The 110,803-nt window shown below is 60.0% G+C and carries 116 protein-coding genes, 1 tRNA gene and 1 pseudogene; 52 read left to right on the forward strand and 66 right to left on the reverse strand.

Features of this window, described 5'->3' with window-relative positions:
• The 3 genes from D3P04_RS17470 to D3P04_RS17480 all read right to left on the reverse strand — a co-directional run.
• The coding region (locus tag D3P04_RS17470; protein ID WP_147391955.1) for a lysophospholipid acyltransferase family protein at positions 1-620 on the reverse strand (620 nt) is incomplete at its 3' end.
• Positions 617-1,507 (reverse strand): cell division protein FtsX, encoded by an 891-nt coding sequence (locus D3P04_RS17475; protein WP_182912924.1) that lies wholly within the window; start codon positions 1,505-1,507, stop codon positions 617-619. The genes D3P04_RS17470 and D3P04_RS17475, both read right to left, overlap by 4 nt.
• A 35-nt stretch (positions 1,508-1,542) precedes the next feature.
• The gene (locus D3P04_RS17480) at positions 1,543-2,217 is read right to left on the reverse strand and encodes a cell division ATP-binding protein FtsE (RefSeq protein WP_119751147.1); all 675 of its coding nucleotides are present in this window, start codon (positions 2,215-2,217) and stop codon (positions 1,543-1,545) included.
• 90 nt (positions 2,218-2,307) lie between these two features.
• On the opposite strand from D3P04_RS17480, the gene D3P04_RS17485 reads away from it, so the two are divergent.
• Positions 2,308-3,093 (forward strand): zinc-ribbon domain-containing protein, encoded by a 786-nt coding sequence (locus D3P04_RS17485; RefSeq protein WP_182912913.1) that lies wholly within the window; start codon positions 2,308-2,310, stop codon positions 3,091-3,093.
• 25 nt (positions 3,094-3,118) lie between these two features.
• Here the strand turns inward: D3P04_RS17485 and D3P04_RS17490 are convergent, their stop codons facing one another.
• The 4 genes from D3P04_RS17490 to argH form a co-directional block, all read right to left on the reverse strand.
• Positions 3,119-5,605, reverse strand: a complete 2,487-nt coding sequence (locus D3P04_RS17490) for a DUF4175 domain-containing protein (RefSeq protein ID WP_232845067.1) — start codon at positions 5,603-5,605, stop codon at positions 3,119-3,121.
• A 65-nt stretch (positions 5,606-5,670) separates the two neighbouring features.
• The gene (lysA, locus tag D3P04_RS17495; RefSeq protein WP_119751148.1) at positions 5,671-6,936 is read right to left on the reverse strand and encodes a diaminopimelate decarboxylase; all 1,266 of its coding nucleotides are present in this window, start codon (positions 6,934-6,936) and stop codon (positions 5,671-5,673) included.
• Positions 6,936-7,076 (reverse strand): hypothetical protein, encoded by a 141-nt coding sequence (locus D3P04_RS23435; protein WP_182912914.1) that lies wholly within the window; start codon positions 7,074-7,076, stop codon positions 6,936-6,938. The genes lysA and D3P04_RS23435 overlap by 1 nt, the downstream gene beginning before the upstream one ends.
• Entirely contained in the window at positions 7,073-8,470 is a 1,398-nt protein-coding gene (gene argH / locus D3P04_RS17500) for an argininosuccinate lyase (RefSeq protein WP_119751150.1), read from the reverse strand. Before argH ends, D3P04_RS23435 begins: the two co-directional genes overlap by 4 nt.
• A gap of 21 nt (positions 8,471-8,491) precedes the next feature.
• On the opposite strand from argH, the gene D3P04_RS17505 reads away from it, so the two are divergent.
• On the forward strand, positions 8,492-9,040 hold the full coding sequence (locus D3P04_RS17505; RefSeq protein ID WP_119751152.1) for a TlpA disulfide reductase family protein: 549 nt from the start codon (positions 8,492-8,494) through the stop codon (positions 9,038-9,040).
• Here the strand turns inward: D3P04_RS17505 and D3P04_RS17510 are convergent.
• Positions 9,015-9,593 (reverse strand): DNA-3-methyladenine glycosylase I, encoded by a 579-nt coding sequence (locus D3P04_RS17510; RefSeq protein ID WP_119751154.1) that lies wholly within the window; start codon positions 9,591-9,593, stop codon positions 9,015-9,017. The genes D3P04_RS17505 and D3P04_RS17510 overlap by 26 nt on opposite strands.
• 98 nt (positions 9,594-9,691) lie before the next feature.
• Between D3P04_RS17510 and D3P04_RS17515 the strand changes: the two genes are divergently transcribed.
• The 3 genes from D3P04_RS17515 to phbB all read left to right on the forward strand — a co-directional run bounded on the left by D3P04_RS17515 (position 9,692) and on the right by phbB (position 12,622).
• On the forward strand, positions 9,692-10,507 hold the full coding sequence (locus D3P04_RS17515) for an EAL domain-containing protein (RefSeq protein ID WP_232845068.1): 816 nt from the start codon (positions 9,692-9,694) through the stop codon (positions 10,505-10,507).
• 127 nt (positions 10,508-10,634) lie between these two features.
• Entirely contained in the window at positions 10,635-11,807 is a 1,173-nt protein-coding gene (locus D3P04_RS17520; RefSeq protein WP_119751158.1) for an acetyl-CoA C-acetyltransferase, read from the forward strand.
• Between the two features lie 89 nt (positions 11,808-11,896).
• Entirely contained in the window at positions 11,897-12,622 is a 726-nt protein-coding gene (phbB, locus tag D3P04_RS17525; RefSeq protein ID WP_119751160.1) for an acetoacetyl-CoA reductase, read from the forward strand.
• 91 nt (positions 12,623-12,713) lie between these two features.
• On the opposite strand, the gene D3P04_RS17530 is transcribed toward phbB, so the two are convergent.
• Genes D3P04_RS17530 through D3P04_RS17540 form a run of 3 tightly spaced genes read right to left on the reverse strand, consistent with a single transcriptional unit; the run spans position 12,714 to position 13,898 of the window.
• Positions 12,714-12,878, reverse strand: a complete 165-nt coding sequence (locus D3P04_RS17530) for a YdcH family protein (RefSeq protein WP_119751162.1) — start codon at positions 12,876-12,878, stop codon at positions 12,714-12,716.
• A gap of 59 nt (positions 12,879-12,937) precedes the next feature.
• Positions 12,938-13,696 carry a tRNA1(Val) (adenine(37)-N6)-methyltransferase gene (locus D3P04_RS17535; protein WP_119751163.1) on the reverse strand — a complete coding sequence of 253 codons (759 nt, stop codon included), beginning with the start codon at positions 13,694-13,696 and terminating at the stop codon, positions 12,938-12,940.
• Positions 13,689-13,898, reverse strand: coding sequence for a putative signal transducing protein (locus D3P04_RS17540; protein WP_119751300.1), 210 nt, complete (start codon positions 13,896-13,898; stop codon positions 13,689-13,691). The genes D3P04_RS17535 and D3P04_RS17540 overlap by 8 nt, the downstream gene beginning before the upstream one ends.
• 75 nt (positions 13,899-13,973) lie before the next feature.
• Between D3P04_RS17540 and D3P04_RS17545 the strand changes: the two genes are divergently transcribed.
• Positions 13,974-14,975: a polyprenyl synthetase family protein gene (locus tag D3P04_RS17545; protein WP_119751301.1), complete on the forward strand. Its 1,002-nt coding sequence runs from the start codon at positions 13,974-13,976 to the stop codon at positions 14,973-14,975.
• A gap of 115 nt (positions 14,976-15,090) precedes the next feature.
• Here the strand turns inward: D3P04_RS17545 and D3P04_RS17550 are convergent, their stop codons facing one another.
• Complete coding sequence (locus D3P04_RS17550) at positions 15,091-16,425, reverse strand: ammonium transporter (RefSeq protein WP_119751302.1); 1,335 nt, start codon at positions 16,423-16,425, stop codon at positions 15,091-15,093.
• On the opposite strand from D3P04_RS17550, the gene D3P04_RS17555 reads away from it, so the two are divergent.
• From D3P04_RS17555 to D3P04_RS17565, 3 genes are all read left to right on the forward strand, one after another.
• Positions 16,388-16,693, forward strand: a complete 306-nt coding sequence (locus tag D3P04_RS17555; RefSeq protein WP_147391956.1) for a hypothetical protein — start codon at positions 16,388-16,390, stop codon at positions 16,691-16,693. The two genes, D3P04_RS17550 and D3P04_RS17555, sit on opposite strands and share 38 nt — an antisense overlap.
• An 83-nt stretch (positions 16,694-16,776) precedes the next feature.
• Positions 16,777-19,092: a transglycosylase domain-containing protein gene (locus tag D3P04_RS17560; protein ID WP_119751166.1), complete on the forward strand. Its 2,316-nt coding sequence runs from the start codon at positions 16,777-16,779 to the stop codon at positions 19,090-19,092.
• 70 nt (positions 19,093-19,162) lie between these two features.
• Complete coding sequence (locus D3P04_RS17565) at positions 19,163-19,852, forward strand: nitroreductase (protein ID WP_119751168.1); 690 nt, start codon at positions 19,163-19,165, stop codon at positions 19,850-19,852.
• On the opposite strand, the gene D3P04_RS17570 is transcribed toward D3P04_RS17565, so the two are convergent.
• The 5 genes from D3P04_RS17570 to D3P04_RS17590 are packed head-to-tail and all read right to left on the reverse strand — an operon-like array spanning position 19,842 to position 24,034.
• Entirely contained in the window at positions 19,842-20,942 is a 1,101-nt protein-coding gene (locus D3P04_RS17570; protein WP_119751170.1) for a thiolase family protein, read from the reverse strand. The genes D3P04_RS17565 and D3P04_RS17570 overlap by 11 nt on opposite strands.
• Entirely contained in the window at positions 20,942-22,120 is a 1,179-nt protein-coding gene (locus tag D3P04_RS17575; RefSeq protein WP_119751171.1) for an AMP-binding protein, read from the reverse strand. The genes D3P04_RS17570 and D3P04_RS17575 overlap by 1 nt, the downstream gene beginning before the upstream one ends.
• 16 nt (positions 22,121-22,136) lie before the next feature.
• On the reverse strand, positions 22,137-22,706 hold the full coding sequence (locus tag D3P04_RS17580; protein WP_119751173.1) for a biotin transporter BioY: 570 nt from the start codon (positions 22,704-22,706) through the stop codon (positions 22,137-22,139).
• Between the two features lies 1 nt (position 22,707).
• On the reverse strand, positions 22,708-23,322 hold the full coding sequence (locus D3P04_RS17585) for an energy-coupling factor transporter transmembrane component T family protein (protein ID WP_119751174.1): 615 nt from the start codon (positions 23,320-23,322) through the stop codon (positions 22,708-22,710).
• Positions 23,297-24,034 (reverse strand): energy-coupling factor ABC transporter ATP-binding protein, encoded by a 738-nt coding sequence (locus D3P04_RS17590; RefSeq protein ID WP_119751176.1) that lies wholly within the window; start codon positions 24,032-24,034, stop codon positions 23,297-23,299. Before D3P04_RS17590 ends, D3P04_RS17585 begins: the two co-directional genes overlap by 26 nt.
• A 119-nt stretch (positions 24,035-24,153) precedes the next feature.
• Between D3P04_RS17590 and trpC the strand changes: the two genes are divergently transcribed.
• The 4 genes from trpC to lexA all read left to right on the forward strand — a co-directional run bounded on the left by trpC (position 24,154) and on the right by lexA (position 27,412).
• On the forward strand, positions 24,154-24,942 hold the full coding sequence (gene trpC / locus D3P04_RS17595) for an indole-3-glycerol phosphate synthase TrpC (protein WP_119751178.1): 789 nt from the start codon (positions 24,154-24,156) through the stop codon (positions 24,940-24,942).
• On the forward strand, positions 24,939-25,412 hold the full coding sequence (moaC, locus tag D3P04_RS17600; RefSeq protein WP_119751180.1) for a cyclic pyranopterin monophosphate synthase MoaC: 474 nt from the start codon (positions 24,939-24,941) through the stop codon (positions 25,410-25,412). Before trpC ends, moaC begins: the two co-directional genes overlap by 4 nt.
• A complete protein-coding gene (locus D3P04_RS17605) occupies positions 25,409-26,587 on the forward strand; it encodes a molybdopterin molybdotransferase MoeA (protein WP_119751182.1) in 1,179 nt (392 codons plus the stop codon). Before moaC ends, D3P04_RS17605 begins: the two co-directional genes overlap by 4 nt.
• Before the next feature lie 99 nt (positions 26,588-26,686).
• The gene (gene lexA / locus D3P04_RS17610; RefSeq protein WP_119751183.1) at positions 26,687-27,412 is read left to right on the forward strand and encodes a transcriptional repressor LexA; all 726 of its coding nucleotides are present in this window, start codon (positions 26,687-26,689) and stop codon (positions 27,410-27,412) included.
• Between the two features lie 6 nt (positions 27,413-27,418).
• Here the strand turns inward: lexA and hemC are convergent, their stop codons facing one another.
• Positions 27,419-28,360: a hydroxymethylbilane synthase gene (hemC, locus tag D3P04_RS17615; RefSeq protein ID WP_119751185.1), complete on the reverse strand. Its 942-nt coding sequence runs from the start codon at positions 28,358-28,360 to the stop codon at positions 27,419-27,421.
• Between the two features lie 72 nt (positions 28,361-28,432).
• Here hemC and hemE point away from each other — a divergent pair, with 72 nt between their 5' ends.
• Together hemE and D3P04_RS17625 are read left to right on the forward strand one after the other, a co-directional pair.
• Entirely contained in the window at positions 28,433-29,464 is a 1,032-nt protein-coding gene (gene hemE / locus D3P04_RS17620; protein ID WP_119751186.1) for a uroporphyrinogen decarboxylase, read from the forward strand.
• A complete protein-coding gene (locus D3P04_RS17625) occupies positions 29,461-30,345 on the forward strand; it encodes a DMT family transporter (RefSeq protein WP_119751187.1) in 885 nt (294 codons plus the stop codon). The genes hemE and D3P04_RS17625 overlap by 4 nt, the downstream gene beginning before the upstream one ends.
• Before the next feature lie 28 nt (positions 30,346-30,373).
• Here D3P04_RS17625 and D3P04_RS17630 read toward each other — a convergent pair whose 3' ends face one another.
• A complete protein-coding gene (locus tag D3P04_RS17630) occupies positions 30,374-30,847 on the reverse strand; it encodes a GNAT family N-acetyltransferase (protein WP_119751188.1) in 474 nt (157 codons plus the stop codon).
• Positions 30,848-31,039: 192 nt separating this feature from the next.
• Here D3P04_RS17630 and D3P04_RS17635 point away from each other — a divergent pair, with 192 nt between their 5' ends.
• Positions 31,040-31,696, forward strand: coding sequence for an AzlC family ABC transporter permease (locus D3P04_RS17635; protein ID WP_232845069.1), 657 nt, complete (start codon positions 31,040-31,042; stop codon positions 31,694-31,696).
• A 5-nt stretch (positions 31,697-31,701) separates the two neighbouring features.
• Complete coding sequence (locus D3P04_RS17640; RefSeq protein WP_119751190.1) at positions 31,702-32,034, forward strand: AzlD domain-containing protein; 333 nt, start codon at positions 31,702-31,704, stop codon at positions 32,032-32,034.
• Here D3P04_RS17640 and D3P04_RS17645 read toward each other — a convergent pair.
• The 5 genes from D3P04_RS17645 to D3P04_RS17665 all read right to left on the reverse strand — a co-directional run bounded on the left by D3P04_RS17645 (position 32,019) and on the right by D3P04_RS17665 (position 37,204).
• Positions 32,019-32,645, reverse strand: a complete 627-nt coding sequence (locus tag D3P04_RS17645; RefSeq protein ID WP_119751191.1) for a hypothetical protein — start codon at positions 32,643-32,645, stop codon at positions 32,019-32,021. The two genes, D3P04_RS17640 and D3P04_RS17645, sit on opposite strands and share 16 nt — an antisense overlap.
• Positions 32,646-32,666: 21 nt before the next feature.
• Positions 32,667-32,819: an aa3-type cytochrome c oxidase subunit IV gene (locus D3P04_RS17650; RefSeq protein WP_119751192.1), complete on the reverse strand. Its 153-nt coding sequence runs from the start codon at positions 32,817-32,819 to the stop codon at positions 32,667-32,669.
• A gap of 56 nt (positions 32,820-32,875) precedes the next feature.
• On the reverse strand, positions 32,876-33,898 hold the full coding sequence (locus D3P04_RS17655) for an MBL fold metallo-hydrolase (RefSeq protein ID WP_408634391.1): 1,023 nt from the start codon (positions 33,896-33,898) through the stop codon (positions 32,876-32,878).
• Positions 33,895-35,592 carry an acyl-CoA dehydrogenase gene (locus tag D3P04_RS17660; RefSeq protein WP_119751193.1) on the reverse strand — a complete coding sequence of 566 codons (1,698 nt, stop codon included), beginning with the start codon at positions 35,590-35,592 and terminating at the stop codon, positions 33,895-33,897. The genes D3P04_RS17655 and D3P04_RS17660 overlap by 4 nt, the downstream gene beginning before the upstream one ends.
• Positions 35,593-35,776: 184 nt before the next feature.
• Positions 35,777-37,204: a Glu/Leu/Phe/Val family dehydrogenase gene (locus tag D3P04_RS17665; protein WP_119751194.1), complete on the reverse strand. Its 1,428-nt coding sequence runs from the start codon at positions 37,202-37,204 to the stop codon at positions 35,777-35,779.
• Positions 37,205-37,424: 220 nt separating this feature from the next.
• On the opposite strand from D3P04_RS17665, the gene D3P04_RS17670 reads away from it, so the two are divergent.
• The 3 genes from D3P04_RS17670 (at position 37,425) to D3P04_RS17680 (ending at position 38,850) form a co-directional block, all read left to right on the forward strand.
• The gene (locus D3P04_RS17670) at positions 37,425-38,105 is read left to right on the forward strand and encodes a TetR/AcrR family transcriptional regulator (RefSeq protein ID WP_119751195.1); all 681 of its coding nucleotides are present in this window, start codon (positions 37,425-37,427) and stop codon (positions 38,103-38,105) included.
• Positions 38,106-38,212: 107 nt separating this feature from the next.
• A complete protein-coding gene (locus tag D3P04_RS17675) occupies positions 38,213-38,560 on the forward strand; it encodes an I78 family peptidase inhibitor (protein ID WP_119751196.1) in 348 nt (115 codons plus the stop codon).
• A 2-nt stretch (positions 38,561-38,562) separates the two neighbouring features.
• A complete protein-coding gene (locus D3P04_RS17680; RefSeq protein WP_119751197.1) occupies positions 38,563-38,850 on the forward strand; it encodes an I78 family peptidase inhibitor in 288 nt (95 codons plus the stop codon).
• A gap of 46 nt (positions 38,851-38,896) precedes the next feature.
• Here D3P04_RS17680 and D3P04_RS17685 read toward each other — a convergent pair whose 3' ends face one another.
• The 4 genes from D3P04_RS17685 to D3P04_RS17700 form a co-directional block, all read right to left on the reverse strand.
• Entirely contained in the window at positions 38,897-41,263 is a 2,367-nt protein-coding gene (locus D3P04_RS17685; RefSeq protein ID WP_119751198.1) for an ATP-dependent helicase, read from the reverse strand.
• Between the two features lie 74 nt (positions 41,264-41,337).
• A complete protein-coding gene (locus D3P04_RS17690; RefSeq protein WP_147391957.1) occupies positions 41,338-42,144 on the reverse strand; it encodes a hypothetical protein in 807 nt (268 codons plus the stop codon).
• Entirely contained in the window at positions 42,137-43,693 is a 1,557-nt protein-coding gene (locus D3P04_RS17695) for an acyl-CoA synthetase (RefSeq protein ID WP_119751200.1), read from the reverse strand. Before D3P04_RS17695 ends, D3P04_RS17690 begins: the two co-directional genes overlap by 8 nt.
• Positions 43,690-44,886, reverse strand: a complete 1,197-nt coding sequence (locus D3P04_RS17700) for an acetyl-CoA acetyltransferase (RefSeq protein WP_119751304.1) — start codon at positions 44,884-44,886, stop codon at positions 43,690-43,692. The genes D3P04_RS17695 and D3P04_RS17700 overlap by 4 nt, the downstream gene beginning before the upstream one ends.
• Before the next feature lie 86 nt (positions 44,887-44,972).
• On the opposite strand from D3P04_RS17700, the gene D3P04_RS17705 reads away from it, so the two are divergent.
• From D3P04_RS17705 to D3P04_RS17715, 3 genes are read left to right on the forward strand one after another with little or no spacing between them, the layout of a single operon-like run.
• On the forward strand, positions 44,973-45,959 hold the full coding sequence (locus D3P04_RS17705; protein ID WP_119751201.1) for a DctP family TRAP transporter solute-binding subunit: 987 nt from the start codon (positions 44,973-44,975) through the stop codon (positions 45,957-45,959).
• Positions 45,960-46,439, forward strand: coding sequence for a TRAP transporter small permease (locus D3P04_RS17710; protein ID WP_119751202.1), 480 nt, complete (start codon positions 45,960-45,962; stop codon positions 46,437-46,439).
• Positions 46,432-47,730, forward strand: a complete 1,299-nt coding sequence (locus tag D3P04_RS17715; protein WP_119751203.1) for a TRAP transporter large permease — start codon at positions 46,432-46,434, stop codon at positions 47,728-47,730. Before D3P04_RS17710 ends, D3P04_RS17715 begins: the two co-directional genes overlap by 8 nt.
• On the opposite strand, the gene D3P04_RS17720 is transcribed toward D3P04_RS17715, so the two are convergent.
• The 5 genes from D3P04_RS17720 to D3P04_RS17740 form a co-directional block, all read right to left on the reverse strand.
• The gene (locus D3P04_RS17720; RefSeq protein WP_220475367.1) at positions 47,727-48,713 is read right to left on the reverse strand and encodes an LLM class flavin-dependent oxidoreductase; all 987 of its coding nucleotides are present in this window, start codon (positions 48,711-48,713) and stop codon (positions 47,727-47,729) included. The genes D3P04_RS17715 and D3P04_RS17720 overlap by 4 nt on opposite strands.
• Positions 48,714-48,854: 141 nt before the next feature.
• The gene (locus tag D3P04_RS17725; RefSeq protein WP_119751306.1) at positions 48,855-49,400 is read right to left on the reverse strand and encodes a GNAT family N-acetyltransferase; all 546 of its coding nucleotides are present in this window, start codon (positions 49,398-49,400) and stop codon (positions 48,855-48,857) included.
• 124 nt (positions 49,401-49,524) lie between these two features.
• Positions 49,525-49,797, reverse strand: coding sequence for a 50S ribosomal protein L27 (gene rpmA / locus D3P04_RS17730; protein ID WP_119751204.1), 273 nt, complete (start codon positions 49,795-49,797; stop codon positions 49,525-49,527).
• 12 nt (positions 49,798-49,809) lie between these two features.
• Entirely contained in the window at positions 49,810-50,259 is a 450-nt protein-coding gene (gene rplU, locus D3P04_RS17735; RefSeq protein WP_119751205.1) for a 50S ribosomal protein L21, read from the reverse strand.
• Between the two features lie 183 nt (positions 50,260-50,442).
• The gene (locus D3P04_RS17740; protein ID WP_119751206.1) at positions 50,443-52,263 is read right to left on the reverse strand and encodes an ABC-F family ATP-binding cassette domain-containing protein; all 1,821 of its coding nucleotides are present in this window, start codon (positions 52,261-52,263) and stop codon (positions 50,443-50,445) included.
• A gap of 207 nt (positions 52,264-52,470) precedes the next feature.
• Here D3P04_RS17740 and D3P04_RS17745 point away from each other — a divergent pair, with 207 nt between their 5' ends.
• A complete protein-coding gene (locus D3P04_RS17745; protein ID WP_119751207.1) occupies positions 52,471-53,469 on the forward strand; it encodes a Fe(3+) ABC transporter substrate-binding protein in 999 nt (332 codons plus the stop codon).
• Positions 53,470-53,577: 108 nt separating this feature from the next.
• Here D3P04_RS17745 and rarD read toward each other — a convergent pair whose 3' ends face one another.
• From rarD to D3P04_RS17800, 11 genes are all read right to left on the reverse strand, one after another.
• The gene (rarD, locus tag D3P04_RS17750; RefSeq protein WP_119751208.1) at positions 53,578-54,516 is read right to left on the reverse strand and encodes an EamA family transporter RarD; all 939 of its coding nucleotides are present in this window, start codon (positions 54,514-54,516) and stop codon (positions 53,578-53,580) included.
• A gap of 133 nt (positions 54,517-54,649) precedes the next feature.
• Positions 54,650-54,985, reverse strand: a complete 336-nt coding sequence (locus D3P04_RS17755) for a DUF1491 family protein (RefSeq protein ID WP_119751209.1) — start codon at positions 54,983-54,985, stop codon at positions 54,650-54,652.
• 4 nt (positions 54,986-54,989) lie between these two features.
• Positions 54,990-55,904, reverse strand: a complete 915-nt coding sequence (gene era / locus D3P04_RS17760) for a GTPase Era (RefSeq protein WP_119751210.1) — start codon at positions 55,902-55,904, stop codon at positions 54,990-54,992.
• Positions 55,901-56,590 (reverse strand): ribonuclease III, encoded by a 690-nt coding sequence (gene rnc, locus D3P04_RS17765; protein ID WP_119751211.1) that lies wholly within the window; start codon positions 56,588-56,590, stop codon positions 55,901-55,903. Before rnc ends, era begins: the two co-directional genes overlap by 4 nt.
• Positions 56,587-57,381, reverse strand: coding sequence for a signal peptidase I (gene lepB / locus D3P04_RS17770; protein WP_119751212.1), 795 nt, complete (start codon positions 57,379-57,381; stop codon positions 56,587-56,589). The genes rnc and lepB overlap by 4 nt, the downstream gene beginning before the upstream one ends.
• 77 nt (positions 57,382-57,458) lie before the next feature.
• Positions 57,459-57,860: a holo-ACP synthase gene (gene acpS / locus D3P04_RS17775; RefSeq protein WP_119751213.1), complete on the reverse strand. Its 402-nt coding sequence runs from the start codon at positions 57,858-57,860 to the stop codon at positions 57,459-57,461.
• Positions 57,861-57,918: 58 nt separating this feature from the next.
• On the reverse strand, positions 57,919-58,392 hold the full coding sequence (locus D3P04_RS17780) for a hypothetical protein (protein ID WP_119751214.1): 474 nt from the start codon (positions 58,390-58,392) through the stop codon (positions 57,919-57,921).
• Positions 58,389-59,123: a pyridoxine 5'-phosphate synthase gene (locus D3P04_RS17785; RefSeq protein ID WP_119751215.1), complete on the reverse strand. Its 735-nt coding sequence runs from the start codon at positions 59,121-59,123 to the stop codon at positions 58,389-58,391. The genes D3P04_RS17780 and D3P04_RS17785 overlap by 4 nt, the downstream gene beginning before the upstream one ends.
• Before the next feature lie 27 nt (positions 59,124-59,150).
• Positions 59,151-59,975 (reverse strand): 4-(cytidine 5'-diphospho)-2-C-methyl-D-erythritol kinase, encoded by an 825-nt coding sequence (locus D3P04_RS17790; protein ID WP_232845070.1) that lies wholly within the window; start codon positions 59,973-59,975, stop codon positions 59,151-59,153.
• 15 nt (positions 59,976-59,990) lie between these two features.
• The gene (locus D3P04_RS17795; RefSeq protein ID WP_119751217.1) at positions 59,991-61,874 is read right to left on the reverse strand and encodes a tetratricopeptide repeat protein; all 1,884 of its coding nucleotides are present in this window, start codon (positions 61,872-61,874) and stop codon (positions 59,991-59,993) included.
• Between the two features lie 92 nt (positions 61,875-61,966).
• Entirely contained in the window at positions 61,967-63,637 is a 1,671-nt protein-coding gene (locus D3P04_RS17800; RefSeq protein ID WP_119751218.1) for an electron transfer flavoprotein-ubiquinone oxidoreductase, read from the reverse strand.
• 244 nt (positions 63,638-63,881) lie between these two features.
• Here D3P04_RS17800 and greA point away from each other — a divergent pair, with 244 nt between their 5' ends.
• Positions 63,882-64,352, forward strand: a complete 471-nt coding sequence (greA, locus tag D3P04_RS17805; protein WP_119751219.1) for a transcription elongation factor GreA — start codon at positions 63,882-63,884, stop codon at positions 64,350-64,352.
• 30 nt (positions 64,353-64,382) lie between these two features.
• Positions 64,383-65,297, forward strand: a complete 915-nt coding sequence (locus tag D3P04_RS17810; protein ID WP_119751220.1) for a hypothetical protein — start codon at positions 64,383-64,385, stop codon at positions 65,295-65,297.
• A 47-nt stretch (positions 65,298-65,344) separates the two neighbouring features.
• On the opposite strand, the gene D3P04_RS17815 is transcribed toward D3P04_RS17810, so the two are convergent.
• Positions 65,345-66,166: an ABC transporter permease gene (locus tag D3P04_RS17815; protein WP_119751221.1), complete on the reverse strand. Its 822-nt coding sequence runs from the start codon at positions 66,164-66,166 to the stop codon at positions 65,345-65,347.
• 162 nt (positions 66,167-66,328) lie between these two features.
• On the opposite strand from D3P04_RS17815, the gene cysQ reads away from it, so the two are divergent.
• The 8 genes from cysQ (at position 66,329) to D3P04_RS17855 (ending at position 75,264) form a co-directional block, all read left to right on the forward strand.
• The gene (gene cysQ / locus D3P04_RS17820) at positions 66,329-67,126 is read left to right on the forward strand and encodes a 3'(2'),5'-bisphosphate nucleotidase CysQ (RefSeq protein WP_119751222.1); all 798 of its coding nucleotides are present in this window, start codon (positions 66,329-66,331) and stop codon (positions 67,124-67,126) included.
• Between the two features lie 2 nt (positions 67,127-67,128).
• Positions 67,129-67,929: a 3-deoxy-manno-octulosonate cytidylyltransferase gene (locus tag D3P04_RS17825; RefSeq protein WP_119751223.1), complete on the forward strand. Its 801-nt coding sequence runs from the start codon at positions 67,129-67,131 to the stop codon at positions 67,927-67,929.
• Between the two features lie 210 nt (positions 67,930-68,139).
• Positions 68,140-69,036, forward strand: coding sequence for a UTP--glucose-1-phosphate uridylyltransferase (locus D3P04_RS17830; protein ID WP_119751224.1), 897 nt, complete (start codon positions 68,140-68,142; stop codon positions 69,034-69,036).
• Between the two features lie 3 nt (positions 69,037-69,039).
• Positions 69,040-70,026, forward strand: coding sequence for a UDP-glucose 4-epimerase GalE (gene galE / locus D3P04_RS17835; RefSeq protein WP_119751225.1), 987 nt, complete (start codon positions 69,040-69,042; stop codon positions 70,024-70,026).
• Positions 70,023-71,111 carry a glycosyltransferase family 2 protein gene (locus D3P04_RS17840; protein WP_232845071.1) on the forward strand — a complete coding sequence of 363 codons (1,089 nt, stop codon included), beginning with the start codon at positions 70,023-70,025 and terminating at the stop codon, positions 71,109-71,111. The genes galE and D3P04_RS17840 overlap by 4 nt, the downstream gene beginning before the upstream one ends.
• Positions 71,112-71,144: 33 nt before the next feature.
• Positions 71,145-72,173 carry a glycosyltransferase family 2 protein gene (locus D3P04_RS17845; RefSeq protein ID WP_408634392.1) on the forward strand — a complete coding sequence of 343 codons (1,029 nt, stop codon included), beginning with the start codon at positions 71,145-71,147 and terminating at the stop codon, positions 72,171-72,173.
• Positions 72,170-73,855 (forward strand): DUF5927 domain-containing protein, encoded by a 1,686-nt coding sequence (locus D3P04_RS17850; protein ID WP_119751226.1) that lies wholly within the window; start codon positions 72,170-72,172, stop codon positions 73,853-73,855. The genes D3P04_RS17845 and D3P04_RS17850 overlap by 4 nt, the downstream gene beginning before the upstream one ends.
• On the forward strand, positions 73,855-75,264 hold the full coding sequence (locus D3P04_RS17855; RefSeq protein ID WP_119751227.1) for a sulfotransferase family 2 domain-containing protein: 1,410 nt from the start codon (positions 73,855-73,857) through the stop codon (positions 75,262-75,264). Before D3P04_RS17850 ends, D3P04_RS17855 begins: the two co-directional genes overlap by 1 nt.
• A 202-nt stretch (positions 75,265-75,466) precedes the next feature.
• On the opposite strand, the pseudogene D3P04_RS17860 reads toward D3P04_RS17855, so the two are convergent.
• Positions 75,467-76,168 (reverse strand): annotated as a pseudogene (locus D3P04_RS17860) (IS5 family transposase).
• Between the two features lie 459 nt (positions 76,169-76,627).
• Here D3P04_RS17860 and D3P04_RS17865 point away from each other — a divergent pair.
• Positions 76,628-77,107 (forward strand): hypothetical protein, encoded by a 480-nt coding sequence (locus tag D3P04_RS17865; protein WP_182912916.1) that lies wholly within the window; start codon positions 76,628-76,630, stop codon positions 77,105-77,107.
• 315 nt (positions 77,108-77,422) lie between these two features.
• Here D3P04_RS17865 and D3P04_RS17875 read toward each other — a convergent pair whose 3' ends face one another.
• A complete protein-coding gene (locus tag D3P04_RS17875; RefSeq protein WP_119751229.1) occupies positions 77,423-78,154 on the reverse strand; it encodes an anti-sigma factor family protein in 732 nt (243 codons plus the stop codon).
• A gap of 52 nt (positions 78,155-78,206) precedes the next feature.
• Positions 78,207-78,698, reverse strand: coding sequence for an RNA polymerase sigma factor (locus tag D3P04_RS17880; protein WP_119751230.1), 492 nt, complete (start codon positions 78,696-78,698; stop codon positions 78,207-78,209).
• Positions 78,699-78,795: 97 nt separating this feature from the next.
• On the opposite strand from D3P04_RS17880, the gene D3P04_RS17885 reads away from it, so the two are divergent.
• Positions 78,796-80,115, forward strand: a complete 1,320-nt coding sequence (locus D3P04_RS17885; RefSeq protein WP_232845072.1) for a S8 family serine peptidase — start codon at positions 78,796-78,798, stop codon at positions 80,113-80,115.
• Between the two features lie 280 nt (positions 80,116-80,395).
• Positions 80,396-81,133, forward strand: coding sequence for a calcium-binding protein (locus tag D3P04_RS17890; RefSeq protein ID WP_119751231.1), 738 nt, complete (start codon positions 80,396-80,398; stop codon positions 81,131-81,133).
• A gap of 57 nt (positions 81,134-81,190) precedes the next feature.
• On the opposite strand, the gene D3P04_RS17895 is transcribed toward D3P04_RS17890, so the two are convergent.
• Positions 81,191-82,582 carry an HTTM domain-containing protein gene (locus tag D3P04_RS17895; RefSeq protein WP_119751232.1) on the reverse strand — a complete coding sequence of 464 codons (1,392 nt, stop codon included), beginning with the start codon at positions 82,580-82,582 and terminating at the stop codon, positions 81,191-81,193.
• Between the two features lie 87 nt (positions 82,583-82,669).
• Here D3P04_RS17895 and D3P04_RS17900 point away from each other — a divergent pair, with 87 nt between their 5' ends.
• Entirely contained in the window at positions 82,670-83,038 is a 369-nt protein-coding gene (locus tag D3P04_RS17900) for a DCC1-like thiol-disulfide oxidoreductase family protein (protein ID WP_119751233.1), read from the forward strand.
• 1 nt (position 83,039) lies between these two features.
• Here D3P04_RS17900 and D3P04_RS23440 read toward each other — a convergent pair whose 3' ends face one another.
• Positions 83,040-83,375: a hypothetical protein gene (locus D3P04_RS23440; protein WP_182912917.1), complete on the reverse strand. Its 336-nt coding sequence runs from the start codon at positions 83,373-83,375 to the stop codon at positions 83,040-83,042.
• A 241-nt stretch (positions 83,376-83,616) separates the two neighbouring features.
• On the opposite strand from D3P04_RS23440, the gene D3P04_RS17910 reads away from it, so the two are divergent.
• The 3 genes from D3P04_RS17910 to D3P04_RS17915 all read left to right on the forward strand — a co-directional run bounded on the left by D3P04_RS17910 (position 83,617) and on the right by D3P04_RS17915 (position 85,076).
• On the forward strand, positions 83,617-84,153 hold the full coding sequence (locus tag D3P04_RS17910; protein ID WP_147391958.1) for a ZinT/AdcA family metal-binding protein: 537 nt from the start codon (positions 83,617-83,619) through the stop codon (positions 84,151-84,153).
• Between the two features lie 165 nt (positions 84,154-84,318).
• The gene (locus tag D3P04_RS23445) at positions 84,319-84,477 is read left to right on the forward strand and encodes a hypothetical protein (protein ID WP_182912918.1); all 159 of its coding nucleotides are present in this window, start codon (positions 84,319-84,321) and stop codon (positions 84,475-84,477) included.
• 233 nt (positions 84,478-84,710) lie between these two features.
• The gene (locus D3P04_RS17915) at positions 84,711-85,076 is read left to right on the forward strand and encodes a hypothetical protein (RefSeq protein WP_119751236.1); all 366 of its coding nucleotides are present in this window, start codon (positions 84,711-84,713) and stop codon (positions 85,074-85,076) included.
• A gap of 73 nt (positions 85,077-85,149) precedes the next feature.
• On the opposite strand, the gene D3P04_RS17920 is transcribed toward D3P04_RS17915, so the two are convergent.
• Positions 85,150-85,226, reverse strand: a tRNA-Ile gene (locus tag D3P04_RS17920).
• A gap of 100 nt (positions 85,227-85,326) precedes the next feature.
• Here D3P04_RS17920 and purM point away from each other — a divergent pair.
• From purM to D3P04_RS17940, 4 genes are all read left to right on the forward strand, one after another.
• A complete protein-coding gene (gene purM, locus D3P04_RS17925; protein WP_182912925.1) occupies positions 85,327-86,373 on the forward strand; it encodes a phosphoribosylformylglycinamidine cyclo-ligase in 1,047 nt (348 codons plus the stop codon).
• Positions 86,370-86,957, forward strand: coding sequence for a phosphoribosylglycinamide formyltransferase (purN, locus tag D3P04_RS17930; RefSeq protein WP_119751238.1), 588 nt, complete (start codon positions 86,370-86,372; stop codon positions 86,955-86,957). The genes purM and purN overlap by 4 nt, the downstream gene beginning before the upstream one ends.
• 164 nt (positions 86,958-87,121) lie before the next feature.
• On the forward strand, positions 87,122-87,475 hold the full coding sequence (gene uraH, locus D3P04_RS17935; protein WP_119751239.1) for a hydroxyisourate hydrolase: 354 nt from the start codon (positions 87,122-87,124) through the stop codon (positions 87,473-87,475).
• A 3-nt stretch (positions 87,476-87,478) separates the two neighbouring features.
• Positions 87,479-88,732: a urate hydroxylase PuuD gene (locus D3P04_RS17940; protein WP_408634393.1), complete on the forward strand. Its 1,254-nt coding sequence runs from the start codon at positions 87,479-87,481 to the stop codon at positions 88,730-88,732.
• 22 nt (positions 88,733-88,754) lie between these two features.
• On the opposite strand, the gene D3P04_RS17945 is transcribed toward D3P04_RS17940, so the two are convergent.
• Positions 88,755-89,282, reverse strand: coding sequence for a hypothetical protein (locus D3P04_RS17945; RefSeq protein WP_232845073.1), 528 nt, complete (start codon positions 89,280-89,282; stop codon positions 88,755-88,757).
• Positions 89,283-89,405: 123 nt separating this feature from the next.
• Between D3P04_RS17945 and moaA the strand changes: the two genes are divergently transcribed.
• Positions 89,406-90,419: a GTP 3',8-cyclase MoaA gene (moaA, locus tag D3P04_RS17950; RefSeq protein ID WP_119751240.1), complete on the forward strand. Its 1,014-nt coding sequence runs from the start codon at positions 89,406-89,408 to the stop codon at positions 90,417-90,419.
• Between the two features lie 27 nt (positions 90,420-90,446).
• Here the strand turns inward: moaA and D3P04_RS17955 are convergent, their stop codons facing one another.
• The 3 genes from D3P04_RS17955 to D3P04_RS17965 all read right to left on the reverse strand — a co-directional run bounded on the left by D3P04_RS17955 (position 90,447) and on the right by D3P04_RS17965 (position 92,464).
• Complete coding sequence (locus tag D3P04_RS17955) at positions 90,447-91,004, reverse strand: thioredoxin family protein (protein WP_119751241.1); 558 nt, start codon at positions 91,002-91,004, stop codon at positions 90,447-90,449.
• Between the two features lie 14 nt (positions 91,005-91,018).
• Positions 91,019-91,756, reverse strand: a complete 738-nt coding sequence (locus D3P04_RS17960) for a cytochrome c biogenesis CcdA family protein (RefSeq protein WP_119751242.1) — start codon at positions 91,754-91,756, stop codon at positions 91,019-91,021.
• Between the two features lie 135 nt (positions 91,757-91,891).
• Positions 91,892-92,464: a thymidine kinase gene (locus D3P04_RS17965; protein ID WP_119751243.1), complete on the reverse strand. Its 573-nt coding sequence runs from the start codon at positions 92,462-92,464 to the stop codon at positions 91,892-91,894.
• Positions 92,465-92,669: 205 nt separating this feature from the next.
• Between D3P04_RS17965 and D3P04_RS17975 the strand changes: the two genes are divergently transcribed.
• Positions 92,670-93,866 (forward strand): multidrug effflux MFS transporter, encoded by a 1,197-nt coding sequence (locus tag D3P04_RS17975; RefSeq protein ID WP_119751245.1) that lies wholly within the window; start codon positions 92,670-92,672, stop codon positions 93,864-93,866.
• Here the strand turns inward: D3P04_RS17975 and D3P04_RS17980 are convergent.
• The 4 genes from D3P04_RS17980 to D3P04_RS17995 are packed head-to-tail and all read right to left on the reverse strand — an operon-like array spanning position 93,863 to position 99,666.
• Positions 93,863-94,516: an aminotransferase class IV family protein gene (locus D3P04_RS17980; protein ID WP_232845074.1), complete on the reverse strand. Its 654-nt coding sequence runs from the start codon at positions 94,514-94,516 to the stop codon at positions 93,863-93,865. The two genes, D3P04_RS17975 and D3P04_RS17980, sit on opposite strands and share 4 nt — an antisense overlap.
• Positions 94,477-95,601, reverse strand: a complete 1,125-nt coding sequence (locus tag D3P04_RS17985; protein ID WP_119751246.1) for an aminodeoxychorismate synthase component I — start codon at positions 95,599-95,601, stop codon at positions 94,477-94,479. The genes D3P04_RS17980 and D3P04_RS17985 overlap by 40 nt, the downstream gene beginning before the upstream one ends.
• Complete coding sequence (gene mfd, locus D3P04_RS17990) at positions 95,598-99,056, reverse strand: transcription-repair coupling factor (RefSeq protein ID WP_119751247.1); 3,459 nt, start codon at positions 99,054-99,056, stop codon at positions 95,598-95,600. The genes D3P04_RS17985 and mfd overlap by 4 nt, the downstream gene beginning before the upstream one ends.
• A gap of 37 nt (positions 99,057-99,093) precedes the next feature.
• Positions 99,094-99,666: a hypothetical protein gene (locus D3P04_RS17995; RefSeq protein ID WP_119751248.1), complete on the reverse strand. Its 573-nt coding sequence runs from the start codon at positions 99,664-99,666 to the stop codon at positions 99,094-99,096.
• A gap of 103 nt (positions 99,667-99,769) precedes the next feature.
• Between D3P04_RS17995 and hemB the strand changes: the two genes are divergently transcribed.
• Together hemB and D3P04_RS18005 are read left to right on the forward strand one after the other, a co-directional pair.
• A complete protein-coding gene (gene hemB / locus D3P04_RS18000; protein WP_182912919.1) occupies positions 99,770-100,765 on the forward strand; it encodes a porphobilinogen synthase in 996 nt (331 codons plus the stop codon).
• Between the two features lie 73 nt (positions 100,766-100,838).
• Positions 100,839-101,453, forward strand: coding sequence for a lipid-binding SYLF domain-containing protein (locus D3P04_RS18005; RefSeq protein ID WP_232845075.1), 615 nt, complete (start codon positions 100,839-100,841; stop codon positions 101,451-101,453).
• 28 nt (positions 101,454-101,481) lie between these two features.
• Here the strand turns inward: D3P04_RS18005 and D3P04_RS18010 are convergent, their stop codons facing one another.
• From D3P04_RS18010 to clpS, 3 genes are read right to left on the reverse strand one after another with little or no spacing between them, the layout of a single operon-like run.
• A complete protein-coding gene (locus D3P04_RS18010; protein WP_119751249.1) occupies positions 101,482-102,285 on the reverse strand; it encodes an SDR family NAD(P)-dependent oxidoreductase in 804 nt (267 codons plus the stop codon).
• Entirely contained in the window at positions 102,282-103,289 is a 1,008-nt protein-coding gene (locus tag D3P04_RS18015) for a class I SAM-dependent methyltransferase (RefSeq protein WP_119751250.1), read from the reverse strand. Before D3P04_RS18015 ends, D3P04_RS18010 begins: the two co-directional genes overlap by 4 nt.
• A 5-nt stretch (positions 103,290-103,294) precedes the next feature.
• On the reverse strand, positions 103,295-103,612 hold the full coding sequence (gene clpS / locus D3P04_RS18020; RefSeq protein WP_119751315.1) for an ATP-dependent Clp protease adapter ClpS: 318 nt from the start codon (positions 103,610-103,612) through the stop codon (positions 103,295-103,297).
• A 295-nt stretch (positions 103,613-103,907) separates the two neighbouring features.
• On the opposite strand from clpS, the gene D3P04_RS18025 reads away from it, so the two are divergent.
• Positions 103,908-105,563: a D-alanyl-D-alanine carboxypeptidase family protein gene (locus tag D3P04_RS18025; RefSeq protein WP_333473105.1), complete on the forward strand. Its 1,656-nt coding sequence runs from the start codon at positions 103,908-103,910 to the stop codon at positions 105,561-105,563.
• A 103-nt stretch (positions 105,564-105,666) separates the two neighbouring features.
• On the opposite strand, the gene lepA is transcribed toward D3P04_RS18025, so the two are convergent.
• Positions 105,667-107,466, reverse strand: a complete 1,800-nt coding sequence (lepA, locus tag D3P04_RS18030; protein ID WP_119751317.1) for a translation elongation factor 4 — start codon at positions 107,464-107,466, stop codon at positions 105,667-105,669.
• 49 nt (positions 107,467-107,515) lie between these two features.
• A complete protein-coding gene (locus tag D3P04_RS18035) occupies positions 107,516-108,427 on the reverse strand; it encodes a DMT family transporter (protein WP_119751251.1) in 912 nt (303 codons plus the stop codon).
• Positions 108,428-108,688: 261 nt separating this feature from the next.
• Here D3P04_RS18035 and D3P04_RS18040 point away from each other — a divergent pair, with 261 nt between their 5' ends.
• A complete protein-coding gene (locus D3P04_RS18040; protein ID WP_119751252.1) occupies positions 108,689-108,991 on the forward strand; it encodes a hypothetical protein in 303 nt (100 codons plus the stop codon).
• Between the two features lie 15 nt (positions 108,992-109,006).
• Positions 109,007-109,687 (forward strand): NAD-dependent deacylase, encoded by a 681-nt coding sequence (locus tag D3P04_RS18045; RefSeq protein ID WP_119751253.1) that lies wholly within the window; start codon positions 109,007-109,009, stop codon positions 109,685-109,687.
• A 12-nt stretch (positions 109,688-109,699) separates the two neighbouring features.
• Here D3P04_RS18045 and parA read toward each other — a convergent pair whose 3' ends face one another.
• Positions 109,700-110,344: a ParA family partition ATPase gene (gene parA / locus D3P04_RS18050; protein ID WP_119751254.1), complete on the reverse strand. Its 645-nt coding sequence runs from the start codon at positions 110,342-110,344 to the stop codon at positions 109,700-109,702.
• 78 nt (positions 110,345-110,422) lie between these two features.
• Positions 110,423-110,746, reverse strand: a complete 324-nt coding sequence (locus D3P04_RS18055; RefSeq protein WP_119751255.1) for an antibiotic biosynthesis monooxygenase family protein — start codon at positions 110,744-110,746, stop codon at positions 110,423-110,425.
• Positions 110,747-110,803 lie beyond the last annotated feature (57 nt).

The raw sequence follows: 110,803 nt of genomic DNA on the forward strand, positions 1-110,803 counted from the left end.
CCCCGCGGCCAGAACAAACCCGCGTTCACCGCCACCGGAACCACCGGCAAACCTGTCGCCGCGCGAATCGTACCAACGCCGTGCTTGTAGCTTCGGCGCTCTCCGGGCCGTGTGCGTGTGCCTTCGGGATAAATGATCAATTGTCCAAGCCCCTCTTCTGCAATCCGCCGATTGATCGTGCTGCCGATGGCGCGCATCGCATCGCGCCCCCGCGTCCGATCAATCGGGATGCAGCCGACCTTATAGGCATACCAGCCCATGACCGGCACCCGCATCACCTCGCGTTTCATAATGAAATTCCGCTCGGGGACGGCATGTGCGATGGCAAGGATGTCAAGAAAGCACTGATGCTTTGCCGCAACGATACAATCGCCTGTCGGCGGTGTGCCCCGCACCTCGCAAGACACTCCCATATGCAGCTTTGCCGCCCAGAGAACATAGCCGATCCAACCCGTCGCCACCCGGTTCGCGCCAGCCCGGCCATGCCGTATGACCCGCAAGATACCAACGGCCCCCATCAGCAGAGTCGCCACACTTACATGCAGATAGAACAGCGCATTCTGCAGATATTGCCACGGCCCCAACCTCCCCGGCACGGGGGAATCGGCATGGCGACTCATCTGACCGATTCCAGCATTTTCAGCGCCGCCCAGCGGGTTGCGAAGAAACCCACCACGGCCGCCACCAGCGGAACAAGAAACGGCAAAAGCCAGCTCCAGCCCGAAAAGCCAAGCCCGGTCAGAAAGCCTCCCGCCGCCTGCATATCGGGCAGCAGAGCAATCGCCGCCATGCCCAGCACGGTGCCGACGGCCGCGCCAATTGCCGCCCGATGGGTAAAGCGGCGCACAAAGGCGATGGCAATGGTGATGTCACGCGCTCCGATCAGCCGCAGGACCTGTATCACCTGGCCATTCGCAGCCAGTGCCGCCTTTGCGGCCAGGGTGATCATCGCCGCCGAGGCAGCCGTGATCAGCACCAGTGAGATGATGCCCAGCACCTGCAACCGGTTCGCAGCCGAAACCAGGGGGCGGCGCCATTCCGTATGATCATCCAGCACCGCGCCGGGTGCCTCACCCTCCAATCGAAGCCGAAGACCCTCGGCATCGAAATCCGTGCCCGTAATCGGCAATTCGATCAGATCTGGCACCGGCAGCGCGTCGATCGGCATATCCGGGCCGAACCACGGCGTCAGCAATGCCCCCACCTCATCCTGATCCAGAAGCCGGGGCTGCCCCGCGCCGGGTGTCGTCTGAAGGATGTCCAGCACGGATTGCGTCAAAGCCTCCTGTTCTTGCTGCTGACCGCTGACCCGAACAGTCACCGATTGGGAAAGTTCGGACGCCCATCGATCGGCAAGACGTTCGGTCGCAAGTGCAAGCGCAAGCGCGAAAACTGCCAGAAACGCCATGGCCCCGGCGGAAAACAACGTCAGATGCGCGGTAAAGCCTGTCGGCGGCACGATACGGTTCGCCGCACCTCCGTCACGCCCGATCAAGCCCTGCCACAGTGCCTTGAGTTTCAGCGCTCGGAATTCGCTCTGCCTCACAGTTCCGCCCCCGCAAGTTGCAACCCACCGCCCGCGATCCGCAGGACTCGTGCCGAGACCTGCGCCTTGACGGCACGTATGAGATTCAGGTCATGGGTGGCGACCAGCACTGCCTTGCCGGTCTTGTTCAATTCCACAAGCAACTGCATCAACCGCATCGACATGTCCCAATCCAGATTGCCCGTCGGCTCATCCGCAAGCACGACATCGGGCGACAGGATGACCGCCCGCGCGAGCGCCGCCCTCTGTCGCTCGCCGCCCGAGAGGGAGGGCGGCAAAGCCCGGGCATGTTGCGAAAGCTGGACCCAGCCCAGAAGATCGCGCATCGCCTCGATATCCGCGGGCTGCCCGGAAACGCTTAACGGCAGGGCAACATTTTCCGCGACAGGCAGATGGTCCAGAAACTGGGTATCCTGATGCACCACGCCCACCCGGCGGCGCAGCATGGCGATGCCGTCACGCGAAAGCCCTGCGACGTCTTGCCCGAAAACGCTCAGCTTCCCGCTGCTGGGCAGCAGATCGGCGTAACACAGCCGCAGAAGCGTGGTCTTGCCCGATCCCGAGGGACCCGTCAGGAAATGGAACATGCCCGGCTGCAAGCTCATCGTCATTCCCGACAACAGTTCGGAGCCCGCGCGATAGCCAAAGCTCACATCCTGCATCTCGATCAAGCGCACTCTCCTGTATCTGTCCCTCAGCGCGGCTTGGAAGCCAGCCCCGCGCTTGATAGAACAGGCAGACGACGAATGCGAGAGGGCGACATGGGTGAAATAAGGCTGCAATGTCCGGAATGCGGAACCGAGTACCACCTGCCCGAAGGAGTGATCCCAAAGGAGGGCCGGCAAGTCGAATGCACGTCTTGCGATCATGTCTGGCTGGCCATTGCGGAAAAACGCGACTCTCCAGACAGTTCCGAAGACATGACCGTCAGCACCGGACAATTGGATGAAGGCGATAAATCAGGCATTATCCGCTATGCCGCGCCGCGTGGCTCCGATTCCGGCGAAACGGAAGCGGTCAATCCATCCGGCGATTTCGAAACGCCCCCACTGGCTCGCCGTATCCCCGAAAGCGTTCTGAATATCCTGCGCGAAGAGGTCGAATTCGAAAGGCGTGCCCGTCGGGCGGAGATCACGGAAAATTCATCAGATCAGCCGGATCACGACTGGCCCGCCACAACCATAACCGATGCTGGCCCCACCCCGGATATCCGCGATCTTCCTCACAGCATCCCGCTTGACGACCCGCAGCCGGAACAGCTGCCTGAACCCGTTGCTCCATCCGCCGGGATTGCGGCCATCTCCACCGCTCCGGCCGAGTCTGGCGGGACAACCATCGCAAGAAAACGCGCGCAGAATGGTGGTTATCTCACCGGGTTCGGAACCGCATTGGCTGTCGCCGCTGTGGCTTTCGGGCTTTATGTCATTGCACCGGATTTCGCGGATAATGATCGTTTCGGCGCACAGCTTTCACAATACCGCGAAATGGTCGATACCGGACGGGACTGGCTTCAGACCCAGACGTCCAGGCTGACACAAAGCAATTGATCCGGCGTCAATCGGGCCGCCCGGATTAGAATCGATCCAGCAACCGCTCCAGATAATCCCGCTCGGCGCGCGGCCGTTCCTGATCGCCGCTGCGGCGCCGGATTTCATCAAGCAGGCTACGCGCCCGCGCCGCCGGATCGATGTCGCCCTCCGCCAGACGACCATCGGGCGTGGTGACGTTCCCGTTACTTGATTGCTCACGCCCGAGCGGATCCAGCATGCTTTGTCCCTGGCGGGAATCGGATTGACCACTTCGCCTCTGCTCACCCTCTGGCGCAGCGGATTGCGATCCCGACCCTTCCTGACCACGATCCGAATCGTCCCCTGTACGCCGCTGCTCGTCTTGCCCAAGCATATCGCCCAGGGCGCGCATCCCCTCCCGCATGGACTGGATCGCATCGGCCTGCCGCTGCATCGCCCCGCCCGGATCGCCATTGCGCAAAGATTCCTCGGCATCTTCCATGGCACGACCGGCATCATCCAGACGCTGGCGCGCGTCGTCCCCCTGCTGCGTTCCTTCGCCCGGCAGAAGACCACGTTGCTGGCCCAGTTCCTCGCGCAATTCACGCTGACGCTGCGCCAGTTCTTCCGAATTACCCGAGGATTCCCCCTCGCCCTGACCGAATTGCTCCTGCATCTCGCGGAAGGCTTCGTCGGACAGGCGCTGCTGCTCACGCAAAGTATCTGCAAGACCATTCATCGAGCGATTGCCCTGCCCGTCCGACGACCCGTTCGGATCCCCGTCATTCGTGACTTGCAGATTTTCCATCATGCGGTTGAACTGTTCCAGCAATTGCTGGGCTTCCGCCATACGGCCCTCATTCATGAGCCGCTGGATCTCATCCATCATCTGCTGGATCTGATCGCCGGTGATCTGCTGCCGTTCCTGATTCTTGGTGAATCTTTCCGCCGGATCGGCTTTCCCCTGCTCGGCCAGCATCTGGGTATAGGCGTCGGTCGCCTCTTTCAGCTCATTCATCAGCCGCTGGACCTCGTCCGGGCTGGCGCCATTGCGGATCGCTTCGGACAGCTTTTCCTGCGCCTGCTTCATTCGCTCCAAGGCATCGGCCAGCCCGCCATCCTCAAGCTGCACCGCCGCTTTCCATAAAGCCTCGGCCAGCTTGTCACGCTCGGCCTCATCCAGTGGTCCGGCTTCCAGAATCCTGACCGCGCCGCGCAATTGCAAGTATAGCCCCTCTTCCACAAAGCCCTGAGGCTGCCAGGTCACGGCACGCAATATTTCGGCACTGCGTTTCGCATTCTCTCGCGACCACAGCAGATCGCGGCGAATCTCGATCAGGGCCGCAGCCAGCGGATCGAAGAACCGCCGTCCCGGCAGCACCATCGACTCCGGCTCGGCCGTTCCCTCCTGCCCGATCCCATCGACGGCCTGCAAGCTCAGGCGAACAGGCAGATTGGCCCATGGGTGGCGCGAGAGATCCTCGACCAGTTGCCCGCTCATCCGGGACGGATCCGCTGAACGCGGAAGAGGAAGTTCAAGCGCGATGGCTTCGCGTGGCTCGGGCTCGGCAGCCAAACCATATTGCCGCGACACATTTTCTATATCCAGCGATATCAGAGCTTTGGCGGAAACAACTCCATGATCGTCCTCGGCCTCGAAAGGCTGAACCATACGGCCATCGGCGCGCCGGGATGCGGAATCGCCTGCACGAATGACCGGCGGCTGATCCGGCAGAATGGTAACGTCGAAACGCCGCCCGGCAATCTCGAAGGTGCCGGATTTTTCCGCCGTGATGTCACCGGCTCGAATTTCATCCCCCAACGCCGCTCCGATATCCTGTGTAACCTGTGACTCCTCATCATACAGGCGGAAGCTGATCACCGAGCCCTTGGGCAATGTCAGCATTTCGCCCTCGGGCAGCGCGTTCAGGTAGATCGTCGGACGACGGGTATAATCGGGCGGTTTGGCCCAGCCTTCCCATGTCGGGCCGCTTGCCATACCGTCCGCCTGCCCGGCCGGGCGGCTGATCGTCGCTGCAAGGGCCGAGATCCCCTGCCCCATCTGCTCGGTACCGCCGAAGATCAGCGCCATGACCAAAGCGACCAGGGCGGCAAGCCGCAGCGCGTAGGGATCGCGCCGTGTCAGCCCTGCATCGGGGCGTACCGCCCGCGCCACCGCCGCCCGTTCCTGCATCTGCGTCAGATGCGCCTGCCAAAGCTCCCCCTCGCCGCCGATCGCGGCCCGATCCCGCAATGCGGTCAGAGGACGTCCGGGCAAGGTCCGGTCCAGCCGCTCGACTGCCTCGGTTTCGCGCACATGCCGATATCGCAGCCCGCCCCAGATCGCGGCAGCCAGCAAGGCGATCAGCGCGCCCCCCACCAGCCAAAGCAGGCCCGGAACCGGCATAGCCGCCACACCCCCAAAGGCGAAGACCGCGAAGAAACAGGCCAGCAGCCCGGCCAGAGGCCAGAAGGCGCGTGCCGCCCGCTCCCATATCATGCCAAGCCGGGTCAGGCGCAAAGCGCGGCCGATCCGACCTTTCTTCTTCATCCAAATATCCCGGGGGTCCGCGGGCAGCGCCCCCGCCTTGGTTCTTTCTTGCTTCCTGTGACGCCTCAGAGCCATGAGGGGATGCTATCGCGCGCCAGCATTTCCTCAAATGTCGGTCTTGCCCTGATGACGGCGAATTGATCGCCTTTCACCAGTACCTCAGGGACCAGAGGGCGCGAATTATATTCCGATGCCATCACCGCCCCATAGGCTCCGGCAGAACGGAATGCGACCAGATCGCCCCCGGCCAAAGCCGGAAGCTCAACCCCTTTCCGGAAGGTATCGCCAGTTTCGCAGATCGGCCCGACCACGTCGAAGGCCTGCAATTCCTCGCCCAAAGCGGGCTCCGCAACCGGTACGATATCGTGATAGGCGCTATACATCGCCGGACGCAGCAGGTCGTTCATGGCGGCATCCACGATCAGGAAATCCCGCCCCTCGCCCTCTTTCAGATAAATCACGCTCGCCAGCAGAATTCCGGCATTGCCGACGATGTTCCGTCCCGGCTCGATCTCGATCTCGCAACCCAGATCGCCCACCGTCTCGCGAATCACCTGCCCGAATTCAATGGGCAGCGGCGGAGCGTTATTGTCGCGGCGATAGGGGATCCCCAGCCCACCCCCAAGATCCAGCCGGGAAATCGCGTGGCCATCGGCCCGCAGAACGCGAGTCAGTTCCGCGACCTTTCCGTAAGCCTGACGATAAGGTTCCAGATCGGTCAGTTGGCTGCCGATATGCACGTCGACGCCCAGCACCCGCAGCCCGGGAAGCTCTGCCGCCTCGGCATAGACCTGCCGCGCCCTGGCAATCGGGATCCCGAACTTGTTTTCCGATTTTCCGGTGGCGATCTTCTCATGCGTTTTTGCATCCACATCCGGATTCACCCGAATGGCTACGGGCACCTCGGCCCCCATCGATACGGCAAGCTCGGACAAGGCCCGCATCTCGGGTTCGCTCTCGATATTGAACTGACGGATACCGCCTTCGATGGCCTGCCGCATCTCGATCAGGGTCTTGCCCACGCCCGAGAACACGATCCGTTCACCCGGCACGCCCGCTGCCCGGGCGCGCGCATATTCTCCCCCCGAGACGACATCCATGCCCGCGCCCAGATCACCCATCAGTTTCAGCACGGCAAGATTGGAATTCGCCTTGACCGCAAAACAGACAAGGTGATCGGTCCAGTCCAGCGCCTGCCGGAACAGGCCGAAATGCCGGGTCAGGGTCGCGGTGGAATAAACATAGACCGGCGTGCCGACCTGTTCCGCAATCCGGTGCAGCGGCACCTCTTCGGCATGGAGTTCGCCGTCATGATAGTTGAAATGATCCATCAGAGATCTGTGACCGTGCCAACCGTTGCATAACCGGACACCGTCACGCCCGAATGTGATTGCGCGGCCGGTCTTTCGGGCGGGCCGTCCACCCCGCAGGCAGCGACTGCGGCAATCGCCAGAAATGCCAGGATTCTCATGCCAGTTTCTCCTTCCAGCGTGCAATTTGCGCCCGCACCTGATCGGGGGCCGTCCCGCCATAGCTTTGACGCGAGGCGACCGAATTGTGAACACCCAAAACGGAATAGACCGATTGGTTGATCCCGGCATGAACAGACTGCATCTCGGTCAGCGACAAATCATCAAGATCGCAGCCCTTCGCTTCGGCCATTGCCACCAGTGAACCGGTGACATGATGCGCATCGCGAAACGGCAAACCGGCCTCGCGCACCAGCCAGTCGGCAAGATCGGTCGCGGTCGAGAAACCGCTTGATGCCGCCGCCTCCATGTTCGCGCGATTGGCGGTCAGGTCGGAAAGCATCCCGCCCATCGCAGCCAAAGCCAGCAGCAGATGGTCGGCAGCATCAAAGACCTGTTCCTTGTCTTCCTGCATGTCCTTGGAATAGGCGAGCGGAAGCCCTTTCATCACCGTGAACAGTGCCACCGTCGCGCCCAGAATCCGCCCGATCTTGGCGCGGATCAGTTCGGCGGCATCCGGGTTGCGCTTTTGCGGCATGATGCTGGAACCGGTAGACCACTTGTCCGACATCGACACAAAGCGGAACTGCGCCGAGGACCAGATCACCAGCTCCTCCGCCAGGCGCGACAGATGAACGGCGCAGATCGACGACGCCGACAGGAATTCCAGCGCGAAATCCCGGTCGCTCACCGCATCGAGGCTGTTGGCCATCGGACGGTCGAAGCCCAGCGCCTTTGCCGTTGCTTCCCGGTCAAGGGGATAGCCGGTACCCGCCAGCGCCGCCGCCCCAAGAGGCGATTCGTTCATCCGGCGACGCGCATCCTCAAAACGGGACACGTCGCGCCCGAACATTTCGACATAGGCCATCATATGATGGCCCCATGTCACCGGCTGCGCGGTCTGCAGATGGGTAAAGCCGGGCATGACCCAATCCGCGCCCGCCTCCGCCTGCGACAAAGCCGCGCGGATCAGCGCGTGCAGCCCCTCGGTCGCGGCATCGCATTGATCGCGCACCCACAGCCGGAAATCCGTCGCCACCTGATCATTGCGCGAACGCCCGGTATGCAGACGGCCGGCGGGTTCGCCGATCAGATCCTTCAGCCGCGCCTCGACATTCATGTGAATATCCTCAAGCGCGGTGCTGAAAGGAAAATTCCCGGCCTCAATCTCTGACAAGACCGTGAGAAGCCCTTCCCCGATCGCGGTTGCATCGTTATCGCTGATGATGCCTTGTGCTGCCAGCATGGCGGCATGGGCCCGGCTGCCCCGGATATCCTGGGCGTAGAGTCGCCGGTCGAATCCGATCGAGGCGTTGATCGCCTCCATGATCGCGTCCGGCCCGGAGGCGAAGCGCCCGCCCCACATGCTGTTGGCGGCATCCTTGCGGTCGGTCATTGTCAGTCCTTCGGAGGTCAAATGCTGCGTTCCATCCTGCTTTATACGGCACTGGTTTTAGGTGCAAATGGCGCAATCGCCGGAGAAGTCGACTGGCAAGCCGCCAAGGATGGCGGGCTGGTCAAACTGGTCCCAAGCGAGGATGCCGCACCGCTGCCCGAGACCACATTCGCCGATCCGGATGGCAATGAACACAGTCTTGCCGATTACGAAGGCAAGGTCGTGCTGCTGAATTTCTGGGCCACATGGTGCGCCCCATGCCGCGAGGAGATGCCCGCGCTGGACGCTCTGCAATCCGAACTCGGCGGCGGGGATTTTCAGGTCGTGACCATTGCGACAGGCCGGAATCCACCTGAAAAGATTGATGATTTTTTCAAGGAGACCGGTGTCGAGAACCTTCCCGTTCTGCTGGATCCCAAGCAGAAACTGTCGCGCGAGATGGGCGTCGTCGGCCTGCCTGTCTCGGTTCTGATCGATCGCAACGGCGTCGAGGTTGCGCGGCTTCTGGGCGATGCGGACTGGTCAGGCGAGGCCGCGAAAGAGGTTATCCGGCAACTGACAGCGCCCTGACCGGTGCATGACAGGGGCAATCGGTGACATGGTCGTTCACCATGCCCGTCGCCTGCATGAACGCATAGGTGATCACCGGGCCGCAGAAATTGAAGCCACGCTTTTTCAGTGCCTTGGACATATTCAGGGATTCGACCGTATCGGTCGGCACGTCAGCCAGCGACGCAAAGCCGTTTTGAATCGGGCTACCGCCCACAAAGGACCACAGAAAGGGTGAAAAGCCTTCGCGCTCCTCGATCTCCAGAAAAAGCCTCGCGCCTCGCACAGTCGCGGCGATCTTGCCGCGATGACGGATGATTCCGGGATTCGCCAATGCCTTCTCGATCCGGGCCTCGTCCCAGCGCGCCACGCGCTCGGGGTCGAAACCGTCGAATTCCTCGCGGAAATTCTCGCGCTTGCGCAGAATGGTGATCCAGCTCAGGCCCGCCTGAAACCCGTCCAGAACCAGCTTTTCCCATAAGGCTCGGCCGTCATATTCGGGCACTCCCCATTCGGTATCGTGATAGGCGACATAAAGCGGATCCTCCCCGCACCAGCCACATCTCTTGTTCATATATTGTTTACTCCGAGTCCAGATTTTCTGCCCATAGGCACGAAATTACGCAATCATAACAGGAATTCAAAGTAACCCACCCGATTGATGAGGCCGATGTGAGCGATACGATCAACCGCGATGATTCACCGCTGAATTATGTGATCAGCCAGCAAAGCCGCTTGACCCTTTCCTCGGTCCGCGACGCGGTCGAGCGTGGCAAGGGCTTTTTGGCCTTTCAGCCGATTGTACAGGCAAGACAATCACAACGCATCGCCTATTACGAGGGGTTGATCAGGGTTGCGGACGAGACGGGTCGTATCGTGCCTTTGAAGGATTTCATGCCTTATGCGGAAACCACCGAATTGGGCAGGCAGATCGATTGCCTTGCCCTCTCGCTGGGCCTGCAAGCATTGGAAGAAGAGCCTGCGTTACGGCTTGCGATCAACATGTCGGCCCGATCGATCGGCCACCCCGAATGGAACCGGATCCTATACGAGGGAGTCCGGCGCAATCCCCAGACATCAGAGCGGCTGATCCTGGAAATCACCGAAAGCTCGGCAATGGAATTGCCGCAACAGGTCAATAAATTCATGCGCGAAATCCAGCAATACGGAGTCAGCCTGGCTTTGGATGATTTCGGTGCCGGCTATACGTCCTTTCGCTATTTGCGGGATTTCTGTTTCGATATGGTCAAGATCGACGGCCAATTCGTCCGCAGGATCGCCAAACAACCGGATAATCAGGTTCTGACGCGCGCCCTGCAATCGATCGCATTGCATTTTGACATGTTCACGGTCGCCGAATCGGTCGAAACAGCCGATGATGCCGCGTTCCTGATCGAGTTGGGGGTTGATTGCCTTCAGGGCTTCTATTTTGGCGCGCCGACCCTTGCTCCACCATGGAAAAAGCCTCCCGCGGCCGCGCGGTACTGACGGTAAATTTTGCTGGCATCTCCTGTCCTTCAGTCGAAAGCTTCGCCTCTAGCTTGACGCGATACACTGAAACCGCATTCTAGGAAGAACCGCCGGGATCCCCGGCATTGATCCGAAGGAGCCAGACATGACCAAAGCCGTAATCGTATCCGCCGCCCGCACACCGGTCGGCAGTTTCCTCGGCTCATTCGCAAACATCCCCGCACATGATCTGGGGGCCGCCGTCCTGAAAGAGGTCGTCGCCCGTGCAGGTGTTGATCCCGCGGAAATCAACGAAACCATTCTTGGGCAGGTACTGACCGCCGGACAGGGACAGAACCCTGCACGGCAGGCGCATATCAATGCCGGTCTACCGGTGGAATCCGCGGCTTGGCTGATCAATCAGGTCTGTGGTTCGGGCCTGCGGGCGGTTGCCCTGGCGGCGCAGCAGGTGATTCTGGGCGATGCCGGTATCGTTCTGGCGGGCGGACAGGAAAGCATGTCGCTGGCGCCCCACGCCTCTCATCTGCGGGCCGGTCAGAAGATGGGCGACATGAAGATGCTGGATACCATGATCGTTGACGGGCTATGGGACGCCTTCAACAATTACCATATGGGGCAGACGGCAGAGAATGTGGCCGAACAATGGTCCATCGACCGCGATCAGCAGGACGAATTCGCCGTTGCATCGCAAAACAAGGCCGAAGCCGCGCAAAAAGCCGGTAAGTTCGACGACGAGATCGTCGCATATACCGTCAAGACCCGTAAGGGCGAGATTACCGTGGACAAGGACGAATATATCCGCCACGGCGCCACGCTGGACTCCATGCAGAAGCTGCGCCCGGCCTTCACGCGCGACGGCACTGTCACGGCGGCGAATGCCTCGGGTCTGAATGACGGCGCTGCCGCTGTCATGGTCATGTCCGAAGATGAGGCAAATCGCCGCGGTCTGACTCCGCTGGCACGGATCGCCTCCTATGCCACGGCGGGCCTCGATCCCGCCATCATGGGCACCGGCCCGATTCCGTCCAGCCGCAAGGCGCTTGAGAAAGCGGGATGGAAGGTCGGTGATCTTGACCTGATCGAAGCGAACGAAGCCTTTGCCGCACAGGCCTGTGCCGTGAACAAGGATATGGGCTGGAACCCCGAAATCGTCAATGTGAATGGCGGCGCGATCGCGATCGGCCACCCTATCGGCGCCTCGGGTTGCCGGATTCTGAACACCCTGCTGTTCGAAATGAAGCGCCGCGACGCCAGAAAGGGCCTCGCCACCCTGTGTATCGGCGGCGGCATGGGCGTCGCGATGTGTCTGGAACGGTGACCCGAAAATTCTGCGCGCAATTATCTTGCGCGCAGAAGGTATTTTCGGTAGCAAGATTTTAAACGAGTTGAACAGAAAGTGGGGAGCACATGTCGAGAACGGCGTTGGTCACTGGAGGAACGCGCGGAATTGGCGCAGCTATTTCAAAGGCTTTGAAAGACGCGGGCTATAGCGTTGCCGCCAATTACGCAGGCAATGACGAAGCCGCTGCGAAATTCACCGAGGAAACCGGGATCAAGACCTATAAATGGTCGGTCGCGGATTATGATGCCTGCGCCTCGGGTATCAGACAGGTGGAAGATGAGCTTGGCCCGATTGCCGTGCTGGTGAACAATGCCGGCATTACGCGCGACGCGATGTTCCACAAGATGACCCCTCAGCAATGGAAAGAGGTGATCGACACCAATCTGACCGGGGTATTCAACATGACCCACCCTGTCTGGGGCGGGATGCGCGATCGCAAATTCGGCCGCGTCATCAATATCAGTTCAATCAATGGGCAAAAGGGGCAGGCCGGACAAGCCAATTACTCGGCCGCCAAGGCGGGTGATCTGGGCATTACCAAGGCGCTTGCGCAGGAAGGCGCCCGGGCCGGCATTACCGTCAATGCCATTTGCCCCGGTTATATCGGAACCGAAATGGTTCGGGCCATCGATGAAAAGGTTCTGAATGAACGGATCATCCCGCAGATCCCCGTCGGCCGGCTGGGCGAGCCCGAAGAAATCGCGCGCAGCGTCGTTTTCCTTGCCTCGGATGACGCGGGATTCATCACCGGCTCGACCATCACGGCGAATGGCGGTCAGTTCTTCGTCTGACCCGAAGCGATAGCAGAAAACACATGGCCCGCGCAATTCGCGCGGGCCATCGTTATTTCCATTGTCATTTCAGTCCAACAATTCGGCAGGATCAGTGCGACAGCCGGGAAATCTCTTCCTTGAGGCGCAGCTTTTCACGTTTCATCTCAACAATCTCAAGATCATTACTCCCCGGCCTTTTTTGTGCCTTTTCAACAGCATCCGAGAGCATTTGATGTTTCTTGCGAAGTTCTTCAACGTGGGAAGCAACCGACATCGCGTCCTCCTATATATGTGTAGCGAACATTCCGATTGCAGCACAGAACATCGATTCTGTCACGAATCTTTCGCATCATCCCAAAGGATCGCTTTACCTTCGCGGAGAACTGCCGAAGCCGCCGCGGAAAAATCCTCCCCATCCCGCAAATGCCTGGACGCGTCATGCATGATGAACGGGGCGAGCAGCCGCAGCGGCGTGCGCGATTCCTTACGCGCGGTCAGGATGATTCGCCCGGCGTCGTGCCCTGCCCGGGCGGCAATCGGCAATATCGCGATTGCTCCGGCACGCCCATGCAAGGCAGTCAGAAGCGTTTCCAACCGGTCGGCCCGCTGAATGACCGTCAGCCCCCCTCTGGGACGCAGGCGCCGCAAACCGGCGTCGATCCAGACCTCCAGCGGAGTGACCTCTTGCCGCGCGGCGCTGCGCCCGGCATCGGAAGCCTCCGTGCCGGCCCTGAAATAGGGAGGGTTGGCGATAACGTGATCATAGCTTTCCTGCCGCAATTCTGACGGCATCCGGGAAAGATCGCCGGTCACGACATGCAGACCGATCCCATTTGCACGGGCATTCCGCAGCGCCAGATTGGCGTAGTTCGCTTGCTGTTCCAGCCCGCTCAGGTGAAGTAAAGGCACCCGCCAGCCCAGGCACAGACTCGCAACCCCGGCCCCGCAGCCAAGTTCCAGCACGCTGTCGCCCGGTTTCGCCGGACAGGCCGCCGCCAGCATCACCGCATCGGCGCCCGAACGATACCCATGCACAGGCTGAAGAATGGTCAGCCGCCCGCCAAGGAAACCGTCTTCCCGGAGGTCACTCATCCAGCCCTACATCGCGCAGAATACTGCGGGCCATGAATTCGTCGCGATCCGCGACCATGATCCGTCGGGGAAGGATTCCGATCGAGCCATCCAATATGCTCATATGCCCGTCCATTTCGAAGGCAATTATACCTTCTTTCTCCAACAGGCTGACGGCACTGGAAATTCTCACGGGATCGTTGCTGCGAAACAGTTCTTTCATCGTTAAAATCATATGTTGCGGTTGCGCAATTGTCGATAGCATGGCAATGCGTTCGCCCAGAAACGGGGAATGGTCATGGGCGTGAACGAAAACGTTCTTAAACCGCTGGATCGTCTGGCGTCCGAGCTGTCGGCCGAGATGGAGTCCGTCAACGCGTTGATCCGCGCACGGATGTCCAGCCGCCATGCGCCGCGCATCCCCGAGGTCACCGCCCATCTGATCGAGGCCGGGGGCAAGCGGTTGCGCCCCATGCTGACTTTGGCGGCGGCGAAGCTGCTGGATTATCCGGGCGCGTACCATATCCATCTGGCAGCCACCGTGGAATTCATCCACACCGCCACTTTGCTGCATGACGATGTCGTCGATGAGAGCCGGCAACGGCGCGGGCGGCCCACCGCCAATCTGCTATGGGACAACAAATCCTCGGTGTTGGTCGGCGATTACCTCTTTGCCCGCAGCTTCCAATTGATGGTTGAACCGGGCAACCTGCGCACATTGGAAATCCTTGCCAATGCCAGCGCCACCATTGCCGAGGGTGAGGTGCTGCAACTCACCGCCGCACAGGATCTGAAAACCGATGAATCGGTCTATCTTCAGGTGATCCGCGGCAAGACCGCCGCGCTGTTCTCGGCCGCGACCAAGGTCGGCGGCGTGATCGCGAACGCTCCGGAACAGCAGGTCGAGGCGTTATTCGATTATGGCGATGCTCTGGGGATCGCCTTTCAGATCGTCGATGATCTTCTGGATTACGGCGGTGCGACAGAAACCATCGGCAAGAATATCGGCGATGATTTCCGTGAACGCAAACTGACACTGCCGGTCATCAAGGCGGTTGCGCAGGCCGATAATGAAGAACGGGCCTTCTGGTCACGCTGCATCGAAAAGGGCGATCAGCACGAGGGCGATCTGGAACATGCCCTGACCCTGCTAAGCCGGCATGGTGCGATGGATGCCGCGCGCGCCGATGCACTCGCATGGGCAGAACGCGCCAAATCAGCACTCGCCCCGCTGCCCGGCCATCCCATTCGTGAAATGCTGTCGGATCTGGCGGATTTCGTCGTCAGCCGGGTTGCCTGATATCCTTTCGGACTGATCGCGCAATTTATCTGTGGATCTGTTCGGGATGTCATCCGCAAACCCCAAGAGCGGACCGGTCTCCCGGCCCGCCCCCGGCGGAAAGCGATTACTATTCCTATTTTGCCTGTATGAAATCCGGATAGGCTTCCATGCCCATCTCGCTTACATCCAGCCCGGTAATCTCGGCTTCCGGGGTGACACGAATTCCCATCGTCGCCTTGAGAACCATCCAGATCGCGAAACTGGTGACAAAGGTAAATACGCCGATCGCCACGATCCCGATAATCTGTGCGCCAAAACTGGCGTCCGGGTTCGAAGCTGGCACGATCAGCGTTCCCCAGATGCCGGCAACCAAATGAACGGGAATCGCGCCAACCACATCATCGATCTTCAGCCTGTCCAGCACCGGCACGACAAGCACAGCAAGCGCCCCGCCCACAGCACCGATCAGGACAGAGCCGAAAATCGAGGGAAACAGCGGTTCGGCCGTGATCGAGACCAGCCCAGCCAATGCGCCATTCAGCACCATGGTCAGGTCGATCTTGCCGTAAAGCACATGTGTCAGAGCAATCGCCGCAATCACACCCGCCGAGGCCGCCATATTGGTATTCACGAAAATCCGGCTGACATCCGCGGCATCATTGACAGAGCCGATCGCAAGCTGCGAAGCGCCATTGAAGCCAAACCAGCCCAGCCACAGAATAAATGTCCCCAATGTGGCAAGCGCGAGATTCGATCCCGGAAGCGGCTGCATCCGTCCATCCGCACGGTATTTACCCTCTCGGGCGCCAAGGACGATTGCCCCGGCCAGCGCAGCAAAGCCTCCGGTCGCATGCACCAGCGTCGAGCCCGCAAAATCAGAGAATCCCATCTCGCTCAGGAAGCCGCCGCCCCATTGCCAGCTTGCCTCGATGGGATAGATCAGCCCGGTCAGAATCACTGTGAAGATCATGAAGGGCCAAAGCCTGATGCGCTCGGCCAGCGTACCCGACACGATCGAGGCCGTAGTGGCACAGAACATCAGTTGAAAGAAGAAGTCCGACCCAGCGGAATAACCGCCCGCGACATCACCTGCGCCAACGGGATCGAGACTGACGGGGCTGAAGAATGTCCCGATGACGCCCGCAATCGTCCAGGTATCGTCGCTTGGATACATGAGATTGTAACCGATCAGCCAATACATCAGCCCGGCGATGGCAAAAAGCGAGATATTCTTGAAAAGCTGAACCGTGACATTCTTCGAACGCACAAGCCCTGCCTCAAGCATCGAAAAGCCTGCGGCCATCCACATCACCAGGAAACCGCCGATCAGGAACAGCAATGTATTGAAGACATAGGCGACATCTGCACTGACGGGAGCGGCGGCCTCCGTCGCGGCGGCGTCCTGCGCGAATGCCGGCAGAGCAAATGTCATGGCCAGTGCCGCGAGTATCGGGGGAATCTTTTTCATCTCGTTCACCTGTCTGCGTTTAAAGCCGCCGGACCGGCCGCCTTTCAGCATGTTGATCGACAAAGCAGGGCAGATTGAGCAAGCACGCCGGCATCCCGAACCTGCCGGTTCCGCGGTTTGCTTGTTTATTATGCAGTTATCCGAGGATTTGCGCATGAAACGCGCAGTTCTGGCTTCCTCCGGACCCGATCTGCCGCAAATTTTCGCGAAGGCCGCAAAACTCGTCGTTGCGGGATTCCGCTGGGTCATCACGGATTGTTCAGCGTAATTCCCTATTGGAACCTTCTCATGTATGCTTGCATTTTATATGGCCCCAATAATCGGCCAGGAAACGAGCAGGCATAATCAGGCATGAAACAACCTACGGGCACTCCAACGCGCAAGGGCCGCAGTCCGGTTGCGGATAAACGCAACCCCGCACCGGCCGACAAGCCCACGAAAGTGAAGCGCAAATCCCGCGGCGGAAAACCCCCTCGCAGGGGCAATGTGGTGTTGCGCGGAATTTCCGGCACCTTCAGCCTGATATGGCGTGTGATCTGGGGCTCGGCCTGGCGTCTCGGGATGGTCGTATTCCTGATCATCGGTGCGGCAACCGCCTATTTCTACAGCGGCCTGCCCACGGCGCAGGAACTTTTCGACGCGCGCGCCCGCGGCTCGGTCACGATGCTCGACCGGAACGGTAAAGTCTTTGCCTGGCGCGGCGAAACCTTCGGCACCGTGGACAGTGATCAGATTGCGCCGGTGCTGAAACATGCGGTCATCGCCACTGAGGATAAACGCTATTACCTCCATCCCGGCATCGATCCGCAGGGTATCGCCAGCGCCATCAAGATCAACCTCGCTTCCGGACGCGGCCCGCTGGAAGGCAATGGCGGCTCGACCATTACCCAACAGGTCGCGAAGCTTCTGTGTCTGGGTGACAGTTTCGATCCGATCCGCTGGAAAAACGAAGCGGAATTCGAGGAAGATTGCCGCGTTACCAGCCTGTGGCGGAAAGTGAAGGAAGTACCCTTCTCCTTTGCGCTTGAGCTGAAATATTCCAAGGACGATATTCTCAATATCTACATGAACCGCTCTTATCTCGGAGCGGGCGCCCGCGGCTTCGAAGCGGCCAGTCAGCGTTACTTCAACAAATCCGCATCCGAGGTCAACGCATCCGAGGCGGCGATGCTGGCCGGGCTGCTGAAAGCGCCCAGCTATTTCGCTCCGACAGCCAATCTGGAACGCAGTCAGGGTCGCGCCGGGACGGTTCTGGATCTGATGCATAATCAGGGTTTTCTGGACGACACGCAGCTTGCCGAAGCCAAGGCGCATCCGGCAGCCCTGTCTCAGGCGGCAGCCGCGCGGGCCGGAGGATATTTCGCCGATTGGGTGATGGATACCGGCCCCGGCTTCCTGACCTCGGAAACGACCGAGGATGTCACGCTGCAAACCACCTTTGATCAGGACGTCCAAAAGATTGCCGAAGGTGCCGTCAAGCGGATCTTCGATGAAAAGGTCAAGGATAACAGCAAGGCGGAAGTCGCGGTTGTCGTCATGTCGGCCGATGGCGCGGTCAGGGCCATGATCGGCGGGCGGGACACAACCGTGAACGGCGCCTTCAACCGCGCCATTCAGGCCAAACGGCAGACCGGCTCCAGCTTCAAGCCCTTTGTCTACGGGGCGGCGCTCGAAGCGGGCTATTCGCCTGCGGATGTGGTACAGGATGGACCGCTGACGATCCACATCCCGGGTGGCAAGGATTGGTCGCCAAAGAACTATACGCGCAGATATCACGGCAATGTCACGCTGACGGATGCATTGAAAAACTCGCTCAACACCGCCACGATCCGCTTGCAGGAAGCCGTGGGACGCGATGAGGTTCGTCGCGTGGCGCATGATTTCGGGATCGTCAGCAACCTGACCACAAGCCCCTCGCTTGGGCTGGGCGCCTCCGAAGCAACCTTGCTGGAGCTGACCGGCGCATATGCCGGCATTCGCAATGGCGGGACTTCGGTCGCACCTTACGGCGTGGTCGAACTCAAGATTCATGGTGACGATCAGCCCTTGATGGGCCAGCTTGGCGGCTTGGGCGAGCGCGTGATAAGTCAGCGTGCGGCAGGGCAATTGATCTATATGATGCAGCAGGTAATCCAGTCCGGGACCGGCGGACGCGCCAAACTGGGCGACCGTGCCATCGCCGGCAAGACCGGGACCACCAGCAGCTATCGCGACGCATGGTTCGTCGGCTTCTCCGAACAATATGTAACCGGTGTCTGGATGGGCTATGACGACAACACCCCTCTGGCCGGTGTGACGGGCGGCGGCCTGCCTGCCGAGATCTGGCAGGCAGTGATGGCCGATATCCACAAAGACCTGCCCAAACTGCCATTGTCCACGGTTTCTCCGGATGGCAGCGGGATCATCGTTTCCAGTGGCGGCAGCACCCCGAAAGTCGTCACGTCCGGTTCCGCGGACGATCCGCTGGCCTCGGCCCTGGCGGGGGCGATGCAGAATGCGGAAGGCCAGCGCCAGGCGCAGGCTCAGGGCGGAAGAATGGTCACGGCACCGACCGAGGTACAGGGCGGCGGCGGTGGCGGCGGGGCCGCTACGGAAGGCTCGTCTTCGTCATCAAGTTCGGATGACGCGCTCAGCCGCGCCTTGAACGGTATTCTGGGCGGAAACTGATATGGACTTCTGCAAGGGCCGCCGTTTCCCGACGGATCGTGAACAAGGCTGATCTTGCGTTGGGGGGCGCATGAACCGAACTGACTTGCAGCGGCTTCTTGCGCGCCGTCGCTCGATCCGGGCCTATACCAGCGATCCGGTCGCGCGCGAAGATATCGAAACGATCCTGCGCCTTGCCCGCACCGCACCAAGCGGTGCCAATCTGCAGCCAGGTCGGTTTCACGTCCTGGCCGGGAAGGCGCTGGGCGGTCTTGTCAACGCGCTCACATCCGCAATCGCGGCCGGGGAACCGCAAAGCAGGGAATATTCCTATTTCCCCGACCCGATGCCAAAAATGCTGCGCGCCCGGCAGGTGGCGGCAGGATACGCCCTTTACAATGCGCTTGGCATCGAACGCCGGGATCTTGATGCGCGGCGGCGGCAATTTCAGCGGAATTACGCATTTTTCGACGCCCCGGTCGGGATCGTCGTCACCATTGACAGAAACATGGGCAAGGGCTGCTTCATGGATCTGGGAATGGCGGTGATGGCCCTGCTGCTGGCTGCCGAGGATCTGGGCTATGGGACAACCGGGCTCGGAGCTTTGGCGCATTACGGCCCGGTCGTGCACCGCCATCTTGCTCTGCCCGAGGATGAAATGGTGGTATGCGGGATTGCCCTTGGCGTGGCCGACCGGGATGCGGATGCAAATCAGGTGCGCACCGAACGCGAAGACCTGTCCGTCTTCGCAGAGTTCCACGGGTTCGACGCTAGGTCCTGAGCAAAAGCGCAGTTCCCAACCCGCCCGCAGCGGCAATAGTGGCAAGCCCGTATCCCTCGCGCCGCCGCAATTCATGGACCAGCCGCACAGCATTGATCGCGCCCGATGCGCCGATCGGATGGCCACGGGCAAGCGCGCCGCCTCCGGGATTGACGATTGCGGGATCGATCCCGGCCTGTTGCTGGCAGACGATGGCCTGAACCGCAAACGCCTCCATGATTTCGGCGCAGGCAAGATCGCCGGGGACCAGCCCGGCTTCCGCCAGCGCCGCCTCTATCGCGGCGACCGGCGCAAGGCCCGGCAATTCGGGGTCATCGCCAAGGGTTCTGCCAGCAAGGATCGCCGGGCCGGCCATGCCCAGTTCTTCGGCCAGCCGGTCCGCAACAAGGATGCAAACCGCCGCACCATCCGCAGCGACCGCGGTTGTCGCGGATGTGACACTTCCGGCCAAGGGCCGGGCCCGCGCACAAAGCCGATGGGTCAGATGGCGGGCGTAGCTGTCCGCCGTTGCGCCTTCCAAAGACAGGATTTCGGCCATGGGCTGGGCGGCAAGTGCCTTTGCATGGCTGGCAATGGCCCACTCCTCTTGCGCCTCGCGCGATATGCCGAAGCGCTGCGCCAAAGCGTCAGCGGCGGCGGGCATCAGCGGATCGCGGTCGGGCCAGGGCGTGAAAGGCGGCTGGTCATATGCCTGCGCTGCACCACCATCCGGATCGGTGCGCAGCCGCAGGGGACGGCGCGAATAGCTTTCCACGCCGCCGGCAATGACGATATCATGCAGCCCCGCGCGGATCATCGCATCACCCAACAGGATCGCATCCAGCCCGGCACAGCATTGCCGGTCGATCGTCAGTCCCGCCACCTTCTCGGGCAAACCTGCCGCAAGCGCGGCAATCCGGGCCGGGTTTCCCCCTGCCCCAAGCGCATTGCCCAGAATGACCTCACCCACCCGCTCCGGTTCGATCCCGGAATCGTACAGTGCCGCCCGGATCACCGGCGCGGCAAGTTCATGCAACTCTTGCGATTTGAAGCCACCGCCCCTTGGCAGGACGGCGCTGCGCCTTGCCGCGACGATATGGCTGCGACGCATCACCTCTCCTCGGCAAATCGTTGCAGCGCCAGCAGATCGGGCTTGCCCGAGGGCAGCATCGGCATCCGCCCGAGAAATTCGATCCGTCGAGGGGTCGAAAGCGGGCCAAGCGCATCACGGCACTTCGTCATTATCAATTCCGCCGTCAAGCCGTCGCTGCCGCCTTCCACGAAACCGATCACGGCATTTCCCCGCATCCGGTCACGAACCGGAACCGCCGCGCATGAACGTACCCCGCATATCCCTGCCATGATCCGCTCGATATCTTCAAGGAACACGTTCACATCGGCCACCGTCACCATCCGCGATTTGCGCCCGCGCAGAAACAGATTGCCGGCACCGTCCAGCCAGCCGATTTCACCCACCGTCAGAAACCCATTGCGCCATCTAGTATCGATGCTGCCTTCGCCCTCATATCCGTCGAACAGATAGGGGCTGCGCAGCCAGATCTCGCCTGTATTCCCAAGTCGCAGGTCCACATCCGGGTAAGGCCGCCCCACCGACCCCGTTGGGGTATCCGCCCCCGAGATAGAAATGAAACTGGTCTCAGCGGCGCCGTAGAATTCGGAAATGAGAGCATTGGGGAAAAATACCGAGAACTCTTCGCGCTCACCGGGGGCAAGCAAACCGCCTCCGCAGATCACATGCCGGATGCGGTCAAGCCGGGCGGCACCGACCCGGCACAGCAGCCGGATTTGCGCCGGTGTCGCATACAGAACGCTAGCTTTGCCGGCCTGTATAGCTTCAATCTGCCTGCGAGGACCATCCCCGGCAAGCACCAGAACATTCGCGCCAAAATGCGCGGCTTCGGTCACGGCGTAAAGCGACAGCGAATGCCCAAGATGGCCCAATACCGCGTAGCAATCATGGCTTCCCAACCCGAAAAGCGTGCGGTTCACCTCGAAACTTGCAATCCATGAGGCGTGTCCGCGCCGGATCGTCTTGGCCCGCCCGGTGCTGCCCGAGCTCTGGCAGAGCAGCAATGGACCGCATTCCCGCGCCGCCGCGATGACGGTCATGCCCTCCTGCCGGGCATGGATCGGCACCCGCCGGTCGATACAGTCAAGCAGCGCGGCGATTGCAGGGCGGTTCTGCTCGCGGGAACCGCAGGAAAGAATCAGGCTTTCATTGGACCGGGAAAACCAGCGGTTCCGCCGATCTGCCCCGATTCCGGTCATGAACCACCCCGCCGCGTTAACGGAAGACCTGGCTGACGGGCGCACGATACCAAGGCAACATCTGCGGGCGCAGTCTGGCAATGGCTGCAACCAGCATCCCGCACAGCCCGGCCTTCAGAAGGTCGCCAATTACGAAAGCGCTGTTCAGCAAGGCGGCCTCGGTCAGGCTTTTGTTCAGCACGATCGCCATGCCAATGGTGCCAAAAGCGTACATCACGATGATCCCGCCGATGAATGCCCCGATTCCCGCACTGACACCCGGCGGCAGGCGGTGCAACTTCTCGACGACAAGGCCGGTCACGAAGGCTGCAACGGGAAACCCGACCACAAACCCGACTGTCGGAGAGGCGAATACGCCAAGCCCGCCGCGCCCTCCGGCGAGCAGCGGCAGGCCAAGCACAGCGGCGAAAACGAACAGCAATACCGCCAGCCCGCCTTGGCGGGCTCCAAGCACCGCCCCGGCCAGCATCACGCCAAGGCTTTGCGCCGTGATCGGCACGCCGAAGCCGAGGGTGATCGCGGGGATCAGGCCGAGTATCGCGATCAGTGCCGCGAAAAGAGCAATACGGGCAAGGTCTTTTTCCATCCTAGTTCTCCTGTTCCGGCAGGGCTCCGCCCCTTGCCTTTAGGGCTTCGCCTACCCGGTCCGCATCGTCAAGCGCCATCAGCATCATCGGCAATACGATCCGGTAATTCGCCCGCCGCTGCGAACGCGCTCGCCAGGACTGATGCATCTGCCCGGCCCGCAGGGTCAGCACCGGAACAAAACGGATCAGCAGCGGCAGCACGATTTCCAGAGGCGCGGTCGAAACGCCCAGCCGACGCAGCGGCGACGACATCCAGCGGACCACATCCATCAACGCGGTGAGAGAGGTCGTCATCGTCACCAGATTGGCCAAGGCAACCGCCGTGACCATGCGCATGATCGTCTTGATCCCCCTGGCCGGATCGCCCGTCACCAGATGCCAGATCAGCACGATGGCAACAAAGGGGATCAGCACCCGCAGATGCCGTAGCCCCTCGCGCAGGAACACCCTTCCCGGCAGACAGTAAAGCAACAGGGCAAAGCCGAAAGCGGCAGTCTGAAAGACAATATTCCCGATGGCGAACAGCAGCATCGTGGCCACGCAAAGCGCCGCCAGCTTGGTACCGGCGCGCCAACCATGCGCCCATGTCCTAACCGGCGAGGAGAGAGAGATCATCCCCGCCTCCGATCCGCACCATCTCCTGCGTGAAATCCTGCAGAACCTGACGCGCGACGCCACTGGCCCGCAAACGCCCCCGGTCCAGCCAGAAGACCTGATCGTAATCCTCAAGGTCGCGCGTGTCATGCGTGATATGCAGCAACCGCGTCCCCGCATCGTTCAGATGCCGGGTCAGTTGCATCCGCGTAGGAATGTCCAGCCCGGCGAAAGGCTCGTCCAGCACCAGAAGCCGCGGACGCATCGCCAGAACCGACATCATGCAGACCAGATGTTTCTGCCCCTGCGACAATGCATGGATCGGCGCGTCCTGCCAATGCGCCTTGCCGAACCGCGCGAGAAGCTTTTGCGTCCCGGTCACCGCATCTGCTTTGCTGGCGCCAAGTTGGCGCAGGCCGAAGCCGATCTCTTCGCTCACCGTGGGAAAGATGATCTGATGTTCGGGGTTCTGGAACAGGATTCCAACGGTGCGGATCGCGGCCCGGCGGTCCTTGTAGACATCCACGCCCTCGATCCTGATCTGGCCCTCTGACGGTTCCAGCAAGCCTGCGATCAGTCGCGCCAACGTGCTTTTGCCCGAACCGTTCCGCCCGATCACGCCGATCCGCATGGATTCGGACCGAACCGAAACACCTGAAAGGACCGGAATATCGTTGATCCGATAACCGACATCTTCAAGCAGAACCGGATTATTGGCCGATGAAATCGCCATATGGGCTTTCCTGTGATAGGTCTCGGGCGGTAAGGTATGGGGATAATCCCCACCCGCCCGGGCTGTCCAGCCTAAACCCTGCCCTTCCCTCTCTGTCCGCCCGGAGTTAGAACCGCATCATGAACATTCTCGACAAGATCAAGGCCTATAAGCTGGAAGAGATCGCCGCGGCGAAGGCGGCGCGTCCTCTGGCCGATATCGAGGCCATTGCCCGTGCGGCGTCCGCGCCGCGAGGTTTCGCCCGCGCCCTTGCCGACAAGGCCGCGTCCGGTCCCGCACTGATCGCCGAAATCAAGAAGGCCAGCCCGTCCAAGGGGCTGATCCGCCCCGATTTCGATCCACCGTCTCTGGCCCGCGCTTATGCCGAAGGCGGGGCGGCATGCCTGTCAGTTCTGACCGATGCCCCCAGTTTTCAGGGCGCTCCCGAATTTCTGACGGCTGCCCGCGACGCCTGCGACTTGCCTGCTTTGCGCAAGGATTTCCTCTATGACACCTATCAGGTGGCCGAGGCACGGGCATGGGGCGCGGATTGTATCCTGATCATCATGGCCTCGGTCGATGATGTTCTTGCCGCCGAGTTGGAGAATGCCGCAATTCATTGGGGCATGGATGTGCTGATCGAGGTCCATGACGCCGCTGAACTCGACCGCGCCCTTCTGTTGAAGTCCCCACTGATCGGAATAAACAATCGTAATCTCAAGACATTCGATGTCACTCTTGATGTGACGCGCGAGCTTGCTCCGCGCATTCCCGATGACCGCGATATCGTCTGTGAAAGTGGATTGTTCACCCCTGCCGATCTGTCCTCGATGATGAAGGTCGGCGCTCGTCGCTTCCTGATCGGGGAAAGCCTGATGCGTCAGGACGACGTCGTCGCCGCCACCCGCAACCTGCTGGCCCCGACATGAGCCTGACGCATTTCGACAAATCCGGTCAGGCGCATATGGTCGATGTCTCGGGCAAGGCCGAAACCGCGCGTGAGGCCGTGGCAGGAGGCTGCGTGACCATGTCGCCTGAAACGCTCGCGCAGGCGGTGGGCGGTGCCGCGAAGGGGGACGTTCTGGGCGTCGCGCGGCTGGCCGGGATCATGGGGGCCAAGCGCACCTCGGATCTGATCCCGCTATGTCACCCCCTGCCGATCTCGAAAGTCGCGCTGGATCTGCAACCCGATCCCGACCTGCCCGGCATCCGCGTCACGGCAACGGTTCGCACCACGGGTCGCACCGGTGTCGAGATGGAGGCTCTGACCGCGGTTACCACTGCCTGCCTGACCATCTATGACATGCTCAAGGCCGCCGAAAAGGGGATGCGGATCGAAGATATCCGATTGCTGCGCAAAAGCGGCGGAAAATCCGGGAATTACGAGGCAAAGCCATGATTTCTGTCAATGAGGCGCTTGGCCGGGTTCTGGCATTGGCAAACCCGCCCGAAGGCGAGAGCGTTGCCCTTGATCAGGCCGCAGGCCGGGTTCTGCACGAAGCGGCGATATCCCGTCTGACACAGCCCCCCTTCGATTCAGCGGCGATGGACGGCTATGCCTATCACCATGCGGATCAGGGGCAACCCCTTCGCGTCATCGGGGAATCCGCCGCCGGGCATCCCTGGACCGGAACGCCGGCCTCCGGCACCGCGATCCGCATCTTTACCGGCGCCGCGGTTCCGCCCGGTTATGACCGTGTCGAGATGCAGGAAAATACCCGTCGCGATGGCGATATGCTGACCATCACCGAACCGTCGGCAGGGGCGCATATCCGCAGCCGGGGCTGCGATTTCAGCGAAGGCGACCGGATCGAGCCGGGGCGGGTTCTGTCCGCCGCAGATATCGCGCTTCTGGCGGGAATGAACCTGCCGCAGGTCACGGTCGCGAGACGCCCAAAGGTTGCGGTGCTGGCCGGCGGCGACGAATTGATCCGCCCGGGCGAAAATCCGGCCGCGGGGCAGATCATCTGCTCGAACGATCTCGCCGTCGCGGCCATCGCGCGCGCCGCCGGAGCCGAGCCTGAAATCCTGCCGATTGCCCGTGATACCGAGGACAGTATTCGCGAAAGCTTCGATCGCGCGAAGACGTCCGATCTTCTGGTCACTATCGGCGGCGCCTCGGTCGGGGATCATGATCTGATCGGCAAGGTTGCGAGCGCTTTGGGAATGGAGCGCTCTTTCTACAAGATCGCCATGCGTCCCGGAAAACCCCTGATGGCCGGAAAAATTTCCGGAATGGCAATGCTGGGGCTGCCGGGGAACCCTGTGTCCGCAATTGTCTGCGCGACATTATTCATGCGCCCGCTTATTCAGGCGATGCAGGGCCTTCCAGCACAACGCCCGATCCGTCGCGCCCGGCTGACCCACCCGCTGCCCCCCGAGGGAGACCGGGAACATTATCTGCGCGCACAGCTTTTGCCCGGAGATGATCTTCCGGCGATTACCGCTTTCGATCGACAGGATTCCTCGTTGCTTTCTGTCCTGTCCAAAGCGGACGCGCTGCTGATCCGGCCTCCGCATGATCCCGCGCGTAAAGCCGGTGAAATCGTGGAATACATGCCGCTATTTCACTGATCGTTTACCGCGATCAGCAATGACAGGGCCAAACAGATTGACGTGGCACCTCGGCTCATGTAGAACATTAGAAGAACACTTGTTGCATGAGGCAAGGATATGCTGACGAAAAAACAGATTCAGCTTCTGGAATTCATCAGTCGCAGAATGGCGCGGGACGGTGTGCCGCCGTCATTCGATGAGATGAAGGAAGCGCTTGATCTGCGCTCGAAATCCGGCATCCACCGCCTTGTTACGGCATTGGAGGAACGGGGTTTCATCCGCCGCCTGCCGCATCGGGCCCGTGCGCTTGAAATCCTCCGCCTGCCCGATACGCTGGCGCAAGCTGACAGAAGCGGCTCTTCCGACGGTTTCTCTCCCAGAGTCATCGATAATCCGCGCCCGAAACGCAACAACGATGCCATGCAGCCCGACAATGCCATGCAGATTGCGAACAGTTCCGCAATGGAATTGCCTTTGATGGGCCGGATCGCGGCGGGCGTCCCGATAGAGGCGATCTCGGAAATATCGCATCACATCTCGGTCCCGGACAGCATGCTATCCGGAAATGGCGAACATTACGCACTTGAGGTCAAGGGCGACTCGATGATCGAGGCTGGCATTAACGATGGCGATATCGTCGTGATACGCCAGCAGGATCAGGTCGAAAATGGCGATATCGTCGTAGCCCTGATCGATGGGGCGGAAGCCACGCTGAAACGGTTCCGCCGCAAGGGCAAAATGATTGCGCTTGAAGCCGCCAATCCTGCCTATGAAACCCGTATCCTGCGTGAAGACGCCGTCAAGGTGCAGGGACGACTGGTCGGTCTGATCCGTAATTACTAGACCAGCTTACAGGTGATCGAAGAAACCCTGCCCTGCACGGGTCAACAGTTCTTCCGCGAGATCCCGGCCCATTGCCGGACCGTCAGCAATCTCACCCTCGCGCATTCCGGCAAGCGCCTGTGACCCGTCCGGTCGCAGAATTTCGCCTCGCAGCGAAAGGCGCGTGCCCTGCAATTCGGCATATCCCGCGATAGGCGTCTGACATGAGCCATCCAGACGCGCAAGAAAAGCACGCTCTGCCGCGACACGCTGAGTGGTTTCGACATCATTGACCGGACGCAGCAATGCCGCGATCCCGTCGTCATCTGAACGCCGCTCGATACCGATGGCGCCCTGAGCGACAGCGGGCAGCATCTCTGCCGGATCGATGGGACTGCGCGCAACATGCAGCATGTCCAGACGGGACAATCCCGCCATCGCCAGGAATGTCGCCACCGCCACGCCATCTTCAAGCTTCTGAAGCCGGGTCTGCACATTCCCGCGAAACTCGACCAGGCGCAGATCGGGCCGCCGATGCGCAAGTTGCGCCCGTCGCCGCAAACTGGACGAACCGACAACTGCGCCTTCCGGCAATTCCGCAATCGAGCCGACATGCGGGCTGACAAATGCGTCTCGTGCATCCTCGCGCGGCAGCAGGCAATCGATCACCATGCCGTCGGGCTGAACTGTCGGCATATCCTTCATCGAATGCACGGCGATATCGATCCCGCCAGCGGCCAGCGCCTCTTCGATTTCCTTTGTAAACAGCCCTTTACCGCCTATTTCCTTCAAGGGACGGTCAGTCACGCGATCACCGGTCGTGCGGATCACGACGATCTCGAAAGCCTCGGCGGGAAGATCATGCGCCGCCATTACCCGCGCCCGCAACTCATATGCCTGAGCAAGGGCGAGCTTCGAGCCTCTGGTGCCGATCTTGAGCGGGCGGTCGGGGTCAGCAAAATTTGTCATGCGAGTGACTTATCCGTCCCTGCATCGCTTGACAATGCCCGCCCTCTGGCCATGAAAGAGGCAGGAGGCACCATGACCAAACTCTTGCTGCGCGCCTTGGCGGGCGAAACCTTACCCACCCCACCAATCTGGATGATGCGTCAGGCCGGGCGTTATCTGCCCGAATATCGCGCTACCCGTGCAAAAGCGGGCGATTTCCTGTCGCTTTGCTACACGCCGGAACTGGCGGCCGAGGTGACCTTGCAACCGCTGCGCCGGTTCGATTTCGACGCGGCGATCCTGTTTGCCGATATTCTGCTTCTTCCACAAGCGCTGGGATCAGAGCTGTGGTTCGTCACCGGCGAAGGTCCGCGCCTTTCCACGATCACCACACGCGCCCAGGTAGATGCACTGAAACCCGGCGATGCAATACACGAGCGTCTTTCACCAATTTACGAAACGATCCGGATATTGGCCGGCGAGTTGCCCAGGGAAACCACATTGATCGGCTTCGCCGGAGCGCCCTGGACCGTGGCCACCTATATGATCGCGGGACGCGGAACGCCGGATCAGGGTCCCGCGCATGACTTCAAGACCGCGGATCGCGCCGCATTCTCGGCATTGATCGACCGGATCACCGAGGCAACCATTCTCTATCTTTCCGCCCAGATCGAGGCTGGCGCCGAAGTGGTCAAGCTTTTCGATAGCTGGGCCGGAAGTCTCAGCGACGCGAACGACCGTCGTGACTTCGCGATTGAACCGACCCGACGGATCATCTCGGCCTTGAAAATGAATCATCCAGACGTTCCCGTCATCGCCTTTCCGCGCGGGCTGGGTGAAAATTACAAGGGATTTGCGCGGGCCACTGGCGCGGATTGTGTTGCGCTTGATCAATCCGTTTCTTCCGAATGGGCCGCCGAGCATTTACAAATCGATAGCTGCGTGCAGGGCAATCTCGACCCGCAACTTCTGATTACCGGTGGCGATGCGCTAAAGGTCGAGGCCAGCCGCATCACCCGCGCATTGCGAAACGGTCCGCATATCTTCAATCTGGGTCATGGCATTACGCCCGATGCCGATCCCGATAATGTCACGCGCATGATCGAAGCCGTTCGCGGCGCATGATCTGGGTCGCAGCCACATTGATCGCAGCGGTTGCCCAAACCGCACGGAATGCCGCACAGGCGGGACTGGGTGGCCGGATCGGCACGATTGGCGCCACGTCCGTCCGCTTCATTTTCGGCTTTCCCTTCGCAGCGCTGTTCCTGCTGCTGTTAACGCCCTTTACCAATCTGCCTCCGCTGAATGCCACCGCGATCGGTTTCACCGCAATGGGCGCCGGGGCACAGATCGGGGCGACCGCCTTCATGCTGTTAACCATGCGCGGGCAGAGTTTCGGTGTCGCGACCGCCCTGATGAAGACCGAACCGGTCACCCTTGCACTGATCGGAATCCTCATCCTGAACGAGCCGATGGGACCGGCCAGTCTGGCAGCGATCGGTCTTGCCACGCTTGGTGTGATGCTGAGTTCGGGCGCCCGCTGGTCTCGTGCCGGGCTGATCCCGGTGGTGAACGGTATTACCGCAGGTACCTTGTTCGGCCTGTCGGCCATTGGATTCCGGGGCGCATTGCTGACCCTCCCCGAGGGCAGTTTTTTCGTTCATGCCTTGACCATCCTGGTCCTGACATTAGGTCTGCAATCCTCGATAACGCTGGCATGGATGCTGATCGCGGATCGTCGGGCATTACGGGGAATCACGGGTGAATGGCGGGTTTCGCTTGCAGCGGGCGGATTGGGCGCCTTTGCCTCGCTATTCTGGTTCATCGGTTTCGCCCTGACCCCGGCCGCGAATGTCCGGACATTGGCTTTGATCGAGGTGGTTTTCGCGCAGATCGTTTCGGGCCGCTTTTTGCACGAATCGACCGGGCGCATGCAATTGATCGGGATGGCCTTGATCGCCGCCGGCGTGGGTTGGCTTTTGGCCCTGACAGCGACAGGAGGCTGAACCGGAACCGGCTTCCCGGAAAACGATCTCAGACCTGCTTTCGCAAGATCACAGCCCGCCCGGACCAGGGCCAGCCATACCAACCCCGCGTCTCTTCGACGAAACCCAACCGTTGATAGAATGCCAATGCCGGTCGGTTGCGAAGCACGACTTCCGCCCGTAATCCGGGACGGCAACGATGGCGGGCCTCGATTTCCGCGGCGGCGACAAGAGCGCGACCATATCCGCGGCGCTTGTGCCGCACAACAATACCGTCAAGAACAAGATCCGAGGTCGGTGGCGCGGGCCGGAACAAAATCCGGGACAGAGGCGGGGGCGTCGTCAGAAAACCTCCCTTATCATCACGGAGGCCGACAATGCCTTCAAGCCCGTCCGAACTTATCACCGCGATGGCATTTTCCGGGCAGACCCGCAGCTTGCCGCAGCGATGACCAAAAGCGCTGTGCCAAAGCCCTGCGGCTTCGGACAATATGGCTTCGGGGATCGGAGCGTAAATTTTCATCGGATGCTTGCCTCTCCCTGCACATCATGCAAGCAAGAGGCCCACACGCAAGTGATGGATATCCGCTTCATGTCACCCTCACCAGCCCCACGCCCCCAGCAGCAGCAAGCCGCAGCTGACCGGGCGGATATACGCGCCCTCGCGCGCAGCCCAGCGCGGGCATTCCGATATGCCATGATGCAAAGCGTGCCCATGCTGATCGTGATTGTCCCGTTTGCACTTCTGTTCGGTGTCGTGGCGCGCGAAGCCGGGCTTGATATTGCGCAGGTGATGGGTTTTTCGGTTCTGGTGCTTGCGGGAGCATCGCAATTCACCGCCGTTCAGCTTTTGTCGGATAATGCCCCGGTCTGGATCGTGATCCTGTCGGGTTTGGCCGTCAATCTGCGGATGGCGATGTATTCCGCGTCCCTTGTTCCCTGGTTCCGGGGCACGTCCGGCGCACAAAAAACCTGGATCGCCTATACTTTGATCGACCAAAGTTATGCCTTGTCGATCCAGCATTACGAACGTCATCCCAAACTGACTCTTTCCCAGCGGATCGCCTATTTCTCGGGAACCGCCGTGGCGATATGCGTCCCGTGGATGTGCGCAAGCTGGACGGGGGCGGTTCTTGGCAGCGTCATTCCAGACGACATCGCACTGGATTTCGCGATGCCGATCACCTTCCTGGCCATGATCGCGCCGATGCTGCGTAGTGCTGCCCATCTTGCGGCCTGTTTCGTCTCGATCGTTGCCGCCCTCGCCTTTGCGGGCCTGCCATCGGGGCTGGGCCTGATGCTGGCGGCTCCGCTTGGAATGGCCACGGGGGCAGTAGTCGAAGTGCTGACCGAAAAACGGAAAAGGGCGTAAGCAGGATGGAGAATGTTTCCGATCTGACCATCTGGTTCGTGATCCTGATCCTGGGAATAGGCACGTTCCTGATTCGCTGGTCGTTCCTTGGCGCGCTGGGGGATCGGGAGATGCCGCAATGGGTTATGCGCATGCTGCGCTATACCCCAGTGGCCGTGCTGCCCGCCCTGTCTGCGCCGCTGGTGATGTGGCCCGCCGCGACCGGAGGTCAGCCCGATCTGGCGCGGCTAAGCGCCGCCGCCGTGACCATGCTTGTCGGCATGTTTACGAGGAATATCATCCTCGCCATTCTGGGAGGCGCGGCCACGCTGTTCGGAATGCTTTATCTTCTGGCGTAACCGGTAAACTCGCCGTTTTTCTGACGGATAAGCACATTATGGTTATTGGCGGGATCCCCGTCCATATGGCGCTTCGAAGTCACGCCCGGCAGCGTCATGAACCAATTCCGCAGCTTGAGCGGAGAAAAGCCGGAAGGCGCATTCTCGAATCCCGGCAGACCCCGCAGCACGGCACTTGTCTCGACCGCACAGAAAGCCTTGTTGGCCGAGCCATTCGCCTCGGCTCTGCGGATCGCCAGATCGGCAACCTCGCGTGAGACTGGTACACGATCTTCCGCAACCCAGTAGGTTTCGCGCGCGTGGTAATCTATGTAGAAATTCTTGAAATTGTCGGTAATCCCGTAAAGCACGTCATGCCGTTCGGGGATGGAGGGGTGATTCCACGTGCCGGCAGGATCATAGATGATCCGTTGACTGCCATTGATCATCAACGCGCTATGCCCGCCCTCGCCCCGTGGAATTCCGATCACGGTGAACAGCGTGATGGAGGGGGGCTCGTTCGATACGAAACGCGCGGCTTTTACCGCTTCGGCATCGTCCCAGACATTATCTGCGCCGCAAGCTGCCAGTGCCGCGGGCAACGCAGCGGCGATAAAAACTCGTCTTTTCATGATCCGTCCTGTGCAGCCCGATCAGGCGTTTGTCAGTGCCAAAAAGATCAGCACCAGAATGGAAATAACGGCAGTCCAGGTACTGACCCGGACAAAGCCCGCAAAGGTTTTCCTATGCTCGGTAATATCCATGCTGCCATGTTCGTGTTCGGTAATTTCGTGATGCGTGGCCATGCGCCTGCCCTCCGGTTTTGTCCTTGACACTCCGATAGCCGAAACTGCGCACGCTGTCACGCCCCCCAAAGCGCGGCACCATCCCTTTCGCCGACCGCATGGATCACATCCTTGCCGCGCAAGTGATTGACATGCGCAACCGCTTCGGCAAGGGCAAGCCCGAATTCGGATTCCCCAATCCTGCGCTTGAACAGGATGTCAAAACACTCAACCGCGGTTCGGGGCGATTTGCGCAACGCGATCTCCATTCGTTGCAACGCGCCGTGATGATTGTCGATCAGTTGGCGAAGACGTTCGGGCAGCCCGGTAAAGGGCAGCTTGTGCCCCGGAAGAACCAGATGCCGGTCTTCGGCCAGTTCCAGAAGACGGTGACAGCTTTCCAGCCATTCGCCCACAGGATCGGCATCGGGTTCGGTCGGGTGAACGCCGAGATTGGGCGAGATCGAGGCCAGCAACTGATCGCCTCCGATCACCAGATCGTCGTCCAGAGACCAGAAAATCGCATGACAGGGTGCATGGCCATGTGCCATTTCCACCCGCCAGCGACGGCCCCCCACATGAATCTCCTGTCCTGCGACCAGCCGGATAAACCCCGGAGGCAGCGGATGCACCATATCCGCAAAGTTGAACGGGCGCTCGGCGGTGCGCTTTTCCCGAAGCTCAACGGGCATGCCGGCATGTCGCCAGAACGCAATGGCCTGCGGCGTCGGGCTTTCCTGCCGATCAAGCTGCAACATCCGGGCAGTCAGCCATGCCGTCCGGCTCATCATCAACTGGGCGCCGTGCTCCTGCATGAACCACCCGGCAAGACCGATGTGATCGGGATGGTGATGGGTGCCGATGATCCGCAGGATCGGGCGGCCCGCAAGCGTGTCCTCCAGCAGCGATTGCCATATCTTGCGCGTTCGTCCGGTATCGAAACCGGTATCGACGATCGTCCAGCCATCCCCTTCGTCCAGCGCGTAGACATTTACATGATCCAGCGCCATCGGCAGGGGCAGGCGCAGCCATAACACTCCTTCGGCGACGGTGATTGCCTCGCCTTCGGCGGGCCCATTTTCGAACGGAAATGCGATCACGCGCCTGACTGTCCGGTCAGCACGTCGTCGTCAAGATTGGCAAGATCGTCCAGCCCGGCAAGCGCCTCGGTCAGGTCTGTGGCGAAATGCGGCAGGACGCGACGGATGAATACCCGGGCAAGCCCGATCTCGGCCTCACCCCCGGAACGCGCGGCAAGCAGGTGATAATACCCCCCCAGAACACGGGCGAAAGCCGTCAGATAAGGCGCGGCACCGGCAAAACGCTGCGGCATCTCGCGTTCCAGCATATCCTGTGTGCCTTCGCGCAGGGTTTCGGCCGAATGCCAGACCTCATGCGCAAGATCAGGGTGATCGGCCTGCGCGGATTTCGCGCCATCAAGGATTTCGTCCAGAAGCCGCATCGCGGCCTCACCCCCATCGGCCAGCTTGCGGCCCACAAGATCCATGGCCTGAATGCCGTTCGTTCCCTCATAAATCTGGGTGATGCGGACATCGCGCAGATACTGCGCCGCGCCGGTCTCCTCGATATAGCCCATCCCGCCATGAACCTGCACCGCAGCGTCGGCGGCACGCAGGCCGATATCGGTGCCGTAAGCCTTGGCGATCGGGGTCAGGAAGGCTGCACGCGCCGCATGCTCGGCCTCGCCCGTCGCGCGCTCAAGATCAATCGCGGTCGCGCAGGCCAGCGCGATGCAACGGGCCGCGAAAATTTCCGCCCGCGAGGTGGCCAGCATACGGCGGATATCGGGATGCCGGATGATCGGCCCCATCTGGTTCCGCTCCTGCGCGTAAAGCCCAGCCTGCTGCAATGCCGCCTCGCCGACACCGATGCCCTGCATGCCCACGCCCAGCCGGGCGCAGTTCATCATCGTGAACATCGCGGCCATGCCCTTATGCTCTTCCCCGATCAGCCAGCCGGTCGCGCCCTCATAGCTCATGACACAGGTCGGGCTGCCATGGATGCCCAGTTTCTCTTCCAGGCTGACCACCCTGAGATCATTCGCCACCCCGGGATTGCCATTTTCATCGGGGATGAATTTCGGCACCATGAACAGGCTGATACCCCGCGTGCCCTTGGCACCGTCGGGCAGACGCGCCAGCACGGCATGACAGATATTCTCCGTCATATCGCTGTCGCCCCATGTGATGAAGATCTTCTGCCCGGTGATCCTGTAGCTGCCGTCACCGTTCGGCTCGGCCCGGGTTGTCAGGGCGCCCACATCGCTGCCCGCCCCCGGTTCGGTCAGGTTCATCGTACCCGACCATTCACCACTGATCAGCTTGGGCAGATAAAGCGCTTTCAACTCGTCGCTTGCGTGATGCTCAAGCGCCTCGATCTGGCCCTGTGTCAGAAGCGGGTTGAGTTGCAGCGACAGGCAGGCCGCCGCCATCATCTCGGCCACGGCCATGTTCAGCACCTGCGGCAGGCCCATGCCCCCATATTCCGGATCGGCAGCCAGCCCGACCCAGCCGCCCTCGGCGATTGCCCTGAAACCTTCGGCAAATCCGGGGGAGGACCGGACCTTCCCGTTTTCAAGCCGCGCCGGTGTCAGATCGCCATTGCGGTTCAACGGGGCAAGCACATTCGCGGCAAGCTTCCCTGCCTCTGTCAGGATCGCGTTCGCCGTATCGAACCCCGCTTCGGCGAAACGTTCCGTCCGAGCCACCTGATCATAAGGCACGACATGCCTTAGAATGAAATCGATCTGCCCGACTGGTGCGCGATAGCTCATCCGTTCCTCCCATGCAGAGCGCTGTTCCGGTGTCATATTACGAAGCGCCGCACCGGTCACAACCAAAACCCCGCGTCACAATGGGAAACAAAGCCCGTCCGGGCAGGATGACAGGAAGAACAAGCGACAAATGCCGCGCCGATTGCCGGCGCGGCATTGGCTTGGAGAGTCGGTCCCCGAAAGCTTACAGGCCCAGCGATCCGTAAACGTTGGAAATCCTGCGGATGGCGACGACATATGCCGCCGTCCGCATGTCATCCACCTTGCTGTTATTGACCCAGACTTCCTTCATCTTGCCGAATGCCTCGCGCATCGTGTCATCCAGCCCCGAGCGCACCAGTTCCAGCTCGTCGGCGCCGGTCAGGAACGCTTCCTTGAAGCCCTTGGACAAAGTCCAGTTCAGGCCGGTATCCGCCGACAGACGCTCAAGCTCTTCGACCAGCACGCGGGCGCGGGCCTCTTCGTGACGGCGTTCAAGCCTGCCCAGGCTGATCTGCGACAGGTTCTTGACCCATTCGAAATAGGACACCGTCACACCGCCCGAGTTTGCGTACATATCGGGGATAATGACCACCCCCTTATGCTTCAGTATCGCATCGGCATCCGCCGTCACCGGCCCGTTCGCAGCCTCGACGATGACCTTGGCCCTGATGCGATCCGCATTGTCGGCATGGATCACGCTTTCCACGGCGGCCGGAATCAGCACGTCGCACTCATCTTCAAGCGCGGCAAGGCCTTCGGGCCGGAAATCACCGCCGGTAAAACCCTCGACTCCGCCGGTCGCCGCGATATGCGCCTTGAGCGCTCCAACATCCAGCCCCCGGGGATTGCTGACAGCGCCGTCGCGTTCGATCACGGTCGTGATCAGTGCCTTGTCCTCTTGCGACAGGAACAGCGCGGCGTGATAGCCCACATTCCCCAGCCCCTGCACGACGACCCGCTTGCCCGCCAATCCGCCTTCCAGCCCGGCGCGCTTCATCACATCATCATGGCGGAAAAACTCGCGCAGCGCATATTGCACGCCGCGGCCCGTCGCCTCGACCCGGCCGTCGATCCCGCCCGCGGTGCGTGGTTTGCCGGTCACGCAGGCCTTGGCATTGATATCGTCGGGATGCAGGCGCTTGTAGGCGTCAGCCATCCAGGCCATCTCACGCTCGCCCGTGCCCATATCGGGGGCGGGAACGTTCTGACTGGGCGAGATCAGGTTGCGGCGCGACAATTCATAGGTAAACCGGCGGGTGATCCGTTCAAGTTCGTCCTCGTTCCATTCGCGCGGATCGATGCGCAACCCGCCCTTGGAGCCGCCGAAAGGCACCTCGACCAGGGCGCATTTATAGGTCATCAGCGCGGCAAGCGCCTCGACCTCGTCCTGATTGACATCCATCGAATAGCGGATGCCGCCCTTGACCGGCTCCATATGTTCGGAATGGACCGAGCGGTAACCGGTAAAGGTCTGGATCTCGCCGCGCAGGCGCACACCGAAACGAACCGTATAGGTGGAATTGCAGACGCGAATTTTTTCTTCCAACCCGGGTGGCAGAGACATCAACCCTGCGGCATGGGTGAACATCTTATCGACAGAATCACGAAATGACTTATGTTTAATGGCCATCGCGGGCTCCCTTCCACGTAAACGATTCGATAGATCCTGGTCGGGAGGCTACGAGAATGCTGTGACAGGTTCCACCGGCTTCCGCGAAGTTAGGTCAAATTTTAGGCAATTTTGAAATCATGGGCATTCCTTGCCGATTGGCCCGGCCTGCCGAAGCTGGCATGAAACCATCAGCTTCCCGAAACATTGTTATCTTGATATTGCAGAAGAGACGGTTTGAATGATTGGTACAAAAAGACATGGAAACGCCGTATTCGGGCGTAAGGCGGATCAGGTACTGAACGGTGCCTGGCGCATATTTTTACGGGACGGTTATGCCGGTGCGGCGGTGGATGACATCGTGCGTTCGGCGGGCGTTTCGAAGGCGACCCTTTACGCCTATTTTCCGGATAAGCGGCTATTGTTTGAAACCGCCATGCAGAATGTGCTGGGGGAGGATCGCACACAGCCCTTTGCAGATATCGGCAAGGACCTGCCTGCCGAAAAGGCTGTTCCGCGAATAACCGCCGCCATGACCGCATGGCTGAGATCGGATCGCGAAACCGATCTTTTCCGGATTGCCATCGGCGAGGCGAACCGCTTTCCCGATATCGCCGCAACTTATCACGAACGCATCGAAACGCTGCTGGAACAGCCTTTGCGCGATCACATTGACGGCTTCGTCAACCGGGGAGAACTGGTGGTTGATGACGTCGCGCTGGCCGCGCGACAGTTGATCGGGCTCTGCGGGCTTACCTTCTATGATCGGGCGATATCCGGCGCCGCGCTGGAAACCGAGATGCCAGTCAAACGCACCGCCGAAACCGCCGCCACGATGTTTCTGCGCGCTTACGGAGCCGGGATCGACCAGCAATCCAGACAGCCGGACAAATCGGAAAACGGGGCAATGTCGTCACGCTAATGCAATATTGATCGTGGAACCGGTTCTCAACCCGCTTGCCGGATCGTATAATTCATGTTGTGATTCATAATAAACGCCCGTTCAGGCACACGAGGGAAACTGACAAGATGATCAAGACCGCGCTCCTGCCCGCTGTCGCCACAGCCATGATGCTTGCAGGCTGCATGCCGGCCCCGCAACCTGCCCCGACCCCTGTGCCAGCAGCACCCGTGCCGACAACCCCGCCACCCGTTGCCGGAGTCTCTGGCCTGGAAGAGCGTGAACCCGATCTGTGTGGTGCCAAGGAATACACGCAATATCTGTCGCAACCCGGCAGTGTCATCTCGACCATCGGACTGACCAAGGAATACCGTGTCGTCGAACATCGCGGGATCGAGCCGCAGGATTACGACCCGAACCGGATCGTCTTCCGCCTTGATGCTGCAGGCAATATCAACAATATCGATTGTGGATAAAGATGCGCCATCTCCTGATATTCCCGCTATTATCGGCAGCCGCTCTGGCTGCCTGCACACCACCCGAGGAAAGCTCGACCGCACCGGTGCTGGATCTGCCGCAAAGCTGTGGAGCTGACGAATTGCAAGGTCTGGTCGGACAACCGCAATCGGCAGTGTCCTCCCGGGAATTCGCACCGGGCACACGCATCATAGGCCCCGAGGATCCGGTTACCGCAGATTATCGGGGGGACCGGCTGAATATCGAGATCGGGCCTGACGGCAATGTCGCCAAGGTCGCCTGCTTCTGACCCGCTCACGGGGGAACGCACGAAGGCTTTGGGCGGATGGCCCGATCTAGAACGGCACGTCCTGATCGCCGCCCACAGGTTGAATATACGCGGCTTTGACGGTCTTGAAACTGGTGCCGAACTGGATCGTAAGTGTATCTTCTGCGATTCCCATGATCTGCCCCTCGCCGAATTTCGCGTGGGATACCCGGTCGCCAACGCTGAATTTCGCCGCAGCTTCGGCATCTATCGTCACCGCAGCAGCTTTCGGTGTCCGCCGTTCTGATGCGCGAGCCTGCATCCGCTTCCATCCGGGCGAGTTATAGACATCCGCCCGCGCCGCCCGGTCATGCATATCGGTTCCGGCATTCGCGCCAGCAAAGGCCATTGCCGTCCCGTAACCGCCGCCATACAGCCCGGGAGGCGTCAGGATCTCGATATGCGCCTCGGGCAGTTCATCGATAAAGCGCGACGGCATCTGGCTTTGCCACTGCCCGTAAAGCCGCCGGTTCCCCGCAAAACTGATGATCGCAAGCCGCTCGGCCCGGGTGATGCCGACATAGGCCAGCCGCCGTTCTTCTTCCAATCCTTTGGTGCCATTCTCATCCATGGCGCGTTGATTGGGAAAAAGTCCGTCCTCCCAGCCGGGCAGAAACACCACGGGGAATTCCAGCCCCTTGGCACCGTGCAGGGTCATGATGCTGACTTCTTCGCCGCTATCGCCCTCGTCGCGGTCCATGACAAGCGCGATATGTTCCAGAAAGCCCTGAAGATTATCGAACTCCTCAAGCGCCTTGACCAGTTCCTTGAGATTGTCCAGCCGGCCGGGCGCATCCGGGGATTTGTCGTTCTGCCACATGGCGGTATAGCCGGATTCATCCAGTACCCGCTCGGCCAGTTCCACATGGCTGGCATCGGGATCAAGCGCATCCACGCGCCACCGGTCGAATAAGTTTACGAATTCGCGGAGATTGACCAGCCCCTTGCCGCCAAGCTGTTTTTCCTCGACCACGATCCGCGCGCCTTCCAGCAGCGGCACGCCATTTTGCCGTGCCGCCATCTGGATCACCTGTAACGCCTTGTCGCCCAATCCACGCTTGGGCGTATTGATGATCCGTTCGAATGCTAGATCGTCCGATGGGCTGATCATCAGCCGAAAATAGGCCATGGCATCGCGTATCTCGGCCCGCTCATAGAAACGCGGTCCGCCGATCACGCGGTAAGGCAGGCCGATGGTCAGGAAACGATCCTCGAAAGCCCGCATCTGATGGCTGGCCCGCACCAATATGGCGATCCCATTAAGGTTAACCGCACCCATCGACGCCCGGTGCCCACCCTGAAATGCCTCGATCTCCTCGCCGATCCAGCGGGCTTCGGCCTCGCTGTCCCAATGGCCGATCAGGCGAACCTTCTCGCCCTGTTCCGCATCGGTCCACAATGTCTTGCCAAGCCGCCCGCTATTCGCCTCGATCAGGCCCGATGCGGCACCAAGGATCTGCGGGGTCGAGCGGTAATTCTGCTCAAGCCGGATGACCTGAGCGCCGGGGAAATCCTGCTCAAACCGCAGGATATTGCCCACTTCGGCCCCGCGCCAACCATAGATCGACTGATCGTCATCGCCGACGCAGCAGATATTCCGATGCCCCTGCGCCAGCAACCGCAGCCACATATATTGCGCGACATTGGTATCCTGATATTCGTCCACCAGAATATAACGGAACCTGTCCTGCCATTGTTTCAGCACATCGGGATGCGCCTGAAACAGCTTCACGCAATGCATCAGCAGATCACCGAAATCGACGGCGTTCAGGGTCAGCAACCGCTCCTGATAGGCCGCGTATAGCCGCCCGCCCCAGCCGTCGAAAGCCGCCATCTCGCCCTTGGGCAGATTTGCGGGCGACAGGCAGCGATTTTTCCAGCCATCGATCAGATGTGCCAATTGCCGTGCCGGCCAACGCTTCTCGTCAAGGTTTTCGGCCTGAATCAATTGCTTGAGCAAGCGGATCTGATCATCCGTATCCAGAATGGTGAACGAAGGCTTCAGATGCAGATCACCATTGCCGATCAATTCGGCATGACGGCGCAGCAGCTTGACGCAGATCGAGTGGAAAGTGCCAAGCCAGGGCATCCCCTCGACCGTTTCGCCCAGCAATGCCCCGATCCGCGTTTTCATCTCGCGGGCGGCCTTGTTGGTAAATGTCACGGCCAGTATCTGCCCCGGGCGCGCCTTGCCCAGCGTCAACAGATGCGCGATGCGTGTGGTCAGCGCACGTGTCTTACCCGTGCCCGCCCCGGCCAGCATCAGAACCGGGCCATCAAGCATCTCGACCGCAGCCCGCTGGGCGGGGTTCAGCCCGTCCAGATAGGGCGCGGGTCGCGCTGCGATGGCCCGTTGTGACAACGGAAGCGTATCGGAATCGGGGTTCTGTTCCATACCAGCACCATAGCCCTGTCATGGCCGCAAGAAAAGCGGATGTTCATAATTTGTTCATCACTCATGCATGACAGTCATGCGCGACGCAACAGGATGATCTCTGCCGTAACGCAAATAGGATTTGCACCGGGCCTGAGTAGTCCTGCGGCCCGGATACCGCCGATACCGACGATATCAATGGCAATATCTGCTCTGAATCCGGTTGCAACGCCATCCGATATCAGAAATTCGGAGGCATGGCTGTCCAATATGCTGCCATCGGCAAAACAGGCGGTATTCAGGCTGCCGATGCCCTCAACCTGCGCCCGCGCCCAACCGAGTTTCCGCACTGCATCCGTGATGCCATCACAAAGATCGATATGGGGTGCAAGCCGCAGCAAGGCGGCATCCGCACGATCATTCACATGACCTTCCGGTTTGAACAGGGTAAAGGCTGTCTCTGCATCCTCGGACGCCGTGAAACGCGCATCGGGAAACAACATCGCGCGGGCTCGAACCGGTCGCGTCAGCTGCGAGGCATCCAGCAGCAGATGTCCCATCGTCCCGCCCCACAGCCCGTGACAATGCCCGAATACCCTGCCCTCACGCCAACCCCAGACGATTCCGGCACGGTACAGAGGCGTATCGGCGGAATCGCGGGGGGTGGAATACCACGCGCCATGCAGGCCATCGGTCGCCCGGTCGGGCAGAACGAAGCGCAAATCGCCATGCCCATCCGCAAAACGGATCCATGCGCTGTCTGCGCCATTCAATGCCTCGGCAATCGCGATCTCCAGCGGTATCCCGGCGGCCAGTGTCACGACGCGCTCTTCTATCCGGCTGCCTGCCAGCATCAGACGAGGACCATCCGCCGGGCCGGGATGGCGCAGCGGTTCAGCCAACTCCGGCCCCTGCATCGCGGCGGATCAGTTCTTCGCGCACCAGTTTCTTGGTGATCTTGCCATAGCCCGATTTCGGCAATGTCTCCCAGAACTCGAAGCGGCGAGGCAATTTATACCGCGCCAGTTTCGAGCCCAGCCATTCCCCAAGCTCTGGCTGCCCGCCATCACGGGTCACGCAGATGGCCACGCCCACCTCACCCCATTTCGGATCGGGCATACCGATAACCGCACATTCGGCAATTTCGGGATGCAGCAGCAGCTTTTCCTCGATCTCGCGCGGATGGATATTCGAGCCGCCCGAGATGAACATGTCGCTTTCGCGTCCGGTCAGGAAGAAAAAGCCCCGCTCATCCATATGCCCCAGATCGCCAGTGCGGAACCAGCCGTTGCGGAAACTCTTGGCATTGGCCTCCGGGTTATTCCAATAGCCTGCAAAGACCGCGCCACCCGTCACGCAAAGCTCACCGGTTTCACCCGGTGGCAGAGGGTTGCCCGCCTCATCCTGAATCTCGACCTGAATCCCGGTTCGCGGCATGCCGCAGGATCCCTCCAATGCCCAGCCCTCGTCCGCCTCATGCAGACGCGCAGGCAAAACGGTAATGCAGCCCGTAACCTCACCCAGACCGAAATACTGCACCAGAACCAGGCCAAGTTTTTCCAGCGCCCGGATCTGATCGGCACGATACATCGGCGCACCGGCATAGATGACATGGCGCAGGCTGGAATGATCGAATTCCTCCACCGCTGGATGCTCGGTCAGCAGTTTCACGATGGTCGGCACGGTGAACATGTTCGAGACGCGATGCTCCTGCACCAGCCGCCATATCTCCTGCGGATCAAAGCCGCCTTCGGGCAGGATCGAGGGCACGCCGCGGGCGACCTGCAGCATCTGATGGATCCCCGCCCCATGGCTTAGCGGGGCAACGACCAGCGAGGCATCCTGCTCCGTCGTTCCGGGAATCAGGTCGGCAAGGTGATTGGCGATGACAAACCCCATCTGGCCATGCGTCAGCACCGCCGCCTTGGGCTTGCCGGTCGAGCCGGAGGTAAAGAACAGCCACGCCGGATCGTCACGCTCGACATCGGCGGCACGCAGCGGCGACGTCTCGAAACCCGCAAGCTCAGCATCGATATCCGGGCCGAAATCCGCCTGACCAATGGCCAGAACCGGCAAATCGCAGATCGCCGCGTGATCGGGAAAATCCGCATGGCATATCAATAGCTTTGGCTGGGTCAGTTCAGCCATCCAACGCAGATCGTTCGGCGCGCCCCGGAAATTCGCGGGCACCCAAACCGCCCCCAGCTTGAGACTGGCCCACAGGCTTTCCCACATCTGATTGTTATTGGGCGATTGCACCAGCACGCGGTCGCCCTTGCCAATCCCCTTTGATGCCAGCAGCCGCGCCATGGCATCGACACGGGATCGCATCTGTTCCCAATTCCACCGCCGCTCGCCATGGATCATCGCCGGATGATCCGGCAGGCGGCGGGCGGTCTGGTCCAGCAGATGCCCCAGATTCATCGTGCGGGTCGAATAGGGCAGATTCATTTCACGCGCTCGAGAATGGAAAGATAGTTGGCGACAGCCACTCCTCCCATATTGAACACCCCAGCCAGAGTGGCCCCCGGTATCTGCATGCCGCCGGCCTCGCCCGTCAATTGCATCGCGGCCATGACATGCTGCGAAACGCCTGTCGCGCCGATGGGATGCCCCTTGGATTTCAATCCACCCGATGGGTTTACCGGCAGTTTTCCACCACGCGCGGTCATTCCCTCGGCGATCACCCGGCCGCCCTGCCCTCGCTCGGCCAGCCCCATCGCCTCGTATTCCAGCAATTCGGCAATGGTGAAGCAATCATGCGTCTCGACCAGTGACAGATCATCCAGCGTCACGCCCGCCTGCTCCAGCCCCTCGGCCCATGCCCGTCGCGCGCCCGCCAGTTCCAGCGGATCGCGGCGCGACAATGGCAGATAGTCATTCGCCTGCCGCTGCGCCCGGAAGGCAATCGCGCGGGGTGCCTCGGCGGCGATATCGGGATGGACGATGACAAGCGCAGCCGCCCCGTCCGACACAAGTGAGCAATCGGTACGCCGCAAAGGCCCGGCGGCTATCGGGTTCTTTTCGCTGACCGTATTGCAGAAATCAAAGCCGAAATCCTTCTGCATATGCGCATAGGGATTCTGCGCGCCATTGGCGTGGTTCTTGGCCGCGATCATCGCAAGTTCGCGCGATACATCGCCGTAACGCTGGAAATAGCTGTTCGCGATCCCGCCGAACACGCCTGCGAAACCGCCCGGCGTATCGCCCTCTTCCGCCCGGTAAGAAGCGCCCAGCAGGATATCCCCGACCTCGGCCCCCGGTGTCGCGGTCATCTTTTCGGCGCCGACCACCAAAGCGACCTTGCCACGGCCCGAGCCGATGAAATCCAGTGCCGCCGTAATCGCCGCCGAGCCGGTCGCGCAGGCATTCTCGAGCCGTACTGCGGGCGTATGCGCCAGACCTTCCGCCCCCAGTGCGACAAGCGCCGCCTCAAAGCCCTGTTTCTGAAAACCGCCATTGAAGACGCCGGCGAAAATCCCGCCAACCTGTTCGGCCCCGATCCCCGCATGTTCCAGTGCGGCGGACGTGACCTCCGCCATCAACGCTTCCACATCCGGGGCTTCGGATTTGCCAAAGCGGCTATGCGCCCAGCCGATGATCTGCCCCTCTGGTGCGGGCGGCACAGTGATCTGGTCTGTCATGATCCCCTCCATCTTCTCACCGAAACTTATTGCATGCCCCGGCCCGAGCCGTAAATATGCCGCAAATCGGAATCGGAGGAGAAGCCATGTTCACGAAATTCGCCCTTGGGCTGACCACTGCGCTTGCGCTTTGCCTGCCAGCCGCCGCGGAAACCCTGCGCCTGTCGCATAACACTGGCGATACCACCACATGGCAGCAGGGCGCAGATAAATTCGCCGAACTTCTGGCCGCGGAAACCGGCGACGAATATGGGGTGCGGGTTTTTCCGAATGCTCAGCTTTCCGGCGGCGATCAGATGAAACAGGCCGAGATGACCGGGCGCGGCGCAATCGATTTCGTGCTGACCTCCGCCATCAATGTCACGCCGCTTGCTCCGGAAATGGCAGCATTCTCGCTGCCTTACCTGTATCCCGACTATGAAGCCGTCGACCGCACCACGGCCGGCAAGGCAGGCGACAAGATGGAAGAGATCATGGAAGGCCACGGCATCCATATCCTTGCATGGGGCGAGAACGGTTTCCGCGAAGTCACCAACTCCAAACACGCGATCAAAGCGCCTGCCGACATGCAGGGTCTCAAGATGCGCGTTGCGGGTCCGATGTATATCGACGTGATGAACGATCTTGGCGCCAATCCGCAGCAAATGCAGTGGACCGAGACATTTCCGGCGCTGCAGCAGGGCGTCGTGGATGGCCAGGAAAATCCCATCGGTGCGGTGATCATCCCGCAACGGGTCTATGAGGTTCAGAAATACATCACGGCGTGGCATTACAGCTATGATCCGCTGTTCCTGGGTATCTCGAAGGCGAAATGGGACGGTCTGGACGACGATACCAAGGCAAAGTTCCAGAAGGCCGCCGACGAGGCGATGCAATACCAGATCGAGATCAGCCGCAAAGCGACGGCCGAGGGGCTGGAATTCCTGAAAGAGCAGGGCATGGACGTCTATGAACCCACGCCCGAGGAACTCGCGGCGTTCAAGGAAGCCACCCAGCCAAGTTTCGACAAATGGGCCGGACAGATCGGCGAGGATATCGTCGAGCTCTTCACCGAAGAAGCGAACGCGCAGTAAATGCGCATCCTGGATCAGTTCGAAAAGATCGTCTGTGCGGTGCTGCTGCTGCTCATGGCGATTCTGGGCTTCGCCAATGTGGTCGTCCGCTACGGCACCAATCAATCGCTGGCCGCGACCGAGGAATTGCTGACCGGAGGTTTCGTCCTGCTTACCGTCTTCGGTGCCGCCATTGCAGCACGGCGGGGCGAGCATCTGGCCGTCGAGCTGATCTCTGATATGCTGCCCGCACCCTTGCGGCGGGTCGTCATTGTCATTGCTGCGCTGCTGTCGATCACGCTGCTGGCGGCATCGGTCTGGTTCTGCTGGCAGCTGCTGCTGAACCAGATGGGTAACGGCATGCGCAGCTATGCGCTCGGCCTGCCTTTGTGGTGGTATTCCGCCGCGCTCCCTCTTGGTTTCGCGCTTGTGCTGTTCCGCTATGTTCAGGCCATGCTCGGCGCGATTTCTGGTCAGGACGGAAGGCAGCGGAATGATTGATATCGGCGCTGGCAGCCTGATGGTCGGGCTTTTCGTCCTGTTCCTGATCCTGCGGGTTCCGGTGGCTTTCGCGCTTGGCCTTTCGGCGCTGGCGGCGATGTGGAAGCTTGGCTTCGGGCTTGATCTCGTAGGTGACCTGCTGACGGCCGGCATCGGAAAATTCTCGCTGCTGGCGATCCCGTTCTTCATCCTTGCCGGCAACCTGATGGGTCGTCTGGGAATAGCCGACCGGATGATCCGCTTCTTTCGCGTGCTCGTCGGAGGGTTACCGGGCGGCATGGGTCTTGTCGGCACCGTGGTCTGCCTGTTCTGGGGCGCGGTCAGCGGCTCGGGCCCGGCTTCGGTCGCCGCCATCGGGCCGATGATCATCCGCTCGATGGAAGATGACGGCTATACCCGGGCCTTCGCCGCCGGGCTGGTCTGCACCGGCGCGGCCCTCTCCATCGTCATCCCCCCTTCGATCGGACTGGTGATCTATGGCGTGCTGGCCGAGACCTCGATCGCGGATCTGTTCATCGCCGCGATCATTCCGGGCCTCGTCTGCGGTGCCCTGATGCTGGTCGCTCTGCCCTTCGGGCGCGGCAATCCATCCTCCACCCGTGATCTTGTGCCCGATCCCTATCCCGGCCTGTCATATGGAGCGGCGCTGTGGCGCAGTTTTCTGGACAGTTTCTGGGGCCTGATGACCCCTGTGGTAATTCTTGGCGGCATCTATTCCGGCATCTTCACGCCGACCGAGGCCGCTATTGTCGCTTCGGTCTACGCCCTTGCCGTTGGCGGGTTATTCTATCGGACACTCAACCTGAGCAGCTTGTATAACTGCCTTGTCGACAGCGCCGCAGGCTCTGCAGTGGTCATGCTGGTGGTCGCCTATGCGGGGCTGTTCGGCTGGGTAGTTACGGTAGACGACCTGATCGGGCAATATTCCGGGACATTGCTGGGTCTGTCCGATAACCAATGGGTGATCCTTGCCGTGATCATGCTGGTCCTGTTGATCGCAGGCATGTTCATGGACGCGGTGACAATCATGTTCATCTGCCTGCCCATCTTCCTGCCGGTAATGCGCGAGTTGCAATGGGATCCGATCTGGTTCGGCGTTCTGGTTATGGTCAATCTGGCTATCGGGCTGATCACTCCCCCGGTCGGGATCAACCTCTATGTCGCCGCCAATATCACCCGCCTGCCGCTAGAGCGCGTCGCGCGGGGCGCCCTTCCCTTCCTTCTGACCAGCATTATCGGCCTGTTGGTGATCGCGGCATTTCCGGGGCTGACGCGGGTGATGCTGCCTTAAAGGCCGCGCATCACCTCGGCCGCGATCTCGAAACTGCGCAGCCTTGCCTGTTGATCATGAATCTGGCCGGTCAGGATAACCTCATCGGGGCGATGCGCATCGATCAATGTGGCCAGTTGCTCTTTCACCTGCGCCGGATTGCCCACCGCCGTAATCCGTAAAGCCTGATCGACCATACGGCGCATCTGGGGGCTGATTTCCGCGTCCAGATCGCGGGTCGGTCGCGGCAGTTTGCCCGGTTTCCCGGTGCGCAGCCGCGCGAATGCAAGCTGCATCGAACTGCGCAGATAATGCGCCTCTTCCGCATCATCGGCGGCGAATACATTGATCGCAATCATCAGCCTTGGCTTCTCGCCCCATTGGGTCTGCTGGAACCGGTCGCGATAGATGGCCAGAGCCTGCTCCATATCCCCGGGCGCGAAATGGCTTGCAAAAGCATAGGGCAGACCCAGATGCGCGGCAAGCTGCGCCCCGAACAGGCTGCTGCCCAGAATCCAGATCGGAACATGCGTTCCCTCGCCGGGCAAGGCCCGGACCGGCGCATCCGGGCGCGCGGGTCCGAAATAATCCAGCAATTCCACCACATCCTGCGGGAAACTGTCCGCCATCGGATCACGCCGAAGCGCCCGGATCACCGCGCCATCCCCTCCCGGCGCACGCCCAAGCCCCAGATCGATCCGATCGGGAAATACCGTCGCCAATGTTCCGAAATTCTCGGCCACGGTCAGCGGCGCATGGTTGGGCAGCATGATGCCTCCGGCCCCCACACGCATCCGTTCGGTCGCCTGCGCGATCAGCGAAATCAGCACCGCGGTCGCCGCGCTGGCAATACCGGGCATGTTGTGATGCTCGGCCAGCCAGTAACGCCGATAGCCCCAGCCTTCGGCATGACGGGCAAGATCGATACTGTTGGAGATTGCGTCCGCAGCCTCGGAACCTTCGGGCACGGGCGACAGATCAAGAAGGGAATATGGAATGCTCATATTCCCGAATTATGCTGCCCCCAAACGAATACAAGGGCTGAGATTGCAGATTCTGCATCTCTCTTCTTCTTCACGAAAAATATCCTTGGGGGTGAATTGCACGGCAGCGCGAGAAGGGGCGCGCAAGCACCCCCTTCTTCCTCAGATCATCTTGCGCAGATAGGTCCATGTCGGCACACGCGCGTTCCGCGCCACGGACCAGCTTTCAGCATCGCCCAGATAGACAAATCCGCTATTGGTCAGCACACGGGCCGAGCCGGGATTGTCCTGAAATGCCTCTGCGAACAGCGTCCGCGCCTTATGCGGATTCGCGGCGACCAATGCCTCGACCGCTTCGGTCGCAAAGCCGGTATTCCAGAAACCGGCACCGATCCAGAATCCCAGTTCGGATTGATCACTGTCCATCCGGGTCAGCGATACGACGCCCAGAACCTCATCCAGCCGATGGGCCGAACCGTCAATCGCCCAGACATCCTCGACCCTGTCGGCAGACAGGGCCCGGGCCACGAAATTTTCCGAGGCGCCGGGTGGCAAGGGATGGGGTATGGCCCGGGTACCTTCCGCCACCCTGCGATCAGAGGTGTAATGGGCGATCATACCCGCATCGGACGGCCTCAGCGGGCGCAATATGAAACGGCTGGTTTCGATAACCGGCTGGTTCAGAACCACCGTTTCAACAAGTTTCATATCGTCCAACCGTGTACCCTCCCGCATTGGAGCAGACATCATCATTTTTCCTCCCCCGGAAAACGGAGCGGGGGACCGGCTTTCGCCGATCCCCCTTTGCTAACATTGGAATGTTACCCTTGGGTTACTCGGCTGCCACCTGTGTGGCCGGAATTACCGAAATATAGGTGCGACCCTTGAGGCCTTTTTTAAAGGCCACATGACCGTCGGTCAGTGCAAAAAGAGTGTGATCCTTGCCCATACCGACGTTATCGCCCGCCCACCACTTGGTGCCGCGCTGGCGCACAATGATGTTACCGGCAGTCGCTGCCTGCCCGCCATAAAGCTTCACGCCAAGACGGCGCCCCGCGGAATCGCGACCGTTGCGGGACGAACCGCCTGCTTTCTTATGTGCCATGGTTCAGTCTCCTTACGCTTCGGTGGCATCAGAGGCAGGTTCAGCCTCATCCGCTTTTTTCTTGGCCTTGGCGGCATTCGCCCTGGCCGGTTTTGCCGCAACTTCCTCGACCTTGGTGCGAGCGCCCACGGCAGCTTTCACGCCAGATTTGGCGGCGCCGTTTTCCAGCACATCGGTCACGCGCAGCAGGGTCAGTTGCTGACGATGCCCGCGGGTCCGTTGCGAGCTGTGCTTGCGACGGCGCTTGACGTATTTGATGACCTTGTCACCCTTGATCTGATCGATCACCTCGGCCTGCACCGCAGCACCTTCAACCAGCGGCGCGCCAAGGGTCGAACCGACCATCAGAATCTCGTTGAACTGGACTTTCTCGCCAGCGGCGGCATTCAGCTTTTCAACGCGCAGCACATCACCCGCCTGCACCTTGTATTGCTTGCCGCCAGTTTTAAGAACAGCGAACATCGCTTTGCTTTCCTTTGGTTTCCGCGTCCTTTGGCCCCGGTTTGACCCGGCGTTTGGTGCCTGCGAACAGCGCCCCGTGCAAAGACGGGGATCATATAAATAACATACCGGCCAAAGGGCAACCTCGGCCGGTCCGCATGGATATGGAGGATTCGCGCCGACAAGTCAAGCAAATCCCCGGTTTCAGCCTGCCCCGGCCGATTTTTCCTCGAGCATCAGCCATTCCTCTTCAGCCGCGTTCAAAGCCGCCTGACGGGCACTCAGCGCTTCGCTGGCTTTCTGAAACTTGGCCGGCGCGGTCTGATACAGATCGGGATCTGCAAGAAACTCGGACAGTTTGGCAATCTCGGCTTCGAGACGCTCGATAACGGCAGGCAGTTCCTCCAACCGGTGCTTTTCGGTGAAACTCAGTCCTGCTTTCGCGGGGCTGGTTCTGTCTGGTGTTTTGGGCGATTGCGGGGCCTTTCCGGGTCGCTCGGACGCGGGGACATCCTCCGTTCCCCGCTGCGCGCGATAATCGCTCCATCCTCCGGCGTAAGCCACGGCACGGCCATCGCCTTCCATCGCAATGGTCGTTGTTGCGATACGGTCGATAAAATCCCGGTCGTGGCTGACCAGAAGCACCGTGCCGTCATAATCACCCAGAATATCTTGCAGAAGATCCAGCGTCTCGACATCCAGATCATTCGTCGGCTCGTCCAGAACAAGCAGATTCGACGGTTTCGCCATCAACCGCGCCAGCAGCAGCCGCGCCTTTTCTCCACCGGACAGGCTACGGACCGGCGCGCGCGCCTGTGCATCGTCGAACAGAAAATCTTTCAGGTAAGCCACGACATGGCGGGGTTGCCCGCGCACCATGACCTGATCGGCACGGCCGGATACGCGCATCTCCGCATCTCCGGTCAGCGATTCCCACAGGCTCAGATCGGGATTCAGGGCGGCGCGGGCCTGATCGAATACCGCGATCTCAAGGTTGGTGCCATGTTTGACGCTGCCTTCATCCGGCGGGATTTCACCGGTCAGCATCTTGATGAGCGTCGTCTTTCCGACACCATTGGGACCTACAAAGGCGATCCGGTCACCCCGGCGCACCAGCAGATCGAACGGGCGCAGGATGGTGCGGGCGCCGAAAGCCTTGCCGATGCCTTTCGCCTCGATCACCTTCTTCCCGGATTGCGCCCCGGCTTCAAGCGCCATCGCCGCCGCGCCCTGACGGGTGATCTGCGCCGCACGCTCGGCCCGCAGCGCCTGCAAGGCCCGTACCCTGCCCTGATTGCGCTTACGCCGGGCACTGATGCCCTCAACCGCCCAGCGGGCCTCGGCCTTGATCTTGCGATCGAGCTTGTGGCGCGCTTCGTCCTCGGCCGTCCAGACAGCCTCGCGCCATTCCTCGAAATGTTCGAAACCCCGGTCCTGACGCCGAACCTCGCCCCGGTCGATCCACAGGGTCGCGCGGGTCAGGCGGCGCAGGAAAGCGCGGTCATGGCTGATGATGACATAGGCGGCGCGCGTCTGGTTCAGATGATCCTCAAGCCAGCCGATCGCCTCGATATCCAGATGGTTGGTCGGTTCGTCCAGCAGCATCAGTTCGGGCGCCTGCGCCAGAAGACGCGCCAGAGCAGCCCGCCGCCGCTCGCCCCCGGATGCGGTGGAAACCGTGCGGTCGGGATCGAATTTCAGCCCTTCGGCAGCCATCTCGACGCGATAGCCCTCGGCCTCGGGCAATCCTGCACGGGCAAAATCGCCAAGTGTCGCGAAAGCCGACAGGTCCGGCTCCTGCTCCATATAGCCGACATGGCTTCCGGCATTCAGCACCACCTCGCCGCGGTCAGGCTCTACCAGACCGGCCATGACCTTCATCAAGGTCGATTTGCCCGATCCGTTCCGCCCGACCAAGGCGATTCTGTCGCCCTGCTGTACCGTCAGGGAGAGGTTGTCGAATACCGGATTTCCGCCGAAGGTCAGCGAGATGTCGGTCAGTTGTAACAGGGGTGCGCGTGCCATTGCCGCGCCTTATCCTGCGGCAGGCGGATGGTCAACGGCAAGTCCGTGCAGATCGCCGATCCCTCGCGGTACATGTCAGGCAGCGTGTTTCGAATGGAAGAAGCACCCGCATAACGTGCAAATTGTTAATCTCGCGCAACTTATTATTGACTGGCTCATAAGCAGAATGCGAAAACAGTCACATGAACCTGACCAAAGGAGTCAAGAATGCGTACCCTGTTGCTTGCTTCCCTTATGGGCGCGACCGCGCTGCCCGCCCTGGCCGAGGAGGTAAATGTTTATTCCCACCGCCAGCCGGAATTGCTGAAACCCTTGACCGATGCCTTCACGGAAGCGACCGGCATTACCGTGAATACCGCCTATGTGGACAAGGGCATGGTCGAGCGGCTGAAGGCCGAGGGCGACCGCTCGCCCGCCGATCTGATCATGACGGTGGATGTCGCGCGGCTGGGCGAGGTCAAGGATGCCGGAGTGACCCAACCTGTCGAAAGCGAGGCTTTGAACGTCGTTCCCGAGGCCCTGCGTGACGCCGATCGCAACTGGTTCGGGCTGACCACCCGCGCGCGCATCGTCTATGCCAGCAAAGAGCGGGTCGCCGAGGGCGAGGTCACGACCTATGAGGATCTGGCCGATCCGAAATGGAAGGGCCGCATCTGCACGCGCCCCTTCACCCATGATTATAACGTTGCACTGACCGCCGCCCATCTGGCCCATCACGGCCCCGAGGAAACCAAGGCGTGGCTGGAGGGGATCAAGGCAAATCTGGCCAAGCAACCCGAGGGCGGCGACCGCGATCAGGTCAAGGCGATCTGGGCGGGTGAATGCGATATCAGTCTGGGCAATACCTATTACATGGGCCAGATGCTTGCCGATGATGAGCAGAAAGACTGGGCGGAATCGGTCGATATCGTCTTCCCGGTCTTTGACGGCGGCGGCACCCATGTGAACGTATCCGGCGTGGCCCTGGCGGCGGCATCTCCGAACAAGGACGCCGCGCTCAAGCTGATCGAGTTTCTGGTCGGTGACGAGGCCCAGAAAATCTACGCCGAGACCAATCACGAGTTTCCGGTATCCGACCATGTAGAGCGTTCGGAACTGGTGACGAGCTGGGGTGAATTCACGCCCGACGCGATGTCACTGAGTGAAATTTCGGCTCTGCGGCCCGAAGCCCTGACCCTGATCGAAGAGGTTAATTTCGACGGCTGATCCAATTGGCGGGCGATGCGTGGGGTGGAGCCGGAGAAGGGGCTCTACCCCGTCACCTATATGCGTGGCTTCCCGGGATATTTATGTAAAAGAGAAATCGATGCGCCGCTACTGGATGCGATGCGCCGCCAGTTCGCGACGGGTACGGCGCCTTGCGCTGGCCTCGCGGAACAGTGAAACGGAATAGAGCGCAAGCGCCGCCCAGATCATCGGGAAAGCGATCATGCGAGCCCTGTCGAAGGGTTCGTCGAACAGCAGCACCGCCGTCAGGAAAAGCATGGTCGGCGTCAGGTATTGCAGGATGCCGATAGTCGAAAGCCGCAGCAGCTTGGCTCCGTTGGCGTAGAAGAGCAGCGGGATCGCCGTGATCGGACCGCAGCCCAGCAGCAGCAGGTTATCCATCATATTGCCGTTTCCGAACGTGCCCTGCCCGGTTGTGCCAATCCAGACCAGATAGGCCAGCGCGATCGGGGTCAGCAACAGCACCTCCAGAGTGAACCCCTGATTGGGGCCAAGCGGCAGGCTTTTCTTGAAATAGGCGTAGAAGCCCCATGTCAGGGTCAGACCGACCGCGACCAGCGGCAGGCTTCCGGCCGTCACGGTCAGGATCACAACCGCCGCGAAGGCCAGGGCAACAGCGAGCATCTTGAGACGGTTGAGTTTTTCACCCAGCAGAACCGCGCCCAGCATCACGCTGAACAGTGGGTTGATGTAATAGCCAAGCGCGGCATCAAGTGTATGGCCATTGGCGACGGCCCAGACATAGGTCAGCCAGTTGCCCGTGATCAGAGCCGCCGTCAGGGCCGCCATCGCCAGAAGCCGCGGGTTTTTCACTGCGGCGATCACCTCGCCGCTGCGCCGCTGCCAGATCAGCACTGCGGCGGCAATCGGCAGGGACCAGAGCGCACGATGGGCAATGACCTCCATGGGCGGGATATGCGCGATTGCCTTGAGATACAGCGGCATGAGCCCCCATAAGACATAGGCTGCTAGCGCGAAACCGAAGCCGCGTGGCGAATCGCTGTCTATGCCGGGTTTGCTGCTCATACCTTGTGCATAATCTGCAATTTGAGAGGGCGCCAGAGGCTGAATGAGCTGTTGCAAAAAGCAGAGCCGGGCTGGAGATACAGGGCGATGACGGCATGGGCCTCAAGCCCGCATGATCTGACTGCCGCCGCCCCTATCCCAAACCTTCCTCATCCAGCAAAGCCCGCCCATCCCGGCTTTCGATCTCGATTACCCAGAGGTCGGGGTCGAAGCCGCGTTGTCTGCGGATGGCGTCGTCCACATCGGCCTCGGAGCCATCGGCGATCCGGTTCCACGAGCGGATATCCGTCTCGAAATCCCATTCCCGGGCGTAAAGCTGCGCTGTGCCGTCGAGCCGGGCGCATTTGACCAGCACCGCGCCTGCAGTATCATCGCCATGCACCAACACATAAGCCGGAATATTCGCCTGCCCCAGCCGCGCCAGATAGGCGGAAACCCAGATGCCCGTGGCAAGCCGCGGCTCCGCCACGCCATCACCCGCCGTCGCGGAAATCGAGGCCCATCTCGCTGTAACGCTCGGCCTCGTTCTGCCAGTTCTCGCGGACCCGGACCTGAAGGAACAGATGGATACGGCGCCCCATGAATTCCTCCAACTCGGCCCGTGCCGCCTGCCCTACCGCCTTGACCGTCTCTCCGCCCTTGCCCAATACGATGCCCTTGTGGCCGGTACGGGCGACATAGATCACCTGATCGACGCGGGCGGAACCGTCCTTGCGTTCCTCCCATCCTTCGGTCTCGACGGTGAGCTGATAGGGGATCTCTTCATGCAGGCGCAGGGTCAGCTTTTCGCGGGTGATCTCGGCGGCGATCATGCGCATGGGCAGATCGGCGATCTGATCTTCGGGGTAGAGCCAGGGACCTTCGGGCAGAGTTTCCGCAAGCCATTTGCGCAGATCGTCGCAGCCATGACCGCGTTCGGCCGAGATCATGAAGCTGCGTTCAAAGGCGAAAGCCTCATTCAGTTGCTGGGACAGGGCCAGCAGGACTTCGGATTTCACCCGGTCGATCTTGTTGATGATCAGAGCGACAGGGGTGCGGGTTTCCTGTTCCTTCAGCGCATCGATGATGGATTGCACACCATCGGTCAGGCCGCGATGGGCCTCGACCAGCAGCAGGATGATATCGGCATCCGACGCGCCACCCCATGCCGCCGCCACCATCGAACGATCCAGCCTGCGCCGGGGACGGAAGATGCCCGGTGTATCGACAAACACGATCTGCGCCGCACCTTCGAGGGCGATTCCCCGGATACGGGCGCGGGTCGTCTGCACCTTATGTGTCACGATCGACACCTTGGCGCCGACCATGCGGTTCAGCAGGGTCGATTTGCCGGCATTCGGTTCGCCAATCAGGGCAACGAATCCGGCGCGTGTGGTGCTGCCGCTCATTCACGGCCCTCCAGCCGGTCCAGCAAGGTTTGGGCCGCTGCCTGTTCGATGCTGCGCTTGGTGCCGGTACCGCTGGCTTCGGCGCTGCGCCCATCGGCCAGCCGGACAGTAATGAAAAAGACCGGCGCGTGATCTGGCCCACCGCGACCGGTTTGCTCATAGACCGGCGGCCCCATGCCCTGCGCCTGCGCCCATTCCTGAAGCGCGGTCTTGGCATCGCGAGGATCGTCCTCGATACTGTCCAGACGGTCGTGCCACAGCCCCAAGATCACCTGCCGCGCGGTCTCGAAACCGGCATCCAGATAGATCGCAGCCAGAACGGCTTCCATCGCATCGGCCAGAACGGCTTCTTTCCGCCGCCCGCCGGACAGCATCTCCGAGCGACCCAGCCTGAGGACATCGCCAAGTCCGATCATGCGGGCAATCGCCGCACAGGTTTCGCCCTTGACCAACGCGTTGAAACGGGGGGCAAGCTGACCTTCGGTAGCATTTGCATCGGCGACGTAAAGCGCCTCGGCCATCACGAGCCCCAGCACGCGGTCGCCCAGAAATTCCAGACGCTGATTATCAGGGCGGGTCGGCGTCGCTACCGAACCATGCGTCAGCGCACGGATCAGCAGTTCGGGCCGTTCGAACTCGTGACCAAGCCGGGCCATGAAGGCACGGATATCGCCGCCAATTTTCACTCGACCGCCTTGAAGAAACGGTCGGCACGCCAAGTCCAGAAATACAGCAACGAACGGCCCGCGGATGAGAACATGATCCGGTCGGCGCGACCGATCAGGAATTCGGCGGGAACGAAACCAAGGCCGCCAACCTCTTGCGGAAAGCGGGAATCCTCGGAATTGTCACGGTTGTCGCCCATGAAGAAATATTGACCTTCGGGAACCGTGAATGTCGCGGTGTCGTCGGCAACCCAACCCTCGGTAATGTTCAGGATGCTGTGGCTGACGCCATTTGGCAGGGTTTCCGTGTAACGCTCCTTGATGCAGTCGCCGCCTTCGGGCACCGGATCGTTGACGCAGCGCGGGATCAGGCCCTGCGGCCCTTGTTGTTCCTTGATCTCGACGAAATCCTCGACGCGCTCACGCCCGGTTTCTTCGCCATTGATCCACAGGCGACCGCCCTTCATCTGGATTTCATCGCCGGGCAAGCCGACGACGCGCTTGATGAAATCAACGCCACGGGTGGGATGGCGGAACACGACGACATCGCCCCGCTCGGGCTCGGAGCCAAGAATCCGGCCCGAGATCGGGCACATCGAGAACGGGCAGGAATATTGCGAATAGCCATAGGCCATCTTGTTGACGAAAAGGAAATCGCCGATCAGCAACGTGTCCTTCATGCTGCCCGAGGGAATCCAGAAGGGCTGAAAGAACAGGGTGCGGAAAACACCTGCGATCACAAGTGCCCAGAAGATGGTCTTGACCGTCTCCCAGATGCCTTCCTTTTTCTTGCCGGCCGTGCTGTCAGCCATGACTCATGTCCTTCCAGATTACGCAAGGCGCGGCTGCGCCCGCATGTGTTTGGTCTTTTGCAGGGGGCAAAGTCAAGTCACGGCAAACGCCGAGCCTCGATCAGCACAAAAGCCTGTGCCCAAGGGTGGTCATCGGTCAGGGTGACATGGACGACGGCGTCATGACCGGGCGGGGTCATCTGCGCCAGCCTGTCCGCCGCCCAGCCGGTCAGCGCCATGACGGGCTGCCCGGTCGACAGATTGCTGACCGCCATGTCGCGCCAGCTGATCCCCATCGCCAACCCGGTTCCAAGCGCCTTCGAGCAAGCCTCTTTCGCAGCCCATCTTTTCGCCAAAGTCCCCGCCTCATCCTTGCGACGGGCAGCTTTGGCAAGTTCGGTTTCGGTAAAGACGCGATTGCGGAAACGATCTCCGAAACGGTCCAGCGTGTCCTGGATTCGTTCGATATTCGCAAGATCGGTGCCTATGCCCAGTATCATGCCTTTGGTTGTCCTGCCGGGATCGCGGATATCCGGGCAAATAAGAAATCTGTCGCTGTCACCTAACCTCCTGCAAGGCAATATCGCCGGTTTTCTGATCGATGGTGATTCCAAGCTGAAACCAGCCGTCATCCTCGCCCTGATCGTTTTCCGTCGGATATTGCCGGACCGGAATGGTCAAGGTCAGGCCCGTGGCGGGATCATATTCGGCCTGCCGTTTGGCGAAATCGATCCCGTAGAAACCCTGCCGATCCGGAACTCCGACGATCCGGCATTGGCGCCGACCGATCTCGTCATGCGGCGGGCTGAGAATCAGCAGCTTCATCGCCGCCCCCGCAGGTTCGATATAGTCCAGCAAGGTGACGCGAACCCGGCCATCGGCATATGTTGCGGTATTCTGCTCCCACGGCTCGGCGATGACATCAGCCCGCGTCGCGTCATCGCAGGGATATGTCGTCGCATCTTGCGGATCGGCCTGCGCAAGAGCCGGAGCTGTGACCACGCACAGGGTTGCGGCGATCAGGCGATTCATGACCGGGCCTCATCCATATGGCGGCGCATTTCCCGGATCGCGCCCTCAAGCCCCGAAAAGACGGATTCGGCAATCAGGAAATGACCTATATTCAGTTCCGCAACCTGAGGCAGCGCCGCGATCGGTCCAACGGTATCGAAGGTCAGGCCATGGCCAGCATGAACCTCGAGCCCAAGGCTCGCGGCGAGTTCTGCGCCTTTGGTCAGCCCCGCAAGCTCGGCATCGCGCTCGGCGATGCGGCCCTCGGTGTCAAAATCGCAATAGGCCCCGGTATGCAATTCCACCACCGCCGCACCGATACGGGCGGCAGCCTCGATCTGGTGGGGATCATGGCCGATAAACAGCGAGACACGACTGCCAGCCTCGCGCAGGGCGGCGATGAAATCGGCAAGAAATCCCTCATTTCCGGCCACATCAAGGCCACCTTCGGTCGTGCGCTCTTCCCGTTTTTCGGGAACGAGGCAGACGGCATGCGGGCGGTGACGCAAAGCGATCCGCTGCATTTCCGAAGTGGCGGCCATTTCCAGATTGAGCGGCAACCGCAGATTGGCCATCAGCCCGTCGATATCCGCATCGGAAATATGGCGGCGATCCTCGCGCAGATGCGCGGTGATGCCATCGGCCCCCGCTTCTTCCGCGATGCGGGCGGCGCGAAGAGGCTCGGGCCAGGGCGTGCCACGGGCGTTACGGATCGTGGCAACATGGTCGATATTCACGCCAAGACGCAGCATGTGGGTTCTCCGGTATCTTGAGGCAGTTTAACCAGTGGCGGGCGGCTGCGCCAGTTCCGTATGGACCGCCCACCAGCCATGCTGCCGCAACCGCTTGGCAGCGTGGGCGGCGCGGGCGGCATCTTCGAAAATCCCGAAACAGGTCGCACCGGAACCGGACATACGCGCAAACGCCGCGCCCGTCCCCCTCAAAGCCAGGATCACCTCTCCAATCACCGGGGCAAGGCGAAGCGCCGGGGCTTCGAGATGGTTTCCTGTGCCGCGCAACCAGCGGATCAGGGTCGCAAGATCGTGAAAATCGGGAAGAGGCGGAAGTGGCGGGTTCTGCCGGTTCTCCATCTGCGTGAAGACCTGTGGCGTCGACAGCGACAAGCCGGGATTAGCCAGCACCAGATGCAGCGGGGGAAGCGGAGGAAGCGGCGTCAACTGCTCACCGACCCCCTGCATCCGCGCCGGTTGAGAAGCCAGACAGACCGGCACATCAGCCCCAAGGCGCTCCAGCCCGCCGGGCAGTACATGCCCCATTCGCCGCAGCCCGCGCAGAACCGCAGCCGCATCCGCCGAACCGCCGCCGATGCCCGAGGCGACCGGCAGGTTCTTGGTCAGTCTTATGGCGGCCTGCCCGCCAGCCAGCCGCGCAGCACACAGGCACAGATTATCGTCCCCGGGGTCAAGGCCCGCACCGAAAGGACCGGCTATCGCCAGAGAAAGCGGTCCGGGCGACAGATGCACCACATCCCCGATCGCCGTGAAACAGACCAGCGAATCGACCAGATGATACCCGTCACCGCGCTGGCCGGTCACATGCAGCGCCAGATTCAGCTTGGCCGGAGCGTGCTCCGACAATTCCATTGCATTCATCGGGCGTCAGTCGCCATTCGAGGGTTCGGCATTCGCCTCGGCCTTGGGATCCGGCAATTCCGCCGTTTCGCCGGATGCCTCCTCTTCCTTCAGGACCGTGTCCAGTCCGCGATCCAGCTTGGCCCGGATCCGCTCGGGATCGACCTCGCCGCTTTCGGTCGGCTCGAAGGACAGAGCGCGCCGCCACTGCACCTCGGCCTCGCGCTGACGTCCGACTTTCCAGTAGATGTCGCCCAGATGATCGTTCACCACCGGGTCCGAAGACATCGAGGCGACCGCCTTTTCCATCGGGTCGATCGCTTCCTCATAGCGGCCAAGACGATAATAAGCCCAGGCAAGCGAATCGAGGATATAGCCGTCATCTGGCGACAGCTCGACCGCTTTGCGGATCAGTTCCAGCCCACGATCCAGATTCTTGTTCCGGTCGATCCAGCTATAGCCCAGATAATTCAGCAAGCTGGGTTCCTCTGGCTGGATTTCGATCGCGGCAAGCAGATCTTTCTCGGCACGCTTGAACTGCCCGGCGCGTTCAAGCGCGATGCCACGGGCATAATAGGCAAACCATTTTTCCTGCGGCTGCGCATCGGCAAGCAGCGAAAGCGCCTTGTCATAGGCCGGCACCGCCTGCGAGAATTTCTGTTGCTGACGCAGCAGATCCCCCAGCGCGATCCAGGCCTGCGGAAGTTCGGGATAGGCAGCGGTCAGTGTCAGGGCGGCACTTTCCGCCTCGTCAGGACGCTCGGCCTGCGACAAAGCCTCTATGCGCGACAATTCCGCAAGCGGCCGCATTTCGCCCATACGGCGAAGCGCCTCGAATTCCTGTTCGGCGAGATCGAACTGGTTCCGGCTTTGCAACAGCTGCGCGACAGTCAGGCGGGCCGCGCCAAGTTCGGGTGCAAGCCGCACCGCAAGCCTTGCATGGATCAGGGACAATGGTTCCGGATCGGGATTCGCGGCAAGCGCCGACGCGAAGGTCAGCAGCAACTGGGCAATACCGTCGGCGGGGGTTTGAACCAGATCGAAGGCGATCGGCTCTCCGGTTTGCAGCTTTTCCCTGAGATCGACAAGCTCGGGTTCCGTTTCAAGCCCCTGAACGTCATTCAGCAGTGCAAGCGCCTCGTCCCGGCGCTCAAGCTGCACGAGGATCTGCACCCGCGCGATCACGCCCAGAAGATTATCGCCGATACGCCTGTCGGACAGCAGCTTATGCGCACCTTCGTAATCCCCGACCATCGCCCGGGCGAGTGCGAGATGGTAATGAACCATCGGCGCCACATCCCGGGCATTCGCCATCTCTTCGAAGCTTTCCAGTGCGACCGATGCGTTCCCGGCGCCCAGCAAGGCCCATGCACGCATCATCCCGTCCAGCAGGTTGCCGTTCTCCCCACCCGGTTCGACGCCGCTTTCTTCCAGATTTTCAACCAGTCCCGTCCAATCGCCATGACGCGCCAGGTCAATCCGGCGAACCAGTTCGGAAAGCTCGGTTCCGCCGCCCTGAGCGGCAATTTGCCCGGCCAGCTCGGTCGCACGCTCGACATCACCGGCCGAGATCTGCGCGACAAGCGCCCCATCCTGAAGATAAAGATCGTTCGGATCGCTGGCCACCGCCTGCGAGAAATATCGCGCGGCTGCCCGGTAATCGTTAAGCACGGTTGCCATCCGCGCCGCAAGGAAAGGTCCGGCAAGCCCCTTCGTCAGGGGCGCCGGCTCCTCTTGCGCGGCGGTTTCCGCCGGAGCATCCCCTTCGGCTTCGGCGGCGGGAACCGGATCGCTGTCCTGAAGTTCCTCGGGTCGCGGCGGCGGCGGTTCCTGCGCGGTGGCGGGCGAGGTTAACGGCCAAAGCAGACCCGCACATAACGCTGCGGTCAAAGCCAAATTCGGACGGGTCATAGTCACTTCATACACCGGCTGGGCAAGGTTGAATTTACCGTAACCCTAACGCCCCCCCAGTTGATGAGCAATGACCGCCACACGGCACGGCTTCACATATTCGGGTAATTCGGCCCGTCACCGCCCTGCGGGGTCACCCAATTGATGTTCTGGCTGGGGTCCTTGATGTCGCAGGTCTTGCAATGGACGCAGTTCTGGAAATTGATCACAAAGCGCGGATTACCCGCATCCTCGACCACCTCATAGACGCCGGCCGGGCAATAGCGCTGCGCGGGTTCCGCATATTGTGGCAGATTGACCGCGATCGGGATCGTTTCGTCCTTCAGCGTCAGATGGCAGGGCTGGCTTTCCTCGTGATTGGTGAAGGAAAACGAAACATTGGTCAGCCGGTCGAACGACAGTTTCCCGTCAGGCCTGGGGTAATCGATCGGCTGGAAATCGCTGGCCTTGCCGGTCGCCTGCGCATCCGTCTTGCCGTGCTTCCACGTGCCCAGAGGGTTCCAGCCGGTCAGATTGGCCATCCACATATCGAAACCGCCAAGCGCGAGACTGGCCCAAAGCCCCAGTTTCGACCAAAGCGGCTTGACGTTGCGCACGCGTTTCAGATCCTTGCCGATCTCGCCGCCGCGCACGGCTTCGTCATACGCAGTCAGCCGGTCGCCGGCGCGGCCTTCAGCCAGGGCCGCCGCGGCAGCCTCGGCCGCCTCGATCCCGGATAACATGGCGTTATGGTTACCCTTGATCCGCGGCACATTCACCATGCCTGCCGAACAGCCCAGCAAAACCCCGCCATCGAATGACAGTTCTGGGATCGACTGCCAGCCGCCCTCGGAGATCGCGCGGGCGCCGTAAGCCACCCGTTTGCCGCCCTCCAGCAGTTCGGCCACCATCGGGTGATGCTTGAAACGCTGAAATTCCATATAGGGGTAAAGATACGGGTTCTGGTAATTCAGATGGACGACGAAACCGACCAGAACCTGATTATCCTCGAAATGATAGATGAAACTGCCGCCCCCGGCATTCTTGCCCAGCGGCCAGCCCATCGTATGCACGACCCGGCCCTTCTTGAACTTGGCAGGATCGACCTCCCAGATCTCTTTCATGCCGAGCCCGAATTTCTGCGGCTCGTGCCCTTCTGACAGGTTCAGCCTGTTGATGATTTCCTTGGCAAGACTGCCGCGCACGCCTTCGGCGATGAAGACATATTTGCCGTGCAGTTCCATCCCCGGCTCATATTGAGGCCCCGGCGTGCCGTCCGCGTTCAGCCCCATGACACCGGCCACGACGCCCTTGACCCGATCCGCGCCGTTTTCACCCTTGTCCCAGACGATCTCGCTTGCGGCCATGCCGGGGAAAACCTCAACCCCCAGTTCCTCGGCCCGCTCGGCCAGCCAACGGCAGACATTGCCCATGCTGACGACGTAATTGCCGTGATTGTTCATCAACGGAGGCATGGGCCAGTTCGGCACCCGGATCTGGCCGGACTCGCCCAGGATATAGAAATTGTCGTCCACGACCTCGGTATTCAGCGGCGCGCCTTTTTCCTTCCAGTCGGGGATCAGCCGGTTCAGCCCGGACGGATCGAGTACCGCACCCGACAGGATATGCGCCCCAACCTCTGAGCCTTTTTCCAGAACCACGACCTCGATTTCGGGATTGATCTGCTTCAGTCGGATCGCCGCAGATAGACCAGCGGGCCCAGCACCCACGATCACAACGTCATATTCCATCGATTCGCGTTCGAACTGCGCGGCTTCCGTCATGGCTGGAATTCTCCTCATCCCTTCTGGCTGAGACAGCACTACATGGCGATATCGCAATGCGCAATCATGACGCAGCGGATTGAACTGGCCAAAAACTGCCATCAAAGCAACCGCCGCTCTTGCAAAGCCCGTGGATTTGGAGTCACGATACCTGTCAACGGTTCTGACGCCCCTGTCATGTCAAATGGCGGGGGCGTTCGGTTAACTCCGACAGGATGACGCAATCCGAAAGGACAAGGCAACGATGGACAAGTTACCGATCACAAGGCGCGGCTATCAAGCACTCGAACAAGAGCTTACCCGGTTGAAATCGACCGAACGGCCGGCGATCATCCGCGCAATCGCCGAAGCGCGCGAGCATGGCGATCTGTCGGAAAATGCCGAATATCATGCGGCACGCGAGAAACAGGGCTTCATCGAAGGCAGGATCAAGGAACTGGAAGCGATCCTGTCGCGTGCCGACGTCATCGATCCGGCCAAACTGTCGGGATCGATCAAGTTCGGCGCCACTGTCGATCTGATCGACGAGGATACCGAGGAAAAGCGCCGATACCAGATCGTGGGCGAGGCCGAGGCCGATATCGAGCGTGGACTGCTTAACATGCGCTCGCCTCTGGCCCGTGCACTGATCGGCAAGGACGAGGGCGACAGCATCGAGGTGAACACGCCCGGCGGCCAGCGCAGCTACGAGATCCTCGCCATCCGGTATGAGTGACTTATGCCCCCCGGCAGCAACGGCACAGCGATGACAGAGCGCAAACCGGTCCTGATGATCGGCCTGGCACTGAGTGCGATCTGGGTGGTTCTTCTGCTGGGGTTCTGGTTACTGATCCCGGTCAGGACGGATGCGGAAACCGGCGGGATCACCCGGCTCGTGATCATCATCGGGATCGTGATGCCTCTTATCCTGATCTGGATGGCGGTCGGGCTTGCCCATGCAATCAGCGATTTGCGTGCGGAAGCCGCGGAACTGCGCTCTGATCTCGATCAGTTGAAGCAGCTGGCATCCAAGCCACCAAAATCCGCCCCACCGCAATCTGTGCCGGAACCGATGCCAACACAGCCACTCCCCGCAGCACAACCGCGCCCTGCCCCGGCTGTCGCGATCGCGCAGCCAAGGCAATCCGCGGCGGCCCCGCATCAGGCAAGCATGGATTTCGATTCCCCCGAACCGGCACCCGTTCCCGCGGATACGCTGGTTCTTGCGCTCAATTTCCCCGACGATGCGGATGATCACGAAACCATTTCAGCGCTGCGCACCGCATTGAAGGAACCCGAGACCGCCCGAGTCCTTCGCGCCGCTCAGGATGTTGTGACATTGCTTGCCGGACATGGCATCTTTATGGACGATCTGCCGCCAGAACATGTGCCGCCTGCCATCTGGAGAAAATTCGCAGAAGGTGAGCGTGGTAAGATCGCTGCCAAAATCGGCGGCATTCGCGATGCCGGCGCGTTGGAGATCGTATCCGCCCTGTTGCGCGGTGACGAGATTTTCCGCGACACCGCGCATCACTTCCTGCGTCACTTCGATACGTTATTGACCCGCGACCTGCCGCGTCTGGAAGATGTTCATGTGCAGGCATTGACCGACACGCGCACCGCGCGCGGCTTCATGCTGATCGGGCGCGCTGCGGGTGTATTCGGTCAGACCGAGGCGTGAAACAGCAGCGCAGCTTTCGGTGAAGTCCGACTGCCGGTTCAATCGGTCTATTGCGCCGCTCCCCAGCTCAGCGATTCATATTTGCGTGCGGCGAAGTTGATCAGCAACCCGACCATCAGCACTCCGATGAAAACCCAGATCGCATAATGATAGTCGGTCTTTTGCGGCGTGTAGTTGACAAACAGATATCCGCGAAGCTGGTCCACGACATGAAACAGCGGGTTCCATGAAAACCACGGCAGCACGAAATTCGGCAAGGAATTCGCAACGAACATCTTGCCCGAAGCGATCATGTTCACCCGTTGATAGACTTGGGTCATGATTCCAACCGCCTTCGGCATCCATGGCCGAAGCCCGACGAAGACCAACCCCACGCAGACGCCCCCGAACCATCCCAGCAGGAAAATGGCAAGGCAGCCGGGGAAGAAATAGAACGTGATCGGCGTCACCGCGAGGTGATACAACCCGAGAATCACGATCCCGCTCAGCATCTGCCGGTAAAGGACGGCAAGCGCCGCCGCAGCGATCATGACCGCGGCATTCATCGGCCCATGTTTCGCCAGACCTCCGCCGACGGAATAACTTCCGGAGACCTGTGCGACGGTCTGCACATGTGTCATGAACACGAAGATGCCCGACATCATGAACAGGATGAAATCACCCCGGATCGGGGAGGAGCGAATTCCGACAACGAAATACAAAAGAGCAAAAAAACCGACAAAGATGGCAGTCTGGGCGATCGTGAAAAGCAGGCCCATGACCGCGTTCCGGTCATTGTTGCGCAGATTGTAAACCGTCTGATGATAGATCAGATTCAGCGTCGTAAAGATCGCATCCAGGAAATTTCGGTTTCGGCGCTGTGTAAACAATGTAAAAATCAGTCGAATTTGTGCTTCGGATGCACACGAAATACATAATTCCGTGAGATTTGGTGGTACCACAGGCGGACCACGGTTGCACGAAGATACCCGGATATGTAAGCCCGCACAATCAAGACTTTGGCACCGAACCGCGAAGCAGAGGAAAAGTCGATGCAATTTGATCTACTTGTTACTGAAATGCGCCGCCTCGCCTTGCAGGCGGGCGAAAAGATCATGGAAATCTATAATGCCGACGATTTTGCTGTCCGGGCCAAGTCCGACGATTCGCCTGTCACGGCCGCGGACGAAGCCGCGGATGCGCTGATTTCCGCGGGGCTGCGTGCGACATTTCCCGATATCCCGCTGGTCACGGAAGAGCAGGCCGCGACTCACGGGCAGGCTGTTGGGACATTCCTGATCGTCGATCCTCTGGATGGGACAAAGGAATTCGTGCAGCGCAGGGGAGATTTCACCGTCAATATCGCCTATGTCGAGAATGGCGTTCCCCTGCTCGGCGTGGTTTACGCGCCGGCAAAAGATCGTCTGTTCTATACCACCGCAGATGGGCGCTCGGTCGAGGAACGCGGGCCGTTCGGGAACGAACCCGGCGAGGTGAACTCGATCGGGGTGAACCCCACGCCGGACAACCGGGGATTGATGGTCGTGGCGTCGAAATCGCATCGTGATGCCGCCACGGATGAATATATCGCGCGCTATTCGGCGCGGGATATGACCAGCGCCGGATCGTCGCTGAAATTCTGCCTTGTGGCAACGGGTGAGGCCGATCTTTACCCCCGGCTGGGCCGGACCATGGAATGGGACACCGCGGCGGGCGATGCCGTGCTGCGGGGCGCAGGAGGCGAGGTCGTGCGCTTCGACGACCACACTGCGCTCGCCTATGGCAAACCCGGCTTTGAGAATCCGTTCTTTATCGCATTCGCACCTGGTGTATTGCTTGTGAAGGACTGACGATGTCGGTCCTCATCCTCATCCCGGCGCGTTATGCTTCAAGCCGTTATCCCGGCAAGCCATTGGTCGGGCTGAAGGGGGCTTCGGGCGAAACGCGCAGCCTGATTCGCCGAAGCTGGGAAGCGGCCATGGCCGTGCAAGGGGCGGACCATGTCGCCGTCGCCACGGATGATGAGCGGATCAGGGATCACGCCCAGGCTTTTGGCGCCAGGGTCATCATGACCTCGCCGGATTGCCGCAATGGCACCGAACGCTGCGCGGAAGCCATGACCGCGTTTGACGATCGTCCCGAGATCGTGGTCAATCTTCAGGGTGACGCGCCTCTGACGCCCGCGTGGTTCGTCGAGGATCTGATCGCCGGACTGCGTGCTGATCCCGCTGCGGATGTCGCTACCCCGGTTTTGCGCTGCACCGGACAGATGCGCAACGACCTGCTGGCAGACCGCATGGCGGGGCGAGTCGGCGGCACCACGGCCGTTTTCGGACATGACAGGCAGGCCCTGTATTTCTCGAAGGAAGTCATCCCCTATGCCGGGGAAAACTATGGCCCGGACGATCCCAGCCCGGTCTATCATCATGTGGGTGTCTATGCCTATCGTCCAAGCGCTTTGGCCGCCTATCCGACCTGGTCCGAGGGAACGCTTGAGAAGCTGGAAGGATTAGAGCAACTGCGGTTCCTTGAACGGGGCCGCAGGCTGCTTTGCGTCGAGGTCGAGGCCCGTGGACGTCAATTCTGGGAACTGAACAACCCCCAGGACGTTACACGTCTGGAGACCATGATGAAGCAAATGGAAATCGATTGACAAAATAACGTAACGTCGGGTGTTAAGTGTGGGATAATTGTTTGAGTGGAAACCAGCCTATGATAGCATTTTAACCAGACTGTCGTCTTTCAAAGCATAAGTGATCAAACTATTTTGCGCGCGACGCGTTAAGCGCAGTGAACGTAAACATTCTTTAACTATTTCGCTTTCACATCTGTGATAGCAGACAGCAACTAAAGGGGCACTTGTATGAGCCGTAAAGTCACCAAAGCCATTTTCCCGGTTGCCGGCCTGGGAACGCGCTTCCTACCTGCGACGAAAAGCATTCCGAAAGAGATCATGACCCTGGTCGATCGACCGCTGATCCAATACGCTATCGACGAGGCACGGGCAGCCGGGATCAAGGAATTCATCTTCGTGACCTCTCGTGGCAAGGGCGCCCTCGAAGATTACTTCGATCACGCACATGAGCTCGAATCCAATCTCAAAAAGGCGGGCAAGACCGCGCTTCTGGACACGCTGCGCAAGACCAATATGGAATCCGGCGCGATCGCATATATCCGTCAGCACAAGGCGTTGGGTCTGGGCCATGCAGTCTGGTGTGCCCGCCGGTTGCTGGCCGATGACGAAGCTTTTGCCGTGATCCTGACCGATGACGTCATCATGGGCGAACCTCCCTGCCTCCAGCAGATGATAGAGGCTTATGGCGAGACCGGTGGCAGCATGGTCGCCACGATGGAAGTCCCCGAAGAGAAAGCCTCCGCCTACGGCGTTCTGGACGTGGATGAAGACATGGGCGCCATCGTCCGCGCCAAGGGCATGGTCGAGAAGCCTGCGCTTGGTTCCGCACCGTCCAATCTTGCGGTCATCGGGCGTTATATCCTTGCCCCGACGGTGATGCAGAACCTGAACAAGCTCAAGCAGGGCTCGGGCGGCGAAATTCAGCTGACCGATGCGATTGCCGATGAAATCAATGCCGGACGCGATGTTTACGGCCTGCGCTTCCGTGGTCAGCGTTTCGACTGCGGCTCCAAGGCCGGTTTCCTTCAGGCAACAGTTGCTTTCGGACTCGAACGCGACGAACTGCGCGAAGAATTTCTGGATTTCCTGCATGGCATAACCGCTATGCGCCGCGCCGCGGAGTAAGCGATGTCCGGAAAAGTATTGGTGACCGGCGGAGCCGGTTATATCGGTTCGCATGCCTGTAAGGCGCTTGCGAAGGCGGGTTATATACCTGTAACTCTGGACAATCTTTCGACAGGCTGGGCCGATGCGGTCAAGTTCGGGCCATTGGTCAGGGCCGACCTGACCGATCGCGCCGCACTGGATGCCGCATTTGCCGAGCATGAACCGATTGCTGTGCTGCATTTCGCCGCGCTCAGTCAGGTCGGTGAGGCAATGGCCGAGCCAGGCAAATACTGGCGGAACAATGTCTGGGGATCGCTGAATCTGATCGAGGCTGCGGTCGCGGCGGACTGCATGAATTTCGTCTTCAGCTCGACCTGCGCGACCTATGGCGATTGCGATGGCGAAGTTCTGGACGAAAGCTCGGCGCAAGCGCCGCTGAACGCCTATGGCGCCAGCAAGCGCGCGATCGAGAACATGCTGACGGATTTCGAGGCAGCGCATGGGCTGCGTCATGTGATCTTCCGCTATTTCAACGTGGCGGGCGCCGATCCGGACTCCGAGGTGGGTGAATTTCACCGCCCCGAAACCCATCTGATTCCGCTGATTCTCGATGCCGTCGACGGCAGGCGCGATGCCCTGACGATCCACGGCACCGATTACCCGACGCATGACGGCACCTGCATCCGCGATTATGTCCATGTCATGGATCTGGTCGATGCTCATGTGCAGGGGCTGGAATGGTTGCGGACGGGCAAGGACAGCCGGGTTTTCTGCCTTGGCACGGGTGACGGTTTCTCGGTGCGCGAAGTCGTGGATGCGACGCGCAGCGTCACCAACCGCCCCGTCCCGATGGTGGACGGCCCGCGCCGTGGCGGGGACGCGATCAAACTGGTCTGCGGCAGCCAACGCGCGAAGGACGAACTGGGTTGGCGGCCCGAGCGCTCGACCATGAAGCAGATGATCGCCGACGCCTGGCGTTGGCATCAAAACGGCAATTACCAGGCTTGACCACGGCAACCGGACAACACGCCAGCCGTCTGCGGCGGCTCTGGTCCCGATATCGCTTGCGATGGAAGCGGCGTGAGATCCTGTGGCGCGCCATTCGCGTGGGCCGCAGACTCACGCCGCTTGCCGATCGCACCGCTGCAATCCGCAAGGATGACATCCTGCTATTCGCGACCATCCGGAACGAGGCCGGCAGGCTTCCGGAATTTCTGGCGCATTACAGGAAGCTGGGCGTCCAGCATTTCCTGATCGTGGATAATGACAGCGATGACGGCTCGACTGCGCTTCTGCTTGAACAGCCGGATCTGTCCCTGTGGCGCAGTCGGGAAAGTTATCGCGGCGCGCGTTTCGGCATGGACTGGATCGGGGCTCTTCTGCTGCGATATGGTCACGGTCATTGGTGCGTGACGGTCGATGCCGATGAGCTGCTGATCTATCCCGACTGGGAGCGTCGCACCCTTTCCGGGCTGACCCGTTTTCTTGATGATCAACAGATGGTCGGCATGGGTGCCCTGATGCTGGACCTGTATCCGCAGCAGCCATTGGGTCAGGCCGAAGCGCCTCAGGATGCCCCCCTGACAGAGCGGCTGCCCTGGTTCGATGCCGGTCCCTATCGCTGCGAAATCTCGTATCCCAAGGGCAACCGCATTTTGCGCGGCGGCGTACGGGAACGGGTATTTTTTCAGGACGACCGGGATATCTCACCCACTCTGAACAAACTACCGCTGATCCGCTGGCATTGGCGATATGCCTATGTAAATTCGACACATTCGCTTTTGCCCGGTTATCTGAACGAGCTTTATGACGGCCCCGGGGATCCCCGGCCCAGCGGTGTGCTGCTGCACAGCAAGTTCCTGCCGGAAATCATCGGAAAATCGTCGGAAGAGCTGAAACGACGTCAGCATTTCTCGAATCCGGATCAGTTCGTCGACTATCATCAGACCCTCGTTGAAGAGCCCATATTGTGGAACAGCGACTCTCAGCGCTATACGGGATGGAAGCATCTGGTCGAGCTTGGCCTGATGGGAACGGGGCAGGCATCGGACTTGCCCCTTGAAACGGCAAGGCATAGTGCAGAAACTGAATAGATTTTTATGTTATCGCATTGACGGGTGCCCATCGTGCAGGGTCTGAAACATCTGCCTTTACCGGCCAGGCTACGTCGCCGCGCAGAGCGTCAATGGCTGATCGCCCGCGCGATCAATCGCCGTCGTGCCCTGACCCCGGTAAGCGACCGCACCGATCAGATCCGGAAACGGGATATTCTGGCATTTGTGACGCAGCGGAACGAAAGGGTGCGGCTACCCTATTTCCTGGAATATTATCGCAATCTCGGAGTCCGGCATTTCCTGTTCGTCGATAATGCCAGCACAGATGGCAGCACGGAATATCTGAAGGTTCAACCCGATGTTTCGCTATGGCAGACCCGTGCCAGCTACAAGCAATCGCGTTTCGGGATGGACTGGCTGGGCTGGCTGTTGTTTCGATATGGTCACAACCACTGGTGCCTGACGGTCGATCCCGATGAATTCCTGATCTATCCGCATTGCGACACCCGTCCGTTAACCGCCCTGACCGATTGGCTGTCTGATTCCGGGCACAGATCATTCCCGGCGATGCTTCTGGATATGTATCCCAAGGGCAATCTGGACGATGAAACCTATCGCGAGGGCCAGAACCCGTTCGAGATCGCCTGCTGGTTCGACCCCGCCAATTATTCGATCAGGAAGAATAATTATCTTGGCAATCTCTGGGTACAGGGCGGCCCGCGGACCCGGGCATTCTTTCCCTATAACCCTCAGTCGGGCCCGGCATTGAACAAGATTCCGCTGGTTCGATGGAACAGGCGCTTCACCTATTACAGCTCGACCCATATGCTGCTTCCCCGGTCACTGAATCAGGTTTTCGACGAGGACGGAGGAGAGATGGCATCGGGCTGCCTGCTACACGCCAAATTCCTGTCCACATTCGCGAAAAAATCCACCGAAGAACTGGATCGCGGCCAGCATTACGGAAACAGCCAGGAATACCGCGCCTATCATGCCGGATTGCAGCAGGGCGTGCGCCTGTGGTGCAGCGAGTCGCGAAGGTTCCGCGACTGGCGGCAGCTTGAGGATCTTGGCCTGATCTCAAGCGGGAACTGGCCATGAGCGCACCGGTCAATATGGGCGTGGTCCTTCTGTGCCACGAGAATTTGCAGATGGCGGCACGGATCGCCCGGATCTGGGCCGAGGGCGGGGCGAAAGTCGCGATCCATGTCGACGCGAAATCTCCTGAAACCGAAATAGATCAGATGAAGGCCGCGCTGTCGGATCTGCCCGGCATTCGCTTTTCCCGCCGGGTTCGCTGCGGTTGGGGGCGCTTCAGCCTGATCGAGGCAACGCAGCATGCGGCATCCCTGCTGCTGGAGGAATTCCCCGACTGCACGCATGTCTATCTTGCATCCGGTTCCTGCCTGCCATTACGCCCGATCTCGGATCTCGCCGCATTTCTCGCCTTGTCCCCCGACCGTGACTATATCGAAAGCGTTGACGCGAATGAGGTCGCATGGGTCATCGGCGGGCTGAACAAAGAACGCTTCACGATGTATTTCCCGTTCGACTGGCGCAAACGACGCAAACTGTTCGATTCCTGCGTCAATCTTCAGCGACGGCTGGGCATCAGGCGAAGATTGCCGCGCGGTCTTACCCCGCATCTCGGCTCGCAATGGTGGTGCCTGACCGCGCGGACGCTGCGTGCAATCCTGGACGATCCGCGGCGCTGGGAATATGATCGTTACTTCCGCCGAAGCTGGATCCCCGATGAAAGCTACTTCCAGACGCTGGCTCGGCGACATTCGAACAGGATCGAAAGCCGTTCGCTGACATTCTCGCGTTTTGATCATCGTGGACGGCCCTATCGGGCCTATGACGACCACATCCCGATACTCGAGGAATCGAATTGTTTCGTCGCGCGGAAAACCTGGCCGGGTGCGACCCGCTTGCTGGAGCATTTTCCCAGACCCGCCAAATCCGACCCCGATCCCTCACCCCCGCAACCCGCCCATATCGAAAGACTGATCGCGCGCGCGCTCAGCCGCCGGGTTCTGGGGCGTCCGGGCCTGTATATGCAAAGCCGTTTCCCCCGGAAGGATGCCGAGAACGGAAAGACCTCTGCGCCCTACGCCTTGTTTCAGGGACTGACTGACATTTTCCCCGATTTTGAGACATGGCTGGCCGAACATCTTTCCGGCGACGTTCACGGCCATCTTCTGGGACCGGAAAAGGTGGAATTCGCAGGCCGGCCCGAGATCGGGCCCGGAGCATTGTCCTGCAGTGCCGAGATTCGTGATTACGACACCCAGCGCTTCCTTGCCGCGTTGATCCGCGTCACCGAAAAGATGCAGATCTTTCAGTTCAGCCCCCGCGACAATCAAAGCCTTAACTGGTTCATGGCGACCGATTCCAACGCCACGCTTTTCGTGGTGACCGGGGCCTGGAACCTGCCGCTGCTCGAAACCGGGATGCCCTTCGACGACGTTCGCCGGATTACCGCCATGCTCCAGCGAACCGAGATGGATCAGCTTGAGATTCTCAATTCCGTTTGGGTCAAGGCGCGCGTCCAACTTTGGGAATTCAACGATTTCATCGCAAGACCCCAGGCGATCCTTGACAAGGCACTGGGCCAGATCGACCCGAATGCCAAACCCATCACCAGCCTGCCCCCCATGCGCGATACCACGGGACTGGCAGAACATCTGCAACGTCTGCGCAATTCCGGGCTGCATCCACGCCTGACCGGCGATCAGCCGATCACCAAGGCATCGCATATCCTGACAAGGAACGAAATCTGATGACCGACGCTTTTCGCAGTTTTGTGATCTTCGCCGAAATGCGCACCGGCTCGAATCTGCTCGAGGCAACGCTGAACGCCGTCAGGAAAGTCACCTGCTTCGGAGAGGCGTTCAATCCCTATATGATGGGCTGGCCGGACAAGGATGAAATGCTGGGGATCACCCGCGACGAGCGGGAAACCGATCCGATGCGGCTGCTCGACAAGCTTTTCAACAAGCCTGATCATCTTCCGGGATTCCGCTATTTTCACGATCACGATCCGCGGGTGTTCGACGCCATTATGGACGACCGTCGCTGTGCAAAGGTCATCCTGACCCGCAATCCATTGGAAAGCTATGTCTCGACCCGGCTGGCCTGGGAAACGAACCAATGGAAGCTGAATGAAACCGAAACCCCGATCCCGGCATCGATCACCTATAACCGTGAGGAATTTCGCCAGACCCTGTCGAAGCAGATCGAGTTTCAGCGGCGGATCGTTCATCATCTTCAGTCCACCGGTCAGAGTGCATTCTGGCTTGATTACAACGATCTCCGCGACAGCTCGGTGATGACCGGCCTGCTTCACTGGCTTGGCCGCAGCGACGTGCAGAATGTCAAACCCGCAAGCGATCAGGTTCCGCAAAATCCGCGCTCCATGGAAGAGAAGGTCACGAATTTTCAGGAGATGCAGGACGATCTGCAGCAACTGGACCCGTTCGCGATTGGGCAGATCCCGAATTTCGAGCCCAGCCGAGGTCCCGCCGTCCCCAGTTTTCTGACCAGCGAGGCAGGCTCGGGCCTGCTTTACATGCCGGTCAGGGACGGAGGAGCAGTTCCGCAAGAAGGGTGGTTCGAGGTTTTGGGGCAAACCGGGCGCAACCATACGCAAAACAGCCTGCGCCAGTGGAAGCGGCAACATCCGGGACATCGCAGCTTCATCATCCTGCGGCATCCGCTGCACCGCGCCTGGGAGGCCTTCCTGCATCTGCTGTCAGAGGCCAAACCTGAACTGCGGCAATTGATGCGCGAGGTTCATCGCGTGGATCTGCCTGTGGATGACGCATTGACCGACTTGGACGATGCGAGCACAGTCAGGCTGTTCCACCAGTTCCTTGAATTTCTGGGCCGCAACCTCAACGGCCAGACCACGCTTCCGACCCACCCTCATTGGGCAAGTCAGTCCGCGGTGCTGGCGGGCTTCAGCCAGTTCGTGCAGCCCGATATTCTGATCCGCGAGGATCGTCTTCAGGCAGATATCGACTATCTGTGCCAAAGTGCGAATATCCCCGACCCGCAGCTCGAGCGTATCGAAATTCCGGCACCGCCGGCACTCCTGTCGGATAAGGAGCTGATAACCGCCGCTTTTTCCGCCTATCAACGCGATTACGTGGCATTCGGCTTCCGAAAGAACCCCGCAAGCGGCGCATGAACGGCATTATCGTCTGGAACGGATGCAGAGGTTTTCTTGGACAGCGCGCCGAACGGAACTGGAATAAGCACGCAGGGTGAGGCGATGAAAGGTCCACGCTATCGATTAGCGCGGGACAGAACCCATTTCTCTGTGGCCATCGGAAAATAAAATCATCCGCCGTGAGGCCGCTGACACCCTCCAGGGTCCATCCCTATAAATTTTAAATCCAGAAGATCATGATGGCGGTGGGGATGATGGCGTTTAGGAAGATATCTCCACATCGCTCGCAGCGTGTCACGATATCGCGCGAGTCTTTCAGTCAGTTGAAGGCGTTCTCGATACGGTAACGCTTTCGATAAAGGCGCCTGTTGTATCTGGCGGGCTTCTTGCGCTTTTTCCGGGGCGGTATATCACGCTCCTTGAGAGCATCTTGCAGCCAATCGGCATCATATGCCTTATCGCCCAGGACGCGCCTGGCGGGAGGTAAGTGACACAGAAGCGCAAGAGCGCCACGACTGTCAGCCATCTGGCCAGGATGGCAGGAAGAAGTTCAACGGCCGCCCTTGCCGTCGCTGAGCATGTGCAGCTTGGAGTTCAGGCCGCCATGCGGTGCGCCTTCAGAAACGTGCTGTCGATCATCAGAGTATCGCCTTGGTTTCCAGGCTGCGCCAATTCTTGAAATATTCGCGCGAAAACGCCCATCCGGAACCAGCGGGCAAACCAGATTATACAGGGTCTTGCAGGGGCCATGGACTGCAGGCGCATCCTGCCAGCGAAGCCCATATTGCTTGACGGAGATGATCCCACTTAGAACCCTGCAGTCATCCGATCTGGCGCGCCCTCGGAGCTTGGGGAAGAAAGGTTGAATACGCCGCATCTGTTGCGTGCTCAGCCAGAAATATCGCTTGTCTCTTTTGCTCATGACAAGCGTGAATCATTCAACAGAAATTTATAGGGATGGACCCTAGGGAATGTTCGATTTTCAGGACACAAATCAAACATGGTTTATTTTCTGCAATCAATACCCATACAATACCACAATAAAAATCTGTAATCTGGTATTTAAAACATAAGTTTTGTTAAGAAATTTCACGAATACGTGACCAATCGTGATGATATTATTACATGATAAAATTGCTGAATCCCTTCCCCCACAAAACCATGACAAGAAATGCAGATTTTTTATTTCGATATCTGCAAATTACAACAATCAATAAAATCAGTTATTTATATAAATTTGTCCCGAACGAAATTCATGATCCACCGCTCAATGATCTGGATTTTTCAAAATTATCCCCTGTATCCCACCAAATCGTTTGACATGATGCATGCTTATCCTCCATCCTTACATTTCAAAATATAAACAGGGAGAGCATGAAATATGTTTAAAAAACTTCAGGAATATCAACCAACCAAAGGAACTTTGGCATGGACTGCGGTTGGTACTGCAGTTCTGACGATGGTTATCGGATTCACCGCAGGCGGCTGGGTGACCGGTGGATCCGCTCGGGAAATGACAGAGCAGGCGACAAATGACAGCCGCAAACAACTGGTTGCTTCCATCTGCGTCGACAGGTTCGTATCGGATGTCAACGCCGCGGACAATTTCGCAAAGTTGAAGGAGGCAAGATCCTATGAGCGGGACAATCTCATCGAAGATGGCGGCTGGAGCACGATAGACGCGCTGGAGGATCAGATTTCCGGGGCAGCCGATCTATGCGCCAAGCAAGTTGCCGCACTGGACGAGCTTCCTGAAGTCAAGATGGATGCCGTCGCCGATGTTGGCGGTACCGAGACAGTTCCAGCATCAGAGGCGAATACGACCGATGCCGTGCCGGGCGAAGGCGAGAATGCAGGTTAGATTCCGGTATTCCCAAAGCGCTAGAACTCTCTCCTGATCAACATTCGGGCGCCCACAAACCAATTGGGCTCCCGGACAGTTTGCGTTCCTGATCCGCCCTCGCATACGCGCCCAGTCACGCAGATTTCGGAAGAACGTCTGTCTCGTGATCAGCCTCGGCCAAACGGTTACGGTTGACGGCGCGGACACTGGCGGGCATGAAATTATCGCAACCGGAATGAATAACGAAACCATGACGCTTGGGGTCAGGACCGACTGACCGGGCTGTGTTTGGAAGATGTTCATCCGGACTTGCCATGCCGCGAACGCCAAATGTCATTCGGCTAAGGCTGCAGCCTCCTCTTCCGGCGTCAGAGGAGCGCCAGCTTGGGTATTGGCAAGAAAGGCGTCCAATTCCTCAAGCTCGCCCGCAGCAGGCACATAACCGTCGGTGGCAGCTTCGACATCCATTGCGAAGCGTGGTGACCAGTCATCCCGATCACGGCACGCAACGCTGATCTTCATACCGGTGGCGTTATGCGTTTCGAACTCCCGGCACAATTCGTCTTTGCCATTCCGATATGACGCGATCATGGTAAGGGTAGTCTGTTCGTCCAGCGCCTGCGCCTCGCCCGATGGCAGATTGTCCAACGCGGCGACCTGCGCAGCGTCCAGCCTAGCGGAGCCGGCGGAATCGCCCAGCTGCCACCACAACCCGCCGCCGATCAGGGCCAGGGCCAAAGCCGCGGCAATTGCCGCCAGCGGACGACGATTGATGTTTCCGGGCGTCGCAGCGGATATATCGACGGCGCCGGACGTGGCTGCGGCGGTATTGGCCGGGGCAACGGATGCCGCCCGAATTCTGGCGATCAGCTGGGCATCCTGTGCCGAGGATTGTGCAAACGCGTCCTGCGCTTCAGCCTGCAAGCGGTTCCGACTTTCGGAAAACAGTCGCAGCCGGGCCTGCAAATCGGGATCGGCATCGATTGCCGCCGCAACCCGGGTCGTTGTCGCTGGGTCAAGTTCACCATCGGCAAAGGCCATTAGTGTTTCGTCATCGATCTGCATGCACGCCTCGAACAGCTTGAGTAGATATCGCCTTCAACTTACGGTCCGACAGTCATTTTATTCCCAGCTTTTCTGAAAGGGCCATCCGCGCCCGAGCCAACCGGCTCATGACCGTTCCCTTGGGTATACTCAGTACTTCCGCTGTTTCGGCATAACTCAGTTCCTCGATGCATACGAGATGCAGGATGTCCCTTTGCTCGACCGGCAGGGTTTCCATCGCGTCCAGCGCAGAGTGCAGCATCAGGCGCGTCTCGACCGTCGCTACGCCATCGGTGGAAACGATATCGGGCATTTCAAACACATCGAGCTGGGTGCCCTGCGTCCGATTCCGCCGGGTCATGTCGATATAGGCATTGCGAAGGATACGGAACAACCACGGTTCCAGCCGCATCCCTGAATCATAACTGGCATGGTTGGCCAAAGCACGCTCGACCGTGATCTGCACCAGATCATCCGCGATATCGACCCGCCGTGACAGCGAAATGGCATAGCGACGCAGATTTGGCAGCAATTCAATCAGCGATTCGCCGAACGCGGCGTCCATAGATTCTCCTCTGCCCTGTTATTTTCCCTAAAACTGACGGAATAATTGGAAGGATCGGTCGTAAATGTCCAGAAACCAGACCTCGAGAGGCGTTACAATGTCACGAACACTTTGCATGATTGCCATCTTTCTGGCGGCATTCTGCATACAACCCCAGTTTGGTCCAGATGGTCCGGGGCTGGTCCGAATGGCTCTGGCGGATGATGATGATGATGATGACGGGCCCCGTCGTGTTCGCCGTCCCGCGATCACGGATGATGACGACGACGATGGACGGGTCATTCGCCGCCGGGTCCCCGCGCCTGTGATCGCCCCACTGCCTCGGCGCGCGCCTGAAGAGATCCTGGTGCGCGGGCTGACTGACGAGGAACTGGATGTTCTCGAGCAGCAGGGATTTGCGCTACTGGCGCGACATGAACTGTCATCCGGTCAGTCCCTTATGCGCATGCGCAAGCCCAGGGAAATGACCATGCAGCAGGCAAGGCAGATCGCCCGGGAACTGGATTCGTCTGAAAGCGCGGATTTCAACCATTACTACCGTAGCGAACAGGCCGAATCCTGCCACGGTATCGATTGTCTCGCGCGGCAGGTCATCGCATGGCCGGTCACGCATTCCGGCTGCGGTTCCTTGCCTGTTATCGGGATGGTCGATACGGGACTGAATTCCGAACATCCGGCACTTTCGGATGCGGATATTCATGTACATCGAATCGCCGCAAGCGATCCGGCCGAAGCATCCGGACTATTGCACGGCACGGCGGTAGCGTCCTTGCTGGTCGGCGATACCGACAGCCGCTCACCGGGATTGATCCCGAAAGCACGGCTTGTCGCGGTCGATGCCTTCCAGAAAGTTCAGGAAGATGAGCGCACAGATGCTTTCGCGCTGATTCAGGCACTTGATTATTTGTCCCGGCAGAACGTGAGAATCGTGAATCTGTCCCTGGCTGGTCCGCCGAACGCAACGCTCAGATCTCAGATTACCCGGATGGCAGCCGACAATATCGTGCTCGTGGCAGCCGCCGGAAATTATGGTCCTTCGGCCAAGCCCGCTTATCCCGCCGCGTATGATCCTGTCATCGCCGTGACCGCTGTGGATCGGCGTAGGCAGGTCTATCGTCGGGCAAATCGCGGCGAGCATATCGATCTGGCGGCTCCGGGTGTGAATGTGTGGACTGCGGCGTCGATCAGCGGTGCGCGCACCAAGACCGGCACCTCCTATGCGGCGCCTTTCGTGACGGCAGCGGCGGCATTGTTGTTACAAAGCAGGCCGGAGCTGTCCGCAGCAGCTGTTCGCGAACAGCTTGTGATACGGGCGCGTGATCTGGGCAGCGAAGGGCATGACAACATCTTTGGCCACGGCTTGCTGACACCTCCCGATAGCTGCGGGACGCCTGCGACCGGAATTGATGCCGGATAGGCTGATTCTGCCTTTCGGCGTTAACCTGCGGCCAAATGTACGTGGCCCGAAACCGAAGCGGAGTTTCGCCACAATTTCAGTTCTTAAAAAAATCACGGTCCAGGGAATAATATTGCGTTACCCGCGTAATCGCAGTGGCTTCGGACAAACCGGTAGATCACCAAGCGTCGACCGGTGCCCATTCCGAAAAATGGGTGTCAGAACCCTCGGACCATGCGGCGGCACATCGTGCTAAGACATGTTCGGGCAAGGAAACCTTTTATCGTAAGGATGCACAAAAATGGCAATGCTCTATGGTAACGGCTCGGCCAACCGCCTCAACGGGACTGCAGGCGCCGACATCATCTATGGTCGAGACGGCGAGGACACGATTTCCGGCAACCGCGGGAACGACCGCCTTTTCGGTCAGGACGATGACGACCTGATTTACGGTGGCAGCGGTGCGGATACGATCATCGGCGGCAAGGGCGAGGATCGCCTGTTCGGCGGCGATGGCGCGGATCTGATCCGCGACGAAAGCGGCAACGATACTCTTGATGGCGGCGCGGGTCACGATACTCTCTATGCAGGAGAAGGTAATGATGTGATCCGGGCAGGCGGCGGGGCGGATCTTGTCTATGCCGGGGAAGGCAATGACACTATCCGTCTGGCCGACGGCAATGACAGGGCATTTGGCGGTTCGGGTGACGACGTGATCCGAGGTGGTTCGGGCGCCGACCGGCTGTTCGGCGGCGAAGGCAATGATACGCTGAATGGCGGCACCGGAAACGACATATTGACGGGCAATGAGGGAGCCGATCGTTTCGTCTTCATTGGCGGGACCGACCGGATCACCGATTTCGAACCTGGAGACGATCAGATAAGCCTCAGTAACTGGGCACGTTTCGATAGCTGGCGGGATGTTCAGGACGCCGCCCGACAAGTCGGAGACAATGTCCATATCGTGATCGGAGATCATCGTTTGATCATCGAGGATTTCAGCCGTTCGCAAATGGATCGCGACGATTTTCTTTTCTGAAAACCATGCGCCCGGAAAGCGCAGATATCGAGAAGCCCCGGCATCAGAACCGGGGCTTCAATTTTCCCAGACGCCCCGAATCCGTTCGTCGAGTGGCACGATCCACGGATCGGCCGAGAACATGGCGGCCGGGGCCGAAAGAAGATCGACCGTCGGATCGATGAAATATTGCGGCTCACGGCCGTTAAGCGATTTGTGGATCTCGGCGTGAACGGACAATTCATCATATCCCGCCTCGCGCCAGACAGCTCCGAGATGATGCGCGAATTGGAGGATCATGTCAGGACGCACAAGCATCTTCCCCACCTGTCGCTCGGTCAGATAATCCACTGGTTCAACCACCCATTCCTGTCCTTCGGCACGAACGATGAAAATACCGGCGGCCTGCCTGTCATAGATGCGCATACGCCAGGAAAAGCGATGACCTTCGCCGCTCCAGCGGACCTCGGAGGGGATGAACCAGGCCCGCATGGGCAAAATGATCTGGATGGCCAGCCAGCCTGCAAGAGCAAGCAGAGCAAATCGGGGAAGCGGGAGTCCCGCCGTCGAAGGCGCAAGCGGCAACTCTGGCAGCTGCTCGAAACGGCTCAGCAGATATCGCGTAAAGCGTTGGGGCCAATCCGGGGCAAAGAAGATCGTCGTTGCGGCTATGGTCAGCCAGGGAAAGATGCCAATATTGAAGAACCCCGCATTGGCGATGTGAAAAATGCCATAGGCGCCAAATACCCATAGTCGCGTCTTGTTCCACAGTAGCAACGGCGCGCCGATCAGATGCAGCGCGACCGTGCCCCATGTCCCGGCGATGATTACCCAATCATAGTGAAAGAGAAAGCCCAGCGGATGCAGATCGGCTTGATCGCGCAACCAAAGCCCAAGCGGCTCGCCCGCAAGCCAGTCCGGCGTCAGTTTCACGATCCCCGCGAAAAGCAGCATGATTTCCGTCTGTGCACGGATAAGGAAGACCGTGACATAGGGAATATGTTCGCCGCGCTGGCTCGGAAACAACCATGCGTCCAGCGACAGCACGCGCTGCGCAGGTAAAAAACACATCAAAAACAGGAACAGCAGGACGAGATAGAAATGATTCAGATATTCCGCTTTGTCGAGAAGGAAGAAATAGCCGAACCCGATTGTCAGCATGATCACGGACACGCGGTAGAACAGCCCCAGCATCACGCAAAACGCGGCAATCCCCACCATGCCCCATGCAATATGGATCCAGGGCTCCGGCAATGGCGCAACCCAGTCGAAGCCGGTATAGGTGAAGTGAAAATCCGGCTCGACCCAATAGCGCCAGATACGATCATATTTGAAAAACCGCCAGCAATCCCAGACCAGCAGTGCCCCCAGAAAGATGCGAAACATCGCCAGCGACTGCGCAGAAACCGGGCGTGACAGAATCGCGTTTATTCGAGGCATGAGCGTGGCGGTATTCTTTGCAGGCGGCATGGTCTTTATCTTTCCAACAATCCCGATCTACCGGAATACGGGCGGGCATCCTACGTATTCCCTGACAGTTCGAAAAAGGAGGGATGGATGAGAATCGGGCATGTCGAGATCATCTATGACGGGCAATGCCCTCTTTGCTCCTCGCTAGTGCGGATGTCACGGCTGCGCTTACACGTGGATTCGGTGGAACTGATAGATGCCAGATCAGCCGATCCACGTGTACAGGAACTGGTCGCAATGGGCTATGATCTGGACGAGGGCATGATCATGCGCTGCGATGGCCAAATCTATCATGGTGCAGCGGCTCTGCGCATGCTTGCTGAATTGACCGGCAAACCGGGCCTGCCCATCCGATTGATCCGTTCGCCACAGGCGGCTGGCCATATCTATCCCATACTTCGGCAGGGGCGCCGCTTGCTGCTGCGCCTGCTTGGGCGTCGCCCGATCGGCAGATGATTTATTTCCCGATGCCGGGAATAAGAAGGGCGATCGACCGTAACCCTTCCAAGGCGCGCAAAGGCGGGTCGCATGGGAAAGGAAGAAACGGATGAAACGAAGGACCATTTTCGGAATGTCGGTCGCAGCTCTTGCCGGGATATTTGCGGCGCCGGCCGTAGCGGATGATGATATGCGAAGCTTGCTCTATATCCTGAATACGGTTTCGCAATTCGATCGTGGACACAGCGTTATTCATTATCCTCGCGGTTATCATGACGACGACGACGACGGCCGGCGTCACAAATTTCATCATCGTCGTTTCAGTCGTGACGACGATGATGACGATCGGGGACATCGCGGAAGACATCGGGGAAGATGGAATGACGACGATGATTAACTCCCGCGACTAATCAAAAGCCTTCCGGGAACCTGTCGGGCAGAAACGCATAACAAGAGGGACAGGAAAACAGAGCTGCATCCCGATCGGGGTGCAGCCTTTCTGGAATACCTGGGATCAAGTCAAGGCCGGTGCCTGGCGAGCGATATCGATCAATATCAGCGTCACGGCGGGTTGTGCTCAGCAACGGGTATTCGAAATGCCCGAATACCCGGCCGACCTGCCTGGCGGAGAGAGTACCGGAACTCTGCTTGGCACGAAGGTCATACAGGTGTTTCCGGGCGATTACGGCGCAGATGGACTCGATGCCATCGACAGGTTCGATGAGCCGCATTTCCGCTATCTCGAGGATGGGAGGCCCGAACCGGTCATGGAGCGCAAGATGAAACACGGCAATATGAACGCTGACGAGTACAGGGATCATTACGAAATCGGCTATCCGACCAATATCGAGCATATCTTGATCGACGGCGACACCGTCACTTTCCATAAGAATACCGTCACTTTCCATAAGAATGGTGAGCCGCTTGAGGCCCGCTATGCCAGCCACGGCTATGAAATCCTGACTTATGAGACGGGCAATCGTGGTGTGCGCTTCATCGTTGAAAAGGTCGAAGGTGACGACGACGCCCCGCAATACATCCAGTTCAGAGATCGCAGGATCCCGCCGGTAGCGGCGATCTGGCCGGTTTTCCGGGGATTGCAGAGTATTCCACAATTGCTTCAGGGCGTTTGATGGCCCGGCCCCCTATGCGAATTGTCGCCGAACTGATGGTCTTGACCATGAAACCGCTCATCGCGGAATCTGGAGGGTTTCAGGCAAAACGCTTTAATAGTATAGTTGATTGGCAGCTACGCAGCACGCCCAAAGCTAGCCAGTTAATCACCAAAGGAGCAGAAAGTGGCAGCAAATCCTAAGCTAAAGCGTTTTCGTGAACTCACTCAGGAAATCCAGACAAAGCGTGAAGAAGTCTCCCGTCTGCGTGACGAGGTGGATGTCGCCAAGGCGGAGCGCGCAAGAATCAAGGCAGAACTCGACACCGAAAGAGCCGAAACCTGATTTGGCAGGCATAATGAATCGTCCCGGGTTTGTCGGAGACCTTTCGCTTCATTTCACGCGACCCTATCGAGCAGGTCGCGCTGTGCATAGAAGTTCTCTTCAGCCTCTGCTGACGGGATGTTTCCGATGAACCCAAGCGGGCGGCGACGATCAACACCGGGACATATGGTCTGACTTATATCCCCTCCGGTTCAACCTCGCCGGAGGCGTTTGCAGAAAGCGTGATTTCCACCATGGAACATGCTGCCGGTGTTGAAAAAATGCGCCTGCAAATGGCCCTTAATGCCCTGCTGAGCGGGTCAGTATTGCCGTCGAGGCTCACGAATTTGCCCGGCATCGGTGACAGTTTTACAGTTGGCGCAAACGCTTCGCCTGCGTCTAACCGGTTCCTGAACCGAGCGGGCCGCGAGGAATATGTGACCGCCGCGCGTGAGGTGGCGGAGGAATTCGGCACCCTCTATTTCGACAGCTATGCAGATACGCGGGATTACATGCGCGCTACGGGATCCCCCAATGCCATTGCCGGATCTCCGATATCTGGGTCGTGGTATCGAAAAGGCATTGATACCACGCCTCGCCGTAGAAACTCCGCAATTTGAGCCCCACGACCGTTTCAATATTTTCCCAAAACCCTGTTTTTCAAGGGTTATGCGACATCTGCGAACGGGGAATTGGTAGGCCCGGAGGGACTCGAACCCCCAACCAAGGCGTTATGAGCGCCCTGCTCTAACCAATTGAGCTACAGGCCCGTGTCGCGGAATCTCCGTAGTCGCAGTAACGGCATTGGTCAAGCATTCTCGTTGCTCCTTCGCTCGGGTTGGGCTATCGGAGGCGCAGAATGCTGCGGGGATTGGAATGACAAAGAACGGGATCAGCTATCGTGATGCAGGCGTCGATATCGACGCCGGGAATGCTCTGGTCGAGCGGATCAAACCTGCAGCGGCTTCGACCACGCGATCCGGGGTCATGGATGCGCTTGGCGGCTTTGGCGCCTTGTTCGATCCGAAAGCGGCAGGCTATGACGATCCGGTTCTTGTCGCCGCAACCGATGGCGTGGGAACTAAGTTGCGGATCGCCATCGATACCGGGCATCTGGACGGCATCGGTCAGGATCTGGTTGCAATGTGCGTCAACGATCTGGTCTGTCAGGGCGCGGAGCCTTTGTTTTTTCTTGATTATTTCGCGACCGGAAAATTGTCGGTGGATGAAGGCGCGCGGGTGGTCGAAAGCATTGCGAAAGGCTGCAAGCTGGCCGGTTGCGCATTGATTGGCGGTGAAACGGCCGAGATGCCGGGCATGTATCACGACGGCGATTTCGATCTGGCCGGCTTTGCCGTCGGTGCGATGCAGCGCGGAACCGCCTTGCCCGCGAATGTCCGCGAAGGGGATGTGCTGCTTGCCCTTGGCTCGGACGGGGTGCATTCCAATGGTTACTCGCTGGTCCGCAAGGTCGCGGAGCATGCAGGATTGGGCTGGGACGCCCCTGCCCCCTTCGCCGACGTGACTTTGAGTGAGGCCTTGCTCGTGCCGACCCGAATCTATGTGGGATCCGCGTTGAAAGCGATCCGGGCGGGCGGCGTGCATGCCATCGCCCATATCACCGGGGGCGGAATCACCGAGAACCTGCCCCGCGTCCTGCCGAAAAATCTGGGTGCGCATGTGCAGCTTGACGCATGGACATTGCCGCCAGTGTTCAAATGGCTTGCCAGCGCGGGCGGGATCGGCCAAGCCGATATGCTCAAGACGTTCAACTGCGGTATCGGGATGATTCTCGCGGTCGCGGAGGATCGGGCAGACGAATTGACCAAGCTTCTTGCCGCTGCGGATGAACGTGTCTATCGCATCGGTCATGTCACCTCTGATCAGGGCATCAGCCTTGGCGGGACGCTTGCGTGAAACGGGTCGCCATTCTGATCTCTGGCAGCGGCTCGAACATGGTGCGGCTGGTCGAAAGCATGACCGGGAACCATCCGGCGCGGCCTGTACTCGTCGCATCCAATGATCCCTCGGCAACCGGTCTGCAAAAAGCAGCCGGACTGGGCATTGCGACGGCGGCGGTCGATCACCGCCGCTTTCCGCATGACCGGGCCGGATTCGAGGCCGAATTGCTGAAACCGCTGCTGGACGCCAGACCCGATATTCTATGTCTCGCGGGTTTCATGCGGGTACTGACACCGGAATTCGTGGCGAAATTCACCGGGCGAATGCTGAATATCCACCCTTCGCTATTGCCTCAGTATCCTGGGCTGGACACTCATGCCCGCGCGATTGCCGCTGGTGATTCAGAAGCGGGGGCAACCGTGCATGAGGTCACGCCAGAACTGGATTCCGGACCGATCCTTGGGCAGGTGCGGGTTCCGATCCTGCCCGGCGATACGGAACAGACGCTTGCCGCCAAAGTGCTTGAGCAGGAGCATCGTCTTTACCCGGCTGTGCTTCGCCGCTTTGCCGAAGGCGACCGTAGACTGCTGATGCTCTGATCCTGCGACACCAGCAATTGCCTTACGACCGATTAATGTCATCGCAATTAATAAACTGCACGTATATTTTCTACGAAATCTATAGACTGCCTTGTCCTGAAGCCGTCTCGACTGTTTTCATCGATCGGTTATCAAGGAAACAGGAATAATCAGGGGAGGCGCAGATGTCGGGATACCTGACAACACATGTGCTTGACACCGCCCGAGGCCGGCCGGCCGAGGGCATGGAGGTGGTGCTATACCGCCTGCAAGACGGGCAGCGCAGCGAATTGGCGCGATTGATAACCAATGCGGACGGACGCACTGACCGGCAAATTCTGCCGGAAAACGACTTCGCGACCGGGACATATGAACTTGAATTTCACGCGGGCGCATGGATGGATGAGACGGGAATTGACCGCGAGCATCCCCGTTTCCTTGATGTGATTCCGATCCGCTTCGGCATGTCGCAGCAGGATCACTATCACGTGCCACTGCTGATTTCGCCTTTCGGCTATTCGACCTATCGGGGGAGCTGAGCAATGATTCCCGATCATATCGTCATCTGGGAATGGCTGTCCTTTGCAATTCGCTGGACTCATGTGATCACCGCGATCGCCTGGATCGGCTCGTCCTTTTATTTCATCGCGCTGGATCTGGGGCTGCAAAAGGCTCCGGGCCTGCCCAAGGGCGCGCATGGCGAGGAATGGCAGGTTCATGGTGGCGGTTTCTATCATATTCAGAAATACCTGGTCGCGCCCGAACGGATGCCCGAGCATCTGACATGGTTCAAATGGGAAAGCTATTCGACATGGCTTTCGGGCGCCGCGTTGCTGATGGTCACCTATTGGGCCGGAGCGAACCTGTATTTGATCGACCCGGCAAAGATGGAACTGGCGCAGTGGCAGGCGATCCTGATTTCGGGCGGTTCGCTGGCGATTGGCTGGTTGATCTATGACACGCTGTGCAAATCGTCTCTGGGCGAACGTCCGACAGTCTTGATGCTGTTGCTGTTCGTCGCGCTGGTCGTCATGGGCTGGGGTTACAATCAGATCTTCACAGGCCGGGCCGCCCTGCTGCATCTGGGGGCATTTACCGCGACGATCATGACGGCGAATGTCTTTCTGATCATCATGCCCAATCAGCGGATCGTTGTGGCTGACCTGAAGGCGGGCCGCGAAGCCGATCCAAAATACGGCAAGATCGCCAAGCTGCGCTCGACGCATAACAACTACCTGACCCTGCCGGTCATCTTCCTGATGCTGTCGAATCACTACCCTCTGGCTTTCGCAAGCGATTACAACTGGCTGATCGCCGCCCTGATTTTCCTGATGGGTGTCACCATCCGGCATTTCTTCAATACCATGCACGCCCGCAAGGGTGATCTGTGGTGGACATGGGCGGTCACGGCGATCCTGTTCATCATGATCATGTGGCTGAGTTCCGCAGGTCTCAATCAGGACACGCTTGAACATTCCGAGGCGCGTACGCTTACCCCGGTCGAAACCCGTTATGCCGAAGCACCGGGTTTCGACGAAGTCGCCAGTATCGTCGCGGGCCGCTGCTCGATGTGTCACGCGCGTGAGCCAGTCTATGAGGGCATTTATCACGCGCCGAAAGGGGTTTTTCTGGAAACTCCCGCCGATATCGCCCGTACCGCCCGCGAAATCTATGTGCAGGCGGGGCTGACGGATGCGATGCCGCCCGCCAATGTCAGCTTCATGGAAGAAGAAGAACGCGCCAAGGTGATCCGCTGGTTCCGCGCCGCAGGCGGCGCCGATCTGGCCGGGTTGTAGAGCCGCCTGCCATCGGTCGTTGCTACGATTTGTAAACCTCGATCCGCGGCAGATCGGTCAGCGATACCCCGATCAATTGCAATGCCGGCAACGATACCTGACTTCCGCCATTTTCAGGACCGTCAAGCGGGATCAGGTCGACCTTCGCCGATTTGCCATTCGCCGGATTCACGATCCGCCCGATGCCGCGCGATTTGACCAGCGGAGTCTTGATCCAGAATCCACCCTCGGTCGGATCGCCAAGCGATGCAACCGTGCTGCCCAACTTGGTTTCCGAGGTCTCGGGTGCCTTGGCCGCCGCTGCCCGCTGCTCGGCTGTTGTCGTATCAAGCTGGTCGGCCGTGGCGCGCGCCGTGGGCCGCGGCGACGGAGCCCGGGTGATCGCGGTTGCCGCGGCCAGTTGTTCCTGCGAAAGTTGTGTATCGACGGGGCCGGACGCATCCGCCTGTTTCGGGCGGTCAGCCGAACCCGCGCCCTGCCCGGCAATGTTGCATCCTGCAAGAACCGCCACTGAAAGCGTGGCCACCAGACCAATCTTCAACTCGCTCATGCAATTACTCCTGTCGCTCGCATTTGCACGCAGGTTAGTACGTAATGATTAAGAACGTCCACACGCAGCCGCGTGATCGGCAAAAGCTTGTGCATTGCCTGCGGCACCACTAGATTGAGTCGCATGGATCACGCAGCGTCAGCCCCTCTTATCGACCCCTTCGCGCGGCCGATTACCTATCTTCGCGTATCGGTCACCGATCGGTGCGATTTCCGTTGTGTCTACTGCATGGCCGAGCATATGCAGTTTCTTCCCAAGGCGGAACTCCTGACGCTCGAGGAACTCGACCGGCTCTGTTCGGCCTTTGTGGGTCTGGGCGTGCGCAAGCTGCGCATCACCGGCGGGGAACCGCTGGTCCGGCGCGGGATCATGGGCTTCTTCCGGCAAATGTCGCGGCATCTGGGAAGCGGGCTGGAAGAACTGACCCTGACCACCAATGGCAGTCAGCTTGGCCGCTTTGCCGGGGAACTGGTCGATTGCGGCGTACAGCGTGTGAATGTGTCGCTGGATACGCTTCAGGCGGATAAATTCGCCTCGATCACCCGCTGGGGCCGTCTTCCGCAAGTGCTTGACGGCATCGCGGCAGCCAAGGCCGCCGGGCTTCGGATCAAGATCAATGTCGTGGCCCTGAAAGGCGTGAATGATGACGAGTTGTTCGATCTGGTCCGCTGGTGCGGTGACGAGGGGTTCGATCTGACCTTCATCGAGGTCATGCCGATGGGAGATCTGGGAAATGAGAACCGGCTGGACCAGTATTGGCCGCTGAACGACCTGCGCAAACAGCTTGCCGAACGCTTTACCCTGATCGATCTGGCGGAAAGGACGGGCGGCCCTGCGCGCTATGTCCGTCTTCAGGAAACCGGCCAGAAGATCGGCTTCATCACCCCGCTGACCCATAATTTCTGCGAAAGCTGCAACCGCGTCCGCCTGACCTGCACCGGCGAATTGTATATGTGCCTGGGGCAGGAGGATCGAGCCGATCTGCGCGCGCCCCTTCGGGCATCCGAGGATGATCAACCACTGCGTCACGCAATCCGCGCAGCGATCGCCCACAAACCCAAAGGCCATGATTTCGATTATTCGCGGCAATCCGTTTCCGGGCAGATGCCCCGGCATATGAGCCATACCGGCGGCTGATCCGCCGGCCTTGCATCGCAAGAGCGATCACTTCCCGGCAGAGGCTTTCCCGGCCACGTATTTCTGAAAATTCTCTCCGGATTCATAACCGTGATCGCGAACCCATTCCAGAAGCGCCATCGTCGTGCCCCGGGCAAAGGCTCCGGGCATGGTGGCAACTGCCGCCTCCGATGCTGTCATGCCCTCTGACACATCTTCCGGTAAAAAGATCAGCGTGGGCGTGAACATCGCGCCCCACCGATTCACCATCTCTTTCTCGGGCAATTCCTTGCCATCGAAATCGGTTACGGGAATATCACCGAACATGTTGATCTGGATGACGAAATAATTTTCGTCGATCAGGTTCCTTATATCGGGATCCGTAAAAACCTCTTCATGCATCTGCGTGCAATAGATGCAGCCGCGCTGTTCGATCAAAAGCAGAAGCCGTTTGCCTTCGGCATTCGCTTCGGCCAGATCCTCGCGAAGATCCTTGAAGGTTTCGCGGATCCACGGTTCATCATAAAGCCCGTCATCGCCAAGGGTAACCGCATGGGCGGGCAGCGCGAATGCAGCGGCCAAAAGAGCAGCGCGGAGAAAACCCATATCTTCATCCTCCTTCAGATCAGGGTGGCGGACCAATCGAATGTCTCGATCATCCAGGCAGCAATCAGATTGACCGTATTGGTCGCGATCAGAACCGCAAAGAGGATCAGCATCGCACCCATCAGCTTTTCGACATGGCCCAGATATTTGCGGTTGCGGTTCGCCCAGCCAAGAAAAGGACGGGCAAAGAATGCAGCCAATACGAATGGCAAGGTCATCGCGAGACCGTAAACCAGCAGCAGCGTCCCTCCGTGCCACAGATCTCCGCTGCCCGACGCCACAAGCAGGATCGCCGTGAGAGCCGGACCGACACAGGGCGTCCAGCCAAAACCAAAGGCAAGCCCCATGGCATAGGCCCCGGCAAGGCTCGCCGGCCGGGCCGGGCCTTCAAGCCGTGCCCCGCGGTAAAGAAACGGAATGCGAATCACGCCCATGAAATGCAGCCCGAAAACAAGCAGAACTGCCGCCGCCACATAGCTTAACGCGCCCCGCCATTGTGCAAATAACTGGCCAAGCGCGGTTGCACCAAGACCCAGCAGCACGAAGATCGTGGTCACACCCAAGGCAAATGCCGCGGCCGAGACAATCAGGCGCTGCTGCGCTCCGGCAGCGATATCATCGTCTCCGCGCAGCTCGGTCATCGAGATGCCCGCCATATAGGTCAGGTAGAAGGGCACCATCGGCAGGATGCAGGGCGAAAGAAAGGAAAGAAGTCCGGCAATCACCGCGCCGAAATAGCCGATCTCCAGCATTATCCATCCTTTTCAACCGGCAGATTCCCGAATTCGTAACGGTGCCCGAGATATCTCGCGAGTGGCGCCCTATTCTACCTTCCCATAGATTATCAGATCAATATACTGATAATTAATATCTTTATAACCTTCAAATCAGCACCCGACCGCCTCGCGCCAATGCCGGCGGCACAGCGAGACATAGGTCTCGTTGCCACCGACCTGCACCTGTGCGCCCTCGGTAATCGTCCGACCTTTGGCGTCACGACGGATCACCATGGTCGCCTTTTTGCCGCAATGGCAAATGGTGCGAACTTCGCGCATGTCGTCAGCCAATGCCAGCAAGGCCGCCGATCCGGGGAATAATTCGCCCCGAAAATCGACCCGTAACCCATAGCACATGACAGGAATGTTCAGATCATCCGCCACCCGGGCCAGTTGCCACACCTGCTGATGCGTCAGGAACTGCGCCTCATCTATGAAAACGCATGCCGCGACCGTATGCTGTCGATCGATCAATGCGAATAAATCGGTGCCGGTGTCAAAAATCCGCGCCTCTTCCGCGATACCGATCCGGCTGGCGATCCGCCCTTCGCCCACGCGGTCATCGACGTCGGCGGTCAGCAGCAGCGTGTGCATTCCCCGTTCGCGGTAATTGTAGGAAGCCTGCAGCAAAAGCGTGCTTTTGCCGGCATTCATTGTGGAATAATGGAAATACAGCTTCGCCATGGCGCAAGCAAATAGCCATCCCGCAGGCGGCGATCAACCGCAATATGATATGGCCCCGCAAAGCGCAATTCCGGTCCATCACGGGCAGGAACATGAACGGCTTGCGGCGTCAAAGCAATTATGGCAATGTCCGCGGCGCGGCGGCGATAACTCATGGCGTGATTCTACGCGCTGCTAACTCACATCTACATTACAGGTAATTCTGATGCGTGACCCATTGTTCCGCATGGCCCTTGTTCTGGGCCTGTTATCCGCGGTCGGTCCTTTTGCGATCGATATGTATCTGCCTGCCCTGCCCCAGGTCGCCACAGATCTGGGCACAAGCGAGGCAAAGGCAGCGCAAACGCTGACCTCTTATTTCATTGCGTTTGGAATCGCGCAGATGATCTACGGCCCGATGGCCGATGCAATCGGGCGAAAGAAACCCATGGTAATTGGCGTCGCCATCTTTATGGCCGCGACAATCTGGGCATCGCTTGCGCCCGGTATCGGCGAGTTGATCCTGGCCCGCGCCTTGCAGGGTCTGGGAGCAGCAACGCTGATGGTCGTGCCACGCGCGGTAATCCGCGACGTGGCGACCGGCCCTGCCGGGGCGAAAATGATGGCAGCCGTGATGATCGTCATCGCCATCTCGCCCATGCTTGCTCCCCTGACCGGCTCGCTTGTCATGGCATGGGGCGGCTGGCGCGAAATCTTTGCCGTCCTTGGCGTCGCAGCGCTGCTAAGTCTGTGTCTGATCCTGTTCGTGCTGCCCGAAACCTCTGATCCCGCCAGCCGCCGGCCGGTGCGGATCGATCAGATGATGGCAGGCACTCGCAGATTGGTGACGGATCGCCGTTTCATGGGGCTGACGATGATCGGCGGTTTCGGCATGTCCAGCTTCTTCGTGTTCCTGTCCACGGCCAGCTTCGTCTACAAGCATCAATACGGACTTAGCCCCACGGGCTTTTCCATCGCTTTCGCCATAAACGCCATCGGCTTCTTCTCTGCCTCGCAATTCGCGGGCTATCTGGCCGCGCGCTTTGGCATGGAACGAGTCATCTCGCTGGCGATCACCGGCTTTGCCGGCGCCGCGCTTTTGCTGACGATGCTTGTCTGGTCGGGCGCGGATGCGCTTTATCTGGTCGTCGCGGGCCTGCTGCTGGCGAATGCCTGCCTGGGATTGGTCATTCCGACGACCATGGTCATGGCGCTCGATCCCCATCCCGACATTTCGGGACTGGCATCCTCTTTGGGCGGCACGATCCAGATGTTGACCGGCGGAGTGATGATCCTGATCACCGGCCCGCTCATGGATAACAGCGCGGCCATGATGGTGTCGGGCATTGCACTTTGCGCGGTGCTTGCATGGGCGGCGGCGGCGGTTTCGCTTCCCCGTCTGAGATTCGGCAGCGCGGCTTAATTGCCGCAGACCGAGGGCGACAGCTTTGCGGGGATCAGTCCCCGCAAAGCATTGCCGCAGAACAGCTCTGCTTCGTTCAAATCCGCAACCGACAGCACGGCTTCCTGCGCGTCGCCACGATTCAGCAGCGCCTGTCGCAACACGCCGGGCAGCAATCCGCAGGATACAGGAGGCGTGAGCAGCCGCCCCTCCCGGCGCAGGAAGACATTCGTGATCGTCCCTTCGCAGACCTCGCCGCGCTCGTTCATCATGATTGCCTCGTCATAGCCTTTGGGCATGGCGGCGCGTGCTGCGTCATGGGTAACCCGATATGTCGATTTGATCCGCAACCAGGGATCACCGCTATCGATTGAAACCGGTGACAGCATGACCGTCCAATGCGCCGGATTTGGCGGCAACGGCTGATGGGCCACCTCCACCTGCCCACGGGCATCGACGGTCAATCGCACCCGCAAAACCTGCCCGCGCGGCAAATCCGCCAAGATCCGCTGTACCTGATCTTCATCAAGGGTAAAATCGACCGCCGCGCAATCCCTGCGCAAACGGTCCAGATGCAGAAGCCAATGCGCAATCCGGCCGTCCGGCTCGGCGCGCATGGTTTCGATGATCTTCACCCCAGAGAAGACAGGTTCAGAAATGCGGATTTGCACAGAGCTTCCTCCCATTCCGATTGGGCGCGGCTGTCATGGGTGATGCCGCCGCCGACATTCAACTGCAACCGGCCCTCGTCATGCAAGACAGGCGTACGGATCGCCACGCTGAACCGCATCGGCCCGCCCGGATCCATCCAACCGATCGCCCCGCAGTAAACGCCCCGAGGCTCTTGCTCAAGTTCAGCGATGATCTCCATCGCGCGGATCTTCGGCGCGCCGGTGATCGAGCCGCAGGGGAACAGCGCAGCGATGATGTCGATCAGACCCGTGCGGGGGGCCAGCTGTCCGGTCACGGTCGAGGTCATCTGATGCAGCGTGGCATAGGTTTCGATCTCGAACAGGCGCGGCACCTGAACGGTTCCGGCAAGGCATACCCGGCTGATATCGTTCCGCAGAAGATCGACGATCATCAGGTTTTCCGCCCGGTCCTTCTCGGACGCCAACAGGGCTTCCTTCGCCGCATGATCCTGCGCCGCATTATCGCCGCGACCGATTGTGCCTTTCATCGGGCGGGTTTCAATTCGGCCCGTCTCGTCCACGGCGAAAAACAGCTCTGGACTGCGGGACAGGATGATCGGGCCGCCAAGATCGACAAATGCGCCCTCACCCACCGGCTGCCGCGCGGCAAGCGCAGCATAGAGCGCAAGCGGATCGCCCGACGCCCGGGCCTCCATCGGAAAGGTCAGGTTGATCTGATAGGTGTCGCCCGCCTCGATATAATCATGCACCTGTCGCAATGCCTGATCATAACGTTCGCGCGTCCAGAGCGGTTGCGGATCCGTGATCCTGCCCGCAGGCGGCGGCAGGGATGGCGCGGCGCGAGGGTGATCAAAGACCCCCATCATGATCAGCGGCGTGTCTCGTCTTGGCGGCATCAGCGGCTCAAGGCGCGGATTGAGCGCATAACCCAACTCGTAAGAGCAATAGCCGGCCAACCAGTAGCCCCGCGCCCGCGCAGCTTCCATCGCCGCGAAGGCGGGAACGATTCCCGCAATCGTATCCGCGCGGATCACGCTTTGCGGCGAAGAGAATAATGTGCCCCCCGCCAACGGCCCGTGATCGAAGCGCACCTGCCGGGTCACTTCGCCGCCTTGGCCTTGGCGGCCAGATCACGGGTAATACCGAAAGCGCCCTTGATCCGCTCGGCATCCGATTTCCAGTCGCGGCGAATGACGATCTTGTTGCCATCCACTTTGGCCAATCCGCGTTGATCGGTCAGGAACTCGACCAGCCCCGCCGGATTGGGGAACTTGTCATCATGGAACTGTATCGTCGCGCCCTTGGGTCCGGCATCCAGCTTGGCGATATTGGCGCGCTTGGCCATGGCCTTGATGCGGATCACGCGCAAAAGCGTATTCACCTCACGCGGCAACTCCCCGAAGCGGTCGATCAGTTCAGCCGCGAAGCCTTCCAGCTCGACCTTGGAGGTCAGTTCGGCCAGACGCCGGTAAAGGCCCAGCCGCACATCCAGATCGGGGATGAAACTTTCGGGAATCGTGACCGGCACCCCAAGATTCAGCTGCGGCGCCCATTCATCCTCGGGCGTACCTTCGATTTCGCCGGATTTCAGCTTGGCGATGGTTTCTTCCAGCATCTGCTGATAAAGTTCGAAGCCGACCTCCTTGATATGTCCCGACTGCTCTTCGCCAAGAAGGTTCCCTGCCCCGCGCAGATCCAGATCCTGCGAGGCAAGGTTGAAGCCCGCGCCAAGCGAGTCGATCGCACCAAGGAATTTCAGCCGCCGCATCGCCTGTGGAGTCAAAGGCGCGCGCGGCTTGGTTGTCAGATAACAATAGGCCCGCGTCTTCGAACGCCCGACCCGTCCACGGATCTGATAAAGCTGCGCCAGTCCCAGCATATCGGCACGCCAGACGATCATGGTATTGGCCGTAGGGATATCCAGCCCGCTTTCCACGATGGTCGTCGCCACCAGAACATCATGGCTGCCGTCGTAGAATGCATTCATCCGCTGATCCAGATCGCCCGCCGCAAGCTGGCCATGCGCGATGATGTAACTGATCTCGGGACAATGTTCCTGCAGGAAATGCTCGACATCGGGCAGATCACTGATCCGGGGAACGACGAAGAAGCTTTGTCCGCCGCGATATTTTTCGCGCAGAAGTGCTTCGCGTGTCGTCACGCTGTCGAATTCGCTGACATAGGTGCGGATCGTCAGGCGATCCACCGGCGGTGTTCCGATGATCGATAGATCGCGCACACCGGTCAGAGAAAGCTGCAAGGTGCGCGGGATCGGCGTGGCGGTCAGGGTCAGCACATGGATGTCGCTGCGCAATTCCTTGAGCCGTTCCTTATGGGCGACCCCGAAATGCTGCTCTTCATCGATGACGAGCAGGCCCAGACGCTTGAAACGCACCCCCTTGGCCAATACCGCATGAGTGCCGATCACGATATCGACCGAGCCATCGGCCAGCCCTTCACGAGTCTTGGCAGCGTCCTTGGCCCCGACAAAGCGCGACAGGGGGCGGACGGTGATCGCGGTTGCCCGGAAACGCTCGGCAAAGGTCTTATAATGCTGACGGGCCAGCAGGGTCGTGGGCGCGACCACGGCGACCTGCATTCCCTGACTCGCGGCAATGAAGGCCGCCCGCATCGCGACTTCGGTCTTGCCAAAGCCGACATCGCCGACGATCAGCCGGTCCATCGGGCGGCCCGCTGCCAGATCCCCGATGACATCCTCTATTGCCGCAGCCTGATCGTCGGTCTCGCTATAGGGAAAACGCGCCGAGAATGCCTGCCAGTCGTGATCCTCGGGTTCCAGCACGGGTGCGGGACGCAAGAGACGCTCGGCCGCGACGCGCATCAGCTTGTCGGCAATCAGTCTGATGCGTTCCTTCAGCCGCGCCTTGCGGGCCTGCCAGGCACCGCCGCCGAGACGGTCCAGCAGCCCTTCCTCATGGCCATAGCGGCTGAGCAATTCGATATTCTCGACCGGAAGGTAAAGCCGATCCCCGCCCGCATATTCAAGCGCCACGCAGTCATGCGGCACACCGGCGGCGGTAATCGTCTCCAGCCCGGTATATCGCCCGATCCCATGTTCGACATGCACGATCAGATCGCCGGGAGACAGGCTTTGCGTGTCCTGCAGGAAATTCTCGGCCCGTCGGCGCTTCTTCGCCCCCCGGATCAGGCGATCGCCCAGAACATCCTGCTCGGAAATCACCGTCAGGCGGCCAAGCGCCCGGCCATCTGCCGTGAACCCCTCTTCCAAAGGCCAGACGGCCAGCCCGATCGCGCCGGGCATGTCGGGCAGATCACGAATATCGGCGATGACCTTTGCGCCGACGATGCCTTCATCCTTCATCAGGCCGGACAGCCGGTCCCTCGCGCCATCCGAAAAGCTGGCGATGATCACGCGCCCATCCTTGCGCAGCCCATCAATATATGACGCCAATGCCTTGAACAGGCTTATATTATCGGACTGCCTTTCAGGTGCGAAATTCCGCCCCGGACGGCCACCGGCATCCAGGACTCCGGGACCCGGAGGCTGCTGCAGCACCGACAGCCGAAGCACCCGATGCGAGGACAGCCACCCCTCCCATTCCTCCGGCCCCGGGAACATCAGGTCAGGCGGCACAGGCTTATAGACGGTATCGCTGCGCCCCTGCGCCGCCAGAGCATCGCGGCGGGATTGAAACTGCTCTCGGATCATCTCGCGCCGCGCATCCACGACCTGACCGATATGATCATCCAGCACGACCGCCGCGCCGGGCAGATAATCGAACAGGCTTTCCAACCGGTCGTGAAACCACGGCAACCAATGCTCCATCCCGGCCATCTTGCGGCCCGCACTGACGCCCTCATACAGCGGATCGCTACTGCCGCCGCCATATTCCACCCGGTAGTTCTGCCGAAACCGGGTAATGGCGGTTTCGTCAAGGATCACCTCGGACATCGGTGCGATCTCGATGCGGTCCAGTTTTTCGGTCGTGCGCTGCGTGACCGGGTCAAAGCGCCGCGCGCCATCCAGCACATCGCCGAACAAATCCAGCCGCACCGGCCCCGCTTCGCCGGGGGCATAGATATCGATGATCCCTCCGCGAATGGCGTAATCGCCGGGTTCGGTCACGGTGGGGGATTGCACGAAACCCATCCGGATCAGGAAATCACGCAGGGCGGCTTCATCTATACGACTGCCGACACGGGCCGCAAAGCTTGCATGTCCGACCAGATCGCGTGCAGGCAGGCGTTGAAGCGCGGCGTTCAGCGTCGTCAGCAGAACGAAGGGCCCCTTGATCGCCCCCTGTGCCAGACCTGCCAGAGTCGCCATCCGCGCCGCCTGTACCGCCGGAGCGGGCGAAACGCGGTCATAGGGGGTCGTATCCCATGCCGGGAAATCCAGTATCGGCAGATCGGGCGCCAGAAATTCCAGCGCCGCCCGCATCGCCGCCATCCTGCGATCGTCGCGTGCGATATGGATGACGGGCGCGCCGTTATTTTCGGGCCGCGCCGCCTCACGAGCGATCAGGGCGGCGTCATAGCCTTCGGGCGCGCCGGAAAGAGTCAGCTGTTCGGACATGAGCCGTCAGGTAAAGCGCAGCACAGCGATGTCAAGGTCACATCCCGTTCGGGTGCATCAAGGCCCACAACATTCCCCAAGCACCTGCCAGCATCGCGGCAATGATCGCGATCAGCGACACGATCCGTCTGTGCCACACCATCTTACGGGCAGCCTCGCCGCCTACATCGATGGCTGGCCGTGCCGTGGACTGCGCATCCTGTATGAGCCTCAGCAATTTTCGGGCAAGTCGCAGCCGCAACCACAACACCACGGCAAGCGGCAGGAGCAGCAGGATCAATGCCTGCGCCATCTCCAGATCATACAGGAATCCCAGCAATCCCAAGGATGTCAAAACGAAACAGCAGATGCCTAGAAAAATCGTTCCCAGACCGGAACCGATCTGCCATCTGGAGACGGTCAGCGAAAGCCAGTCCAGCAGAATAAGAATTTCCTGCCTGTCCTCGGATTTTGTGGCAAATGCCCGATGCGCCTTTGCCACCACGTCAAACGGAACGCCGATCACGTGAAGCCCGGTACGCCACCAGAACCACGCAAAGACCAGCCAGTACCAGATCGTTCCGAAAGACCGGCTGTCCAGCAAGCCGATGAAGCCGTCGAATTGAAGCACGCAGGGGTTCCTTGTTCTTGATCGTCGCTGACCTTAAAACGGCTTGGGATGAAGGGAAAGCATATCCACCATCCCTTTGCCCGGACCCCGAAAGGAACGCATCATGGCCAATCCGATCATCGCCCCCTTCCCCGCGGCCCGGCTGCGCCGTATGCGTCGGACGCCCAGTCTGCGCGCCATGATCGCCGAAACCGAATTAAGCCCTGCGAACCTGATCTGGCCAGTATTCGTGACCGAAGTCGCGGGTGCCGAAGGCGAGATTTCCTCGATGCCCGGCGTCGAACGGCTGACGCTGGATGGCGTGAAGCGGGCGGCAGAGCGGGCGGCAGGGCTGAACATCCCGGCGATATGCATCTTTCCGCATTCAGATCAGGATCTTAAAACGGAAACCTGCGAACGTGCTTGGGATCCCGAGAATATCGGAAACCGCGCGATCCGTGCGATCAAGGAAACCGTTCCGGAGCTGGCCGTGATGACGGATATCGCGCTGGACCCCTATAATATCAACGGCCATGACGGTTTTGTCGTGAATGGCGAGATCGTGAATGACGAAACGGTCGAAGCGCTGGTCAAGATGGCGCTCGCGCAGGCTGAGGCCGGAGCGGATATCCTTGGCCCCTCGGATATGATGGATGGCAGAATCGGCGCGTTGCGGGCAGCGCTTGAACTCGAAGGTTACAAGCATGTCGCGATCCTGTCCTATGCCGCGAAATTCGCGAGCGCCTTTTACGGACCATTCCGGGATGCGGTAGGCGCTTCAGGGCGGCTTGTGGGTGACAAGAAAACCTATCAGGTCGATCCCGGAAACCGTGCCGAGGCGTTGCGCTGCGTCGCCCGCGATCTGGCGGAAGGCGCCGATATGGTCATGGTCAAGCCCGGCATGCCCTATCTGGATATCTGTCGCGAGGCAAAGGATCGTTTTGCTGTGCCGACATTCGCCTATCAGGTCAGCGGCGAATATGCGATGCTGGAAGGCGCGATCCGCAATGGCTGGCTGTCGCGCGATGTGATGATGGAAAGCCTGTTGGCATTCCGCCGCGCCGGCTGTGACGGCGTTCTCAGCTATTTTGCCCCTGCCGTTGCCGAAATGCTGGCGTGATCGGTCTGACTCGCGTATCCTGCCGCCAAAGGATCGCGAACAGGTCCGGAAAACAATGCGAGGCGATGGAAAAATGAGCAGTTTCGGAATGATGAACCGGCGCAATGTCTTGGTCGCAGGGGGCGCGGCATTGGCAATGGCGGGATGCACGAACGCGGTTGGAACCAATGGCTCTGCCCGGCTGGACGCACGCGTCGATCAGACCCACCAATACCTGATGCAGAACTATCCCAGTGCCGCAACTCTGGTAGAGAACGCCAAGGGCGTGCTGTATATGCCCCTGATGACCGAAGCGGCGGTCGGGGTCGGCGGGGCCTATGGTCAGGGCGCGCTGCGGATCGGCGGGGCGACGGTGGATTACTATTCCGCCACCCGAGCCAGTGTCGGCTTTCAGCTTGGCGCACAGCAATTCGCGCATGTCCTGATCTTCCAGTCGGATGCCGCGCTCGCGGCGTTCCGTGCCGCTCCGGGCTGGGTGGCCGGGGCGAATGCCTATTATGCTCTTCCATCGGGCGGCATGGCGGTGGGCGCAGACACGGTCACGGCTCAATATCCCGTCGTCGCCGTCATCTTCGGACAGTCCGGACTTATTGCAGGCGCAGCGATCGATGGCACCAAATATACCCGCGTGATTCCGTCATCGCTCAGCGATCTACGCTTTGGCGGTCTTGGCCTGCCCAGACAGTAACCCGGCTGCCGGCGGATCGCGGCGCAACTTACAGGATCTGGGTCGTAACCGGATCGGCCAGACAACGCCCACCATCGACGGCGACGATCTGGCCGGTCACGAAGCGCGATCCTTCACTTGCCAGATAAAACACGGTGTCGGCGACCTCTTCCGCGCCGGCAATGCGACCAAGCGGGGTTCCGGCGATAATCTGACCGCGAAGTGCCCCGTCTTCCTTCAATGCGCATTGAAGTTCATGCGACATGACGCTGCTGAAACTGACGCCATTGACACGAATCTTATGCGGAGCAAGCACCAGCGCCAATCCGCGCGTCGCCTGTTCCTGCGCCGCACAGGCGATGGAATAACCCAGCATCGCCGGAACAGGACGGGTCGCGGCCAGAGTCGAGATATTCACGATGGCGCCCGCCTGGGTCACGCCGTCCTGCCCCTCGGCCTGTTTGATCATCCGCTTTCCGACCATTTGCGACAGGCGCAGCACGGCAATCATGTTCTGACGCAGCATGTCCTCGAGCACGCCCGCATCCGTATCCAGCGGATCCGAGCTTTTGACCAGACGATGGGCATTCACCAGAATATCCACCCGATCGAATGCATCCAGTGTCGCAGATAACAGATTGGCCAGCGCCAGCCGCTCGGAAAGCGCGCCTGCGAAATAGCGGACCGGGCCGGTTTCGGTGTCATAATCCTGGGTCTGAGATTGCAGCACATCCTCGTCCGCATCGGCAAACATGACATTGGCGCCGCGCTCGACGAAATGTTTGGCGACCGCCAATCCGATGCCGCGGCCGGCACCCGTCACGATTGCGGTCTTTCCCTGAATCGAAATCATTGCCGTCCCCTTTGGCGATGACCGCCACGGCCAGCCCCGCTGGCCTCGAAAACCTTGTATCGATTGTCTCCGCCGATCTCTGCCACCTTGGCGAAATGCCCACGCAGCACCGTTTCATAAGGCAAATGCCGGTTGGCGACCATCCATAGCCGACCTGCGCCGGTCAGCAGTTGCGCCGCAGCAGCGATAAATTCCGTGCCCAGCGCAGGACTGGCGGCGCGGCCCTCATGAAAGGGAGGGTTCATGACGATACCATTGACCGGCTCGGGCAGACGGAAATCCCTTGCGTCCGCCCAGTGGAATCTTGCACGGCTATCGCTGATATTCTCCCGGGCGGATTCAAGCGCCGGGTAACTAGCCTCGACCAGATGAATCATTTCGACTCCCGGATGCTTCAGTGCCTGCGCGGCAAGCCACCCCCATGCCGCCCCCAGATCGATCAGACGGGTCGGCAGACGCTCGGGCAGGCAGCGGGCCAGCAGCGCCGAGCCGGGATCGATCCCATCTGCCGAAAACACCCCCGGTCGGGTCACGAAACCCGGCGCGATCATGGTCGAGCGGGATTCCCATTCCGCAGGCAGCCAGTTTCCGCCCGAAGGCGTGACACGAAAAATCTTGCCATGTGCCTTGCTGTGAACCTCATCGATGGCATGGATTTCACGCATTTCCTTCAGGATCGCATCGATGCCGTCGGTTTTCTGCCCATTGACCCACAACACCCCGCCCGGCTCCAGCCGATCTGCCGCAGAGACGATATCCGCCCGTGCAGCAGGTTTGGAGCGAGGTAGAAATACGATGGCCGTGCCGAACTGCCCCTCGATCTCGGGCGCAGCCTTGTAACCGCGGTTTACAAGCGCCGAGTAATCGGGAAACATTCCCTGCCGGATGACGGTCCGTTCGGGGTCAAGCGGCGAAAGGTCATCGGCACCGCCAGCTCCGAAAACCAGAACCTCGCCCCCGGGATGACCATCCGGAAAGGCCAGTTGCAATCGTGATGCGGTCAATCTGCTTACTCTTTTTCCATGGTGCATTGCAGTGGGTGCTGCTGGCGCCGCGCAAGTTCCATTACCTGCGCGACCTTGGTTTCGGCAACCTCATGCGAAAAGACGCCGACAACAGCCACGCCCTTGCGGTGAACCGTCAGCATGATTTCGATTGCCTGGGCATGGCTCATGCCGAAAAGCCGCTCCAGCACGTGAACGACGAATTCCATCGGCGTAAAGTCGTCATTCAGCATCAGGACCTTGTACATCGGCGGTCGCTGCGATTTCGCGCGCGGCTTCACCACCAGATCGGACTGGTCATCCGGGCCATTCGGTTCGGTCATCCAATGCGTCATGGCTGTAGGTTTCTGGCCTTTCGCGGTTTTACGGGCCGTCCGGGCAGACCCCCGAGCCGTCCCTGCCCGGCTAAGATATAGTCAAATCCCACCCGGATGAAAGCCCCTCGCCGCGCAGCACAGGGAAAACTTCCGCGAGTTTCGGAATCGATGCTCCCAGCCCGGGCAACCGTAATAAAATAAGTCAAATCCTCTGTTTCCTGAATAATCCGGTCGTGCTATAAAGGGATAATTAACAAATGGCGCGCAATAAACGATGCGTCGAAATGAGGCAGATGAGACAGTGACCCGAAATCTCCTGACAGCCCGGCTGTGGGCAATAATCCTGTTGGCCGTCATGGTTCCCGTGACGGCGTCGGCAGCGCCTTTTGCGGCCTATGTGATGGATGCGCGCACAGGCAAGCCCATCTACACACAGAACGCGGATACAAAACTTCATCCCGCATCACTGACGAAGATGATGACCCTGTATCTGGCTTTCCTGGCCGTTGAACGGGGACAGGTCCGGTTGGACAGCAAGTTCACCGTCTCGTCGAATGCCGCGGCCGAACCCCCTTCAAAGCTGGGGCTTCGGGCGGGGCAGCAGATCGAACTGCGCTACCTGATCCGTGCGGCGGCGATCAAGTCCGCCAATGATGCCGCGACGGCTATCGGCGAAGGGCTGGCAGGCTCCGAAGACGCCTTTGCCCAGCAAATGACGCAGATGGCACGCGCCTTGGGTATGAACAACACGCAGTTTCGCAACGCCAACGGGCTGACGCAGGACGGGCATTATTCGACCGCACATGACATGTCAGTTCTGGGCCGGCGGCTGTTCTATGATTTCCCGCAATATTACAATCTGTTCTCACGCCGTTCCGCAGATGCGGGGATTGCGACGGTTTCCCAGACGAACAAGCGTTTTCTTGACGATTACGCGGGCGCCGACGGCATCAAGACCGGCTATACCAGAGCAGCGGGTTTCAACCTGACCGCCTCGGCCAAGCATGGCAACAAGCGGCTGATCGCAACAGTCTTCGGGGGAACCTCGACCGCGCAGCGCAATCAGGTCATGGCCCAGCTCCTGGATTCAAGCTTCACACGGGTTCCCACCCGCGTCCGCGAGGTGCGGCCGGGGCCACCGCCGACATTGACCACCCGGATCGTCCGGCGTGCCCAGGTCGAGCCGTCGCCCGCAGCGACCAGCCCGCAGACCCAGCGGCTGACACTGAACAGTTCCGCCCCGCCGCAACCTTCGGAACGCGTGGCAGTCGCTGCCCCGCCGGCTCCTCAGCCGCAGGCAGCCGCAATGCCGTCGAATGGCCAACTCGCCCTTAATGCAAGCACCAGGCCCCGGATTCGCCCCGCAGCCGAAGCAAACGCAATCGATGACGCGGTACGGATGGCTGCGGCCTCGACCAAATCCGATGCGACTGCAGAATCCGATCTTGCCGAACCTGTCCTGGCGGTATCGTCCCGGCCCGTTCCTTCCCCTCGCTCTCGCGCGGTTGCAGCGGCCCCTGCAGCCAACGATGCGGGCAATCCCAGCACGGCAACCGTCACGGCGGAAGCGGAACCAGCAGATCTTGGCAATTCGGGTTCCATGTCGCTCGTCGCGTCAACCCCGCCCGAGCCGCGTTCGGAAACCGTGATTGTGGCGGCAATGGGTGAAGGCGACATTTCTTCGCCCGAGGCGGTCGAAATCGTCAGCCGCAAGGAAAATAGCGGTCGCAATTACGGCATCGTTCTGGGCATGTATCGTTCCAAAGCCGAAGCAGATCGGCTTGTGATGGAGATCGCCCTGAGACAAGGTGACGTGCTTTCCGGGGCAGCGCGCCATGTCGCGGATACCAATCGCGGTTTCCAGCCCAGCTTCGCGAATCTGACCCTGGCCGATGCGCAACTGACCTGCGAACAGCTTCAGGCCAAGCAGCAGGAATGCCGTGTCGTCGGACCCTGATGATATCTTTGTTGGCCCGATTTGAGGCCATGACCGCAATTGAAACGGGCGGAGCAGAAAGCTGCTCCGCCCGTTTCAATTGGCAATCCCTGTAACCCGGCCGTCAGTTATCCATCTTCAACGCCTGGATAAAGGCCGTTTGAGGAATCTCGACCTTGCCGAACTGCCGCATTTTCTTCTTGCCGGCCTTCTGCTTCTCCAGAAGCTTCTTCTTCCGCGTCGCATCGCCGCCATAGCATTTCGCAGTAACGTCCTTGCGCATGGCAGATAATGTTTCACGCGCGATCACCCGCCCCCCGATGGCGGCTTGAATCGGGATCTTGAACATATGGCGTGGGATCAGCTCTTTCAGCTTCTCGACCATTACGCGGCCACGGCTTTCTGCCCGGTCGCGATGCACCATGATCGCCAGAGCATCCACCGGCTCGTCATTCACCAGAATCGTCATCTTGACCAGATTATCCTCGCGATATTCGCTGATCTGGTAGTCAAAGCTGGCATAGCCCTTGGTCACGGATTTCAGGCGGTCGTAGAAATCGAAGACCACCTCGGCCAGCGGCAGGTCATAGACCGCCATCGCCCGGCTGCCGGCATAGGTCAGATCGAGCTGAATTCCCCGCCGGTCCTGGCACAGTTTCAGCACGTCGCCCAGATATTCGTCCGGCACCATGATCGTCGCCTTGATGCGTGGCTCTTCGATGTGATCGACCAGTGTCAGGTCCGGCATGTCGGCGGGGTTGTGCAGTTCCCGCACTTCTCCGTCGCGCATATGCAGGCGGAAAACCACGCTGGGTGCAGTAGTGATCAGATCAAGGTCATATTCCCGTTCCAGCCGGTCGCGGATCACTTCCAGATGCAGCAAGCCAAGGAAACCGCAGCGGAATCCGAAACCAAGCGCGGCCGAGGTTTCCATTTCGGAACTGAAGCTGGCGTCATTCAGGGCCAGCTTCTCGATCGCGTCGCGCAGCGCCTCGAAATCATTGGCATCCACGGGGAAGAGACCGCAGAATACCACCGGCTGCGCCGGTTTGAAGCCCGGCAATGGCTTGTCGGTCGGTTTTTTCTCATGGGTGATCGTATCGCCCACACGCGTATCGCGCACCTGCTTGATCGAGGCCGTGAACACGCCAATCTCGCCGGGACCCAGTTCCGCAATATCGCGCATGGCAGGCGTCAGCACCGCCAGTTTGTCCAGCCGGTAACTTGCGCCGGTCTGCATCATCTTGACCTGATCGCCCTTGCGGATAACGCCGTCCATGACCCGGATCATCACTACGACGCCCAGATAGGCGTCATACCAGCTATCGACCAGCATCGCTTTCAGGGGCGCATCACGGTCGCCCGTGGGCGCGGGCAAGCGCTGCACGATAGCCTCAAGCACATCCGGGATTCCCAGACCGGTCTTGGCGGAAATCGGCACGGCCTCGGAGGCGTCGATGCCAATCACATCCTCGATCTGCTCCTTGACGCGCTCGGGCTCGGCCGCAGGAAGATCGATCTTGTTCAGAACCGGGACGATCTCGTGATCCGCGTCGATAGCCTGATAGACATTGGCCAGGGTCTGCGCCTCGACCCCCTGCGTGGCGTCCACCACCAGCAGCGAGCCTTCGACCGCGCGCATGCTGCGGCTGACCTCATAGGCGAAATCCACGTGACCCGGCGTATCGATCAGATTCAGGATATAGGTATTCCCATCCTGCGCCGGATAAGAGATCCGTACGGTATTCGCCTTGATGGTGATACCGCGCTCCCGCTCGATATCCATGGCGTCCAGAAGCTGGGCTTTCATGTCACGTTCTGCGACAGTGCCGGTCAGCTGGATCAGCCGGTCCGCCAAGGTGGATTTACCGTGGTCAATATGTGCCACGATCGAGAAATTGCGGATATGGGACAACTCGGTCATGGCGAGGCTATACAAGGCCGCGCGCGCCTCGGAAAGAGGCATTATGCATTCAGGGCTCGCCTCGCCTGACCATCCCGTCGGGCGGCTGCGGCGAGGCTTCCCGTAACCGCGCCTCCCGCCACATCGCATAGCATCCCGAGGCCGCGATCAGAGCCGCTCCGATCAGGGTCGGTGCATCCGGACGCTCGGAAAAGAACACGACCGCGACGATCAGGGCAAAGGCAAGGCGCGAATATCGGAATGGCGCGACGGCCGCGGCCTCTCCGATCCGCGTGGACGTCACCAGTGCGGAATAGCCAAAGACGCCGAACAGCACCATTCCGGCCAGATAAGCCCAATCTGCTATGCCTGGATTAACCGGCGCCTGCCCAGCGGTCACGGCCAGCAGAAAACCTGCGGGAACAATCGACGCATATGCCGCCGCCGATAGAAGATCCGATGGAATCTCGGCCGCGATCCGGCGCGTGGCAAGATCGCGCATGGTCAGGGCGGCGACGCTCAGCAATGCCCAAAGCGCAGCAGACTGGAACGCTTCAGTTCCCGGGCGCAGAATCAGAAGCATCCCCGCAAAGCCCATCGCCACCGAAATCCACCTGCGCCAGCCGACCTTCTCGCCAAGGAACAGCGCCGCCCCCATCATGATGGTCAATGGCAATAGCTGTAATATCGCGGCAGCCGTCGCCATTTCCCCCAAAGCGAGCGCTGCAACGAAACCAACCGCGCCAATGGCCTCTCCCAGGTTGCGGATGACGAACACGGGCCGCAAAAGCGCACGCGACCACAGGCGCTGCCCCCGCCGGGCCATCCGCAGACCGAACAACAGAGCCCCCAGGAACCCGCTTGTCATCAGAATTTGGGAAATCGGCAAATGCAGGGTCAGCAGTTTGATGAATGCATCTTCAAGCGCGAAAAGCGCCATGGACAGGATCATCAGCAATGCGGCCCGGAAATTATCGCTCATCTCGCACCTGTTCACGGTCAGATGACCGAGATCACGTCATCCCGCAGTTGTCAAACCGGCCCCATGCGAATCGTCTTTCAGGTAATGCGTTGAAGGAACGATTTTTCTACAAGATATTGATGGGATGAAGCCGTTTCCCGCTACCCACTGATACGCGTAACAGATTGTCTCGAACTCACGTTTTTGCTATATTTTGTGTATATAAGGGCAAACAAGCCGGTCCACCGGCGCCCGAGGCAGAGGAAACCGAGGAGACAGTTCATGTTCAACCGCATCATCATTGCGGCAGCTACGCTTATGCTGACCGCTCCGCTGGCGATGGCCGGCCCGATCGACAATGCCTGCATCCGCTCCGACCGTGCGCAGGGGAATGCCCCGCTATGCGGGTGCATCCAGCAAGTTGCCGATCAGACCTTGTCACGTTCGGATCAGCGGCGCGCAGCCAAATTTTTCCACGACCCGCATCAGGCGCAGGAAGCGCAGACATCGAACAGCAATTCGGATAGCGCCTTCTGGTCTCGTTATACGAATTTTGCCGATACCGCCGCCGCATATTGCAGCTAAGCCATTCCACGCAGCATGCGTATTGTCATTCTGACCGGCGCGGGCATTTCGGCCGAAAGCGGATTGGCGACCTTTCGGGCCTCTGACGGGCTGTGGGAAAACCATCGGATCGAGGATATCGCCACACCCGACGCCCTTTCCCGCAATCCTGCCCTGGTGCACGAGTTCTACAATATGCGCCGCCAGAAGGCCGCCGAAGCACGGCCCAATCCTGCACATCTTGCACTGGCGGAGCTTGCCCGGGCACAGGATCTTACGCTGATCACTCAGAACGTGGATGACCTGCACGAACGCGGCGGCAGTCCCTCGGTCATCCATATGCATGGCGCATTGAACAGCGCGCTCTGCGCGGCCTGCGAATATCGCTGGCCAGCGCCGGACGTCATGCAGCCCGAAGATCTCTGCCCCGGTTGCGGCGCAACGGCCACCCGCCCCGATATCGTCTGGTTCGGGGAAATCCCCTATCACATGCCGCAGATCTGGCAGGCGCTGGAAGAGGCCGAACTGTTCGCCGCGATCGGCACCTCTGGCAATGTCTATCCGGCAGCAGGCTTCGCACAGCATGCCGCGCGCAACGGGGCGGAATGCATCGAACTGAACCTTGAGAATAGCGCGAATAGCCGGGATTTTTCACGTCACATCATCGGCCCTGCCAGCCGGACCGTGCCGGAATGGGTGGGAACGTTGATTTCCTGACCATGCCCCTCGCTATTCGGTGCTGTCCATTACCGCCAGAATCTCGTCGGTGAGTGCCGTTATCTCGTCTCGGGCCGGACCGTTTCGGTTACGCTCGGCCACGCCCAGCCCCAATCCCAGTGTTTCGGCATAGGCGACCCGGTTGGAGATTTGCGTATCCGCCACGGCCGCACCCATATCGGCGGCCTTCCCGGCCACCTCGGCCGAAAGTCGCGTATTCGGCCGGACCCGGTTCAGCACCACCAGCACCGGAGATTTCTCGCGCCGAGCCAGATCAAGCACCCCCTCAGTGGCCCACAAATCGACATGGCTGGTCGCAACCGGAACGATGACCAGATCGGCAACCCGCAGCGCCGGACGCAGATCGCTGTCAATCTTGGGCGGTGTATCGACAATGACGTAATCAAAGCGTTTTTTCAGCTTTTCCGATTCATAGCTGGCCCCCCAGGCCGATGAGGTCGAGAAATCCAATGCCTCATCCTCGCCCTGCGCCTGCATCCGTTCGATGAACCAGCGGCCCATGCTGCCCTGCGGATCAGTATCGATCAGGGCGACCGAATATCCCAGCCTGTGCAGGCATATCGCCAGATTGACCGCCAAGGTGGTCTTGCCCGAGCCGCCCTTTTGCTGGGCCACGGTGATGATCCTGCCTGACATCGAAGCTCCCTCGCCCTGTGTCGATGACAGGTTAGCCGCCGCCCCAATGGATTGCACGGGGTTTTTGCAGGTGCAGCATCACGCGTGAAACACCGATTGCAGCTCGTACATCACCGGCTCGAAGCTTTTGCACATGGTATGAATATCCCGGTTGCGGCGGCGCATCTCATCCGTCCGCAGCATTGCCTGATAATCCTTACGATCCCGCCATTGCGAATAAGTGGCGATCCGGGTCTGGGCGTCGTTCAGATGAATCGCCCCCGACACGAATCCCGGTTGACGACTGATGATCTGATCCCAGGCCTCGGTCAGCATTTCAAGCACGTCATGGGCAGTTCCGGGTGTGACCTCGAATGTGCAGATCACGGTCTGTCCGTCGAAATCGGGGCGGTTATCGGGCATGGCTGACTTCCTTCTGGCTATGCGCTTGCTTTCAGCCTAGGCGGAATTTTGTCCCGC

This window comes from Paracoccus onubensis (assembly GCF_003591515.1).
GTDB lineage: Bacteria > Pseudomonadota > Alphaproteobacteria > Rhodobacterales > Rhodobacteraceae > Paracoccus > Paracoccus onubensis.

What these genes read in the sequence shown, in the direction of transcription:
- lexA (WP_119751183.1), top strand. Translation starts at nt 26,687, where the DNA reads ATGCTGACGAAAAAACAGATTCAGCTTCTGGAATTCATCAGTCGCAGA.
- moaC (WP_119751180.1), top strand. Translation starts at nt 24,939, where the DNA reads ATGAGCCTGACGCATTTCGACAAATCCGGTCAGGCGCATATGGTCGAT.
- D3P04_RS17565 (WP_119751168.1), top strand. Translation starts at nt 19,163, where the DNA reads ATGAACCGAACTGACTTGCAGCGGCTTCTTGCGCGCCGTCGCTCGATC.
- D3P04_RS17900 (WP_119751233.1), top strand. Translation starts at nt 82,670, where the DNA reads ATGAGAATCGGGCATGTCGAGATCATCTATGACGGGCAATGCCCTCTT.
- D3P04_RS17580 (WP_119751173.1), bottom strand. Translation starts at nt 22,706, where the DNA reads ATGGAAAAAGACCTTGCCCGTATTGCTCTTTTCGCGGCACTGATCGCG.
- D3P04_RS23440 (WP_182912917.1), bottom strand. Translation starts at nt 83,375, where the DNA reads ATGTCCCCGATCGTCATCATCGTCGTCACGACTGAAACGACGATGATG.
- D3P04_RS17715 (WP_119751203.1), top strand. Translation starts at nt 46,432, where the DNA reads ATGATTGATATCGGCGCTGGCAGCCTGATGGTCGGGCTTTTCGTCCTG.
- D3P04_RS17660 (WP_119751193.1), bottom strand. Translation starts at nt 35,592, where the DNA reads ATGAGCTATCGCGCACCAGTCGGGCAGATCGATTTCATTCTAAGGCAT.
- D3P04_RS17825 (WP_119751223.1), top strand. Translation starts at nt 67,129, where the DNA reads ATGTCGGTCCTCATCCTCATCCCGGCGCGTTATGCTTCAAGCCGTTAT.
- D3P04_RS17520 (WP_119751158.1), top strand. Translation starts at nt 10,635, where the DNA reads ATGACCAAAGCCGTAATCGTATCCGCCGCCCGCACACCGGTCGGCAGT.
- D3P04_RS17625 (WP_119751187.1), top strand. Translation starts at nt 29,461, where the DNA reads ATGATCTGGGTCGCAGCCACATTGATCGCAGCGGTTGCCCAAACCGCA.
- D3P04_RS17800 (WP_119751218.1), bottom strand. Translation starts at nt 63,637, where the DNA reads ATGACGGAAGCCGCGCAGTTCGAACGCGAATCGATGGAATATGACGTT.
- D3P04_RS17505 (WP_119751152.1), top strand. Translation starts at nt 8,492, where the DNA reads ATGCTGCGTTCCATCCTGCTTTATACGGCACTGGTTTTAGGTGCAAAT.
- D3P04_RS17635 (WP_232845069.1), top strand. Translation starts at nt 31,040, where the DNA reads ATGCTGATCGTGATTGTCCCGTTTGCACTTCTGTTCGGTGTCGTGGCG.
- hemC (WP_119751185.1), bottom strand. Translation starts at nt 28,360, where the DNA reads ATGACAAATTTTGCTGACCCCGACCGCCCGCTCAAGATCGGCACCAGA.
- hemB (WP_182912919.1), top strand. Translation starts at nt 99,770, where the DNA reads ATGGCCAATCCGATCATCGCCCCCTTCCCCGCGGCCCGGCTGCGCCGT.
- argH (WP_119751150.1), bottom strand. Translation starts at nt 8,470, where the DNA reads ATGACCGACCGCAAGGATGCCGCCAACAGCATGTGGGGCGGGCGCTTC.
- D3P04_RS17720 (WP_220475367.1), bottom strand. Translation starts at nt 48,713, where the DNA reads ATGAGCATTCCATATTCCCTTCTTGATCTGTCGCCCGTGCCCGAAGGT.
- D3P04_RS17725 (WP_119751306.1), bottom strand. Translation starts at nt 49,400, where the DNA reads ATGAAACTTGTTGAAACGGTGGTTCTGAACCAGCCGGTTATCGAAACC.
- D3P04_RS17830 (WP_119751224.1), top strand. Translation starts at nt 68,140, where the DNA reads ATGAGCCGTAAAGTCACCAAAGCCATTTTCCCGGTTGCCGGCCTGGGA.
- D3P04_RS17535 (WP_119751163.1), bottom strand. Translation starts at nt 13,696, where the DNA reads ATGAGTGACCTCCGGGAAGACGGTTTCCTTGGCGGGCGGCTGACCATT.
- D3P04_RS17590 (WP_119751176.1), bottom strand. Translation starts at nt 24,034, where the DNA reads ATGGCGATTTCATCGGCCAATAATCCGGTTCTGCTTGAAGATGTCGGT.
- D3P04_RS17960 (WP_119751242.1), bottom strand. Translation starts at nt 91,756, where the DNA reads ATGCTGGAGATCGGCTATTTCGGCGCGGTGATTGCCGGACTTCTTTCC.
- D3P04_RS17530 (WP_119751162.1), bottom strand. Translation starts at nt 12,878, where the DNA reads ATGTCGGTTGCTTCCCACGTTGAAGAACTTCGCAAGAAACATCAAATG.
- D3P04_RS17945 (WP_232845073.1), bottom strand. Translation starts at nt 89,282, where the DNA reads ATGAGCGAGTTGAAGATTGGTCTGGTGGCCACGCTTTCAGTGGCGGTT.
- galE (WP_119751225.1), top strand. Translation starts at nt 69,040, where the DNA reads ATGTCCGGAAAAGTATTGGTGACCGGCGGAGCCGGTTATATCGGTTCG.
- D3P04_RS17865 (WP_182912916.1), top strand. Translation starts at nt 76,628, where the DNA reads ATGTTTAAAAAACTTCAGGAATATCAACCAACCAAAGGAACTTTGGCA.
- D3P04_RS17885 (WP_232845072.1), top strand. Translation starts at nt 78,796, where the DNA reads ATGTCACGAACACTTTGCATGATTGCCATCTTTCTGGCGGCATTCTGC.
- rarD (WP_119751208.1), bottom strand. Translation starts at nt 54,516, where the DNA reads ATGAGCAGCAAACCCGGCATAGACAGCGATTCGCCACGCGGCTTCGGT.
- mfd (WP_119751247.1), bottom strand. Translation starts at nt 99,056, where the DNA reads ATGTCCGAACAGCTGACTCTTTCCGGCGCGCCCGAAGGCTATGACGCC.
- D3P04_RS17680 (WP_119751197.1), top strand. Translation starts at nt 38,563, where the DNA reads ATGCGCCATCTCCTGATATTCCCGCTATTATCGGCAGCCGCTCTGGCT.
- hemE (WP_119751186.1), top strand. Translation starts at nt 28,433, where the DNA reads ATGACCAAACTCTTGCTGCGCGCCTTGGCGGGCGAAACCTTACCCACC.
- moaA (WP_119751240.1), top strand. Translation starts at nt 89,406, where the DNA reads ATGGATCACGCAGCGTCAGCCCCTCTTATCGACCCCTTCGCGCGGCCG.
- D3P04_RS17490 (WP_232845067.1), bottom strand. Translation starts at nt 5,605, where the DNA reads ATGAAGAAGAAAGGTCGGATCGGCCGCGCTTTGCGCCTGACCCGGCTT.
- D3P04_RS17875 (WP_119751229.1), bottom strand. Translation starts at nt 78,154, where the DNA reads ATGCAGATCGATGACGAAACACTAATGGCCTTTGCCGATGGTGAACTT.
- D3P04_RS17740 (WP_119751206.1), bottom strand. Translation starts at nt 52,263, where the DNA reads ATGGCACGCGCACCCCTGTTACAACTGACCGACATCTCGCTGACCTTC.
- trpC (WP_119751178.1), top strand. Translation starts at nt 24,154, where the DNA reads ATGAACATTCTCGACAAGATCAAGGCCTATAAGCTGGAAGAGATCGCC.
- D3P04_RS17540 (WP_119751300.1), bottom strand. Translation starts at nt 13,898, where the DNA reads ATGAAAGAACTGTTTCGCAGCAACGATCCCGTGAGAATTTCCAGTGCC.
- D3P04_RS17695 (WP_119751200.1), bottom strand. Translation starts at nt 43,693, where the DNA reads ATGAATCTGCCCTATTCGACCCGCACGATGAATCTGGGGCATCTGCTG.
- D3P04_RS17880 (WP_119751230.1), bottom strand. Translation starts at nt 78,698, where the DNA reads ATGGACGCCGCGTTCGGCGAATCGCTGATTGAATTGCTGCCAAATCTG.
- D3P04_RS17550 (WP_119751302.1), bottom strand. Translation starts at nt 16,425, where the DNA reads ATGAAAAAGATTCCCCCGATACTCGCGGCACTGGCCATGACATTTGCT.
- D3P04_RS17745 (WP_119751207.1), top strand. Translation starts at nt 52,471, where the DNA reads ATGCGTACCCTGTTGCTTGCTTCCCTTATGGGCGCGACCGCGCTGCCC.
- D3P04_RS18040 (WP_119751252.1), top strand. Translation starts at nt 108,689, where the DNA reads ATGTTCAACCGCATCATCATTGCGGCAGCTACGCTTATGCTGACCGCT.
- D3P04_RS17705 (WP_119751201.1), top strand. Translation starts at nt 44,973, where the DNA reads ATGTTCACGAAATTCGCCCTTGGGCTGACCACTGCGCTTGCGCTTTGC.
- parA (WP_119751254.1), bottom strand. Translation starts at nt 110,344, where the DNA reads ATGTCAGGCAGGATCATCACCGTGGCCCAGCAAAAGGGCGGCTCGGGC.
- D3P04_RS17510 (WP_119751154.1), bottom strand. Translation starts at nt 9,593, where the DNA reads ATGAACAAGAGATGTGGCTGGTGCGGGGAGGATCCGCTTTATGTCGCC.
- D3P04_RS23435 (WP_182912914.1), bottom strand. Translation starts at nt 7,076, where the DNA reads ATGAGAATCCTGGCATTTCTGGCGATTGCCGCAGTCGCTGCCTGCGGG.
- D3P04_RS17795 (WP_119751217.1), bottom strand. Translation starts at nt 61,874, where the DNA reads ATGACCCGTCCGAATTTGGCTTTGACCGCAGCGTTATGTGCGGGTCTG.
- D3P04_RS17780 (WP_119751214.1), bottom strand. Translation starts at nt 58,392, where the DNA reads ATGAATCGCCTGATCGCCGCAACCCTGTGCGTGGTCACAGCTCCGGCT.
- D3P04_RS17665 (WP_119751194.1), bottom strand. Translation starts at nt 37,204, where the DNA reads ATGGCCATTAAACATAAGTCATTTCGTGATTCTGTCGATAAGATGTTC.
- D3P04_RS18010 (WP_119751249.1), bottom strand. Translation starts at nt 102,285, where the DNA reads ATGATTTCGATTCAGGGAAAGACCGCAATCGTGACGGGTGCCGGCCGC.
- phbB (WP_119751160.1), top strand. Translation starts at nt 11,897, where the DNA reads ATGTCGAGAACGGCGTTGGTCACTGGAGGAACGCGCGGAATTGGCGCA.
- D3P04_RS17790 (WP_232845070.1), bottom strand. Translation starts at nt 59,975, where the DNA reads ATGGAATTGTCGGAGCACGCTCCGGCCAAGCTGAATCTGGCGCTGCAT.
- D3P04_RS17700 (WP_119751304.1), bottom strand. Translation starts at nt 44,886, where the DNA reads ATGACAGACCAGATCACTGTGCCGCCCGCACCAGAGGGGCAGATCATC.
- greA (WP_119751219.1), top strand. Translation starts at nt 63,882, where the DNA reads ATGGACAAGTTACCGATCACAAGGCGCGGCTATCAAGCACTCGAACAA.
- D3P04_RS17890 (WP_119751231.1), top strand. Translation starts at nt 80,396, where the DNA reads ATGGCAATGCTCTATGGTAACGGCTCGGCCAACCGCCTCAACGGGACT.
- D3P04_RS17810 (WP_119751220.1), top strand. Translation starts at nt 64,383, where the DNA reads ATGACAGAGCGCAAACCGGTCCTGATGATCGGCCTGGCACTGAGTGCG.
- D3P04_RS17645 (WP_119751191.1), bottom strand. Translation starts at nt 32,645, where the DNA reads ATGAAAAGACGAGTTTTTATCGCCGCTGCGTTGCCCGCGGCACTGGCA.
- D3P04_RS17560 (WP_119751166.1), top strand. Translation starts at nt 16,777, where the DNA reads ATGAAACAACCTACGGGCACTCCAACGCGCAAGGGCCGCAGTCCGGTT.
- D3P04_RS17855 (WP_119751227.1), top strand. Translation starts at nt 73,855, where the DNA reads ATGACCGACGCTTTTCGCAGTTTTGTGATCTTCGCCGAAATGCGCACC.
- D3P04_RS17650 (WP_119751192.1), bottom strand. Translation starts at nt 32,819, where the DNA reads ATGGCCACGCATCACGAAATTACCGAACACGAACATGGCAGCATGGAT.
- D3P04_RS17555 (WP_147391956.1), top strand. Translation starts at nt 16,388, where the DNA reads ATGGCCAGTGCCGCGAGTATCGGGGGAATCTTTTTCATCTCGTTCACC.
- lepA (WP_119751317.1), bottom strand. Translation starts at nt 107,466, where the DNA reads ATGACCGAGTTGTCCCATATCCGCAATTTCTCGATCGTGGCACATATT.
- D3P04_RS18035 (WP_119751251.1), bottom strand. Translation starts at nt 108,427, where the DNA reads ATGAGCGATAATTTCCGGGCCGCATTGCTGATGATCCTGTCCATGGCG.
- acpS (WP_119751213.1), bottom strand. Translation starts at nt 57,860, where the DNA reads ATGATACTGGGCATAGGCACCGATCTTGCGAATATCGAACGAATCCAG.
- D3P04_RS17685 (WP_119751198.1), bottom strand. Translation starts at nt 41,263, where the DNA reads ATGGAACAGAACCCCGATTCCGATACGCTTCCGTTGTCACAACGGGCC.
- D3P04_RS17570 (WP_119751170.1), bottom strand. Translation starts at nt 20,942, where the DNA reads ATGCGTCGCAGCCATATCGTCGCGGCAAGGCGCAGCGCCGTCCTGCCA.
- D3P04_RS17545 (WP_119751301.1), top strand. Translation starts at nt 13,974, where the DNA reads ATGGGCGTGAACGAAAACGTTCTTAAACCGCTGGATCGTCTGGCGTCC.
- uraH (WP_119751239.1), top strand. Translation starts at nt 87,122, where the DNA reads ATGTCGGGATACCTGACAACACATGTGCTTGACACCGCCCGAGGCCGG.
- era (WP_119751210.1), bottom strand. Translation starts at nt 55,904, where the DNA reads ATGAGCGGCAGCACCACACGCGCCGGATTCGTTGCCCTGATTGGCGAA.
- rplU (WP_119751205.1), bottom strand. Translation starts at nt 50,259, where the DNA reads ATGTTCGCTGTTCTTAAAACTGGCGGCAAGCAATACAAGGTGCAGGCG.
- D3P04_RS17940 (WP_408634393.1), top strand. Translation starts at nt 87,479, where the DNA reads ATGATTCCCGATCATATCGTCATCTGGGAATGGCTGTCCTTTGCAATT.
- D3P04_RS17630 (WP_119751188.1), bottom strand. Translation starts at nt 30,847, where the DNA reads ATGAAAATTTACGCTCCGATCCCCGAAGCCATATTGTCCGAAGCCGCA.
- lepB (WP_119751212.1), bottom strand. Translation starts at nt 57,381, where the DNA reads ATGGCTGACAGCACGGCCGGCAAGAAAAAGGAAGGCATCTGGGAGACG.
- D3P04_RS17710 (WP_119751202.1), top strand. Translation starts at nt 45,960, where the DNA reads ATGCGCATCCTGGATCAGTTCGAAAAGATCGTCTGTGCGGTGCTGCTG.
- D3P04_RS17640 (WP_119751190.1), top strand. Translation starts at nt 31,702, where the DNA reads ATGGAGAATGTTTCCGATCTGACCATCTGGTTCGTGATCCTGATCCTG.
- rpmA (WP_119751204.1), bottom strand. Translation starts at nt 49,797, where the DNA reads ATGGCACATAAGAAAGCAGGCGGTTCGTCCCGCAACGGTCGCGATTCC.
- D3P04_RS18005 (WP_232845075.1), top strand. Translation starts at nt 100,839, where the DNA reads ATGAGCAGTTTCGGAATGATGAACCGGCGCAATGTCTTGGTCGCAGGG.
- D3P04_RS17605 (WP_119751182.1), top strand. Translation starts at nt 25,409, where the DNA reads ATGATTTCTGTCAATGAGGCGCTTGGCCGGGTTCTGGCATTGGCAAAC.
- D3P04_RS18055 (WP_119751255.1), bottom strand. Translation starts at nt 110,746, where the DNA reads ATGCCCGATAACCGCCCCGATTTCGACGGACAGACCGTGATCTGCACA.
- cysQ (WP_119751222.1), top strand. Translation starts at nt 66,329, where the DNA reads ATGCAATTTGATCTACTTGTTACTGAAATGCGCCGCCTCGCCTTGCAG.
- D3P04_RS17670 (WP_119751195.1), top strand. Translation starts at nt 37,425, where the DNA reads ATGATTGGTACAAAAAGACATGGAAACGCCGTATTCGGGCGTAAGGCG.
- D3P04_RS17675 (WP_119751196.1), top strand. Translation starts at nt 38,213, where the DNA reads ATGATCAAGACCGCGCTCCTGCCCGCTGTCGCCACAGCCATGATGCTT.
- D3P04_RS18045 (WP_119751253.1), top strand. Translation starts at nt 109,007, where the DNA reads ATGCGTATTGTCATTCTGACCGGCGCGGGCATTTCGGCCGAAAGCGGA.
- lysA (WP_119751148.1), bottom strand. Translation starts at nt 6,936, where the DNA reads ATGGATCATTTCAACTATCATGACGGCGAACTCCATGCCGAAGAGGTG.
- clpS (WP_119751315.1), bottom strand. Translation starts at nt 103,612, where the DNA reads ATGACCGAACCGAATGGCCCGGATGACCAGTCCGATCTGGTGGTGAAG.
- D3P04_RS17850 (WP_119751226.1), top strand. Translation starts at nt 72,170, where the DNA reads ATGAGCGCACCGGTCAATATGGGCGTGGTCCTTCTGTGCCACGAGAAT.
- D3P04_RS17785 (WP_119751215.1), bottom strand. Translation starts at nt 59,123, where the DNA reads ATGCTGCGTCTTGGCGTGAATATCGACCATGTTGCCACGATCCGTAAC.
- D3P04_RS17955 (WP_119751241.1), bottom strand. Translation starts at nt 91,004, where the DNA reads ATGGGTTTTCTCCGCGCTGCTCTTTTGGCCGCTGCATTCGCGCTGCCC.
- D3P04_RS17910 (WP_147391958.1), top strand. Translation starts at nt 83,617, where the DNA reads ATGCCCGAATACCCGGCCGACCTGCCTGGCGGAGAGAGTACCGGAACT.
- D3P04_RS17585 (WP_119751174.1), bottom strand. Translation starts at nt 23,322, where the DNA reads ATGATCTCTCTCTCCTCGCCGGTTAGGACATGGGCGCATGGTTGGCGC.
- D3P04_RS17915 (WP_119751236.1), top strand. Translation starts at nt 84,711, where the DNA reads ATGGAACATGCTGCCGGTGTTGAAAAAATGCGCCTGCAAATGGCCCTT.
- D3P04_RS17485 (WP_182912913.1), top strand. Translation starts at nt 2,308, where the DNA reads ATGGGTGAAATAAGGCTGCAATGTCCGGAATGCGGAACCGAGTACCAC.
- D3P04_RS17575 (WP_119751171.1), bottom strand. Translation starts at nt 22,120, where the DNA reads ATGACCGGAATCGGGGCAGATCGGCGGAACCGCTGGTTTTCCCGGTCC.
- D3P04_RS17895 (WP_119751232.1), bottom strand. Translation starts at nt 82,582, where the DNA reads ATGCCGCCTGCAAAGAATACCGCCACGCTCATGCCTCGAATAAACGCG.
- D3P04_RS17965 (WP_119751243.1), bottom strand. Translation starts at nt 92,464, where the DNA reads ATGGCGAAGCTGTATTTCCATTATTCCACAATGAATGCCGGCAAAAGC.
- D3P04_RS17975 (WP_119751245.1), top strand. Translation starts at nt 92,670, where the DNA reads ATGCGTGACCCATTGTTCCGCATGGCCCTTGTTCTGGGCCTGTTATCC.